Genomic DNA, 112,643 nt, shown 5'->3' on the forward strand with positions numbered 1-112,643 from the left:
GGTTGGCGTCGTATATGGTGCCGTCGCAGTTTGTGGTGTTGGATGCGTTGCCGTTGAATGCTTCGGGGAAGTTGGATCGGAAGTTGTTGCCGGAGCCGGTGTTCGAGGTTGCGGTGTTCCGGGCTCCCACTACCGAAGCTGAACTACTTGTCGCAAGCGTCTTTTCGGAGATTCTCGGTGTCGAGCACATCGGAGCGGACGACAGCTTCTTCGAGTTGGGTGGCAACTCATTGGTCGCAGCGAGGGTTGCTGCTCGGCTGAGCGCAGCAGTTTCCGTGGAGGTCCCACTGCGACTCATCTTCGCTACTTCGACGGTCAGCGAACTTGCAGAACGAATTGCACTCGGAATTCGGGTGGGCTTCGATGCGAAAACCGATGATGCACTACGAACGCTTCTGCCGCTGAGAACGACAGGGAGCGATGTGCCGTTGTTCTGTGTTCATCCACTCGTTGGACTGGCGTGGCCTTTTGCGCCGTTGGCGGCTGTTGTGGACCGTTCGATTCCGCTTTATGGATTGCAGAGCCCTGTTCTGACTGATGAGGCATTCCAAGGACGATCCCTTGACGATTACGCGGATCGCTACGTGGAAGAGATCACCCGGGTTCAGCAGTCAGGCCCGTACCGAATTCTCGGTTGGTCGCTCGGCGCGATCATTGCTCAAGCGGTTGCGGCGAAGATGGAGGAGCGAGGCGAGATCGTTGAGGCGTTGATCTTGCTGGACGGTTCGCCGGAAACACGCGACGAATCAGAGCACGCTGTCCAGGTGCGCGCTGAGTTGGCTGCAATGGGGATTGTCTTCGGCGAGAACGAAAAGCTCGATGAATTGTCGGTCGAAAGGTCTGCAGAGATCTTGACGGCTGTCGACGGAGAGAGAATCGGACTCGATGCGTCTGCGATCAAGCGGTTGCTCACAAGCATTGCGATTTCGGCGAAGCTGATCAACGCCCATCGGCCGCAGTCGTTCGGGGGGCCGATCACCTTCGTGAGTTCGTTGGATCGTTCGGACGCAAAGCAAGCCGATAAGGTTTGGGGTCCGTACGCGCAAGGAGAACTGACGGATGAATTGGTCGACGTTCACCACCTGGAGATGATGTCTCCTGAAGGCGTTCGCGCTATCGGGCTGATCATTGAGCGTGTGTTGCGCGGTGGCGCCGCTGATTGATCAACCGGCGTATACGAGCCTGGTCGGGTGACGGCCAGGCTCGTATGCTTCGCTCTTCGTGATTGGCCTTGTAGGAGGTCATGTTCACCCGTGACAGCGCACGCTTGTCGATCGGAGTTTGTCGAGCGTGCGATTTCGACCGCTGCGGCTGACCATCTCGACGTCTGGGGTAGCTATGCGCAGGGGATCGGCGTGAATTCCGGATCGAGCGCGGATTTTACGAGGTCCAACGAATGCGCGTCACGAACCAGCCCCGCATGCGAGGCAGTGTTGCCTGGGCATCCATCCTGGACCCAGACGTTGTTTACAACGGAATTGGGGCCTGCGGTAAGGAACGAAGCTTCCGGAGGGGTTGAAATCTGGTCGTGAGCGGTCGCGATTACGGTATATGTAACTCCCGGTTGGGTTTCCGAGCCCGCATTGAGCTCAGTCAACAGCGGTGTCCCTTGAAGTTGTTGAACACCGGCTGGTCCCCAAATCGCCTGAACCAAGAGGTCTCCAGGAAGCCCCATATCTGAGAGTTGTTTGGCGTTTGCTTGCAAGCCGCCGAAGGTCGTTCCGTGGTTGGTAGCGCCGAGGGTGACCAGAGAATGGACGGCGTTTTTCGACGGATCTTCCGGAGTCGAACCACCGTCGAACTTCAGGTACTGGCGAGCGACGACTCCCCCTTGGGAGTGGCCTACGAGATCCACCTGGCCTGCACCCGTATGACGGCGAACTGAATCAACGAAGGTTGCAAGCTCTTTCGCTGAAGTCGCAATGTCCCTGATACCCCATTGGAGAGCGTTGGGATTGAAGATTTCCCGTGCCCCTCCATAATTGAGAGCAAATACGCAGTAGCCGAGATCAGCAAGTTGCGGGGAAAGTTCAGCCCAGGTATCAACCATGTTCGCGGTTGTTCCATGGATGAGAACTACCGGACGAGGATGATCGGCGCTCGGAACGCAATTCCAGTTGTTGGAGCCCGCCGGCGATGGACCCATAGTCGCGAAACCAGGGCTGGGTTCTCGATCATCCGCCAGGGCACTAACTGAGGTGCCAGACAGCAGGAAACACGTTCCCAGTACGACCAGCATGATCCGAATGAACCGCACCGCTGATTCCTCCTATGAAGCTAATCGGTGCCTCGTGCTGGAGTTGAAGCCAGCACGAGGCACTTGAATCAGACGCCCAGAGACTGTGCGATGAATGGCCAGGACTTGTGTAGATCGTCTTGCCAGTATCCCCATGAATGGGTACCTGTTGGTCGGAAATCCACTACTGCCGGAATATTCAGTTCGAAGAGCCGCTTCGCCATGTTGGAGGTACACAGGTTGGTTGCAAGCTCGATCGGACTGCCGACAACGATCTGGTCGAACATCGCAGCGCGGCCGTCCTGGATGCGCGGATTAGCAGGGGTGTCATTGGGGAAACCGGGGAGCCCGCTGCCGGTGCTCATGTAAATCTGTGTGCCACGCAGCTTCTCAGCGTTCACAAGGGGGTCGTGTTCCCGCCAACCGGGGCCGTCGAACGGACCCCACATGTTCTGCACGTCGTCAACGCCGCCGATCCACTCCGTGGTGGTCTTGACGAACTGCTGGCCGAGCGGATCGCTGGTCTGAGCACACCCGCTGAATGCGGCAACGGAGTTGTAAAAACCTGGGTACTCGATCGCCAGGTTGAGCACAGAAGTACCCGACATCGAGATTGCTGCAATCGACTGTTCGCCATTGCTGCCAAGTTGCTTGTTCAGCAACGGGGGGAGCTCCTTACCCAGAAAAGTGCTCCACATGTTCTTACCAAGTTTCGGGTCTTCCTTCTGCCAGTCGGTGTAGTACGACAGGCGTCCACCAACTGGCGTCGCGACGTTGACGTTCTTGTCCTGGAAGAAGTCGACGACATCGGTCTGGTACTCCCAAGTAGCGGAATCTTGTCCACCACCGGCTCCGTTGAGCAAGTACAGGATGGGACGGGGCGCGGAGTCATCGGCAGGAGTGATGACCTGAATTGGAACAACGCGGTCCATCGACGCCGCGTATACATTCACGATCTTTTGGCGATCGTTCACTTGCTCGACTGAGACGACGTAAGAACCACTCGTGACGGGCTCCACCGAATCTCCGCCGCCCTGGTGAGTGACAGGCGACGCAGTTGCGATACCGGCCGGAACCAGAGCGCACACCATCGTCACCGCGGCGACACCGGTAGCGCGCCTCCACATGGACTGCCTTGTACGCGTCAAGTTAGATACCTCTCGTTGCGTGGCACGGGTACATCGATGCTCATCCCTGGTGCCACTTGTTTCTCGAACTGTGAAGTCGGTTTGCGGTCTGTATTCGTTACGACATCGCCGCGGCGCGTCGGTATCCCCGAATTGCTGGGTAGACGAAGACCAGAATCATGCCGATGGACCAGATCAGCGTCTTGACGAGGGGTTCCGCCACAGGACCGCCCAACGACAGCCCTCTCATCGTGTCGATAGCGACGGACATCGGTTGCTCTGCCACCACTGGTTGAAGCCACTTCGGGTAGGCCATCACAGGGACGAATCCGGAATTGAAGAACATCAATAGTGTGCACGAGATGGATACGATTTCGACGAGCGGCAAGTTGTCGGAGACAGTGGCCAGGGCCGTCACCATCATGGCAAAACCGACGCCGAAAATGACGGGCAACGCCAAGATCGCGAAGGCCGCCAGCGGACCTTGATTGAATCGGAACCCCAGCAGATAGCCGACGCCGAGAATCACGATTGACGTGAGAAGAACTCGGACTGCTTCTGCGATCATGCGTCCGACGAGACTCGAGGCGCGATGCGCGGGGAGCGTCCAGAATCGACTCAGCAGTCCGGACGCGCGTTCACCTTTGAGGCCGACGGCGCTCGCAATCGACCCGAACATAGCGCCTACGAGGATGATCAGTGGAACTGTCCCGAAAATACTCGACTGGCCGGTTGCTGCTGTAATCGAATTGCCCAATACGACCCGGAACATGAGCAACATGAATGCTGGGTATATGAGGGCTTGAATGGCCGTCGACGGATCTCGCAGCCAGGTGAGCAGCAGGCGTTTGGCCTGAATCCCACTGTGCACGACCAGCGCCTTGAACGAGTTCTCGGGGAGCGCTTTATCCGGGTAAGGGAAGTTGAACCCCTCGACCGGGCGGACTACAGCCATGAATCGATCTGTCGGTTCGTTCATGACCGCCTCATACTTGCCCAGAACGCGAGTGGCGCGAACACGACGATCAACCCGATAGTCCACGCAACGACGGGAAACAGGACGCTCCAGGTGACTCCGCCTTGTGCAAGATCACGCATGGCGAATGAAAACTGCGATACCGGTTGATTGCGTACAAACGGCCGAATCCACTCGGGAAAGCCGGTCTCGGGCGCAAAACCGCAGGACAACATCCCCAGAATCAACTGTGGCAATGTCAGCGCTTGACTGGTGGCCTGCGGGCTCTTCGACAATGAGCCGATGGCGTCACCAGCGAAGGACAGGCAGGTGCTGAACGCCAGGGCGACAGCGCAGAACAAGACGGCCTGCCCGACTCCGGCTGAGAATCGAAAACCGATCAAGTGGCCGAACGCCAATGCGGCAGCAAGCGAGACTGTTGATCTGACGAACCCACTGGATTGACGGGACAGCAGCGGGATCGGGCCGACGACCGGCATGGTTTTCATCCGGTTGCTGAAGCCGGTGATCGATTCGGTCGAAGACATTTGAGCAGCCGAGATCGATGTGAATGCCATCGCCTGCAGGACAATGATCGGCATCAAGAACTGCGCGTAGTTGATCCCTTGAAGTTGCATGACGAACTTCAAGGGAAGGTAGAACCCGATCGTGAAGATCAGCGGTGCGATGACTGCAACGAGCAGCTCATAGCGCTTGACCATCGATTTGACGGTGCGTGCAGTCAGCACCCACCACTGATTGATCGCTGATGGATGCGGTCGGCGGTGCTTTCCAACGCTTAAAGCCTCGGGGACTGCAATCTTGCTGCGACTTTCCCCGCGGACAGTCACTTGATCGACCCCGAATTTTGTAGTTGTCGTCACGGCGTCTCGCTTACGTGCTGTTCACCTGTGAGTGAAAGAAAGACGTCATCGAGTGACGGGCGACGAAGCGCGATGTCTGCAAGCGGAATCCGTGCGTGGTCCAGACGACGCAGCGCTTCGGAGAGGGTTCCTGCGCCGACAGGTGCGGGGATAGCGATGCGACCGCTTTCTTGTGCCAGATCGAATCTGAAGTCGCGGGGGACCAGATTGCCCAGGGCATGGACCGCATGAGGCAGCTGTTTGAGATCTGCGGGCACAATCTCGCAGAAGCTTGCGCCGGTTCGCGCCTTCAGTTGGTCAGCAGTCCCCTCAGCAATGACTGCGCCTTTGTCGATGACGATGATGTTGTCGCTCAGTAAATCTGCCTCTTCGAGGTACTGAGTTGTCAGGAGCACGGTGATTCCCTGCTCCTTCAGTGACTGGACCAGCGACCAGACGCTCTGCCGACTGCGCGGATCCAAGCCGGTGGTCGGCTCGTCGAGGAAAACGACCTCGGGGCGAACAACCAGGCCACACGCGATATCGATTCGTCGGCGCATACCGCCGGAGTAGTTCCTCACTACTCGAGATCCTGCTTCGACGAGGTCGAATTGAGAGAGCAGGTCGGCAGCGCGCACCTTCGCCGACATTCGGTCGAGACCCATCAACCTGCCGAACAGTTCGATGTTCTCCCGGCCGGTGAGTGAATCGTCCAGGGCGGCGAACTGCCCGGTCATCATGATGGAGCGTCGAACCTCGGGAGCATTGCGCACTACGTCGTAGCCAGCCACCATCGCGCGTCCACTGGTGGGACGAATGAGCGTGGAGAGGACCTTCACCGTCGTCGTCTTGCCTGCGCCGTTGGGACCTAAGATGCCGAGCACTGTCCCACGTGGGGCGGTGAAGTTGATCCCTCGCAGCGCGTGCACGTTCTTGAAGGACTTGTGTACGTCCTCCACTAGTACCGCTGCGTCCGTGGAAAAGGGCATCAACACTCCGCTGTCTGCATTGTCGGAACGGGCACGCGCTCCCGACGGGCGCACAGATGCCTTCTGTCTTCTATCCGTGATCTCCGCTCAGATGTTACCGGAGGGTCAAACCGACACTCGGGCAATCGGACGCGTGAGAGGGAGTATGTGGCTCCTGCCAGCAACTCTCACCTTCGATTTCACCTTGTGGCAAGAATCACAAATATTCTTTGTAACGTAAAGATCTCTTCTAATTGAACGAATGACCAAATAGATTTTCAGCGCATCTGCGCAGGTGGGTATTCGGTTGCGCGGACCGGAGGTCTTTGATTTGACCGGTGACGAAAGTCCCCCGATTCCTTCCGGTTGGTCCCCTGGGCCCGCTGCTCGATGTCTTGTGGAGAGATTCGCGATACCGTTGGGAAATGGCGAACGCGACGTTGTCGGTGGTTGTTCCGGCTTTTAATGAATCTGAATACATCGAAACGTGCATCGAAGCGCTCATTGCTCAAGGTGAATATGTCGACGAAATCATCATCGTTGACAATAATTCCTCGGACAACACTTCCGAGTTGATCAAGAAGTATCAAAGTAGTTGTCCCAAGGTTCGGCTTCTCAAAGAATCCCGCCCCGGGGTGGTGCATGCGAGAAACAAAGGGTTTGACGCGGCGAGTGGAGAAATTATCGGACGTATCGACGCGGATACGATCGTGGGGGAAGACTGGGCCGTTGCGGTTCACGAATTCTTCGAGCGTCGCGACGATTTCTCGGGCGTAACTGGCCTGACTTACCTTTATGAATCTCCGATCGCCGGCCTTCAGCGCCGATGGACGAATTGGCGACTCGGTCGCGGGGCTCAGGGGGCGGTTCGGCCCGTTGTTGCAGTTCCAGGCAGTAACATGGCGATGCGTCGGTCGGCTTGGTTGGCCGTTAGGGGTGCGGTCAGCGATCGAACCGACATTCATGAGGATATCGATCTATCCCTCTGCATGGCGCATGTTCGTTGCGCAGTGGGGCAGATCTCGAGCATGGCCGCAAAGGTTTCGGGTAGACGTGGAGTTAGTTCGCCGCGAGTGTATGCACGATATAATCGAGCATCGAAGAAAACCCTCGAGCATCATGGTGTATCGAATTGGAAGTTAACATTCTTGATTGCAGCAGACAGTATTCTGCATGCAATCTTGTGGCCTCTTTATCGAATTTATGACAAGGATTCCGGACAACTCTCGTCTCGGGTCTTGGGTCGGAGGCAGCGGGCGCGGGATCTTCCCGTCTTTTCTTGATAAATCCGTCCGGTATTTATTCGAGAACGCTCGTGTCTAGCTGAAAAATCGGGAGTGCCCGATAATTGCGGACTATTGCTGGTTCTCGTTCGTTGCGAACTATTTCTTTTATTGCACGGGATTAACTGGCAGAATATTTATCTGCAGCGATTGTTACTTCTGATGTTACTTGTAGCTTTTGGAGCAGGGACGTTATTCCACTGTAGTCCTGCACGAACAGTTCGTTGTGCGGTTCCAATGCGACATCGTCGAGCATCTTCCGTCCTCCAGGTATGGCTTCAATTTCCATGATTGCTCGCCACGCGCCGAAGTCGGTTCCGCTGAAAGCGCGCATGGCGCCCTCGAAGCCTTCCAATAGATAGCTGCGATCTCCACGATCCAGGGAATCCCAGACCAGCACCGCCAGTTCCCCGGCAATCGAGGCATGGCAGTACTCGTCGCGAGCGTGCAACCGGATTGTCGCGCGGTTGATCGACTGAACGCCCGGATCGTCCGAGATCAGGTCGAGGTATGCGGTGATCGACACCTCGGCGACGGTCATGAACGCCAACTGTGTCAGGGCAATCTTGCGAGGCCCCTCGGCTGCGTCGAGGGCTTGCGCCCGGGTGCGGACCGTCAGGACGTCGGGCAATGCCTTGGCCGGCAGCCCCCAGCCCCTGCCTCGACGGGTCGCTGAACTGGCGTTGAAGTGCATGAGCGTGTGATATTGCTCGTCGACCATCGCCTGATTGACCGCCACTGCAGCCCAATCTCCGAGACCGACGTTAAGTCGGTCTTCGGCGAGAACGTCGAAGCCGGGATTGACGACGTACTTCTCGATGTCCATGACGTTCTTGTTGAACGCGATCCATGCCCAGGCTTGCAGGCGTTGCTTCTGCTCGGGGCTCAATGCCAGGTAGATCGGATGCTCCGCGAACGGGAGAAGTGCTTCGGGGTAGTCGGACAACGACGAATCGAAGAGATCGTCCAGTTCCGGCTCCGCCTTCTTCACGGTTGCCCGGCGCGCCCAATTGCTCGCAAGGCGGCGGACGATTGCACTCTCGACCGGATCGGAGGCGTCGTACTCCGGGAGGCTGGGCGGACTCACTCCAGGTCTCATCGTGCCCTACTCTCTGTGCCCTTCGGCGATCTCTCTGTGCCCTTCGGCAATGCGATCGAACAAGCTCTGGCACTCCGCGTTCAATTCGCCTGAGCGATTGTCGAGCGCTGCGTCGGCGGTTTTCATCAGCGTCGTGAAGTCGCCGAGGGTCTCGGCCGCCCTGTCCACCTGTGCGGTGGCATCGAACAGTGCTTTTCGTGTCGCACCTGCGTACGGATTGCCCGCTTGTACGTCCCAGTACACCTCCGGTTCGCCGCCGGCTACACGCGCCAGGAGCGCGAGCAAGGCCCGATGCGGGGGAGGGGCGACCGCGAGGAGTTCGTCCGCGGAAACTCCGAGTTCGGCCAGGGCAACGCCGAAAGCCAGCACCGACGCGTGTGTCAGAACCTGGGTGGCCGCAGCCAACCGGTCGTGACGATCGGCGTCCATCACCGCGACCGACGCTCCCCACGAGCGCACGATGTCGAGGAATCTGTCGGACTGCGGACCGCCGACGTACGGCACTGCGATGACGGCCCGACCGCGTGGCCCGAGCGACGGACGGAACATGGGGTTGAGTCCGAGGAATTCCCCTTCTCGGCCGGCGTCGGCGATTGCTGCGTCCATCCGCGATTTGACCGACAGCGTGTCCACAACGAGAGCGCCGGATGTCCGAAGGCTCGGTAGTGCGGCTAGAGCGACCTGTTCGGGAACCGCGAGCACGATGATGCGTGAGGACTCCACGTGCGCGAGGACTTGCTCACTGGGTTTCGTGATGTCTCCGACGACTACATCTCCGTCGGGATCGATGCCTGCTGGGTCGACGACGGTGACGGTCGACCCCCCGGCGCGAAGCAGTTCGACGAACATGGATCCGACGGCACCCAGCCCGCCGACAACCGTCGCTGTGCCTGATGACGCCGTCATGGCTGGATCTACCCGCCGTACTCGAGGACCCGCGAGGACACCGCGTCGAGCGCACGGAGCAGCGTGGACGCCTTGACCGTGGTCTCGTCGAATTCTTCTTCCGGATCGGACAACGCTGTGATGGCACCGCCGATTCCGAAGGTCACGCCGCTCTCGGTGCAGACCAGCGACCGGATCACGATCGAGAGGTCCGCGGCGCCACCGAGCGCGAAGTACCCGATCGATCCCGAGTAGACCCCACGTGGGCCTGATTCGAGGCGGTCGATGATCTCCATCGTCCGTACCTTCGGGGCGCCGGTCATCGATCCACCGGGGAACGCGGCACGCACACAGTCCACCGCCGACGACCCCGGACTCAGGTGTCCGCGCACCGTCGACACCATTTGGTGAACGGACGAGTACGACTCGATCGCGAACAGCCTCGGAACGTGGACACTTCCCGGAACGCAGACCTTGGTGAGGTCGTTGCGGGTGAGGTCCACGATCATCAGGTTCTCGGCGCGGTCCTTCTCGCTGTCGAGCAGGTCCTGCCGTAGTGCAGCATCACGCGCTCGGGTGACGCCGCGCGGGCGGGTACCTTTGATCGGCTTGGACTCGACGTTGCCGGCCGAGTCGACACGAAGGAACCGCTCAGGCGAGGCCGAGACCACCGAGATGCCGGTGAAGTCGAGAAGTGCGCTGTACGGCGTCGGATTGATCGAGCGCAGATACTCGAACGCCTGCTGTGCATCGATCGTCTCGTCGACGCTCGCCATGTTGGTCAGACACACCTCGTAGGACTCACCCGCCCGGATCTCCGAGAGGGCCGTTCCGATCAACGACAGGTACTGATCGCGATCATGCCGAAGGCGAGCCTGCGTCCAGACGGTGTCGCTGATCAGCGGAACGGGGGTGCGTTCCGGAAGGTCCGCGCCGATCCGCGCCAGGGTGTCGACGGTCGATTCGAGCCAATCGTCATAGCCGGCGTCCCGGACTTTCTCGCGCAACCTCAAAACGTGAGTGCGGCCCGCGGTGTGATCGATGACGACGGCGCGATCGGCAAACACCAGAGCGGCATCAGGAGTGGGTGCCGGATGGACTGCCCTTCCTCCGGTCTGTGCTTTCAGTTCGTAGCCGAGGTAGCCCACGTAGCCGAGGTTGAAGTCGAGTTCCGGATGCGAGGGCACGAAGCGTGTCGAGAGTTGTGCGTCCAAGTAATCGAAGAAAGGAACTCGAATGTGCTCGTCGGACAAGCCTTTTCGGCTGACAGTCAGTACCTCGGCTTGCACGTCGTACGTGATGAACTCGGCCAGCGGCCCCGACGAATCGCCGAGAATCGAAAAGCGCGCACTCGGCTCTGCGGTTGCCGCGCGGTCCAGCCAGAACGCGTTCGGGCCGTCGGCGAACAGTGCTGCATAGGCCGCCGACGGGTCCACTGCAAAATCGAGAGTCACGTCGTCGACGTCGTAGTTGATCGCCGGCCGCAGGTCAGGTGTTTGCGGAACAGGTTCGGGTCGGATCACCGAATCCAGAGTGCGTCCGACGGACAGATCGCGGAAGTTCGCGAGCAAATCTATGCCGAACTCGGTGCTGATGGACTCCGGATGGAACTGAACTCCCCACATCGGCTTGGTCCGGTGCCGGACACCCATGAGCAGACCGTCGGACGTCCACGCGGTACGAACGAAGGCGTTCGGCAGATTCTCGACGGTCAACGAGTGGTAGCGAACAGCTCGGAACGGCGACGGAAGTCCGGCAAAAATGCCCGAGCCGTCGTGATCGATCAGCGAAATTCGGCCGTGCATCGGTACGGGCGCAACCACCACGTCCGCGCCGAACAACTCGCACAGGCCCTGGTGGCCGAGACAGACACCGAGAAGTGGGAGAGGCGCTTCTTCGATGAAACGGCGGCTGATTCCGAAATCACGGTCGCGATCCGGCCGGCCGGGACCTGGGGAGATGACCACGTTGTCGTACGACGCGAGATCGAGGGAATCCCAATCCGCGTCGTTGCGGACCACGGTCGGCACAACCCCGTTGACCTCGGTCAACAGGGTGAACAGGTTGTAGGTGAACGAGTCGTAATTGTCCACCAGAAGGGTGCGGGAACTCATGTCGATGATCCTGATCTCGGTCCGACGGATTCCCGAACAGTGTCCTCCTCCTCAACAGGTGCGTTGATCACCAGGTCTTCGAGTCGACAGGTCTCGGCAATCATCAGCTCGTACAGGGCGTTGAAGAAGTCAGGAGAGAGGTCGTGTCTACGAGCGAATTCACGCGCCCGCTCCTGCACGACGCGCACGCGGCCGGGTTGCATCATCGGAACCTCGCGGGAGCGCTTCCACTCGCCGATGCGCAGGCAGAGTTCCAGCCGCTGCCGCACCGTCTCGAGAAGTAGAGCGTCGATGGCGTCGAGGTCGCGCCGGAAGCTGTCCAATCCCTCGGCCTCGTCCGGATACGACGAGGTCTGCGTGCCTGCTTCGGAACTCGTTGTGGTCAAGAACTCTTCCACGAGGCCTCCCGGTGCTCGGCGTGACGCGAGGTCGACAATGTGGTGCCCGGAACGCAACCCACCTCCGGACACCGGCACCCCGACCGACCATCGCCGTTCGGGGAGGTGTTCCACGATCGTCATTCGCCGAAACCTGCGGTGGTGCCTAATTCTGCGAAACCTGTTTGGCGGGCGAATCAGGTTGCGATGCAGGCGGGTTCGTGAGTGCCTACTTGGGGGAGACCCAGGTGGTGATTTCGGCGTGGACTACTTCCTTGCCGCCCCGGTCGAAGATCGAGATGGGAACGAGAAGTTCCGTGCCACTCTCGATCGCCGCGAAGTCCGGCAAAGTCTCGAGTCGGGCGACCGCCCGCAGGCCGGTCTCGGCCTTGGCGAGGTAGTCGACCTTCATCGACTTGGGGATCCAGCGGTGGGAGTTCGGAACCGTCGCTTCGCTCAGCATGCCCATCGCGACCTCCGCGAGGTTGCAGGCAGCGATCGCGTGAAAAGTGCCGAGATGGTTGTGGACGCCCCACCATTTGGGGGAGCGGACCTCGCAGAGCCCTGGTTCCAACTTGGTCACCCGGGGGAGAACAGAGGCGAAATAGGGCACGCGAATGGACATCGCCGCCGAGAAAACTGCATGTCCGAGGGCGTTGTCCGGCAATTTCTGCCATCCGCGATAGGTAGGGCTGGAGATAGTCATAGGCGTATCTTACTTCTGAGTAAGGTTGTTGTCGCGCAGCTCACTCGGAAAAGGCAGTTCGGGGGAGTTGAGGATTTGGGCCAGGTACGGCATACTGGTCGGGTTGCCTTGTCCGGGACGCGGTCGATTGCGGCCGTGATCGGGTAAGGGTAAGACGTCACAGACGATCGATCGCAGATCCCGTCAGGGTAATCGGGTCAACGACTGTGACCATGCAAGACGAGAAGTAAAGCAGGACGGAAGCAGTACCTACTTTGTGTTCGACATCGAACACGTCCGGTACGCATCACGCGCCAGATAATCGAAAGATTGTCCGGCGCAGGATGAGTGAGAAGGCGACACGCCCGACCGCGTGTACCGGAGAACAATGACAAACGAACAGCGGCAGCAGATCCTGATCTCGATCCGAATCTCGGTACTCCCGAGAACTTGGACTTGGTCCCGATCGCTTCAGTGTTCGTCGTGTCATCGTCCAGGCAAGGACTGTGCAGACGAGGTAGCTCGAGCCTGACCAGGCGGGCTACGAAACGCGGCAAGAAAAGGACACTAAGCGTGGCGGGACAAAAGATCCGCATCAGGCTCAAGGCCTACGACCACGAGGCGATCGACGCGTCAGCGCGCAAGATCGTCGAGACGGTAACCCGTACGGGTGCCCGCGTCGTTGGACCTGTGCCGTTGCCGACCGAGAAGAACGTATATTGCGTCATCCGCTCGCCGCACAAGTACAAGGACTCGCGCGAGCACTTCGAGATGCGTACTCACAAGCGGCTGATCGACATTCTCGACCCGACGCCGAAGACGGTTGACGCGCTCATGCGCATCGACCTTCCGGCCAGTGTCGACGTGAACATTCAGTGACGGCGGAGACAAAAACAATGACTGATACCAAGATCAAGGGAATCCTGGGCACCAAGCTCGGCATGACCCAGGTCTTCGACGAGAACAACCGGGTTGTCCCGGTCACCGTCGTGAAGGCTGGGCCGAACGTCGTAACCCAGATCCGTACCGAAGAGCGTGACGGCTACAGCGCCGTTCAGCTCGCGTTCGGCGCCATCGACCCGCGCAAGGTGAACAAGCCGACTTCCGGCCAGTTCACCAAGGCTGGTGTGACCCCGCGTCGCCACGTAGTGGAGCTCCGCGTTGCGGACACCTCCGACTACGAGGTCGGCCAGGAGCTCACCGCCGAGGTCTTCGAGGACGGCGCATACGTCGACGTCACCGGAACCAGCAAGGGCAAGGGCTTCGCCGGAACCATGAAGCGTCACGGCTTCAAGGGACAGGGCGCGTCGCACGGTACCCAGGCTGTTCACCGCCGCCCGGGCTCCATCGGTGGCTGTGCAACTCCCGGCCGCGTGTTCAAGGGCATGCGCATGTCCGGACGCATGGGTAGCGACCGCATCACGACGCAGAACCTCTCGGTCCACAAGGTGGATGCAGAGAACGGCCTGCTGCTGATCAAGGGTGCGATCCCCGGCCGCAAGGGCGGCCTCGTGATCGTCAAGAGTGCAGTGAAGGGTGGTGCACGGGCATGACCAGCACCGAGACCAAGTTGACCCTGGACGTCAAGGTCGCCGGCGGCAAGACCAACGGCACCGTCGATCTCCCCGCTGAGATCTTCGACGCTCCGGCCAACATCGCGCTTCTCCATCAGGTTGTCGTCGCGCAGCTCGCAGCTGCTCGTCAGGGAACCCACTCCACCAAGACCCGCGGCGACGTCCGCGGCGGTGGCAAGAAGCCGTACCGCCAGAAGGGCACCGGCCGCGCACGCCAGGGCTCGACTCGCGCACCGCAGTTCGTCGGCGGCGGAACCGTTCACGGCCCGCAGCCGCGTGACTACAGCCAGCGCACCCCCAAGAAGATGAAGGCAGCCGCTCTTCGCGGAGCCCTCTCTGACCGCGCACGCAACGAGCGCATCCACGTCATCACCGAACTGGTTGCAGGGCAGACGCCTTCGACCAAGGGCGCAATCGCGTTCCTCGGCGAGATTTCGGATCGCAAGAAGCTGCTGCTCGTCGTGGGTCGCCAGGATGTAGCCGCTTGGAAGAGCGTGCAGAACCTGGAAGGCGTGCATCCCATTGCACCCGACCAGCTCAACACCTACGACGTGCTCAATGCAGACGATGTCGTGTTCAGCGTCGAGGCACTCAACGCGTTCATCCACGGGCCCGCAGAGAGCGCTCAGAACAAGGAGGACGCCAAGTGAGCACCATCGCTGACCCCCGCGACATCCTGCTCGCTCCGGTCATCTCCGAGAAGTCCTACGGACTGATCGAGGAAGGCACCTACACCTTCCTGGTGCACCCGGACTCGAACAAGACGCAGATCAAGATTGCCGTCGAGAAGGTCTTCGGCGTCAAGGTGACCAGCGTCAACACCGCCAACCGTCAGGGCAAGCGTAAGCGGACCCGATTCGGTTACGGCAAGCGCAAGGACACCAAGCGCGCGCTCGTGACCCTGTCCGCTGACAGCAAGCCCATCGAGATCTTCGGAGGACCGGTCGCGTAAGCGCCGGGACTTGACGAGACATAGAGGACGAGAAGACTCATGGCAATCCGTAAGTACAAGCCGACAACACCGGGCCGTCGTGGCTCGAGCGTCTCGGACTTCGCCGAGATCACTCGGTCGACCCCCGAGAAGTCGCTGGTTCGCCCGCTGCACGGTCGCGGTGGACGTAACGCACACGGTCGTATCACCACCCGTCACAAGGGTGGCGGACACAAGCGTGCATACCGACTGATCGATTTCCGTCGCAACGACAAGGACGGCATCCCGGCAAAGGTCGCTCACATCGAGTACGACCCCAACCGCACAGCAAACATCGCACTCCTGCATTACGCAGACGGTGAGAAGCGCTACATCATCGCCCCCAAGGGCCTGGTGCAGGGTTCACCGGTCGAGTCCGGTGCAGGCGCCGACATCAAGCCGGGCAACAACCTGCCGCTGCGCAACATCCCGACTGGTACCACCATCCACGGTGTGGAACTGCGTCCCGGCGGCGGAGCCAAGATGGCTCGTTCCGCAGGCGCCAGCATCCAGCTCCTCGGTAAGGAAGGCAGCTACGCCACGCTGCGTATGCCTTCCGGTGAAATCCGTCGCGTCGACGTGCGCTGCCGCGCATCCGTCGGCGAGGTCGGCAACGCCGAGCAGTCGAACATCAACTGGGGCAAGGCCGGCCGTATGCGTTGGAAGGGCAAGCGCCCGACCGTTCGTGGTGTCGTGATGAACCCGGTCGACCACCCGCACGGTGGCGGCGAGGGCAAGACCTCAGGTGGACGCCACCCGGTCAGCCCGTGGGGTAAGCCTGAAGGCCGTACCCGCAAGAACAAGGCAAGCGACAAGATGATCGTCCGTCGCCGCCGCACCGGCAAGAACAAGCGCTAGGAGGGAGTGAAGGATGCCACGCAGCCTTAAGAAGGGCCCGTTCGTCGATGACCACCTCCTCGCGAAGGTGGATGTACAGAACGAAAAGGGAACCAAGCAGGTCATCAAGACCTGGTCCCGTCGTTCGACAATCATCCCGGACTTCATCGGCCACACGTTTGCAGTTCACGACGGCCGCAAGCACGTCCCCGTGTTCGTTTCCGACTCCATGGTCGGACACAAGCTCGGAGAGTTTGCACCGACCCGCACGTTCAAGGGTCACATCAAGGATGATCGGAAGGCGAAGAGGCGATGAGCAACACCGAAACCGCCAACCCGACTGCCAAGGCTGTAGCGAAGCACGTTCGCGTTACGCCGATGAAGGCACGTCGAGTTGTGGACCTGGTCCGCGGGCGCTCGGTTGAAGACGCCCTGAACATCCTGAAGTTCGCGCCGCAGGCAGCGAGCGAGCCGGTCGCCAAGGTGATCGCCTCCGCAGCAGCCAACGCCGAGAACAACCTCGACCTCGACCCCAGCACGCTTGTCGTTGCTACGGCGTTCGTGGACGAGGGCGCGACCCTCAAGCGGTTCCAGCCGCGTGCACAGGGACGTGCGTTCCGTATTCGCAAGCGCACCAGTCACATCACCGTGATCGTGGAGAGCCTGCCGAAGACCGGAACATCGACCCGTAATCGCCGGAAGGGAAGTGCTCAGTAGTGGGCCAGAAAATCAACCCGCACGGCTTCCGTCTCGGCATCACCACCGACTGGAAGTCTCGCTGGTACGCAGACAAGCAGTACGCGGAGTACGTCAAGGAAGACGTCGCGATCCGTAAGCTCCTCGCCACCGGCATGGAGCGCGCAGGAATCGCGAAGGTCGAAATCGAGCGCACCCGTGACCGTGTTCGCGTGGACATCCACACTGCACGTCCGGGCATCGTCATCGGCCGCCGCGGCGCCGAAGCCGATCGCATCCGCTCCGAGCTCGAGAAGCTGACCGGCAAGCAGGTTCAGCTGAACATCCTCGAGGTCAAGAACGCAGAAGCTGAAGCACAGCTCGTCGCACAGGGTGTGGCCGAGCAGCTCTCGAACCGCGTTGCCTTCCGTCGTGCAATGCGCAAGGCCATCCAGTCGGCCATGCGTCAGCCCAACGTCAAGGGAATCCGCGTTCAGTGCTCCGGTCGTCTCGGCGGCGCCGAGATGTCCCGGTCGGAGTTCTACCGCGAAGGCCGTGTGCCGCTGCACACGCTTCGTGCGGACATCGACTACGGCCTCTACGAGGCCAAGACCACCTTCGGTCGCATCGGCGTCAAGGTCTGGATCTACAAGGGCGACATCGTCGGTGGCAAGCGTGAGCTCGCCGCCAACACGGCCGCACCGGCCGGGGATCGCCCGCGTCGTGAGCGTCCGAGCCGTCCGCGTCGTTCCGGTGCCACCGGTACCACTGCGACCAGCACCGAGGCCGGCCGCGCAGCGACCGCAACCGCCGATGCTCCCGCAACTGAACAGAATCAGGAGGGCTGACGCATGTTGATCCCACGGCGGGTCAAGCACCGCAAGCAGCACCACCCGAGCCGTTCGGGTGCCGCCAAGGGCGGTACCCAGGTGACCTTCGGTGACTACGGCATCCAGGCTCTCGAGCCTGCCTACATCACCAACCGGCAGATCGAGTCCGCTCGTATCGCCATGACTCGGCACATCAAGCGTGGCGGCAAGATCTGGATCAACATCTTCCCGGATCGCCCCCTCACGAAGAAGCCGGCCGAAACCCGAATGGGTTCCGGTAAGGGTTCGCCCGAGTGGTGGATTGCCAACGTCAAGCCCGGACGCGTTCTGTTCGAGATGACATACCCCAACGAGGAGATTGCTCGCGAGGCCCTGCGCCGCGCGATGCACAAGCTCCCGTGCAAGTGCCGGATCGTGACCAGAGAGGAGCAGTTCTGATGGCTACTGGAACCCCAGCAGCAGAGCTCCGCGAGCTCAGTGAAGACGAGCTGGTCACCCGGCTCCGTGAGTCGAAGGAAGAGCTTTTCAACCTTCGTTTCCAGATGGCTACCGGCCAGATGGACAACAACCGACGACTGCGCACCGTTCGTCACGAGATCGCGCGCATCTACACCGTCCTGCGTGAGCGTGAGCTCGGACTCGCTGTGGGTCCGGATGCAGGTGACGCGGCATGAGTGAGGAAAAAGCAGTGAGCACAGAAGAGCGCGCGAGCCGTAAGGTCCGTGTCGGATACGTCGTGTCCGACAAGATGGAAAAGACGATCGTGGTCGAGCTCGAAGACCGCGTCAAGCACAAGCTCTACGGCAAGATCATCCGCCGTACGACCAAGGTGAAGGCGCACGACGAGAACGGCGTTGCCGGCGTCGGCGACCGCGTTCAGCTGATGGAAACCCGTCCGCTGTCCGCGACGAAGCACTGGCGTCTGGTCGAGGTCCTCGAAAAGGCCAAGTAAGCCTGATCGAATCCTCGAGCTGATCGAGTATCACCGAATGGCCCGCTTCCCCTTGGGGGAGTGGGCCATTTGGCTTTCCGGGGGCTTTCGGGGCTTTCCGGGCGAAGGGTTCGAGTTGCGTCGAGTACGGCTGATTTGGTATTCGGTGAACCCTTCCCTACAATAGAACGGTTGCCTGTGGCAGAGGTGTGTCTTCACGTGCGCAGCTCGAACGGTGCTTGCAGTGATCGTCTCCCGACGTCAGTCGGTGGGACTGCAGCTCAGACACGACGCAGGTGGCAACAATGACCGCGCGCACCGGGTCGGTAATCCGTTGCGCACGAAATTCCAGGTCTAGGGAGATCAAGTGATTCAGCAGGAGTCGCGAGTTCGCGTCGCTGATAACACGGGTGCCAAGGAAATCCTTTGCATCCGCGTTCTCGGCGGTTCGTCACGTCGCTACGCCGGGATCGGTGACGTCATCGTCGCCACCGTCAAGGACGCAATCCCCGGTGGAAACATCAAGAAGGGTGAGGTCGTCAAGGCCGTCATCGTTCGCACGACCAAGGAGCGCCGTCGTCCGGACGGTTCCTACATCAAGTTCGACGAGAACGCTGCAGTGCTCATCAAGGCTGACAGTGATCCCCGTGGAACCCGCATCTTCGGACCCGTCGGCCGTGAGCTGCGCGAGAAGAAGTTCATGAAGATCGTTTCGCTTGCCCCGGAGGTGCTGTGATGAAGGTGCACAAGGGTGACACCGTTCTGGTCATCGCCGGCAAGGACAAGGGCGCGAAGGGCAAGGTCATTCAGGCCTACCCCGCGACCGACAAGGTCCTCGTCGAAGGCGTGAACCGAATCAAGAAGCACACCGCGGTTTCCGCGAACGAGCGCGGAGCATCCTCCGGCGGCATCGTTACGCAGGAAGCCCCGATCCACGTTTCCAACGTTGCAGTCGTCGACTCGGACGGAAACCCCACCCGCGTGGGGTACCGCACCGACGAAGAGTCCGGCAAGCGCGTTCGGATTTCCCGGAAGAACGGGAAGGACATCTGACATGACCTCCACCGAAAACAAGGTCCAGCCGCGCCTCAAGGCACGCTACCGCGCTGAGATCAAGGACGCGCTCAACAGCGAGTTCGACTACTCGAACGTCATGCAGATCCCCGGCGTCGTTAAGGTTGTCGTCAACATGGGCGTCGGCGACGCTGCCCGTGACGCCAAGCTGATCAACGGCGCTGTCCATGACCTGTCGCTGATCACGGGCCAGAAGCCCGAGATCCGCAAGGCACGTAAGTCCATCGCGCAGTTCAAGCTCCGCGAAGGTATGCCCATCGGTGCACGCGTCACCCTCCGTGGTGACCGCATGTGGGAGTTCCTGGACCGCCTCGTGTCTGTCGCTCTGCCCCGTATCCGCGACTTCCGCGGTCTCTCGGGCAACCAGTTCGACGGCAACGGCAACTACACGTTCGGCCTCAACGAGCAGTCGATGTTCCACGAGATCGACGTGGACAAGATCGATCGCCCCCGCGGCATGGACATCACCGTCGTGACCACCGCAACCAACAACGAAGAAGGCCGTGCACTGCTCAAGCACCTCGGCTTCCCGTTCAAGGAGAACTGAGCGCATGGCTAAGAAGGCATTGGTCAACAAGGCCAACAAGAAGCCCAAGTTCGCGGTTCGCGCCTACACCCGCTGCCAGCGGTGCGGTCGCCCGCACTCGGTGTTCCGCAAGTTCGGCTTGTGCCGTATCTGCGTTCGCGAGATGGCTCACGCCGGCGAGCTTCCCGGAGTTCGCAAGAGCTCTTGGTGATCTGAGGCCCTCGGGCTTCGTCACACCACGCATGTGAATGGGCGTGGGTTCCTTTGGAACCCACGCCCATTTGTGGTTTTCATCGAGATGTGAATCGTGCCGATCCTGAAAAGAACTGCCCCGCTGCGACTCTGGTTGAAAGCGATCATCGTTCGTCGGTGTCGTTCTTCGGTGCCGAACGAGCAGTTCAGATTTCGGGGTGCGTCGATAGCTTCCCGATCGCATCCTTCGGGCGGCAGTGGGGGAGGCGACATGGGATCCCGGTGGACACTTGCGCCAAAGTTCCCTACACTAGAGCGGTTGCCGTGGCTGACGCATGCGTTCAGCTCGGTGCGGTAACTTACGCCGTCTGACACAAGTCGGACGGCCCAGCCGAATTGCTGGAGGCCCACGATCGGATTCGTCCGGTGTTGCATGGGAACCACAGCGAGAAAGGTGTCGAGGTCGACCTATGACCATGACTGACCCCATCGCAGACTTCTTGACGCGTCTGCGCAACGCCAACACGGCGTACCACGATGAGGTGAAGCTTCCCCACTCGAAGATCAAGGCGAACATCGCCGAGATCCTCAAGCGCGAGGGCTACATCTCCGATTTCCGTACCGAAGACGCAGAGGTCGGCAAGACCCTCATCGTCGATCTGAAGTACGGTCCCAGCCGCGAGCGTAGCCTCGCCGGCGTGCGTCGCGTTTCCAAGCCCGGTCTCCGGGTTTACGCGAAGTCCACCAACCTGCCCAAGGTCCTCGGAGGCCTCGGCGTGGCCATCATCTCCACGTCGTCCGGTCTGCTCACCGATCGCCAGGCGGCCAATCAAGGAGTAGGCGGGGAAGTCCTCGCCTACGTCTGGTAAGGGAGGCCACCACAATGTCGCGTATTGGAAAGATTCCGGTCACCGTCCCCGCGGGCGTTGACGTCACGATCAGCGGCCAGGATGTCACCGTCAAGGGTCCCAAGGGCACCCTCGCGCTGACCATCTCCGAGCCCATCGCAATCGAAAAGGCAGAGGACGGCTCGCTGAGCGTCACGCGCCCCGACGACGAGCGTCGTAGCCGCGCGCTGCACGGTCTGTCGCGGACCCTGGTTGCGAACATCATCACCGGTGTCACCGAGGGTTACACGAAGAAGATGGAGATCCACGGTGTTGGTTACCGTGTGGCACTGAAGGGCAAGGACCTCGAGTTCGCGCTCGGCTTCAGCCACCCGGTGCCGATCGAGGCTCCTGAAGGCATCACCTTCGTCGTCGAGTCGCCCACCCGGTTCTCGGTGTCCGGCATCGACAAGCAGAAGGTCGGGCAGATCTCGGCCAACATCCGTCGTCTCCGTCGTCCGGACCCGTACAAGGGTAAGGGCGTGCGTTACGAGGGTGAGCAGATCCGCCGCAAGGTCGGAAAGACGGGTAAGTGATATGAGCCAGACTGCAAACCAGAAAGCCAAGCGGATTCCGCTGGGCAAGGATGCGTCCACCAAGCGTCGTCTCTCGAAGACGCGTCGTCACTTCCGTCTCCGCAAGAAGGTCTCCGGCACGCCCGAGCGTCCCCGCTTGGTCGTCAACCGGTCCTCGCGCCACATCCACGTCCAGCTCGTGGACGACCTGGCCGGCCACACCCTGGCCTCCGCGTCGACCATCGAAGCAGACGTGCGCGTGGCAGAAGGCGACAAGAAGGCTGCGAGCGCGAAGGTCGGTCAGCTGATCGCCGAGCGCGCCAAGGCTGCCGGCGTGGAAGCAGTTGTCTTCGACCACGGCGGACACGGCTACCACGGTCGCATCGCGGCCCTGGCAGACGCGGCTCGCGAAGGCGGGTTGAAGTTCTGATGACCAACATTTTCAACGGAAGGACAGCCTGATGCCGGGACGTCAAAGGCGTGACGGCGGAAGCGGACCCGCCGGACAGAATGGCCCCAACAGCGGTGACAACAGCAACGCTCGTGGGGACAACCGTGGTGGCGGCCGTGACCGTCGCGACGGTGGCCGTGGCGGAAACGCTGCGGAGAAGTCACAGTTCATCGAGCGCGTTGTCACGATCAACCGCGTTTCCAAGGTCGTCAAGGGTGGTCGTCGCTTCAGCTTCACCGCTCTGGTGATCGTCGGAGACGGCAACGGACTGGTCGGCGTCGGCTACGGAAAGGCCAAGGAAGTTCCCGCGGCCATCCAGAAGGGTGTCGAGGAGGCTCGCAAGAGCTTCTTCCGCGTCCCGATGATCGCCAACACCATCACTCACCCCGTTCAGGGTGAGGCTGCTGCCGGCATCGTCATGCTTCGCCCGGCAAGCCCCGGTACCGGTGTTATCGCCGGTGGCGCTGTGCGCGCCGTGCTGGAGTGCGCTGGTATCGCGGACATCCTGTCGAAGTCGCTCGGTAGCGACAACGCCATCAACGTCGTGCATGCGACCGTTGCTGCGCTCAAGGGTCTGCAGCGTCCCGAGGAAGTTGCGGCTCGCCGCGGCCTCACCCTCGAAGAGGTTGCACCCGCCGGCATGCTTCGCGCTCGCGCACAGGCTGCTGGGAGTGTGAAGTAATGGCAGATCTCAAGGTCACTCAGATCAAGAGCATCATCGGGACCAAGCAGAACCAGAAGGATTCTCTGCGCACGCTGGGTCTCAAGGGCATCCGTCAGACCGTTGTTCGTGAGGACAACGCACAGAACCGCGGTCTGATCAACGTGGTGCGCCACCTCGTAACAGTTGAGGAGGTCTAACCATGACCATCAAACTGCACCACCTGCGCCCCGCTCCGGGATCCAAGTCCAACAAGATTCGTGTTGGACGCGGTGAGGGCGGCAAGCGTGGTAAGACCGCAGGTCGCGGTACCAAGGGCACCAAGGCACGTAACACCGTGCGCGTGGGCTTCGAGGGTGGACAGATGCCGCTTCACATGCGTCTGCCCAAGCTCAAGGGCTTCACGAACCCGTTCCGCGTCGAGTACCAGGTCGTCAATGTCGGCGACATCGCCCGTCTGTTCCCCGAAGGTGGAGCAATCACGGTCGAGGATCTCGTCGCCAAGGGCGCAGTCCGCAAGAACCAGCTCGTCAAGGTTCTGGGCGACGGCGAACTGACAGTTGCCGTTCAGGTGACCGTCGACAAGTTCACCGGTTCCGCCAAGGAAAAGATTGCTGCTGCCGGTGGTTCCGCCACCGAGCTGTGAGTGATCACGCGTAGCTAGTCCGATGGCCGCAGCGCAGCGTTTGCTGCGGTGCGGCCATCGGCGTCTACGAGGTCGTGTCACAGGTACGAGGTCGTGTCACAGATTGGTCGTGCATGCTCGGACGGGCCAGTATTCTGGTCACCGAGTGGCAAATGTATCTTCGGCTTACCCGGTTTTCGTGGTCTGCCCGCCTAGTTCCCAAATGCTCACTGTTAGAGTTCAAAAGTTCGACAGGTCAAAACGATCTGTCTCCCTACCGTCGTGCCAGGAGGATCTTTGCTTTCCGCCTTCGTCTCGGCCCTCAGGACCCCAGACCTGAGGCGGAAGATCCTCTTCACCCTCGGCTTGGTGGCTCTGTATCGGGTCGGCGCTCTCATCCCGTCCCCAGGTGTCGACTACGGCCGTGTGCGTCAGTGCATCGATATCGCCAACTCCGGTGACTCAGCAGGTATCTACTCGCTGATCAACCTGTTCTCCGGCGGCGCTCTGCTGCAGATGTCGATCTTTGCGATCGGCATCATGCCGTACATCACGGCGAGCATCATCGTGCAGCTCCTGACCGTGGTGATTCCGAAGTTCGAGGAACTTCGGAAAGAAGGCCAGTCCGGCCAGGCCAAGATGACGCAGTACACGCGTTACCTGTCCATTGCTCTGGCAATCCTGCAGTCGACCGGCATCGTCGCTCTTGCGGCACGCGGACAGTTGCTCCAGGGCTGTGACGACATCATCGCCGACAAGTCGATCTTCGGTCTTGTCATCATCGTGCTGGTCATGACTGCCGGTGCTGCCATGGTCATGTGGTTCGGCGAGGTCATCACCGAACGTGGCGTCGGCAACGGTATGTCCCTCCTCATCTTCGCCGGTATCGCATCGCGTATCCCGAGCGAGGGCAAGGCAATCCTCGACAGCCGTGGTCCGCTGGTCTTCGCCTTCGTCTGCCTCGCAGCGCTGCTGATCATCGCCGGTGTCGTCTTCGTCGAGCAGGGTCAGCGTCGTATCCCGGTGCAGTACGCGAAGCGGATGGTCGGACGCAAGATGTACGGCGGATCCTCGACGTACCTGCCTCTGAAGGTGAACCAGGCCGGCGTCATCCCGGTGATCTTCGCGTCTTCACTGCTGTACCTCCCGAACTTGATTGCACAGCTGACTTCGGCCAGTACAGCGGTCGACCCCAGTTGGTGGCAGCGCCTCATCAACACCTACCTGGTGAACCCGGCCAACCCGGTGTACATCGCGATCTACTTCGGCCTGATCGTCTTCTTCACGTACTTCTACGTCGCCATCACCTTCAATCCCGAAGAGCGCGCCGACGAGATGAAGAAGTTCGGCGGCTTCATCCCCGGTATCCGACCCGGTCAGCCGACCGCGGACTACCTCAACTACGTGCTGAGTCGCATCACCCTTCCGGGTGCGATTTACCTCGGCACCATTGCTGTTCTGCCCAACCTGTTCCTCGACATCGGGAACGGCGGCGGCGCGCAGAACCTGCCGTTCGGTGGCACCGCGGTGCTGATCATGGTCAGCGTCGGCCTGGACACCGTGAAGCAGATCGAGAGTCAGCTAATGCAGCGTAACTATGAAGGGTTCCTCAAGTGAGACTTGTCCTCCTTGGTCCTCCCGGTGCCGGCAAGGGCACCCAGGCCGCTATCTTGTCCGAGAAGTTCGGCGTTCCCCATATCTCCACGGGTGATCTCTTCCGCGCGAACATCGGTCAGGCCACCGCTCTCGGTGTGGAAGCAAAGAAGTACATCGACGCCGGCGAACTCGTACCGAGCTCGATCACCAACGACATGGTGAAGGCTCGCGTCGCAGAACCGGACGCAGCAAACGGTTTCCTTCTCGACGGGTTTCCGCGCTCGGTCGAACAGGCTCAGGCACTCGAGGGAATCTTGAAGGATCTCGACACCAAGCTCGACGGTGTCCTCTCCTTCGTCGTCGACGAGGACATCGTGGTCGAGCGTATGCTCGCCCGCGGTCGTGCCGACGACACCGAGGACGTCATTCGCAACCGACTCCGGGTCTACCGCGACGAGACGTCACCGCTGTTCGATTACTACAAGGACAGCATCGTCTCCGTCGACGCGATCGGCGAGGTCGAAGAGGTCAACGCTCGCGCACTGGCAGCGTTGGGTAAGTAATGGTCTTCGGGCGCAAACGCAAGGTTGTTCCGTTCCGCTCCGCGGGCGAACTCGACGCGATGGCTGCTGCCGGCGCGATCGTGGGTTCGGCTCTGGTGGCGGTTCGCGCTGCGGCGAAGCCCGGTGTCAGCACTTTGGAATTGAACGCGGTCGCTGAATCCGTCATTCGTGACGCCGGCGCCGTGCCCTCGTTCCTCGGGTACCACGGCTTCACCGGCTCGATCTGCTCTTCGGTCAACGATCGCGTCGTTCACGGAATCCCTTCTGCTCAGGACATCCTGGCTGAAGGCGACCTGGTTTCCATCGACTGTGGCGCGATCCTCGACGGTTGGCACGGTGACTCCGCTTGGACGTTCGGTGTCGGTGAGATCAGCGTCGCCGATCAGGAGCTCAGCGAAGCCACTCGGCTTTCCATGGAAGCCGGGATCGCGGCAATGATCGCCGGCAACCGTCTGACGGATGTTTCGCACGCGATCGAGGTCGGTACTCATGCCGCCGAGAAGTTGCACGGTCGTTCCTACGGCATCGTCGACGGATACGGCGGACACGGAATCGGCCGGGAAATGCACATGGATCCGTTCCTCGCCAATGAAGGTGCCCCGGGTAAGGGTCCTGAACTGGTTGTCGGATCGTGCCTGGCGATTGAGCCGATGCTCACGCTCGGCACCACCGACACGGTGATTCTCGACGACGACTGGACCGTTGTGACGACCGACGGGTCCCGTGCGGCGCACTGGGAACACACTGTCGCAGTGACCGAAGACGGTCCGCGGATTCTGACACTCCGGCCGGAGTAGTCGACACAGTCGCTGACAAGTGTTGGCAGCGAGCATGATTCATGTTCGAGAAGTCCCAGCCTCATTTCGAGGCTGGGACTTTTTCGATGGGGGAGCGGTGTGCGTCGTCACCCTGACCGGAGGCGCATTTGGCCTGGTCGTTTACATCGCGTAACATGGCTAGGCGGTGCGCTATGCGCGTCGATAGTTCTTGTGCCTACGCCCGGATCGCTCCGGGATCGGGCTTTCGAACTGCCGACGATCTTTCCATTGCGTGCCAATGTAACGGAAGCCGATGCACGAAGCATGCCAAACCAAACGGATCGCGGAGGATATGGCTAAGAAAGACGGGGCCATCGAGGTCGAAGGACGAGTAGTCGAGCCGCTGCCCAATGCGATGTTCCGCATTGAGCTCGAGAATGGCCACAAGGTCCTCGCCCACATCAGCGGAAAGATGCGTCAGCACTACATTCGCATCCTCCCGGAAGATCGCGTTGTCGTAGAGCTCTCGCCCTACGATTTGTCGCGCGGACGCATCGTTTACCGCTACAAGTAACGAACTTCCCGGACCTGACCTGGGTCAGGGAGAAGTATGTCTGCCGCGGTTCATCGCGGCGGGCTGCGACAAAACAGGAGATCAGAAGACGTGAAGGTTCAGCCGAGCGTCAAGAAGATCTGCGAGAAGTGCAAAGTGATTCGCCGTAACGGTCGAGTCATGGTGATCTGCGAGAACCTGCGTCACAAGCAGCGTCAGGGCTAGATCTAGCTTTTCGAAGATCTGCTTGGCAACAAGCAAAGAAGACCTCCCAGTACCAGCCATTGTTGACGAGACCCCACGCGATCGTTCACCGATCGCCAAGGTCGGACAATGGTTCACCCCCGGCACGGAGGCCGGGGCCCCACTGAGTTAGTTGATGAGATCATCTGCGCCTTCGGGCGTCGGTACTCGGCAAGAGGCACAGGGGAAGGGCTGGGAGCAGACCTCCGCACACCGATAAGGAAATGCCACCATGGCACGTCTCTCTGGTGTCGATCTTCCTCGCGAAAAGCGCATGGAGATCGCACTGACATACATCTACGGCATCGGCCGTACCCGCTCCAAGGAAATCCTTGACGCCACCGGCGTCAGCCCGGATCTCCGGAGCAAGGACCTCTCGGACGAGGACCTGGCAAAGCTCCGCGAGTACATCGAGGAGTCGCTCAAGGTCGAGGGTGACCTTCGCCGCGAGGTTCAGGCCGACATCCGTCGCAAGATCGAGATCGGCTGCTACCAGGGCCTGCGCCACCGTCGTGGTCTGCCCGTGCGTGGTCAGCGCACCAAGACCAACGCCCGTACCCGTAAGGGTCCGAAGCGCACCATTGCCGGCAAGAAGAAGGCGAAGTAATGCCCCCGAAGTCACGTAGCACCGGTCCGAAGAAGACCCAGAAGACGCGTCGCAGGGATAAGAAGAACATCCCGCACGGCGCCGCTCATATCAAGAGCACCTTCAACAACACCATCGTGTCCATCACGGACCCCGCCGGAAATGTCATTTCCTGGGCGTCTTCGGGACACGTCGGCTTCAAGGGTTCGCGTAAGTCGACTCCCTTCGCCGCTCAGCTTGCTGCTGAGAGCGCTGCCCGTAAGGCGCAGGAGCACGGTGTCAAGAAGGTTGACGTCTTCGTCAAGGGACCGGGATCCGGTCGCGAGACCGCAATCCGTTCCCTCCAGGCCGCTGGCCTCGAGGTCGGCACCATTTCCGATGTAACCCCCCAGCCGCACAACGGCTGCCGTCCGCCCAAGCGGCGTCGGGTATAGCGGGAAGGATAGGTAGAAGAAAATGGCACGTTATACCGGACCCATCACCCGCAAGTCGCGTCGTCTGCGCGTCGACCTCGTTGGAGGCGACCAGGCATTCGAGCGTCGCCCGTACCCGCCCGGACAGCACGGCCGCGCGCGTATCAAGGAGAGCGAGTACCTGCTCCAGCTGCAGGAGAAGCAGAAGGCTCGCTTCACCTACGGCGTCATGGAGAAGCAGTTCCGCCTGTACTACAAGGAGGCGAACAACCGCCCCGGCAAGACCGGCGAGAACCTGCTTCGCATCCTCGAGTCGCGTCTCGACAACGTCGTATACCGCGCAGGCCTCGCTCGCACGCGCCGTCAGGCACGTCAGCTGGTCACGCACGGTCACCTTCTCGTGAACAACAAGAAGGTCGACATCCCGAGCTACCGCGTCTCGCAGTACGACATCATCGATGTCAAGGAGAAGTCGCTCTCCACGCTTCCGTTCCAGGTTGCGCGTGAGACCGTCGGCGATCGCCCGGTTCCCGGGTGGCTGCAGGTTGTCGGCTCGCGTCTGCGGATCCTGGTTCACCAGCTTCCCGAGCGCGCGCAGATCGACATCGCTCTGCAGGAACAGCTCATCGTCGAGTACTACTCGAAGTAAGGCGCTTCGTACCCCGTGAGTGGTTGAGGAGTCTCCGGACTCCTCAACCACTCACAGGGCCGCAGGCCCTTTCCCATCGTGGGCGTCAAATAGTGGACGTCCGTACAGGAGGAAATACCAATGCTCATTTCTCAGCGACCCACGCTGACCGAAGAGGTCATCGCTGATAACCGCTCGAAGTTCGTCATCGAGCCCCTGGAGCCAGGTTTCGGGTACACGCTCGGCAATTCGCTGCGCCGCACGCTGCTCTCGTCGATCCCCGGCGCTGCTGTCACCAGCATCCGTATCGACGGCGTTCTCCACGAGTTCACCACCGTCCCGGGCGTGAAGGAAGATGTCACCGACATCATCCTGAACCTCAAGGGCCTCGTCGTGAACTCCGAAGAGGACGAGCCGGTCACCATGTACGTCCGCAAGCAGGGCCCCGGCGCTGTTACTGCGGGCGACATCGTGCCCCCGGCAGGCGTCACCGTGAACAACCCTGATCTGCACATCGCCACCCTGAACGACAAGGGAAAGCTGGAGATCGAGCTCGTAGTCGAGCGCGGTCGTGGCTATGTCCCCGCCGTTCAGAACAAGGCGTCCGGCGCAGAGATCGGCCGTATCCCGGTCGACTCGATCTACTCGCCGGTGCTCAAGGTCACCTACAAGGTGGAGGCCACTCGCGTCGAACAGCGCACCGACTTCGATCGGCTCGTTCTCGACGTGGAAACGAAGAACTCCATCACCGCACGGGACGCGCTCGCTTCGGCGGGCAAGACCCTGGTTGAGCTCTTCGGCCTGGCCCGTGAGCTGAACGTCGAAGCAGAAGGAATCGAGATCGGACCCTCGCCTGCCGAGGCCGATCACATCGCTTCCTTCGGACTCCCCATCGAGGATCTGGACCTCACGGTCCGCTCCTACAACTGCCTCAAGCGCGAAGGTGTTCACACCGTCGGTGAGCTTGTCGGCCGTACCGAGTCCGATCTGCTCGACATCCGCAACTTCGGACAGAAGTCCATCGACGAGGTCAAGGTCAAGCTGCATTCGCTCGGCCTGTCCCTCAAGGACAGCCCCGCATCCTTCGATCCCACCACCGTTGCCGGCTACGACGCCGCCACCGGAACGTGGAGTGACACTGATGCCGGTTCCTTCGGCGATGCCGAAGGTACCGAGGACTACGCCGAGACCGAACAGCTGTAGCAGCTCAGGTCCTTTACTAGGAGATCATCATGCCCAAGCCCAAGAAGGGTGCCCGCTTCGGCGGGTCGGCTTCCCACCAGAAGGCGATTTTCGCCAATCTGGCTACCGCGCTCTTCGAGCACGGTCGCATCACCACCACCGAGTCCAAGGCCAAGGCATTGCGCCCCTACGCCGAGAAGCTCGTCACGCACGCAAAGGCCGGCACGCTGGCTCACCGTCGTGAGGTGCTGAAGGTCATCCGCAACAAGGATGTCGTTCACACCCTGTTCGCCGAGATCGGCCCGTTCTACGCGGACCGTAACGGTGGATACACCCGCATCATCAAGACGATCCCCCGCAAGGGTGATAACGCTCCGATGGCAATCATCGAGCTCGTCAAGGAAAAGACCGTCACCTCCGAGGCTGACCGCGCTCGTCGCGTCAAGTCCTCGCAGGAAGCTCCCGCCGCAGAGAACGTCGTCGAGGCCGTAGAGGCCGACGCGACCGAGGCTGAGGTCGAGAACGCTGACGCAGTCGTCGAGGCCATCGAGAACGAGACCGCAACTGCGGCCGACGCTCCCGAGGCCGAAGAGGCCAAGAAGGACTAGTCTCCCTTGGTTTCGGCACACGCTGAATCGAACGAGCCCGCCGCCCCCATCGGGGACGGCGGGCTCGTTCGATTGCGGCTCGACATCTCCTACGACGGCACCGACTTCTCGGGTTGGGCCCGCCAGACCGATCTGCGCACCGTGTGCGGTGAGATCGAAGGCAAGTTGGGAACGGTGCTTCGACGCCCGGTTCAGTTGACCGTTGCCGGTCGAACCGACGCCGGTGTCCACGCCACCGGTCAGGTAGCGCACGTCGACGTTCCGGGAGAGTTGCTCCCGGACGATCCGTCTCGACTCGTGCGCAGACTTGCACGATTTCTGCCCAAGGACGTTCGGGTCAAACAGATATCGGTGGTTCCGGGTGACTTCGATGCGCGCTTCTCCGCGATGCGACGTTATTACGAGTACCGGGTGACCAACGCGGCGTTCGGAGTGGAACCACTACGCGCACGCGACACCGTCTCGTATCCCAAACCACTCGATCTCGGAGCGATGCAGGATGCGTCGAATCGGCTGCTGGGTCTGCACAACTTCGCGGCATTCTGCAAGCGTCGAGAAGGCGCTACGACGGTGCGGGAGCTGCAGCGTTTCGACTGGACCCAAGAGGGCACGGTGTTCACGGCGTACGTGAATGCCGATGCGTTCTGCTGGTCGATGGTTCGCAGTCTTGTCGGCGCAGTCCTCTCCGTCGGTGAGGGACGGCGCACCGCCGACTGGGTGGCAGGGTTGCTCGACGAAACGTCGCGATCCAGTTCCATCCTCGTTGCTCCGGCGCACGGACTTTCGTTGGTCCGCGTGGACTACCCCGACTACTCGGAACTGGCTGCCCGCAACGCGATTACCCGTGAGACCCGCGAGATTCCGTCTTCGGGTGGATGCTGCGGTGACTGAACATCACCATGCAAAATGCCCTCCCACTCTGTGTGGGAGGGCATTCGTACCGGGGGGCTATCCCGCCAGTTGGCGCGCGATGACCAATCGCTGAATCTGGTTGGTGCCCTCGAAGATCTGCGTGATCTTGGCCTCGCGCATGTAGCGCTCGACGGGGAAGTCCTGGGTGTATCCGTACCCGCCGAATACCTGAACGGCGTCGGTGGTGACCTTCATTGCCGCGTCGGTGGCCACGAGCTTGGCGACGCTCGCGTTGCGTGAATACGGAACTCCGGCGTCGCGGCGGCGGGCTGCATCGAGGTAGGTGGCTCGCGCGGAGTCGACTGCGGCAGCCATGTCCGCGAGCACGAAACCGAGTCCCTGGTGATCGATGATCCGCTTGCCGAATGCCTTGCGCTCCTTCGCGTAAGCGACCGCGTCGTCGAGCGCGCCTTGAGCGATTCCGACGGCAACGGCGGCGATTCCGAGTCGGCCGGAGTCGAGAGCGCTGAAGGCGATCGGCAGCCCCTGGCCGCGCTGACCGATCAATCGCTCCTCAGGAATGAAGGCGTCGTCGTAATTCGCGGAGGCAGTGGGGACCGCGCGTAGCCCCATCTTCTCTTCGGGTTTTCCGAAGCTGAGGCCTTCGGTGTCCTTGTCCACCAGGAGGCAGGAGACGCCGCGTGAACCGTCGTCACTGGTGCGTGCGAAGAGATTGTAGAAGTCCGCCTTGCCGCCGTTGGTGATCCAGGCTTTCGAGCCGTTGACGCGGTAGCCGCCGTCGGTGGGCGTCGCCTTGCACGACAACGCGGCGGCGTCGGATCCGGCCTGCGCTTCGGAAAGGCTGTACGCGCCGATGGTGTTGCCGCCCAGCATGTCCGGTAGCCAGCGCTTCTTCTGTTCGTCGGTGCCGAAGGTGAACAGCGGGAAGCACGACAGGCTGTGCACGCTCACCGCCACTGCAACCGCTGCCCAGCGTGAGGCGATCTCTTCGAGCACTTGGAGGTACACCTCGTACGGCTGATCGCCGCCGCCGAACTCCTCGGGATACGGAAGGCTCAGCAGACCCGCCTGTCCGAGTGCGGGGAACACTCCGTCTGGATACTTCTCGGCCTTCTCGTATTCGTTGACCTTGGGCGCGAGTACCTTGTCCGCGACATCACGCGTCAGTTCGATGAGATCGCGAGCTTCTTGGCTGGGCATCAGGCGTTCGACGGGCACGGTCGGCTCCTAGCTAGGTAATAGTACTGAGAACGATACTGCAGTACTGTTGTAGGTATGGCAAGGCTGGTTCACAAGACGACTGCGCGCAGGGCAGAGTTGTTCGATCAATTGGTCGAACTGTTCTTGAGCGAGGGTTTCGCCCACCTCACGCTCGACGAGATCTCAGCTCGTCTGCACTGCTCCAAGAGCACCTTGTACACCGTGGCGGCCGGCAAAGAGGATCTGGTGCGGGCGGTGACAGTGCACTTCTTCCGGGCGGCGACCGATGCAGTGGAGAGTGCAGTCGCCGCCGAAACGGCCCCGACTCGTCGAGTCGCGGTGTATCTCGAAGCAGTGGGTGATCGGCTGTCCGCGGCGTCCAGTCAGTTCATGGAAGACCTGGCCGAATCGGTGTCGGCGAGCCAGGTCTACGAGAAGAACACGTCGATCGCTGCTGATCGTGTGCGATCGCTCATCGTCGAGGGAGTCGGTTCGGGCGCATTCCGGCAGGTACACGCATCATTTGTCGCCGATGCCGCTGCGGCGACGATGGTTCGGATCCAGCAACGCGCGGTCTACCGGGCAACTGGTCTGGACGATGCCAGCGCTTATCGGGAACTGGCAGCACTCATCACGGACGGGATCACTGCGTGATCAGTCGCTAGCATCGACGTTCATGGCACCTTTGAACGTCGAAGTCATCGTAGGTTCGGTCCGCGAGGGGCGAATGGGACGAGCAGTGGCGGACTGGTTTGTCGAGCGCGCCACCGCGAACCCGTCGTGGAACGTATCGGTGATCGACCTCAGAGAGCTGTCGTTGCCCCAGGATTTCTCGGATTCACCTGCCACGGAGGTTTTCCGCCGGCGAATCGGGCGCGCCGACGCTGTTGTCGCCGTGACCTCCGAATACAACCACGGGTATCCGGCTGCTCTCAAGACCGCATTCGATTCGGTGAAACACGAGTGGCGTGCCAAGCCGATCGGATTCGTGTCCTACGGCGGGATTTCAGGTGGTGTTCGGGCCGTCGAGCAACTGAGGCAAGTGGTGGCGGAGTTGCACATGGTCTCGGTGCGTCAAAGCGTGACCATTCACCGGGTGCGTAAGCAATTCGGACACGAGCCGTACGGCGTCGATTCGATTGCGATCGATGCAAGCGAGAAGATGATTCGTGAATTGGATTGGTGGGGAAGCGGATTGCGGATGCAACGTGCAAGTGATCCCTATCCCGGCTGATCTTGGACATACGCGATCACGCCATCTGGTGAGCGTCGCCGGCTCGTGGACGGCCGATGAACGATGTCTCGGAAGCGATGGTCACCAGAGTCAGGTCGACGCGTGTACGGCCGGTTTCGACCGTGATCTTGTCACCGAGTGCGAATGGCTGGACTATCGAGATTTCAGGGTCGATCCGAGGCCATTGGCGTGGATGTCCGTACACATAGATTGCGGTCACGCCGGCACGCGGAGATAACCCCTCGACGCCGTCGAATACGACAGTGTTGAAGGCGCCCTCAGGCCCACCGCCCTGCCCGGACACGCGGAGTCGGTCAGGCACTCCCATCGAGTCGGTGAGCGCGGTCCACGCTTGCGGTCGATCGGTGTGGACGAGTACCAGTGCGCCGGTCGCGATGGCTCGAAAGATCAACTGCTGAGCCAGATAGAGTTCGCCGGCGACAAGAACGGTGTTGACGCCCGGCCCCGAAATTCTGGCCGCGACACCGTGCCCGTTTCGGTCCGAGCCGATGAGTTGGCCGCACCCGGCAAGGGGTAGAGCGAGTGAGTCGAGTGTGCCCCCGTCCATGCGAACGCCCGGCGTGATGCCGTCCAGCGCGGCCAATGCGGTTGGCAAGTTGGTCAGCAATCCGTCGCGCTGGCGCCCACGTAGCGAGACCAAACCGGCCAGCGGTGCGTTCTCAGGTGGATTGCGCGTGGTGAAGCGACATGTCGCACTGACCTTCGCCTCTCCGCGTTGTCCGGTGGGTCGTAACCGAATTGTCACGGACGTCCCGACCGTTGCCACTGCCCACACTCGGGTCAGGGTCGCAGTGGTGATGAAACGGGGTTCGATCCCAAATCCGACGTTGGACACGCCAGGCAAGGGGGTACTTCGCCACGTTTCGGTGACCTCGTGGCCGGCCACTCCTCTTGTCACCTGGGCAGTGGACGACGCGATCTCCGGTGCGGTCAGGATCCGCGCCTTGCACCCCGCTGAATCGAGCACCCGGATGACACGATTGGCGGCAACAGCTATCGCGCGGCCGGCGCCCTGTTCGCCCCCGCCCCGGCGTTCGACTGCTGCACCACCCTCCAGCGCGTCGAAACGTAGTGCAAGCCAAACACTTCTGGTGGCGGTGGCTGGTAGTGGTCCGATGAGACGTTCGTAGACTTCGGTGGCAGGCGTTCCCGACGCGGCGCGGTATCCGTGACTGACGATGTCGATGCCGGTGAGTGAGATGTCGTGCTGATAGAGACAATTGGCGAGGGCTGCCGTGGGCAGAAGGTGGGAAGCGTCGAACGAATGACGGCCGATCCTGGTCAGGTAGTCGCGTGGGGGAGCGATCTCGACGACAGCGACGAGCGAAGATCCGTCCACTCGGAGCCCGATGGACTGCTCGGAGGGAGTGTGAAAACTGACGATCGTGCTGCGGTCGACGTCCTTGCGGTGCAGATAGCGAAAGTACCTGACAATCCAGGACATTACCGACCAACCGCCCACATGAAGCAGCATTGATCCGGCAACCACACAACCGATTGCCAGCGCCCAGAACCAATCGAGCCCACTGGCCATCGCGATTCCGCCCGCACCGATTCCGAAAATCTGTGCCGGCACGAACTCGCGCGTCGAAATCCTGTGTGACGACGGCCAATGCTTCAACCGCGATCGGTCCACGGTTCCTCCCCGATACCTGACCTGCGAACTACCCGAAAACTTCCGCCCCAGCGGAACTGTACTGTGTCTTCGCAAGGGGATGTAAGGCACGGGGGGAATGATGGCTGCGACACCTACCACGCGCTGGCAGGTCAACGGGTACCGATTCTTGGTCAGGCGGATGGAACATGCGCTGGTCAGACGAGACGTGCGGATGCTTCACGATCCGATGCGATCACAGTCGCGCGCCTTCACCGTCGGAATAGTCCTCGCTGCACTGGGATTGGCGGGTTGCGCTGTACTCGCTCTGTTTCGGCCACAGGACAGAATCGGCGATGCAGAGATCGTCGTTGCAAAGGAATCGGGCGCGATGTTCGTCGCCATGGAGGGTACGTTTCGCCCTGTGCTGAACTTGGCCTCCGCACGACTGATCCTGGGTTCGCCAGGAAAACCGGCAATAGTCAAGGCATCCGAGGTCGAGGCGAAACCCCGGGGCGCGCTCGTCGGCATTCCCGGCGCACCGTCCGCGCTGCCGGAATCGGCCGACCCTACCAACGCCGCGTGGACGGTGTGCGATTCCGTCGGATCGGACGGGAGAAAATCGTTGACGACTTCGGTCGTGGTCGGCTCGTCCAATGTCGGCGAAAACACGACATATCTGACGAATGACCGTGCATTCCTGGTGAAGTCGGGTTCCGATCACTTTCTCGTGTACGACGGGAAGCGAGCGGAAATCGATGTGGACGATCCGGCGATCATGCGGGCTTTGGGCCTGGAAGGAGCACAGGCGCGACCGATCAGTATCGGATTCCTCAACTCGATTCCCGAAGTTCCGCGCATCGAGGCTCCGCGAATCCGCCAACTGGGATCGGCGCCCCGGTTTCCTCTGCAGAACAAGACTGTCGGCTCCGTCGTCCAGGTTTCGGTGGGTGCGGACCCGCAGTACTACGTGGTACTCGAGAACGGGATCCAGAAGATCGGTGCGGCGCTCGCCCAACTGATCTACTTCTCGGATTCGCAGGGCGCCACCGGGATCGCGAGCGTCACCCCTGATGTCATCAGTCGTATTCCCTCGGTGAGTGAGCTGGCCGTCGACTTGTTGCCGCGGGTGGTTCCGGAGATCGTCGATGATCACGGCGCACCTGTCGGCTGTCTGGAATGGGCTCCCTCACCTGCAGTCGAGGGCGGCGAAAGTAGTTCTGCAACGCTGAAACTTGTCGCTGGATTGCAGGTTCCGATCCCGGAGGGTGGCAAGTTGGTGTCCTTGGCGCAGGCGGACGGATCGGGTGACAATCTCGACAACGTCCATGTCGAACAGGGATTCGGCGGATTTGTTCAAGCGACCGGAATCGAGACGAACAGCACCAGGCACGACGGAGTGTTCTACGTAGCCGATACCGGTGTGAAGTACGGCGTACCGGACGAAACCTCCGCTCGCGCGCTCGGATTGACGCGAACGCCTGATCGCGCGCCTTGGCAGATGCTCGACCTACTTGCATCAGGCCCCGCGCTCGAGAAGAGCAATGCACTGATAGCTCACGACGGAATCGCCCCCGATACAGCGCCGGCCGCTCCGGTGAACTGAACACTGCTGACGGTTCAGGGATCGATTTTCTGGCGTTCGGGAAGATGCCGACGAATTACTCGACGAAGAGGCATCGATGCCAACAGCGTCAGTAGGGCGAGGGTGCCGACCGTTCCGGCTCCGACGAGTGCCGTGTCGCGAGATCGGTTGTCGGGGGTCGGCGGCGTGGGTAGGGGATCGATCGACACCGACTGATGGTTGACCTTGACGCGTTCTCCTGGGGCCAATTCGCCCGTCACTGCCGCAAGTGGATCGATGACGCCGTGACCGACGTAGGGATTCCAACCCTGCGCCGGAGCGTGGGCGGTGGCTTCGATACGTTGCATGACCTGAAGCGCAGTCAGTTCCGGGTGAACCGACCGGACCAGTGCGGCGGTTGCCGCGACAAAGGGCGCAGCGAAACTGGTCCCGTTGAACGACTGTACGGCGCCGTCGGAGCCGTACACCCCGTTGGTCAGACCGGGCGACGTCGGGTGAAGTGAGGTGATTCCGGTGCCGGGCGCCGCCACGTCGACCCACGGACCGCCGAGGCTGAAGGAACTGGCGGCGCCATTGGGGTCTACCGACCCGACCGTGAGGACATAGTCGTCGTACCAAGCCGGACTGGCAATCGTCGCAACCGAGTTCCATGGATCGGCTAAGGGGTCGACGGGATCCGGCGGCGGATTCTGGTTCTTGCAACCTCCGGATCCGACGTTACCTGCAGCTGCGACGACTACGACGTTCTTCGCGATCGTGGCGTATTCGATTGCAGCGCCGAGTCGTTGGTCGTTGATCCCGTCCCCGGCAGGCTTGCAGGCGACTTCGGAGATGTTGATGACGCTTGCACCCATGTCCGCAGCGTGACGGACGGCCGATGACATGGTGTCGACGTTTCCGTACCCGGATGAGTTCTCGGCTACAGCAGGGTCTTCGCGTTGGCCGGCCACCGAGAAAGCGGCACTGGACTGCCTGATCGAAATTATCTGTGCGTCCGGCGCAGCTCCGGAGAATCCGGAACCCTCGACTTGCTGGGCGGCGATGAGACCGGCCACGACTGTTCCATGTGCGTCACAATCGTCGGTGCCGTCGGAGGTACCGACGTAATCACCGCCGCCGTCGAGCGACGGCAGTCGGGGATGTCTGCTGACACCGGTGTCGATGACAGCAATTCGCTGTCCTGCCCCTCTGGTGATCGGCCACACAGAATCAAATCCCAGATCTCGTTGAGAACGTGGAATGTCCGCATCGTCACCACCTGCCACGGCTGGGACGCAGAGGGTTCGTTGTTCGGTGGGTTGTGGAGGTGCGGGCGGACCGTCCTCCGGCAGCATTGCAGGATCGATGGGGGAGGGAACCGCGCTCGATGCGCCACCTGCCCCGGCGAGAACGCTGAAGGTAACGATCACGAGACTGGCGCAGATGTTTGTTGCACGTCGAATCACCATCGATCACCGATCGCTCAGAGGCTACGCATGAGCGCGAAGAGGCCACTGACCCAGCAGATCAGCGGAACGATTGCTGCAATCGCAGCGAGGTCCAACAGCTCGGCAGCACGTCGCATCACGGGGCTGAATGTGTTCTGGGGGGCGAGGATTCCCAGAATCAGTGCCAGGAGGAGAACGGTCATCGTGATGGCGAAGACGACCAATGCATGGTCGCGATGGGTCCATGCCATGTCGCCCAGGAGAACGAGAATCACCGAGATGCCTGCCGCGATGAGTGGCACAGCCTGCTGTGCGCCCGCGTAGGTGCGCCCGCGAAACATCAGCACGACGGCCGTCGCGAATGCGAGAGCAAGATTCGGCCAGACGATCCCCTGACCAGGCCAGGACCACGCGAGTGCGACGGCAGCGACGAGCGCGACCACTGACGTGGCCACGATCAGCCCGGTCAGATAGCTACGCGCCCGCCCTGCCCTTTCCGCCAACTCGGTCAGCCCGGGTAGTTCGGGTTCGGGCAGTCCGTCGCGGTCGTCGTCGAGGGGATTACTCGGCGTCGGAACAGGGGGAAGCGGTAGTCGCGCGAACAACATCGACAGTCGAGCGGTGAACGTGAGAACCATCAATGCGGCGGCAATCACCGCGCCGCTGACGGTCGCGGTGCGCGCCTCGGGAAGCGTGGTAGTGACGGCAAAGGTACCCACCGCCGCGAGAAGGACGACGAGAAGTGCTGTGAAGACAGCTAATCCGGCGCCGCACAAGCGGAAGCAGATCAGAGTTACCGCAGCGGCAAATGCCGAACCGAGAAGCAGATGAGCCGAAAGAACAGTGCCGGGCACGCAGAGTGCGCCGGAGACGAACGCCAGTGGCACCGAAGCGCATCCGAGCGTGACGGAACTTGCAGAGTCTCCGTACACCCGCGCCGCCACGACGGCGGCGACGGTGAGCACCAAAGACGTCACTCCGCCGCAGACGGCGCCGATCAGTCCCGTGTCGCCGAGGACCAGGGCGAGGGCCGCGACGAGCGCAGCGACGAGGGCGGCGGTCGAGCCGACAATGCGCGCGGTGACCGGAGTCCAGCGTCGGTAGACGTCCGCATCCGTGGCCGCGACGGTGTACATGATGTCGTCGAAGAGTGGAGGCGGGGCAGCGGTGTCCGAGGCCTCGAGTACGAGCAATTCTCCATCGCGGATTCCGTGCTCGTGCAGCGAAAGCGTCGGTGCCAGCGGTGCCCTGCCGACTTTCGACAGAGTCCAGTCGACGGGCTCGAATTGTTCGGTGGTGTGGTCGAACTCGTTGAAATTGCTGTGGTTGACAATTGTGTCCACAATGCCCGGAATGACCACGGTGAGTGGAACACGAAGCGGCACCGCAAGATCCACCTGCGAATGGGCTGAAAGTACCGTCAACCTGCACAGTTCGGCAGAATGACTCGCGCCTCGTCCGTTTCCGGTGTTCGCAGCGCTGGTTGTAGTGGTGCTGGTCAAGATCTGTCCCCTCCCATGACGCGATTCCCCCTTCGCGTCACCCCAGTTCACCTGAACAATACGACATGAACTGCGCGCCTGTATCGGAGACAGCGCCGACAACAGGTGGCACCGACCCGAGTGTCGGTGTTGTGATCTACTCTCTTGCAATTGCGCGAGTACGCCTTGGGGGGCCGGCGGTAGTCGGACGAGGCGCCTGGCGGCAACAGCTGCAGCACCGATGGGGGTGGGTGAATTGAGCACTGTCAGATTTGCGCGTCGAGCACGCCGTGAATCGCCGCGCACACCGGGCGGCGAGGTGACGCTTCAGCCCCCACCGGAGATACCTCGCGTCACGCCGGGAAACCTACTGACCAAACTACTTCCGGTGATCATGGTGGTTGCCATGATCGGCATGGTGGCGCTGATGTTCTCTTCCGGCATGGCGCGCAATCCGATGTCCCTGCTGTTTCCGGTCATGATGATGGTGTCGATGCTCGGAATGCTCGCCGGGGGCGGTCGTAGCGGTGGAGCAAGAGCGTCCGAGGCGAACGAGGACCGCAAGGACTACCTCCGGTACCTGGATCAGATGCGTAGTGATGTTGCTGCGACGTCTGGTGCGCAGCGTGCTGCTCTCGAGTGGAGCAATCCCGAGCCGTCGCTGCTCTGGACACTGGCCGGGACTGTGCGGATGTGGGAGCGTCAGATCACCGACTCGGACTACTGCCACGTTCGGGTAGGTCTGGGTACACAGCGATTGGCCACCAGACTCGTGTCTCCGGAGACCGGGCCGGTCGAGGATCTCGAACCCGTCGCTGCTGTCTCACTTCGGCGATTCGTCCGTGCACATTCGGTTGTGCAGGACCTGCCGACCGCCGTCTCGCTTCGCGGATTTGCTGCGATGTCCATCGAGGGGCAGAGAGATTCCGCTCGTGCGCTTGTCCGCTCGATGTTGATGCAGCTGTGCACATTCCACGGTCCGGACACGCTCCAAGTTGCGGTGGTGTGCGGTCCCGATACCGAATCCGAGTGGGAGTGGGTCAAGTGGCTCCCACACGTGCAACACCCGCAGTCTCAGGACGGCACCGGCACTGCACGCATGGTGTTCGGTTCGTATCTCGAATTCGAAAGTTCCCTCGGGGAACCGCTTTCGATGCGTGCTCGATTCGCTCGCAACACTCCAGCCAGTGTGGGCGTTCCGCATCTCGTGCTGGTCGTGGACGGTGGCTTGCTCGAAGGTGACACCGGCCTGTTGTCCGAATCCGGGCTCGACTCGGTGACCGTCCTCGACCTGTGCGGGTTCTGCCCGCGGCTGGTGGCGACGCGTGGTTTGCGACTGGTCGTCGGTAGCGATCAGATCGGCGCGGTGAGCAGCGCAGGAGTTGAGAACTTTGCGAGGCCCGACGCTGCGACGACGAGCCTGGCGCAGGCGTTCGGCCGTCGCATCGCACCGTTCCGTGCGGCATCGCAGAATGCCGTCGACGCAGCTGACGACGACCGATCCCTTCGGACGTGGAGCCAGATGTTGGGGATAGGAAACGTTGCGAGGTTCAATCCTGAGCATGGCTGGCTTCCACGTCAGGGGCGCGACCGACTCCGTGTGCCGATCGGTGTCGGACAAGACGGAAACCCCGTCGAACTGGATCTGAAGGAGTCGGCCGAGAACGGTATGGGTCCGCACGGGCTGTGTATCGGAGCCACCGGTTCTGGCAAGTCGGAGTTCCTGCGAACCTTGGTGCTCGGCCTGATCGCGACCCACTCTCCCGACGCACTGAACCTCGTCCTGATCGACTTCAAAGGTGGTGCAACCTTTCTCGGCCTCGAGGAGGCGCCGCACGTTGCTGCGATTATCACCAACCTTGCCGAGGAATTGGCGATGGTCGATCGTATGAAGGACGCGCTCGCCGGCGAAATGAATCGTCGACAAGAACTGTTGCGTGCGGCAGGAAACTTCGCAAACGTGTCCGATTACGAGAAGGCGAGGCTGGCCGGCGCTGCACTAGATCCCTTGCCGGCACTCTTCGTGGTTGTCGACGAGTTTTCCGAACTGCTCAGTCAGCAGCCGGAATTTGCCGAATTATTCGTGGCCATCGGGCGATTGGGCAGGTCACTTCACATTCACCTGCTGCTGGCCAGTCAGCGACTCGACGAAGGAAAGCTTCGGGGTCTCGACAGCCATCTTTCGTATCGCGTCGGGTTGAAAACGTTCTCGGCGAACGAGTCTCGTTCCGTCCTCGGCGTTCCCGATGCTTATCACCTTCCGGGTACACCCGGTGCGGGATACCTGAAGTCCGATTCTGCTGAGATCGTTCGCTTCCAAGGTGCGTACGTGTCAGGCCCGTACGAGGGCGAGCGGATCGTGCCCACTCGATTCTCGATCGATTCCCCCGTCGAACTGGCGCCGCTGCCGTTTACCGCGAAGCCCGTGATCGGACCAGAGGCCGTTGTCGTTCCCGTCGAGCCCGACGTCGTCGACATGGGTGAAATCGGTGACGATGCACGTACTCTCATGGGAGTCCTCGTAGACCGCATGCGCGGTCACGGTCCACGTGCGCATGAAGTGTGGCTCCCGCCGCTCGAGTCATCTCCGACGCTTGACCAGTTGTTGCCGCGGTGGGCGACCGGTGATCAACCTCGCGGAAATCTGAGCGCACCCTTCGGCGTAGTCGACAGGCCGTTCGATCAGCGCCGCGATCTACTCGTCGCCGATCTCAACGGATCGACTGGCAACCTCGCGATTGTCGGCGGCCCGCAGTCGGGAAAGTCGACGGCGTTGCGCACGTTGATCTTGTCTCTGAGCATGACGCACACGCCGGAACAGATTCAGTTCTACTGCCTCGACTTCGGCGGTGGAACGCTCCTCGGATTGAAAGATCTGCCGCACGTCGGATCGGTGGCAAACCGCTTGGATTCCGACCGCGTCCGGCGCACAGTTGCCGAGGTACTCGGTGTGGTCGCCAAACGGGAGCGACTGTTTCGTGACCTCGGCATCGAATCGATGGCCGATTTCCGTAGATTGCGAACAGCTGATCCCGCCGGGGAAGGTGAGGCTGCGGGACTCCGAGAGGACCCGTACGGTGACGTCTTCCTCGTCGTCGACGGTTGGCCAAGCGTTCGTTCGGATTTCGAATCACTCGAGCCCCAGATCAACATGCTCGCCGGTCAAGGTTTGTCCTTCGGTGTACACGTGATCGTCACGACGTCGAGGTGGGCCGAGATCCGGCCGGCACTCAAGGATCAACTGGGTACTCGCATCGAACTTCGTTTGGGTGATCCGGGAGATTCGGATGCGGGTCGCCGGAAAGCCGGCCTGGTGCCGGAAGGTCGACCGGGTCGTGGCATCACTCGCGACGGACTCCACCTTCTCACCGGACTACCTCGAATCGACGGCCTACCGGGTAGTGAGAACTCGAGTACGGCTGTGGTGGCGACGGTCGAACGTATTGCAGCCATGTCGAATTCGCGTCCGGCACCCACCGTGCGGATGCTCCCGGATTTCTACTCGCGGGCGGAACTTCTCGAAGCTGTCGGGACCCGGTGGCCCTCACCGAGTGCGGCCGACTGTCGGTGCCTCACCGTGCCGATCGGGCTCGGTGAGACCGACCTCGCCCCGGTGTACATGGACTTCCGGGAACACCCGCACCTGTTGATATTCGGCGACACCGCGTGTGGGAAGACATCTCTCGTGCGTGGAATAGCCGAAGGGATCATCGCGTCGAACACACCGGCCCAGGCCAAGCTGATCATCGGTGACTATCGGCATTCCCTGCTGGGCGTGGTCGAAGGGAATCACCTCGGTGGGTACTCGGCGTCGTCGACGACCTTCGGTGAGTTGATGGTCGACTTGGCTCGGATCGTCGCTGCCAGAATGCCGAACGCCGAAACAACGCAGCAGCAATTGCGGGAACGGTCGTGGTGGAGTGGGCCGGAGATTTACGTACTGATCGACGACTACGACCTTGTGGCCACACCGAGTGGAAATCCGGTGGCGCCGTTGCTCGAATACATTCCGCACTCCAAGGACATCGGTTTGCACCTGGTTATTGCCCGCCGTTCCGGTGGTGCGGCCAGAGCACTGTACGAGCCGGTCATTGCGAGAATTCGCGACATGGCGCCGGCCGGATTGATCATGAGCGGAAGCCGTGACGAGGGAAATCTCGTCGGCACTGTCCGCGCGTCGGCGATGCCGGAAGGCCGTGGGGTTTACGTTTCCCGCTCGCAAACCCAACTTGTCCAAGTTCCGTGGATGCCACCGCTGTGACCGCTCCGTCCGCAGTGTCGGTCTCGTTACATTGGGGTGCATCGAATATCTGGGTCGTGTCGGGTCAACGCGAATTCTGTTGCAGTGCAGACCTCCGACGCGAACCGGCGTCGGGCCCCGGTGCGGCCGGTAAGAATGCGATCGATTACATCGACGACGATTATGTCGACGTGGATGGTCGGGTTGTCCCGACTGTCTTGGAGGTGGCCAGGCTGATCTCCAGTGCGATGGACGGGTGCGGAATCGTCGACGCAGACATTCTTCATCTCAGTCATCCCTCGGATTGGGGTGCCCCACGCAGGCGGCGATTGCTCGATGCCGCACGTCGAGTGGCGCACGACGTCGTACTCGTTCCGACGTCGATCGCGGCGGCGAGGTCGGCTCATACGGCTTGGCGATCGCGGTGTGTCGTCCTCGAACTGCGAGGCGGAACGGTGGTCGCTTCTGTTGTCGCTGAGGTCGACGGTGAACTCCGAATCGACGGAACACAAAGTTCGGAGATCGCAGACGTTGCGGGGTTGTTTTCCGCAATCGGGGATCTATCGGTTCGGGACGCTGTGGTGTTGGTCGGGCCGAGCTCTCATGCTGTTGCGGCTTCGCTCGAACGGGGGTCGACGAATGTTCACGGCCACGCGAGCATCCGAATTCTGGACGAGAGCCGGGTGGCTGCGTCTCTGGTGGATCCTCAGACGCTCGTTCGCCAGACAACCGCGCGGGACAGTTCGGGACGAATCGTCGACAATTCGGCTTTTGGCGCCGGGTGGGTAGGCGATACGGATGGCGCGAAGTCGATTCCTTCCTTGGACTCGAATGCCTCTTCGCCGCGTCGCGTCGGCGGGCGGCGCGGAGGCCGTCGATGGTTCGCGGCGGCGCTTGCGGTGGTCGCCGTCGCCGGTGCGGTCGCAGCAACGGTCGTGGTGTCCACTCGCGATCGAGACGATTCTCGGTTGGCGGGGTCGGTCGCAACCACGGCGGAAGACGAAGTCGAGATCGTGGAGGCGTCGAAAGGTCAGGAAACGCCTGCGCCGAAGACTTCGATCTCGTCGATCGAGTCCGGTGCCACGCCGGAACTTACTCGTGTGGACGTGGGAAGCGTTGCGGCAGAAGTGCCTTCCGATTGGAAGCTTCTGTCGCGAGGGACCTCGAGCGGGCGTACCGATTTGGTACCCGGTTCGGGTGCGGATCGCAAGATCGTGGTCATCGAGAAACGTCTTGCGGAAGGTGTGGGATTCGATTCCGTCGAAGCCGTTTTGCGTCAGCAGTTTTCGACGTTCGAGGACCCATTGCGGTTCGCAGAGTTTTCTGTGCTCGACGATGCCGCAGGAAAACGGGCAGTGGTGTACGTCGAGTTTCCGGACGATTTCTCCGAGGTGCGTTGGCACGTGTACGTCGACAACGGACGGCAAGTGAGTATCGGCTGCCAGTATCTGGTCGGTGAGTGGGGCAGTCTCGAAGCGGACTGCCTGCGGATGTGGCAGTCGGTCGAATTCACACCGTGACCGGATCGGTCGGTTCTGAAAATATTCTTCGGTCGGGCCGGAACCGTTGGTACGAAGGTCGCGTCAAAGTATGTGTAGCGCACATCAGGGAGTTCCGCTCGACCCCGGTGCACATCCGACGGACAAAGCCCGTTGTGTGTGATCGCCGATACCGAACGGTACTCACCGAATCCAGGGGGACGACATGGGCTTTACCGCAACTACCGCTGAATTGATCGATTCGGCGGGGACCATCGACGGACATCTCGGTGACATCAGGGGGCTGGTCAACGCTGTTCGGTCGGAGGCCGACGCTTCGCACAATTCGTGGAACGGTGCGGCGCAGGTCGAATACGCAGGAATCATGGAGCGATACAACAGCGCGGCCCTGAAGTTGGACACAGCTCTGACCGACATCTGCGAGCAGATCAAACAGGCCGCGGGAACCTTCGACTCGACCGAAGACGACAACGTCAGCTCGCTTCGCGGCGCGACGGTGAACATGTCCTGACCGCCAGCTCTTCATCGTCCGATCAAGCAATCCTCAGCCAGTAGTTCTCACAAGTTAGTTCTCACAAGTTCTCTCCAGCCACACCGAACCGGGAGCAGTTATGTCCGACAGGATCAAGTACGACTTCGGCGGCCTCGCAATGCTGTCCGATCAGATGAAACAGCAGGCCAAAGCGATCAACGACAAGCAGGGTGACATCAAGGTCGTCGTGGACAAGCTGCAAGCAGGCTGGGAAGGGGCAGGTTCCGAAGCGTGGAACGACGCACAGCGTCGCTGGGCCCAGGCTTCCGAAGAACTGAACATGGTTCTCGCGCAGATCGCCGGAGCGACGGCGAGCGGCTCGGAGAAGATGCAGGAAGCTGATCGGATCGCCGCAAACGGGTTCGGTCGCTGACAACATCCCATGCCGTGATGACACCCCGCCTGCCCCGGTACCGTCAGGTTGCCGGGGCAGGCGCATGTCGATCGCTCGCATCGCTGTGCTGGACGATGATGCTGTTGGCAGGAATGGCTGCGCTTTGACCTGGCAGCGGGTAGACCGGTATCGTCTATCGGTGGCGTGCCGTAGGGCTCCGGCAGAAATGCGTGGAGACCGGCGGTTCTCGGGTCTCAACTGGCCGCCGAGGATCGTTTACGCGATACGCACATGGTCAGCAGTGGAATGAATTAAGACGAGGAAGATCTGTGTCTACGTACACCCCGAAGGCCGGAGATGTGACCCACACGTGGCACGTCATCGACGCCACTGACGTGGTGCTCGGCCGTCTTGCCGTTCAGGCAGCGAACTTGCTGCGTGGCAAGCACAAGCCCACCTACGCGCCGCACATCGACGGTGGTGACTTCGTTGTCATCATCAACGCAGAGAAGGTTGCCATCAGCGGCAACAAGCTGCAGGGCAAGAACGTTTACCACCACTCCGGATTCCCGGGTGGCCTGAAGTCCCGCACTGTCGGTGAGGTCCTCGACAGGACTCCCGATCGTCTCGTCGAGAAGGCCATTGTCGGCATGCTCCCCAAGACGAAGCTCGGCCGCGCAATGAGCAGCAAGCTCAAGGTTTACGCGGGCCCGAATCACCCCCACACCGCGCAGCAGCCGGTGCCGTTCGAGATCAAGCAGGTCGCACAGTGACATCGCCGGAAGAGCAGAACGTGTCCGAAGAGAACATCGAAGCAGTGGAAGAGCTTGTCTCTGACGCAGTCGAGGTCGTCGAAGAGGTTGCTGCAGCTACGCTCGCACCGATCGTCCTCGATCGCCCGGTCCAGACCGTCGGTCGCCGCAAGGAGGCTGTCGTTCGCGTCCGGATGGCTCCCGGTACCGGTCAGTTCAAGCTCAACGGTCGTACGTTGGAGGACTACTTCCCCAACAAGGTTCACCAGCAGCTGATCAAGGCTCCGCTGGTGCTCGTCGAGCGTCCCGAGTCTTTCGACATCATTGCACTGCTGCACGGTGGCGGCCCGTCCGGTCAGGCAGGCGCACTGCGTCTGGCTATCGCGCGCGCACTCATCGAGGTAACCCCTGATGATCGTCCGGCCCTCAAGCGTGCAGGCTTCCTGACGCGTGACGCCCGCGCGGTCGAGCGTAAGAAGTACGGCCTGAAGAAGGCCCGTAAGGCATCGCAGTACTCCAAGCGCTGATGCTTTGCCGAGGTTGACCCGACGGGTCTGCTTCGGCACCTGTTCACCACAAGAGCGGGCGTCCATCGTTACCGGACGCTCGCTCTTGTGTTTCTCGGAGAAATTCCCTTCTCGAGTTCCCTTCTCGAGGTTCACAGGATTCAGGAGTCGTTCTATGGGTCGGTTGTTCGGTACTGACGGTGTTCGTGGACTTGCCAATTCGGATCTGACTGCAGATCTTGCATTGAGATTGGCAGTTGCCGCGGCGAGCGTACTGACAGCCGATACCGCGGACGAACGTCCGACCGCCGTGATCGGCCGCGATCCTCGCGCCAGCGGTGAGATGCTTCAAGCCGCGGTGACCGCAGGATTGAGTTCCGCGGGTGTCGACGTGCTCGACGTGGGTGTTCTTCCGACTCCGGCAGTTGCATACTTGACGGCAAAGCTCGACGCCAGTCTCGGTGTCATGATCTCTGCATCGCATAATCCCATGCCGGACAACGGAATCAAGATTTTCGCAGCCGGTGGACACAAGCTCGATGATGCTGTCGAGGTGGCGATCGAGGATGCACTCGACGGCACTGCACCGCCCGTCCTACCGACAGGTGCCGGGATCGGCCGCGTCCGTACGGTCGACGACGCCGCTCAGCTGTACCTTGCGCATCTGGCGAGCGCGGCGAGCGAGCCACTCGCTGGACTCACCGTTGTGGTCGACTGCGCCAACGGCGCTGCTTCCGCGCTCGCACCGGTTGCCTACGCGGCAGCTGGCGCTCGCGTCATCGCGATCAGCGCCGATCCCGACGGCCTCAACATCAACGACGGCTGCGGATCGACGCACCTGGAGAATCTTCAGAAAGCCGTAGTCGATCACGGGGCGGACCTAGGCCTCGCGCACGACGGCGACGCCGACCGTTGCCTGGCCGTCGACGAGACCGGAGCGGTGGTCGACGGTGACGCGATCATGGCAGTTCTGGCGATCGCGATGAACGACGCCGGCGAGTTGGTCGAGAACACTCTCGTCGCGACTGTCATGAGCAATCTCGGTTTGCACATCGCGATGCGCGAGGCCGGTATCAACATCGTGACTGCTGCCGTAGGTGACCGCTACGTCTTAGAGGAACTGCGCGCGGGCGGATACAGCCTCGGCGGCGAGCAGTCAGGCCATGTCGTGTTGCCGGCGTTCGGCACCACGGGCGATGGGATTCTCACCGGCCTCCGGCTGCTCGGACGCATGGCTCGCACGGGTAAGTCGGCATCCGCACTGGCCGCAACGATGACAACCCTCCCGCAGGTTCTGATCAACGTGAAGGTCGGGGACAAGGCGACAGTCGCAGCATCGCCGTCGGTACTCGCAGCAGTCGCGGACGCAGAGCGCGTCCTCGGTGACGGTGGTCGCGTGCTCCTGCGCCCGTCCGGGACAGAGCAACTGGTCCGCGTCATGGTCGAGGCCACCGAACTTCCGCTCGCGCAGAAGCTGGCCGACGAGTTGGCCGAGATCGTCGGTTCGGTTTAGCCCCTCATTACGCGTTCGCGTTTTGAGGGAACGTAATTGCGCCCTGCTGCGTCCAAGGAGTCAAAGGCCGCTCGACGTTCGAGTGGTTCCGTTGAAACTTGGGAGCGCTCGTGGATGTCGACCGCGCTGGAACAGATGAATTGGCACGCCATGCGGTGTCGGTGGCCCAGGCTCTGCGCGATTCTGCCGAGCCGATCAGGCGTCTGCGATTCAGCGGTGCCGTTTCGGGCCGTGATTACGCCGAGCATGGAGCCGCGTTGGCGTCGGCATTGGCGGTCCTGAATTCTCGCTTGACGGGGCGTGCCGATCTTCTCGATGCGTTGGCGCGTCGGCTTTCCTCTTCGGCTGAGGTGATCGCTGAGGTGGACGGTCAGGGTGCGCAGCGATTGCGAGACTCCAGCGGGTCGGTCTCATGAGACCGACGAGCGGTACCGCACAGGCAGTACCAAACAGCTACTATTGCGTCGAAGATATTCTTGCACTGCGTGATTCGCGCGTGCGTCCTGACGAAATCCTGGATGCTGGTGCGAGGGGACTGCAGTTCTTCGATCGATTTCACGACCTGGCCTCTCGGTTGGGCTTCGAAGAACGGATGCTTACGTCCTACGAGGATGCGTATCGCGCAGAGGCTGGTATCGATTTCGAGGCACTAATGCGAGATGCGTCGGACATGGCCGCAGCGGTGGACGGTTCGGTCGCCGAGATCGCGATGCTGACGACCCTGGCGGAGAATCTTCCTGCAGTGTGGAATGTTTCCGGCGTGGGTGCGGTCGTAGATCATGCCTTCGCGGCGCGGCGTGAAGCTCGGTCCGATGCGGATTCGGCGCCACTGTTGATCACGCTGGCCGACGAGTTCGCGCGGACGGTTCGAACGGCTTTGGCAGACAAGGCTTTCAAGGTGGCAAGCCTCGACCGGGCGACGATCGGCGGTCTGGGTGCGGGGGAGATCGACCAGTTGACTCACGTCGCTTCCACCGGTCGTGGTGCGGCGCCATGGCTGGACACGGTTTTTCGTTCGGCGTATCTCGATACTCGCGATGAATTCGACAGGGCGTGTGCGGAGTGCGCGAGCGCGGTTGGTCATGCTTTTGACGCCGCGACCCAGTGGGTGACAGACGCGTTCACGTCAACCTTTCCGATAGCCGAGCCGAGTGCATCCGGTGTCGCCGCAGCTCCTGTCTCTTTCTCGATCGGCGGCAACACTTGGGGCTTCTCGATTGCGTCCGACGGTCGTGGGGTGAGTCTGGATGTTGCAGGTGCTGACGGGAACTCTGTGTCGGCCACCCTGGAGTTGAGCGAAAATGGTTGGCCGAGAATAGTGCTCGATGCCGATCCGGAGATGTCGCTGCACGAGGCGCGCCCGCAAGAAGCGTCCCAGCCTGCGACACTCCAGCCCGAAACTCCCGACCCTGAGATTCGCGAGCACGAGGTGCCGGTTGAATCCAACGCCGAGTTCTCGGCCGCGCCGGACCCGGAGCCGCCTTCCACAGTCCCCGACGAGTCGATCGTGGCTCCCGACGGAGAGACGGGCGCTGAGTTGGCCGGAGCTGGTCCGCTGTGAAGTCCGTTCACGCGCCGTTCGAAGCGATCCGTCGAACCCTCGATTCTCAACTCGACGACTTCCGTGAGCGCAGAGTGGCCGCAGCGAGCGCGGAATCGCACCAGGAGCCGCCGTCCGAAACGACATCCGCCGAGAATGACACGGATGGGCCGGTCAGGTCCGGCCCGTATCTGCGATCCGCGTCAGAGCCGACGCCGACGCCGCCGTGCTCGCCGCCGGAGTCGGTGGCGAGTACGGACTCCTACTTACGCAACAGCTGGCTGGCCCGCGCGTCGGAGTGAGGTTCGACCGGCAGCAACGGCGCCGTGTGCGGAATCTCGACGTCGGGATCAGCAAAATCCTTGTACTTCTTGTCGCCGGTCAGATGGAACAACAGGAAGCCCGTGAGCAGGCACCGTGTGGCGGCCTGTGTCTTGCGCTCGGATCCACCGAGGCCCAGGGCGCCGAGGAGTCGGCGGCCTTCGATCAGTCCGGCGTCTTGGGCGTCGTTCACGGTACGTGCGATGACAGGACCGCCCCACTCCACGCTCAGCGGCCGGGCATTGCTGGTCAAGGAATCGACGTCGTCTTCGCCGGCGAGGATCAATCCGGGCGCTGTGATCTTCGACGCGTAGTTCTCCGCCTTGGGTGCTGTCGGGGCCGGGAACAGTGCGGCTACCGCACCGACATCCCCGCGCTGCGCTGCGGCCAGTACCGCAGCGCCCGCGCCCATGCCGTGACCGGCAAAGGCGACCCGATCGGGTTGGACGCTGATCTGTCCGGGGCCGAGTCGCACGCCGACGCAGATGTCGAGCGTCGCTCGAAGATCTGCAGCCAATCCGAGATGTGACGGGACCGGACCGCGTTCGCTGTCGGGCGCCGCTGCGACAATTCCCCAGGAAGCGAGGTGCTGGAGTGTCTGCTCGTACTTGTGGGACCCGACCATCCACCCGTGCGCGAAGGCAACGGCGGGGAGATTGAAACCGGTTTCCGGCGTGTACACGACACCCGGCTGTCCGGCCAGGGCGAGGTTGCCGCGGAGAACTCGGTGCGGGCCGCGCTTGGACAGCTCACGGGTCAGTGTCTTCAGTTTCGGTGCCACGGTTGAAGACGTTATCCGATGAGCCGCCTCGTGTATGCGGAGCGGACGCTGCAACCAGGTGCGGGAACCGCAAAATGCGCCCACCGCCGATGTCCAAGTACCCTGAGTCACCATGTGCGGAATCGTGGGATACGTCGGCCACCGCCCAGCTCTGGGCGTTGTGGTGGAGGCTTTGCGACGAATGGAGTATCGCGGGTACGACTCGTCGGGAATCGCGATTCTCGACGGAACCGGTGGGGTCGAGATCGAGCGTAAGGCCGGTAAGTTGGCCAACCTCGAGGCGGAGCTCGGCGAGTACGGTGCGGATCACTTCGTCGGTACGTCCGGTATGGGCCATACCCGTTGGGCGACGCATGGGCGTCCGACGGACCGCAATGCGCACCCGCATCGTGATGCCTCGGGCAAGCTGGCTGTCGTTCACAACGGAATCATCGAGAATTTTGCCCCGCTGCGTGCGGAGCTCGAGGCTGCAGGCGTCGAACTGCAGAGCGACACGGATTCCGAGGTCGCGGTTCACCTCGTCGCCCGGGCGTACGCCCAGGGGCCGACGGCAGGTGATTTCATCGAGAGTGCGCTGTCGGTGGTTCGTCGGTTGGAAGGTGCGTTCACGCTCGTCTTCACGCACGCTGATCATGCGGACACGATTGTCGCCGCGCGCCGCTCGACACCGCTCGTAGTCGGTGTCGGTGAGGGCGAGATGTTCCTCGGCTCCGACGTCGCTGCATTCATCGAGCACACACGCGATGCGGTTGAACTCGGACAGGATCAGGCAGTGGTGATCACTGCCGACAGCTACCGGATCTCCGACTTCGCGGGTAACGAGGCAGAAGGACGCCCGTTCCGCATCGACTGGGATCTCGCGGCCGCCGAAAAGGGTGGTCACGATTACTTCATGCTCAAGGAGATCGAAGAGCAGCCGACCGCTGTCGCCGACACGCTCCTCGGCCACTTCGAGAACGGGAAGATCGTCCTCGACGAGCAGCGGTTGTCCGATCAGGAACTGCGCGACGTCGACAAGGTGTTCGTTGTCGCTTGCGGTAGCGCTTACCACTCCGGTCTGTTGGCGAAGTACGCGATCGAGCATTGGACGCGTCTACCTGTCGAGGTCGAACTCGCCAGCGAATTCCGTTACCGCGACCCGGTTCTCGATCGCTCGACGCTTGTTGTCGCAATCTCGCAGTCGGGGGAAACGGCCGATACGCTCGAGGCTGTCAAGCACGCCAAGGACCAGAAGGCACGCGTCCTGGCGATCTGCAACACCAACGGTGCACAGATCCCGCGTGAAGCCGACGCAGTCCTCTACACCCGGGCAGGACCGGAAATCGCGGTCGCGTCCACCAAGGCGTTCCTGGCGCAGGTGACCGCGAACTACCTCGTCGGTTTGGCTTTGGCGCAGGCTCGCGGAACCAAGTATCCGGACGAGGTCGCCCGCGAGTACGCCGACCTCGAAGCGATGCCCGCATTGGTCAGCAAGGTACTCGAGACGGCAGAACCGGTGCGCGCGTTGGCGCGCCAGTTCGCGCACGCGTCGACCGTGCTGTTCCTGGGGCGTCACGTCGGCTACCCGGTGGCGCTCGAGGGTGCGCTCAAGCTCAAGGAGCTCGCGTACATGCACGCCGAGGGCTTTGCCGCCGGTGAGCTCAAGCACGGCCCGATCGCCTTGATCGAGGAGGACCTTCCGGTCATCATCGTCATGCCGTCGCCGCAGGGCCGCGCTGTCCTGCACTCGAAGTTGGTGTCCAACATTCAGGAGATCAAGGCGCGCGGGGCGACGACTATCGTCATCGCTGAGGAAGGCGACACCGTCGCCGCGGCGCACGCGGATCACCTGATCGAGATTCCGGCGTCACCGACTCTGCTGCAGCCGTTGCTGTCCACGGTTCCGTTGCAGATCTTTGCGGCCGAGGTTGCCGCGGCGCGTGGCTACGACGTCGACAAGCCGCGTAACCTGGCGAAATCGGTTACGGTCGAGTAGCTTTCGCTAGAAAATCGGGCCCCGCAGTCGCAAGACTGTGGGGCCCGAGCGCGTTACGGCGTCTCGACGACGACGGTTCCGCGCATCTCGGGATGCGGTGTGCAGGTGTAGTCGTAGGTTCCGGGTTCGGTGAACGTGTAGGTGTAGGTTCCCGATTTCTTGAGCGGACTGCGGAGTTTGCCCTTGGCGTCCCCGAGGCCGTTGACGTCGTGGGCCATTCCGTTGTCGTCGAACACCCACGTGACCGTCTCGCCGACATTCACGGTGATGGACGCGGGGGAGTACGCCATCCCGGAGATGGTCACCACGGGTCCGCTGGCCGTCGTTTCCGGAGCCGGTGGTGTGGAGTCGGTGCCGGAACTGCACCCGACCAGACCGAGAGCGAGCACGAGACCCGCGATTGCCGGGCGAAGACGTGATTTCATGGCTTCGAGGGTAGCGACGGCAACTGAAGGGTTCCGACATGCGTGGGTACTACACAGCCGATCAGGTGCGAGCAGCTGAGGCGCCGCTGCTCGACAAGCTGCCCGACGGGGTGCTGATGCGTCGAGCGGCGTACGGTCTTGCGCGAGTAGTCGCGGACGAATTGCGTTCCCGTACAGGGTCGGTCGCGCATCGGTCGGTGACGCTGCTGGTCGGTACGGGCGACAACGGCGGTGATGCCCTGTGGGCCGGTGCGTCGCTCCGCAAACGAGGTGTGAGCGTGCGGGCCGTGTTGCTCGATCCGGCGCGCGCTCATCGGGCGGGCCTCGATGCTCTCTTGAAGGCCGGCGGCCGAGTCGCCGCCGAAGTCGGGTCGCCGGATCTGGTGATCGACGGCATCGTCGGGATTTCCGGGCACGGCGGTCTACGGCCTGACGCGGCCGATCTCGTCGGCCAGGTGGATGCACCGATCGTGGCGGTCGATCTTCCGAGCGGCGTCGACGCGAACACCGGCGCAGTGGACGGCCCGTCGGTGACCGCTGATGTGACGGTCACATTCGGTGCGCTCAAGCCGGTACACGTACTCGCGGCTCCGCTGTGTGGTCGTGTCGAACTCGTGGACATCGGATTGAGCGTCGGCGAACCCGACTTCGGTTCGCTCGATCCGGCGGAGGTCGGTGCGCTGTGGCCGGTGCCCGGTCCGGAGGACGACAAGTATTCGCAGGGTGTGGTGGGCATCGTTGCGGGAAGTGAGCAGTATCCCGGCGCGGGCGTGCTCTGTACCGGTGCCGCGGTTACCGCGACCGCCGGCCTGGTCCGCTACGCCGGGCACGGCGCCACCGAGGTGCTCGCCCGGTTCCCGGAGGTGATTGCGAGTGAGACGTACCGAGCCGCCGGGCGAGTTCAGGCGTGGGTGGTCGGCCCCGGTATGGGTACCGACGACGACGCCGCGCGACTTCTGGCGTCGGTGCTGGCTACTGATGTACCCGTTGTTGTCGATGCGGACGGACTTACCCTCCTCGCTCAGCGTCCCGAACTTGTCGCAGCCCGGACCGTGCCGACACTGTTGACGCCCCACGCCGGCGAGTTCGCTCGATTCACAACTCTTGGCGACGACAGGATCGCGGCCACGCGTGCTCTTGCCGCACGCCTCGGAGTCACGGTCCTGCTGAAGGGCCATACGACGGTGATCTCGGATCCCGGCGGTGAGGTGCTGGTCAACGACGCCGGCGGCTCCTGGGCATCGACGGCAGGTTCGGGTGACATCCTCTCCGGTGTGATCGGTGCGTTGCTGGCGGCGGGTCTGAGCCCTCTCGAAGCCGGGGCCGTCGGGGCGCGGGCTCACGCGTTGGCTGCGAACATCGCCGCTGCCGGCGGTCAGAGCGATGTCGCCGGAGCACCGATTTCGGCTTCACCCCTGCTGGGAGGTCTGCGGGAATCGGTGCGTGTGCTTCGCTCTTTTGCCCTCGATTGAGGGTGTTCAAACCCGAACACGTGTCCGATTCTGCGTGGGTGGCAGGATTGTCGCCATGACGCTTGCCCAGGGAAGAGCACCGAAGGAGCCTGCGGAGGGGAAGGCGAGCCGACTCGACGACGCAGTAGGGCCGCAGACGGAGGCAGTCGTCGATCTGGACGCGATCGCGCACAACGTGCGTGTTCTGCGTGAATTTGCCGGGGATGCAGCGTTGATGGCGGTCATCAAGGCGGACGGATACAACCACGGCGCAGTTGCGGTGGCGCGGACGGCGCTCTCGGCGGGAGCCCGGGAACTCGGCGTCACCACCATCGCGGAGGCACTGGTCCTTCGCGAGGCAGGCATCACCGCTCCCGTCCTTGCCTGGCTGCACGGCGTCGACGCCGATTTCGCCTCGGCGATCAGATCGGACGTCGAGATCGGCGTGTCCTCCCCGCGACACCTGGCCGCTGTCGTCGACGCGGCACGGGTTCTGGGACAACAGGCGACGGTGACGCTCAAGGTGGACACCGGTCTCAATCGCAACGGCGTATCGAGAACCGAGTGGCCGCAGATGCTCGACGACCTCGCCACTGCCCGGGACGATGGCACGATCAGGCTGCGCGGAGTGTTCTCTCACCTCGCACACTCGGACGAACCGCATCACGACGTCATCGACATGCAGAAGCAGCGTTTGATCGACTCGGTTGCCGACGTCCGCGCTCGCGGATTCGACCCCGAAGTCGTTCATCTTTCCAACTCCGCTGCTACAGTCACCCGTCCTGACCTGCGATTTGACATGGTTCGGCCCGGAATCGCGATATATGGATTGTCTCCGGTGCCCGAACTCGGAGATTTCGGTTTACGACCGGCGATGACGCTGCGAGCGAAGGTGATTCTGGTGAAGAAGGTAGCCGCCGGAGAGGGCGTCTCCTACGGGCATCAGTGGGTCGCACCGCACGACACCACTCTGGCGCTGCTTCCCGTCGGCTACGCCGACGGTTTGTCTCGCTCACTGAGTGGCAAGTTCGAAGTGCAGTTGGGCGGTAAGCGTCGCCAGGCTGTCGGGCGAATCTGCATGGACCAGGTATTGGTGGACCTGGGTCCGGACGGTGACGGAGTTCGCGAAGGCGACACCGCGATCTTCTTCGGCAACGGCGATCACGGCGAACCCAACGCGCAGGCCTGGGCCGACGTACTCGACACCATTCACTACGAGGTCGTGACCGGTATACGTGGACGCACTGTGCGTACGTACATCGGGGGAGAGACGTCATGAAGACTGCAGGAAAGATGAGCATTCTCGGTGGCCTGCTCAGCGCCGTGGCGCTCGGCTCGATGGCCGGCGTGAACGCATTCAAGACCGCGACGCGTCCAGGCCGGGAAATCTACGCGGACGAGGATTTCGACCTCATGACGCGCGACCGCAAGAGCACGGTGCGCACCGAGGACGGTGTCGAGCTGGCAGTTCGCGAAGTGGGACCGGACGACGCTCCGCTGACGGTCGTTTTCGTGCACGGATACTGCCTGAGTGCGCTGTCCTGGCATTTCCAGCGCCGCCAGCTCGAAGAGCGATGGGGCAACAAGGTTCGCATGGTGTTCTACGACCAGCGCGGACACGGAGACTCGGGCATGCCGCGTTCGAAGAGTTGTACGGTTTCTCAGCTCGGCCGCGACCTCGCGACCGTCGTCGAGGCCAAGGTACCCAAGGGGCCGATAGTTCTCGTCGGTCACTCGATGGGCGGCATGACGGTACTCGCGCTCGCCGGTCAGCGACCCGAATGGTTCGAGGGCCGAGTCATCGGCGTGGGGCTGGTCGCGACGACGGCGGCAGGCCTGGCCGAGACCGGCCTGACCCGCAATCTGCAGAATCCGATCATCGACGGATTCCGGTTGGCAGTGCGCACCTCACCAGGAGTAGTTCAGCATGCCCGGGGCGCTGCGCGAGTATTGATCACGCCGATCCTGCGCGCGGCCTCGTACGGCACCGATGTCAGCCCACGGCTGCATGAACTCTCGGACGGCATGCTCGACCGGACCTCGGTTGTGACCATCGTCAATTTCCTGCGGACGTTGGAACTGCACGACGAGTCCGCTTCTCTCGAGGTCCTCGCGCACACACCGGCAGTCGTGATCTGCGGCGATCAAGACATGATGATTCCGTTCATCAGCTCCAAGCGTCTCGCTGCCGATCTCCCCGAATCCGAACTCGTGCGAGTTCACGGGGCCGGCCATCTGGTGCAGCTCGAGTTCCCGGCGATCGTGACGGACGCAATCGACAAGTTGGTGCAGCGATCGCAGGTAGAAGAGCGGTCCGATGTCGGCTGAGAACTCCACGGGACTTCCCGTGTCCGGACAGATCACGTTGGAAACGGCCGAGGATACCGAGGCTTTCGGCCGACGCTTGGCGGCGGGACTTGTTGCCGGCGACCTGGTGGTGCTGGACGGTCCGCTCGGGGCAGGCAAGACCGCGTTGACGCGCGGAATCGGCGCCGGGCTCGGGGTGCAGGGCCGGGTGACGTCCCCGACGTTCGTCATCGCTCGTGAGCATCGTCCGGGCACCCGCCCTGGCGGCGGAGTTCCCGTCGGCATGATCCACGTCGACGCATACCGGCTGGGAGACAGCGGACCGCATGCGCTCGACGAACTCGATGCCCTCGACCTCGACACCGACCTCACCGATGCAGTGGTGGTGGTCGAATGGGGTGGTGACGTCGTGGAAAGGCTCGTCGAACGGCACCTGCGAGTGCAGCTTCATCGGGAACCCGAATCGGATGTGCGGACTGCGAGTTGGTCATGGACGTCGTGAAACGGAGTTTGGTGTCACAGACGTCGTGAAACGGCGTTTCGTGTCACAGACGTCGTGACCCTCCCGGGCCGGAAGTAGTTCTTCACGTGCGGGTACCCTGAGAAATCGTGCTTGTTCTCGCAATTGACACCTCCACTCCGGCAGTCACTGCCGGAGTCGTCTCCCTGTCGGCTTCGTCACCGGACCCAGTGTCACCGGACGCAGAGTCACCGGACACAGTGGAGACGCTTGCCGTGCGTGTCACGGTCAATCCTCGTGCGCACGCCGAGGTCTTGACCCCTCACGTCCTCGAATGCCTCGCCGAGGCAGGGCTCACACCGGCCGACTTGAACGCCGTCGTCGTGGGTGTCGGGCCAGGGCCGTACACCGGACTGCGTGTCGGCATGGCGACGGGCGCTGCCTTCGGTGACGCACTCGGTGTTCCCGTGTACGGCGTGTGCAGCCTCGATGCGATCGCGGCTGCGGTACCGACCACACAGAGCCTGCTCGTCGTGACTGACGCGAGGCGTCGCGAGATCTACTGGGCGCGCTATGACGGCGGAGTGCGCGTCGAAGGACCGGCTGTGAATTCCGCCGGCGACGTCGATCCTTCGCCTTCGACGCTGATTGCCGGATCCGCTTCGCACGTGGACTTCTTCGATCTACCCGTCGACCCGGCGGAGACACCTTCACCGGCCGGGTTGGTGACAGTCGCTGCTCGCGAGATCCTGGCCGGCTCGGTTCCGGCCCCGCTGGAGCCGCTGTACCTCCGACGCCCGGACGCGAAGACCCTTGCAGAACGTGGCAAGTGAGACAGAGCAGATGAAGTACAGCATCGAGCCGATGAACGTCGATGACGCCGAACGGTGCGCGGAGTTGGAGCGCGCGTTGTTCGCGGGCGACGGACCCTGGAGCGCACAAGCGTTCGTCTCGGAACTTGCAGGCGCACATAATCATTACTTCGTTGCCCGGGAGCCTGACGGTCACGTCCTCGGCTACGCCGGAGTCGCATTGTTGGGGGCGTCGCCGAACATGGAGGCCGAGGTTCACACCATCGGTACAGATCCCTCGGCTCAGCGGCTCGGAATCGGCGGCGCGTTGCTCGATGCGCTTCTGGCTCTGGCGGATTCACGGCAGTGCCCGGTGTTCCTGGAAGTGCGCACCGACAACGAACCTGCCATCGCGCTGTACCGGCGGGAAGAATTCGAGATCGTCGGAACACGAAAGAAGTACTACCAGCCCAGTGGGGCAGATGCGTACACGATGAGACGGCCTGCCGTGCTCGGTGTCCGCGAAATTGAGGAGCAGCAAGCATGATCGTCATGGGTGTCGAAAGTTCTTGCGACGAAACAGGTGTCGGTATCGTCCGCTGGAACGGTGACGGAACCTGCGAATTGTTGGCCGACGAGGTGGCATCGAGCGTGGATCAGCACGCCAGGTACGGGGGAGTGGTTCCCGAAGTGGCCTCGCGGGCTCACCTCGAGGCGATCGTGCCGACGATGCGCCGTGCCCTTGCTGCCGCCGGTATCGAGAAGCCCGACGCGCTGGCCGTCACCATCGGACCCGGACTGGCCGGCGCGCTGCTGGTCGGTGTAGCCGCAGCGAAAGCCTATGCGGCAGCATGGAACATCCCGTTCTATGCGGTCAATCATCTCGGCGGTCACGTCTCGGTGGACACTCTCGAGCACGGTCCGTTGCCCTCGTGCGTCGCATTGTTGGTCTCCGGCGGTCACACACACCTGCTTCACGTCGAAGATCTGGGCAAGCCCATTGTCGAACTGGGCACGACTGTCGACGACGCCGCCGGTGAGGCCTTCGACAAGGTGGCCAGACTGCTCGGACTCGGCTTTCCCGGTGGACCGGCACTCGATGCTGCTGCGCAAGAGGGAGATCGGAACGTAATCACCTTCCCTCGCGGCATGACGGGGCCGCGCGATTCGCGGCACGACTTCTCGTTCTCGGGACTCAAGACGTCCGTCGCGCGCTATGTCGAATCGAAAGAGCGCGCAGGCGATACCTTTTCGATCCCGGACATCGCTGCCTCGTTCCAGGAAGCGGTTGCAGACGTCCTGACGATGAAGGCAGTGCGTGCAGCCAAGGACGTCGGGGTCGACACGTTGGTTCTCGGCGGCGGCGCCACGGCCAATTCGCGTATCCGCTCACTCGCCGAGCAGCGCTGCGCCGAAGCGGGCATCACGTTGCGCATTCCGAAACCTCGACTGTGCACGGACAACGGCGTGATGATCGCATCGTTGGCCGCTCACCTGATCGGAAACGGCGCAGGCCCTTCGGAATTGAGTGTTGCCACGGACCCGGGGCTGTCGGTCTCCGTCAGCCAGTTGATGCACTGAAAATCGGCCGACTGAGAATCAGCCGACCGGGGCCGGTTCCCGATCCGGTGTGGTCGCGGGACCGTTTTCGGGCATCGAGGTATTCGGTTCACCGGGCTTCGTCGTCGGATCACCACCACCAGGGGTAGTGATTTCGGTTTCGGTGGAACCAGATCCAGGAGTCTCCGGCGTCGTCGGGTTCTCGCCGCCGCTCTCACCCGGGCCGAGACCGCCGCCGGGGTTTGCCTCGGTCGGATCGACCGGGGGCGTCGCCTCGGTGTCCGGCATCGTCGGCCACCACGCCGGTGGATCGGGCAGCGTGATTCCGGGAATGGTCGGCCAATTCGGAGTGGTCGTTGTCGTGGTCGGCGGCGTGGTTGTCGTCGAGGTGTCCGGGATCGGCGCAGGCGGAAGTGTGTACTGATGCGTTGTGTACGAGTGCGTGTCGTAAGGCTGCGAGTCGAACGGGGTGGTGGGATACCCGTACCGAGGATACGTGCTGCCGGCTACCGAAGGCAGAGGATCATGAGACGGAATGATCGTCGATCCGGTGCTCGGTGTCGCTTCGGGGCTCACCGTCGTCGTGGTCGACCCCGTTCCGACGGGCGAGACCGCGGTGTCGTCGGTCGGCACCAATTCCTTTGCGCCGTAACCGAGTACCAGTCCGCCGACCACGAGCGCACCGATCAACGCTCCCGATACCTTGGCGGTGGATCCGGAGCGCTGGTCACTTCCGGAGCCCAGCAGCGGGAAACGAATTGCGGTGATCGAATCTGCCAGGAGTGCAGCACCTTTGGTTGCCGCAGTCTCGGGCTCGACGATCTCGACCATGGGGACGTCGACGGCAGCGGCGACGGCGGACCGCACGGCCGGAATGTGTGCGCCACCGCCGATGAGTACAACGGCACCGACGGGCCGCGGTGAGCCCTTCACGACTTCACGGATGAAGGTGACGGCGCGCTCTATATCCGGGGCGATGATGGCCTCGAACTCGTCGCGCGTGATCGCCATCGCGTCGATCGGAAGGTCGATGGTCACCTTGGTGGACGTGGACAGTTGCTCTTTGGCGACATGGCACCGGGCGGCAAGAAGTTCCGCGTCGGTGTACCGGCGCAAGTGCCCTGGCGCCTTCTCCGTCACGAAGTCGACCAATGCCCGGTCGATTCCGGCCCCTGCGAGGGCGTCTATACGGTCGGAGTGCAGAACTTCACCGGTGTGGTCGACGACGGACACCGTCAGACCTTGATCACCGACGTCCACCTGAGTTGTCGTGTCGTACCGCTCGGTTTTCCCTGTCTCGGCGAGATACGCGTGTACGGCGGCAGGCTCGGGGATTGCACGGACCTGCTTCGGCGAGCGCGAAAGAGATGACCTGATGCTCGCGAGTTGATCGTCCGTGCGATAGCTGACACCGATCGAGCGCGGCGCTTCAGATCGGTCCGTTACCTGCGTCGTCATCAGCTTGATGGATGCTCTGACAAGGTCACCGACGTTGGAATTGGCCTGATCCGCCGAGACGAAGCGAGTCTCGGCAGGCACGGCGCCTGGCGCGTTTGTGCTGGTATCGGTGTCGACGAGTGCTGAATAGACACCGGAAGATCCAGTGGAAATTCCCAGTGAACAACTCATCGCACACCTCCTCACAGTCAATACCGGTCAATGTTCAATCGACCGCCGTTATATGAACGTTACAGAAGGTTCGTGAGGATTGCTCAGTGCTTTTCGTCTCCGTGACGTCCTTTTCGGACCGAAAGGGTGGTTTTACCTGCGAAATTGTCGATCATTGATTCATGCGGAAAAAAGGCGATTCTCCCCACATCGACCGGGAACGACGACGCGCGCTGATCCGTGGTGCAGTGCTTCGACCCACGCTGACGGTGATCGCCTTCGGATGCGCGTATTTCTTTCTGCCGTGGATCGATGTACATACCGCCAGTGCAATCTTCCTCTTGATCGGTGGAGGCGCCGCGGTACTTGCCGTGACCACCTGGCAGGTGTGGCGAATTCTGCGTTCCGATGTGCCATCTCTGCAGGCGGTCGAAGCTGTGGCGGTGGTGATGCCGACGTACTTGTTGTTGGTGTCCATCACCTATTTTTCGGTCGAGCATGCAAGCCCTGGCAGTTTCACCGAACCGCTGTCGCGTATGGCGGCGCTGTACTTTTCGTTGTCCGTCTTCTCGACAGTCGGATTCGGTGACATCGCCGCGCAGACGGACCTTGCCCGGGGGCTCGTGAGCCTTCAGATCGTCTGCAATCTGGTGTTGATCGGATTCGGCGTTCGATTCGTCGTTGCCGCAGTGTCGTGGGCGAAAGCGCACCGCTCGCCTTCGAGCGGACCTGAAATCACCTAGGACACTGCGGCAATCGGAGTCATCGTCCGGTGTGGACCAACAATTCGACGTTCTGGTCGACGCCGGTACCCGTCAGCTTCGGGTCGCGGTGGATGTCGTTGAACGACAGTTCGCGGTACAGCGAGGCGAGCCCGGCTGCCGACTTGTCGCTGTAGTCGACGGAATTGGGACTCTCCGCCTCGAAGAGCGTCGCAAGCAACGACACCGTTCCGTCATGGTTGTCCGCGATCTCGATGATGCGTCCGAGTTGCGGGTAGTCGATGTGAGAGGCGGTGTTGATCTCCCAGAAGCCCTGCTCGGGGGTCGCGCCGGGCCACGGGGTGATCTTGTTCTCGTGGGTGTGTCCGTTGACCCAGGCAAGTACGTTCGGGAAACGATGCAGCAAGTCGAGAAGCTGTGAACCGCGCAGGCGTGGCTCGAGGACGTTCTCGGGGTCGGGAACGAGATTGTCCATCGTGTCGCTCGTGTGGTGACTGAACAGCACGAAATACGTGTCACCTCGCGACTCGGTGACGCGAGAGCCCGCGGCGTCGTAGTAGGTGCTGCTGCCGGCGCGCAGGGTGTTCTCGATCCACTGGAACTGAGCGGCGCCCAGCGAACCGTCGACGAGGCCCGCGCGGTTGGTGGAGTCCATGCTGATGCCGACGACGCCCGGTGCGATCTCGAACGAGTAGTAACCGATACCGGTTTCGCCGGCGTCGGGGGCGAAACCGTGTCCGACGGGGCCGGGACCGGTGTGCGCGGGATCAAGATGTGCGGCGATGAACTGTCGCGGTGTGAACGGCGCGCGCGACGGGTCGGGGGTGACCTGGCGCGGCGGCGTAGTGAAGGCGGACAGGATTCCGGGTATCGCACTGGGATCGAACTTGGTGGCGACGTCGATCTGCTTGGCCTGCTCCGGTGAACCGGGCACCTCGAACTTGAGAGATCCCGTGTACATCGCTTCGAGCGGCGGGATGCCGCTGGGCACCGTGCCGGACACCGAATCGTCGTGGTTGCCGAACACGCAGTACCAAGGGGTGTTCAGGCCGGGGCTCGACACGGGCGTGAAAGCGGCACCGAAGAAATCGGGGATCTCCGGGAATCCGGCCTTCTTGTACATGTCGAGCATCGGTGACTCGGGGTTCCAGTAGAGATCGGCACCCGAGTTCTGTACACCCTCGTAGCGGTCCTTGGCACCGGTATTGGCGACGACCGTTCCGCCGTTGAGTGAGGTGAGGAACCAGTCGAGTTCGGCGAATTCCTTGTTGTCCGTGTTGTCGCCGGTGGTGACGACGGCATCGAAGGGGCGCGACGTGTGCGGGCCACTGCCGATCGAATTGACCCGGCGGACAAGTGAAATCAGCCCGTGCGCCGTCAGGGTCTCCTGGGGACGGAACGCCGAGCCGGTGATCTGGTGGACGTACTCGAATCGCATGGGGGACTGGGCGTCGACGATGTGGACGTCGGTCAGCTGCACGAGTGAGGCGAGTGCGGTGCGTCGGTCCTCGCGTCCCGACTTCGGCTCGGCCAACTCGCTGCGCACGATGTTCGCCCAACCGGGTCCGGCGGTGAGCTTGGTGTAGCCGCTGCTGCTGACGGGGGTGGACACGGACTCGAGAGTGGTGCCAGGACCTGACGTCGGAATGGTCGACGCGCCTGCATATTGCAGGCCCCACGGCTTGCCAAGGCTGACCGCGCCGACGGCGCCGAGTCCGGCGAAGGTCAGAAAACTACGGCGATTGATGTTCGTCACGAAGTGAACAATAGGTGAACGTGGTGGACGGCTGTCCTGTTTCGCTCTGGACGAAGAGAAAAATGCGCCCAGTCCTTGAGGGTTGGCACTCTCACGTATAGAGTGCCAATTGGCGCTGATCGAGTTCCGGCACCCGCGACGACGGGACTGCAGTGACGCGCCGTAAACGGCATACCCAAACAGCTGTCCGAGGATCGCCTCGGACGCACATACCCCAAAGTGGAGGGCTCATCGTGGCGAGCGTCAACATCAAGCCGCTCGAGGACAAGATCCTCGTCCAGGCCAACGAGGCTGAAACGACGACGGCTTCCGGCCTGGTCATTCCTGACACAGCCAAGGAAAAGCCCCAGGAGGGCACCGTCGTTGCAGTCGGCGAAGGCCGCGTCAACGAGCAGGGCAACCGCATCCCGGTCGACGTCAAGGAGGGTGACACGGTCATCTACTCCAAGTACGGCGGAACCGAGATCAAGTACGCCGGCCAGGAATACCTGATCCTGTCGGCACGCGACGTGCTGGCTGTCGTCTCCAAGTAAGACACACGTGATCCGCCCCGGAGTCCACACAGGATCCCGGGGCGGAATGCGTTCACGCCCCGAAGATTCAGGAGCTGACAGAACAGATGTCCAAGCAAATTGCGTTCAACGAGACCGCACGCCGCGCTCTCGAAGCCGGAGTCGACAAGCTTGCCGACGCCGTCAAGGTGACCTTGGGCCCGCGTGGACGCCACGTCGTGCTCGCCAAGGCATTCGGCGGCCCCACCGTCACCAACGACGGTGTGAGCATCGCCCGTGAGATCGAGCTCGAAGATCCCTTCGAGAACCTCGGCGCACAGCTCGTCAAGAGCGTCGCCACCAAGACCAACGATGTTGCCGGCGACGGCACCACCACCGCGACCGTTCTGGCCCAGGCCATCGTCCGCGGCGGACTCAAGAACATCGCAGCGGGCGCGAACCCGATGGCTCTCGGCGTCGGCATCAACGCCGCAGCCGACAAGGTCGTCGAGGAACTGCTCGCCGCAGCCACCCCCGTCGAGGGCGAGAAGTCGATCGCTCAGGTCGCCACCGTCTCCTCGCGTGACGAAGAGATCGGCAAGCTCGTCGGCGAGGCACTCACCCGTGTCGGAACCGACGGCGTCGTGACGGTCGAGGAATCCTCCACCGTTGCAACCGAACTCGTTGTCACCGAAGGTGTTCAGTTCGACAAGGGCTACCTCTCGCCCTACTTCGTCACCGACATCGATGCGCAGAAGGCCGTCTACGAAGACGCGCTGATCCTGCTCTTCCGCGAGAAGATCAGCTCACTTCCCGACTTCCTTCCGCTGCTCGAGAAGGTTGCCGAATCCGGCAAGCCGCTCTTGATCATCGCCGAGGACGTCGAGGGTGAAGTTCTCTCCACCCTCGTGGTCAACTCCATCCGCAAGACCATCAAGGCCGTCGCCGTCAAGGCGCCGTTCTTCGGTGATCGTCGCAAGGCATTCCTCGACGACCTCGCAGTCGTCACGGCAGGCACCGTCATCAACACCGACGTCGGCCTCTCGCTCAAGGAAGCCGGCCTCGACCTGCTCGGCAGCGCTCGCCGCGTTGTCGTCACCAAGGACGAGACGGTCATCGTCGACGGTGCAGGCACCGCTGACGACATCGCGACCCGCGTTGCGCAGCTGCGTCGCGAGATCGAGAACACCGATTCGGATTGGGACCGCGAGAAGCTCGAAGAGCGTCTGGCGAAGCTGTCCGGCGGCGTGGCCGTCATCAAGGTCGGCGCAGCCACCGAAACCGATCTGAAGGAACGCAAGTTCCGCGTCGAGGATGCGGTCAACGCAGCCAAGGCAGCAGTTTCCGAGGGCATCGTCCCCGGTGGCGGATCGGCTCTCGTTCAGGCCGGCACGGCTCTGATCGGGAACCTCGGCTTGACGGGTGACGAGGCCACCGGCGTTGCCGTGGTCCGCGAAGCCCTCAACGCCCCGTTGTTCTGGATCTCCAGCAACGCAGGCATCGACGGTTCCGTCGTTGTCAGCAAGGTCGCCGAGATGACCAAGGGCGAAGGCTTCAACGCTGCCACCCTCACCTACGGCAACCTGCTTGCCGACGGCGTCGTAGACCCGGTCAAGGTCACTCGCTCGGCAGTGGTCAACGCCGCTTCCGTCGCGCGCATGATCCTCACGACCGAGAGCGCCGTCGTCGAGAAGCCGACCGAGGAAGTTGCCGACACCGGACACGGTCACAGCCACTGACTCGCTGCTCGTAGTTTCGACAAAGAAGAGATCCCCCACCGGATTCCGGTGGGGGATCTTTTTTCGTCTGGCGATCAGATGAGCGGGATCGTTGCGAACGGCTCGCTCGTCGGCTGCTGCGATCCGCCGGGCGGTTCGACAGTGAACGCCAACTTCGTATTCGGACCGATGCCGTCGAGCACCACCTGGGTAGTGGGTTTGACGTCGCCCGGAGCCATCGTCCCCATCGGGATCATCGTGGTGTCGTCGGTGTCGCCCGGCACCAGCCACATCTGGTAGACGGTATCCGGACTCGGGGGAGTCACGTCGTTCATCACGAGGACTGCGGCGTCTTCGGAGGGCGAGAACAGCGTCGTGGCACTACCGCCGCCCGGGATGTCACGCGTCGTTGCATGAACGTCGGGTGCTGCCATGATTTCGGATGCGGGGTTCGGCGGCGGCGTGTTGTCGGACAGCGTGCGTCCGATTCCGATGCCGCCGACCAGGATTGCGACTGCGGCGGCCGCCGCAAGAGCCATGGTCCACGGGCGTCGACGGTTACGACGCTCGGCCAGCGAAACCGGGGCGTTGGGAGCCGCGGTCTGTTCTGCGATCGAGGCGAGGACGCTGCTGCGCAGCGACGGCGGGGGCTCGACAGCGTCGACGACGGTCATCGCGGCCATGGTTTCGGCGGTGAGCCGGACCTGGGCGTCGAATTCGGCGCGGGTCGCGGAGTCCGAAGCGGCAAGTCGTTTGTCGACCTCACGGCGCTCGTCGAGGTCCAACGCATCGATCGCGTAGGCGTACGCGTAGTCGATCAGCTCTTCGTCCATCTCACATCACCCCCAAACATCCACGTAGGCGCAGTAGTCCGTCGCGAATTCGCGACTTGATCGTGGGAATCGCCACGCCGAGATCTTCGGCCACCTCGCGGTACGTTCGGCCGCCGTAATAGGCGAGAGTCACTGATTGGCGCTGAGTGTCCGTCAGCGTTTCGAGACAGTCGGTGACAGCACGATGCTCGTCTCTTCGTGTCACTTCGTCGCTGACGACGTCGAACTCGGGAGTGGCATTGGCGGTGTCGTAGAGAGCCTGTCGATCCGAACTCGACTGTTCGGAGCGCACGCGATCCACTGCGCGCCGGTGGGCAAGTGTCAGGAGCCAGGAAAGCGCGGACCCCTTGGCAGGGTCGAAGCTGTCGGCTGATTTCCAGGCCTGGAGGTAGACCTCTTGGACCGCTTCCTCGGAGAAACCTGGATCACGGAGTACACGAAGAACCATGCCGTACACACGGGAGATGGTTCGGTCGTAGAACTCGGCGAAGGCGCTCTGGTCGCCACCGGCGACGTTCGCGAGGATCACTGCCAGCTCGCGTGATTCCGCGATTCGCGCGGTGCGGGCCGCAGAATTGTCCGTCGGGCATGCGTCGGCCGCATCCGACGCATGGTCTGGCTCGCTCACGAAGAGTTGTCTCGCTTCATCGCGTACAACCGTAGCGTGCATGTCCGGTTCTTTTCTCTTGGCCCGCCGTTGGCCGCTGTGCGCCTTTATTAACCGCGGGGGGTTGATAAAGGCGCACAGCAGGTGGGGACTACTGCGGCATCAGCACCGAATCGATGAGGTAGACGGTGGCGTTTGCGGTCTTGACTCCACCGCAGACGACAGTTGCGTCGTTGACCTTGATGTTGTCACCGGATCCGGTGACGGTGACCGTTCCGCCCTCGGCGGTGGGGTGCGTTCCGTCGATCGCGTCAGGGGCGATCTGGCCGGGAACCACGTGGTAGGTGAGGATCTTGGTCAGCGTGGCGCTGTCCGTCTTGAGGCTGTCGATCGTGGCGGGGTCGATCTTGGCGAATGCCGAGTCGATCGGTGCGAAGACGGTGAACTCGCCACCGTTGAGAGTGTCGACCAGGTTGACGTCCGGGTTGAGCTGGCCGGAGACCGCCGCGGTCAAGGTGGTGAGCAACGGATTGTTGGACGCCGCTGTGGCAACCGGATCCTGGGCCATTCCGCTGACCGATCCGGCGCCGCTCGGCACTGCGGCTGCATAGTCGGCACAACCGGCACCGACCAGATCGGAAGCAGGCTCCGCCATCGCGCTGCTGGGAGACATGCTCGATCCCATGGCAGAAGACGTCATGGCGGCGCTGGACGTGTCGGTCGACGAATCGTTGTCGTCCGAGGAGCAACCGACCACGCCGAAGACGGCGAAAGAGGCTGCTGCGGTGACTGCCAGAACTCGAGTAGAGGTGTTCATGGGTCTGCCTTCCTGAAGGGATGTGCTGAGGTGCACTGTCAGAAGGCATTCGGAGGCGGGCGTCGGTCGGATGGGTCGTGTCGGGAATTCTTTTCGACGGTGTCCCGTCCACACGCATTTTCGACGGTGTCCCGTCCACACGCAAAAGCCCCCGAAAACTCTCGGGGGCTTAGTGCGCTCTACCTACGTGTATCAGGAAGCTATGCGGGTGGTGCGACGGTGGCGCGCGTGTAGTTCACGTTCGGTTTCCGACATTCCTCCCCAGATGCCGTACGGCTCGGCGACGGTCAGCGCGTGGCTGCGGCACTGCATCAGGACCGGGCACTGACGGCACATCTCTTTTGCGCGGGTTTCGCGCTGGGCACGTGCTCTACCGCGTTCGCCATCGGGATGGAAGAACATGGAGGAGTCGACTCCGCGGCACAGACCGTGCATCTGCCAGTCCCAGATGTCTGCGTTGGGGCCTGGAAGGTGATTCGGTGCAGGCATGTTGACTCCTTACTGCAAGCTCGCGTTGATCAACGAGCGGACCAAGTTGCCCGGAGGTTATCCGGGCCTTCTGAATCGTTCACGCTTGCTAACCGTAAGGGTGCTGAGTAAATCGCGTCAATAGGCTCGTTCAGTGGCGATCGGCATATATCGAAATGCGAGAGTTAACGAAGTATATATTTACATTTCGGGCCCCTCGTGCGTTGTTCTGCGCCGATGTCGAAATTGGGTCGATCGAGGTGGCGGCCGGCAAGCCTGGCTGCTCGAGATGCGAAACCTACAGATCAGGGATATGTTCGAGGCTGATCGCCCGGCGAAATCACTCGGTCATTCGGCTCGGTTTGCGTCATTTGTCCGATATTGCGTGGGCGGGGTTGCACTCCATTTCGGGACTTAGTGCCCAAGTTTCAACTAGGACATCCGTCCAATAAGTAATGCAGTTAACGTCACGGATATATGCCCGTTAAATATCATTACGAGTACATTTGGCAAATCTCAGTTGAATATCTGATTAACTCCGACAAACTTGCCTTTTCGTGTTTCGTGCGACTTTTGGCATCGTTGGTGTGACGCCGGTCGTGCGAATGTCTGCTCGTGCTGCTGCGATGATCAACCTGTGTCGACACCTGCGCGCCCTCAATCACCTGTGCCCAACGAAACAACTGCACTTCCAGGGCCCCTCGAGTCTGCCGCGTTCGGTGCGGATCCGGATCTCGTCCGCCTCCCGGCGCCTTGCTCTACCCGAGATTGGTGGACAACGGCAGTAGTGCTGGGTGGTCAGGGCCACTACGCAAGAGCGCGGGCTGCATTGGATGTCCTCGATCGGCTCACGGCCGGGTTCTCGACGCACTCGGATCGAGTTCTTGCCTCTCTGTCTGCCAGCACGAGGGCGTCGTTTCTTCGCCAGAGCGGACGCCATGCACTCGCGTCCACGTGGGACGGGCGCGCACTGGCGATCGTCGGCGGCCTGCCAGGTGATCCAGAGGCTGCCTGTGACGCTCTGACCGGTCGGGCCGCAGACGCCCTCGGCTGTGGCAGGCTCCCGCTCGGCTGGCGCCTGCTGGCGCAATGTCGGGCGCGTCTGGATGCCGAGGGCGGGCTGTGGCGGCAGGAAATTCGGATCGAATGGGTCTCCGCAGAATTGGCGTTGGCGGGAGGCGACTTCGCTCGTGCCCGCAGACACGCAGAACGCGCCGTCGAATTGTCAGCGGAATCGGAGTCTGTGCGGCACCGCGTGAAGTCGGATCTGCTGCGTAGCGCCGCGCTGACCGGAACCGACGCGAGCGCAGCCGTGAAGATGGCAGCAGATGTGTTCGCGCGGTGCCGGCAATACGGCCTGCTGCCCCTGGCCTGGGCGTCGTCTCTGTTGATCGAAGGTGTCAGCGGTGAGAGAACCTCACCGAGTGCCCGGGAGATCGGCGATCTGATTGCGATGCGTGGTGGATCACTCCTACCTTTGTCGTAACCACTCCACCGAAGTCTCCGGAGAACATTCCAGAAGGAGCTGTATCGATATCGCGACTGCTGGGCAGGTATGCGGAGACCAGTCGGTCCGGATGGTTACTCTTAGAGGGTTCCGCTGAGAGCGGGAGCACACCCGCTCGGGAGGTGCCACTGTAACGCCAGGATTTTCGCTGACGATGACAAATACGAGCGATGAGTTGGACACCGCGGTCGCTGCTGCTGCGCAGGGCGACCGTACAGCTCTAGCTTTGGTTCTGGAGAACATCCGACCGATGGTGGTGCGCTACTGCCGCGGTCGAGTGGGTGCGGCCGAGAGAGGACACCTGTCCGCTGACGACGTCGCACAGGAAGTCTGTCTGGCCGTGATGACCGCGCTGCCGCGTTATCAGGACCAGGGACGCCCGTTCATGGCCTTTGTGTACGGAATTGCCGCGCACAAGGTTGCGGACGCACATCGAAGCTCCGCCCGTAACAAGTCGGAGCCCGTTTCCGAAGTACCGGATGTAATAGCACTGGATGATGGTCCCGAACAGCGAGCTCTCGATTCGGAGTCCAGCAGACAGATGCACGAACTTCTCGGCACACTTCCGGAGAAGCATCGAGAAATCTTGATACTTCGCCTGGTGGTCGGGATGTCGGCCGAGGAAACGGCCGTCGCCGTCGGTAGTACCGCCGGAGCTGTACGAGTCGCTCAGCACAGAGCGATCGCGAAACTGAAAAAAGAAGTGACGAAAGCAGGTGAGAGCTTTGGCTAGAGACGAGGGGCATGACGCTTCGAATCTCGGTGATCTCGCCGACGACGGTACGCCAGTGGATTTGGCTGCGGTTCGGCGTGACGATGCGCTGATCGAATCCATTTCGAATGGTGGGCCGGTAGCAACCGATAGCACCGAACAGTACGAACTTGCGTTGATCCTCTCGCAATGGCGTGACGATGTCGTTGCGACTCCGATGCCCGAGGGTCCGTTGTTGGACGATGTCATCGCTGCAATCACAGCGACGCCGTCCGGCTTCTCCGATCGTCAGCGTTCCCGTTCCCGTTCTCGATTGCGTGTGGTTCGTCCGATCGCCGCCGCTGCAGCTGTTGCAGCAGTGGTCTTCGGTGGCGCGACGGCGATGGCGTACGACGCCCAGCCCGGCGATGCCCTGTGGGGTGTCAAGCAGGTCGTCTTCGCCGACGAGGCCAACTCGACAGTTGCGAAGATCGACACGACTTCCGAGCTGGAAAAGGCCGAGCGGCTGTTGGCTGCCGGAGACATTCCTGCGGCAAAGATGGTGCTGGACAACGCAGCTCACCGTGCCGATGCGGTCAAGGACTCGCAGGACAAGACCGACCTCGTCGAGCGTTGGGGCAAGTTGATGACGCAGGTCCAGGAGACCACGTCACCCGTAGCGCCGCCGTCGACGAGTGGTCAGCCGGCCGGCCCGACCACTTCGATCACGGCAATTCCGGGCTCCTCGGTCAAACCGCTCAATCCTCAGGGACCTGGCGAACCGACAAGTTCGACCAAACCAGATCCGGGAGTGCAGCTGCAGTTGCCGCCGACGTCGGCTTCCTCGACGCCTCCGACCTCGTTGCCGACGACAACCACGACGACAACGACCACCACCACGACGACGACGTCTCTGGCGCCTGCCTCGTCGCCGTCCGGTGATTTCTCGTCACCGCCGCCCTGAGACCCGCTCTGATCGGCATAGTTCCGATCTGAATTCATACGAAAGTGGCCGACAAGCAATTGCTTGTCGGCCACTTTCGTATGAGCTTGGGTGAGGTTTCGCTCAGCTGTCGAAACCGTCGCCGTGCATCGCCTCGTTCATCGACGCGTCGGCGTATCCACGGCAGTAGTCCCACGTGACATATGCCTCAGGCATCGGGTCGTAGGCAGGCTCGTGGGGGCGGACGGTTCCGTCCACGAGCAGCTGCAGCAGGTTTGCGCGCAGCATGTCCCAGTCGTGGTAGTGATCCTGTTGGCAGTCCTCGCAGCAGACTACGAGACCGCGGATACCGCGGTGAGCGAGGAGTGCCTCGTAAACAGCAAGGTCAGCGAGATCCTCCTCGACCGCTTGGCGTTCGTGGGGGTCGAGTGGTTGGCCCGGCTCGATGGCATCGAGAGCCGCGGAGGGGTCAGCTGGGTCGCCGGCGAAGGGATCTGGCGGCAGACCGGGGGGCAGTTGATCACGCACAGCACCACGGTACGCAGGTCAGGGGGGTCAGCGCCACTTGTTGCGCGTACACGCAGCGTGGGTGGGATGGTTCGGACCTTTGAGTGAGCCGATACCATGGTGTGCAACGCCGGGAAAAGGTGCCAGGAATTTCTTTCCGTGCAGGCGCCTTCTATCCGATATCCAGCTTTCGTAATCCGTTTCGAGGCGGCTGCTACAGCGGTCGCCCTGGGCGAATCTAGGTCCATGGAGGGTCCTGACCGCATGAGTAGTTCTGCAGGACATGTACACACCGGAGGAGACGACCCCAACAAGGTCGCGATGCTGGGACTGACATACGACGACGTGCTGCTGTTGCCTGCTGCGTCCGACGTCATCCCGAGCCAGGTCGACACGTCCAGTCAACTGACCCGCGACATCCGTCTGCGGATTCCGTTGGTCAGTTCTGCGATGGACACCGTCACCGAGTCGCGCATGGCAATTGCGATGGCACGCGCCGGCGGCATGGGTGTTCTGCACCGCAACTCGTCGGTTGAGGTCCAGGCAGGACAGGTCGAGACGGTCAAGCGGTCCGAGGCCGGCATGGTGACCGATCCCGTCACGTGTAAGCCGACCGACACGATGGGTGAGGTCGATGCGAAGTGCGCTCGTTTCCGCATCTCCGGTCTGCCGGTCACCGACGACGCCGGCCAGCTGGTTGGCATCGTCACCAACCGGGACATGCGTTTCGAGGTCGACCAGAACCGCCCGGTCGCGGAGATCATGACCAAGATGCCCCTGATCACCGCTCAGGAAGGCGTCACCGCTGACGTGGCACTGGGCCTTCTTCGTCGGCACAAGATCGAGAAGCTGCCGATCGTCGACGGCAACGGCAAGCTCACCGGTCTGATCACGGTCAAGGACTTCGTCAAGACCGAGCAGCATCCCGACGCCACCAAGGACCGTGACGGTCGACTTCTCGTCGGCGCTGCAGTCGGTGCCGGCGATGACGCCTTCCAGCGCGCGATGGCGCTCACCGATGCCGGTGTGGACGTACTCGTGGTGGACAGTGCGCACGGGCATTCGTCCAACGTTCTCGACATGATCGCCAAGCTCAAGCGTGAACTGGGCGAGCGGGTTCAGATCATCGGTGGCAACGTCGCTACGCGCGCGGGTGCTCTGGCACTGGTCGAAGCCGGCGTCGATGCCGTCAAGGTCGGAGTCGGCCCTGGTTCCATCTGCACCACCCGCGTCATCGCCGGTGTCGGTGCCCCTCAGGTCACGGCCATCCTGGAAGCGGTTGCCGCGTGCAAGCCTCTGGGTGTGCCCGTCATCGCCGACGGTGGACTCCAGTTCTCCGGTGACATCGCGAAGGCTCTTGCCGCAGGTGCGTCGACGGCCATGCTGGGTTCACTCCTGGCCGGTACCGCTGAATCGCCCGGCGAACTGATTCTGGTCGGCGGCAAGCAGTTCAAGAGCTACCGCGGAATGGGTTCGCTCGGCGCGATGCAGTCGCGTGGCGAGGCCAAGTCGTACTCCAAGGACCGGTACTTCCAGGACGACGTACTTTCCGAGGACAAGTTGGTTCCGGAAGGCATCGAAGGACGTGTTCCGTTCCGTGGCCCGCTCTCGCAGGTGACGCACCAGCTCACCGGTGGTCTGCGCGCTGCCATGGGATACACGGGGTCGGCGACGATCGAGCACCTGCAGAACGCTCAGTTCGTCCAGATCACGGCGGCCGGTTTGAAGGAAAGCCATCCGCACGACATCACGATGACTGTCGAAGCACCCAACTACACCGCTCGTTAGCAACCAGTACACGAGAAAGGGGCGCGCGTGCGCGACCTCGTTGAGATCGGCATGGGTCGAACGGCCCGACGTACCTACGAGTTGGACGATGTGAACATCGTTCCCTCCCGGCGAACTCGTTCGTCGAAGGAGGTGTCGACTGCTTGGCAGCTCGACGCTTACAGGTTCGACATTCCTGTCCTCGCACATCCCACCGACGCGTTGGTCTCGCCGACTTTCGCGATCGAGTTGGGTAAGCGCGGCGGCCTCGGTGTCATCAACGGTGAAGGCCTGTGGGGCCGTCACCCCGATGTCGAGGAGAAGCTCCGGCGTCTCGTCGAGATCGCCGAGAAGGACGGTGGCGTCGACGCGGCCATCCGCTACTTGCAGGAGCTGCACGCGGCACCGCTGCAGGCCGGTCTTCTGGCAGCTGCGGTGGCGCAGGTCCGTGATTCGGGGGTCACCACTGCCGTTCGCGTCAGCCCGCAGAATGCGCGCGCACTGACGCCGGAGCTGATCAAGGCGGGAATCGACCTCCTGGTCGTCCACGGCACGATCATCTCGGCCGAGCACGTCGTGCACACCGAGCAGGAACCGCTCAACCTCAAGACGTTCATCTCGGAACTCGACGTTCCGGTTGTCGCGGGTGGGGTCAGTGACCACCGCACCGCGCTGCACCTGATGCGTACCGGCGCTGCCGGTGTCATCGTCGGGTACGGGTCTACCGAGGGTGCAACCACCACCGGTGAGGTCCTGGGCATCGGCGTTCCGATGGCCACGGCCATTGCCGATGCTGCAGCAGCCAGGCGCGACTACCTCGACGAGACGGGTGGACGCTACGTCCACGTCATCGCCGACGGTGACATCGCAACTTCGGGTGATCTGGCGAAGGCCATCGCCTGCGGTGCGGACGCTGCCGTTCTGGGCACGCCGCTGGCCGTGTCCGCCGAGGCGCCGGGTGGTGGCTGGTACTGGCCGTCCGCTGCGGCTCATCCTTCGGTTCCGCGTGGAGCACTTCTTCCGGTTTCCTATGGTGAGCGTCCGAGTCTGGACCAGGTTCTGAGCGGCCCTTCGGACGATCCGTACGGTTCGCTGAACTTCGTCGGTGGTCTCCGTCGGTCGATGGCGAAGGCCGGATACTCCGATCTCAAGGAGTTCCAGAAGGTCGGGCTGACAGTCCGCGCGTAGTTTGTACCTTTCTGTGGCCCCGGTTCTTCGTGAACCGGGGCCACAGTTCGTTGTGCAGGACTTTCTTCCGTTCCTGATACTTGCGGTTACGCTTATGGGGCCCCTTGTGGTGGTAGTCACAAGGGATAGGTGCATACTGGCGGGTAACTACGGTTCACGGTGGAGGTGTCCTGATGGGCAAGCAACGGGCAACGGACTACGACGTACTGATCGTCGGATCCGGGTTCGGCGGAAGCGTGAGCGCGCTTCGTCTCGTGGAGAAGGGCTACAAGGTCGGCGTCATCGAAGCCGGCCGACGGTATGCCGACGAAGATTTCGCGAAGACCAGTTGGGATCTCAAGAAGTTCCTCTGGGCTCCGAAGCTGGGGTGCTTCGGCATTCAGCGCGTGCACCTGTTGCGCGACTGCCTCATTCTCGCGGGCGCAGGCGTCGGCGGCGGGTCGTTGAACTACGCCAACACGCTGTACCAGCCGCCGGAGCCGTTCTTCCAGGACAAGCAGTGGGCGCACATCACCGACTGGCGAAGCGAGCTCACCCCGTACTACGAGCAGGCTCAGAAGATGCTCGGCGTCGTGCAGAATCCGCACATGACGCCCGCTGACGAGATCATGAAGTCCGTCGCAGATGACATGGGCGTCGGCGACACGTTCATCCAGACCCCTGTCGGCGTCTACTTCGGTGAACCTGGCAAGAAGGCGAAGGACCCGTACTTCGGCGGCGTCGGACCCGAGCGCACCGGTTGCATCGAGTGTGGCGAGTGCATGACGGGCTGCCGTCACGGAGCGAAGAACACGCTCCTCAAGAACTATCTGGGCCTTGCCGAGACAGCCGGCGCCGAGATCATTCCGATGACCACCGTGTCCGGGCTTCGTGAGGCTCGCGACGGTTCGTGGGACGTGTTCACCGAGCGAACCGGTGCATTCGGACGAAAGAACCGCCGCACCTACACGGCTGCGAACGTCATTCTCGCGGCCGGAACGTGGGGCACTCAGCATCTGCTCTTCGACATGAAGGACACCGGAGCGCTGCCCAAGCTCTCCGACAAGCTCGGCGAGCTGACTCGAACGAACTCCGAATCCATTGTCGGCGCAGGCAAGTACAAGGTCGATCCCGCACTCGACCTGACTCGCGGAGTGGCGATCACCTCGTCGTTCCACCCGAGCAGCGACACCCACATCGAGCCGGTCCGCTACGGCAAGGGATCGAACGCGATGGGCCTGTTGCAGACCTTGATGACGGACGGCGGCGGCAAGACGCCCCGATGGATCAAGTTCCTCGGTGTGGTTGCGAAGAATCCGTACCAGATGTTGCGCATGTTGACGGTCAAGGACTGGAGTGAGCGCACGATCATCGCGTTGGTCATGCAGAACCTCGACAACTCCATCACCACGTACACGAAGAAGGGCCTGTTCGGTCGACGCAAGGTCACCAGCAAGCAGGGCCACGGTCAGCCGAACCCGACGTGGATCCCGGAGGGCAACGAGGCGACGCGTCGAGTTGCCGAGAAGATCGACGGCGTCGCGGGCGGCACGTGGGGCGAGATCTTCAACGTTCCACTGACGGCGCACTTCCTCGGCGGTTGCGCTATCGCGTCGGATTCCGATCACGGCGTCATCGATCCGTACCACCGCGTGTACGGCTACCCGACGCTCAGCGTCGTCGACGGCGCAGCGGTCTCGGCCAACCTCGGCGTGAATCCGTCGCTGACCATTGCCGCTCAGGCCGAGCGTTCGGCCTCGCTGTGGCCGAACAAGGGGGAGACCGACCTGCGTCCCGCCCAGGGCAGCGGCTACGAGCGTTTGGCTCCGATTGCACCCAAGTCGCCTGTGGTGCCGGCGTCGGCTCCGGCCGCGCTGGTCCTGCCGATCGTGAAGATCACCGGCGGCAAGACAGCTACCGCTGTTCCGGCGGAGCCGGCAGCCGGATAGTTCGCCGCGAACGAAGATGGGGCGTGTCGTCGAGGATTCGACGACACGCCCCATCTCTGTTTCAGAGTGTCAGCCTCCTAGCGACCCGAACAGAGTGCCGAGGTCGAGGCTGCCGGTCCCGCCTCCGGGCCCGCCGTCCGTATCGCCGGGGACGGTCAGGGTCTGCGGCGCGGATGCGGAGGCCGTGTAGCCCGAAGCGCCCACGAATTCGGCGGTGACACTGTAGGTCCCGGAGTTGTAGAACGTCGCCGGTACCGTTGCGACACCGTTGACCACGTCGACCGGTCCACCGATGAGGGTGTCACCGACCTTGAACTGGACCTTGCCTGTGGCGCCGGACGGATCGACCGTTGCCTTGAGCGTCACCGGGGTGTTCTTCTGAACAGTTCCGACAGCGTCGAGAACCGTGGTCGTCTCGACGTCGGCCGGAGCCGGCGTCGTCACACTGACCGGGAATGCCGGGGCAGCGGACGGCGCGAATCCTGGTGAGCCCGTGAACTTCGCGACAACCTTGTGCGTTCCGGTCGAGGTGAAGGTGTACGGAGCGACGGCAACTCCGTCGGTTCCGACCGGAGCACTGACCGTTTCGGTGCCGTCGACGATGAAATCGACGGTGCCGCCGGTACCCTGCGGATCGACCTTGGCAGTCAGGTTGACGTCTTGTCCGACCTTCGCGGTCGACGGCGACACCGTGGCGGTAGTGGTCACGGCGTCCGGCGGTGCATCGGTCGTGACGGTCACGATCTTGGCCGACGCCGACGTCGACGCCAGGAACCCGGGGGCTCCGCTGTAGCTCGCGGTGATGGAGTGCGGTCCGTCCTCGGTGAAGGTCGGGGAGATGCTGGCCGACCCTCCGGTTACCGGCACGGCGTCCTCGAGTGGGTTGTCGCCGTCGAAGAACTGGACGGTTCCACCGTTTGCGCCGCCGCTCACGTTGGCTGACAGGGTGACGGGAGTTCCGTTCTTGGCGTTGGCCGGTCCGACGACTGTGGTGGTGGTTGCCTTGTCCGCCTCGATGATCCGCGTCGTGGCGAGGGGGCCTGCGCCGCTGTTGAGCGGACCGTTCTCGGCGTCACGCGGGGTGCATCGCGTGGGTGCCCAGGCGGTGATGACCAGGGTGGCCTTGGGGAGGAACGTGAGGAAGTTGCGATCGTTGTTCCACGCTCCCGCGCTGCCGCCGGTGCGTACCTTCATCGCGACGTCCCCTGAATCGCCGGCCTTGAGAACTGCCTTGACCTGGGGGAGCTGGAACTGCGTGTAGCCGTCGGCATTGTTGGAACCGTCGACGTTCTTGCCGGTCGCCTTGACGACGATGCCGCCCTCGGAGTTGATGCTCGAACTGGGGCTGTTTCCGATGACCTGGTTGTTTCCGGAGAGGCGCAGAATCGTTCCGTTGGGATCGACGTTGCCGTTCTCGTTGACGCGCAGGATGTTCGGCGCTACACCGCTGAGCCCCGCCGAAGTGCCGGGGACGATGGTGGCTTCCACCAGGGTGGCGTTCGCAGGAACGTCGACGTCGACCTTGATGCGGGAGACGTTCTGGACGGTCGCCCCCGAAGCGGAGCCGGGAAAGGCGATGGGGCCGGGTTGGATGGTGACCTCGAAGGTTTCACCGGCGCCGATGGATTCCGGTGCGTCGACGATGACCGAGCCGGACTGTGACTGCGTGGTCGGACCGGCGACAGCGGACGGGGTTGCCAGGCAACTCGTGCCGAAGGTTGTTGTCACGGGGGCCGCTGATGCGGGGATTCCCGCGAGGATGACGCCACTGGCGAGTGCCGTGGCGGCGATCGGCGCCGCGATGCGACGTCTGGAGTACACGAACATGGATTCTCCTGAGCTGGGTACGGGAGTGGTGTCCAAAGCTGATGTGGGGGACTAGCTTCCGAAGAGCGGGATGAGGCCGCTGAGCGAACCGGTGTCCACGCTTCCGGTGCCGCCGCCGTCTGTCGGTGCGGTGCCGACCTGCACGACCGTCGGGCCGGAGACGGAGTTCTTCCAACCGGCGTCGCCGACGAAGTTGGCAGTGAGGCCGAACGTTCCCTCGTCGTCGAAGGTGTGCGTGAGTGTCGCGACGCCGTTGACGACGGCAACGGGTGCGCCGATGGGCGTCGTGCCGGACTTGAACTGGATCATTCCGTTTGCTGTTCCGGGTGCGACGGTGGCCTTGAGCTGCAATGCCTTTCCGACCTGAGCCGAGCCGCTGACGGTCAGAGACGTCGTGGTGTCGGCGCGGGCGGGTTCGGGATCGGTGACGTTCACAGTGAACGACGTGGACGTGGAGCCGATGAATCCGGTTCCGCCGGAGAACTCTGCCGTCACGGCTGCAGTGCCCGCTGATGCGAAGGTGTGCGGGAGGATCGCGACGCCGTCACCCGTGCCGACCGGTGCGGTACCGACCTCGGCGCCGTCGACCTTGAACGTCACGGTTCCGCTGCTCGGGATGGGGGAGACGGTGGCCGAGAGGTTGGTCGGTTCACCGACAACAGCGGTGAGTGGTTCGACAACTGTGGTCGTGGTTCCCCAGTCGGGATCGCTGACTTCGAGTTGGGTTGCGGTGGAGACGGAATCGCCGTAACCGGCCTCGCCGGTGAACACTGCGGTGAAGCTGTGGGTGCCCGAAGCGTCGTAGCTGCGGGTCAGGGAAGCCGTCCCGTTGACTACAGCCACCGGTGCGCCGAGGTTGGTCTCGCCGTCTTTGAACTGCACCGTGCCCACGGCGTTTGCCGGTGTGACGACAGCGCTCACGGTGATGCTGTCACCTACCAGCGCGGCGTTCGGGGCCGAGATCGTGGTGGTGGTGTCCGCGGAGACGTCGACGGTCTGGACTCCGGAGGTCGAGCTGTGGAATCCCGGACCGGCGTTGTACGCGGCGGTGATGTCGTGGGCGCCGACGCTGTCGAAGGTGTGGGAGAGGGTGGCGCTACCGCCCGAGACCGGGACCGGTGAGCCGATGTCGTTGCCGCCGTCCTTGAACTGGACGGTGCCGCTCGCGTCGGACGGCGCAACTGTCGCGGTCAGGTCGACCGGCGTGCCGACCTTCGCCGTTGCCGGTGCAACCAGTGTGGTTCCGGTGGCGACAGACGGGTCGACTACCTGGACGTTGACGTTGATCGGGTTGAGGCCCTGCTGTGTGCTGAAGGCGTTGACGTCGAAGAGCATGCCGCTGTCGTACGTCCCGAATGCTGTGCCGACGGGGACCGTGTAGGTCGCTTCCAGTGTGACGGGTTGGTTCTTCTTGACGACGAATCCACCGACCAGGAAGGTGCAGCCGCTCGAGCACTTCGCGGAGACTCCGCCGTCTGATTCGTTGCTGATCGTGGCCCGGTTGGTCACACCCAGGTAGGTGGCCTTGGCGCTGCCCGGCACGAGGACGAATCCTGCGGGCGGGATGTCACGGATCTTTGCGATCGACCGTTCGATGCCGCTTTCGTTGTGCTTGATCTCGGTCTTGTACGTGACGGTGTCGCCTGGGTGAACTGCCGCGTTCCCGATGACACTCTTCGTGAAGATCAGGTTGTCGGTCGTGCCGGTGAAAGTGGTCGGCGGGGCTTCGTCAGCGGTGGCCGGCGTGCCGAGGACTAGAAGTCCGGCGGCAGCCGTCACAGCCGCGACAGGTATGGCGAGTCGTCGTATGAATCGACGCACAGGTCCTCCTCGAGGTGAGCGCCGTTCGGCGGCGCCGGCCGTTTGCGATCGTGATCCTGATCACTTGACGGGCGAGATTACCTTTACTGGACGTTTGGTTCAGGCGAATCGGTCAAACGTCCAGAAAATTCACCCTTCGTCCATTTCGGGCTCTGGCCTGCGATGATGCTGCCGAATTGATTGCCGAAGCTAAGGTGCGGGTGATTTGGGCACCGTTGACCTGGACGGTGGTCTAGATCCGCGCGAGGTCGCCGCGCAGTTCTGAGGGGCGGCCTTTGTAGTGACGTACCTCGCGCTCGCTCGGCCGAGTAGCGGGCTGAGTCCATGCATGCGCAGAAGCGCTGGCTGCGGCGATTAGACTGCACCTGTGGCAGATATCGAGCAGCAGAGACCAGTTCTTGTCGTCGACTTCGGGGCGCAGTACGCGCAGTTGATCGCACGGCGAGTTCGCGAAGCCAAGGTCTACTCGGAGGTGATTCCGCACACCACGACCGTCGAGGAGATCGTGGCCAAGAACCCCTTGGCTGTTGTGCTCTCGGGTGGGCCCTCGAGTGTCTACGCAGACGGTGCTCCCAAGCTTGATCCCGCACTGTTCGATCACGACATTCCGGTTTTCGGAATCTGCTACGGATTCCAGGCGATGGCAGGCGCCCTGGGCGGCACCGTCGCCGAGACCGGTACCCGCGAATACGGCCGTACCGACATCGCGGTATCCGGCGGATTGCTCCACGACGGTCTTCCCTCGACGCAGCCGGTATGGATGAGCCACGGTGACGCCGTCACCGAAGCGCCTTCCGGCTTCGAGGTGACCGCGACCAGCGACGGTGCTCCCGTCGCGGCGTTCGAGGACCGCGCCCGCAAGCTCGCCGGTGTGCAGTACCACCCTGAGGTTCTGCATTCCCCGCACGGTCAGCAGGTCCTGAGCCGCTTCCTGCACGAGATTGCCGGTATTCCGGCAGCGTGGACGGCGTCGAACATCGCCGATGCGCTGATCGAGCAGGTTCGCGAGCAGGTCGGAGACGGACACGCCATCTGCGGTCTGTCCGGTGGCGTCGACTCCGCTGTCGCTGCGGCTTTGGTTCAGCGCGCAATCGGCGACCGGTTGACATGCGTCTTCGTCGATCACGGTTTGATGCGAGCCGGTGAGCGCACGCAGGTCGAGCAGGATTTTGTCGCGGCAACCGGCGCTCGTCTGATCACCGTGGATGCCGCGGACACCTTCATCGGTGAGCTGGCAGGCGTCACCGATCCCGAGACCAAGCGCAAGATCATCGGCCGCGAGTTCATCCGCAGCTTCGAAGGCGCAGTCAGTGATGTTCTGGGCGAGAACGCATCTCATGGTGCGACCGTCGACTTCCTCGTCCAGGGCACGCTCTACCCGGACGTCGTGGAGTCGGGCGGCGGCACGGGAACTGCAAACATCAAGAGCCACCACAATGTCGGCGGGCTGCCGGAAGACCTGCAGTTCAAGTTGGTTGAACCGTTGCGTCTGCTGTTCAAGGACGAGGTCCGTGCAGTGGGCCGCGAACTCGGCCTGCCGGAAGAGATCGTCGGACGCCAGCCGTTCCCCGGTCCCGGACTCGGTATCCGCATCATCGGTGAGGTCACCCGCGATCGCCTCGAGATCCTGCGTCAGGCAGATTCCATTGCGCGCGAAGAGCTTACGTCTGCAGGCTTGGACGGAACCATCTGGCAGTGCCCGGTCGTTCTCCTCGCCGACGTCCGAAGCGTGGGCGTGCAGGGTGACGGCCGGACGTACGGTCATCCGATCGTGCTGCGTCCGGTCTCGAGTGAAGACGCGATGACCGCGGACTGGACGCGTCTGCCGTACGAGACCCTCGAGCGCATCTCGACTCGAATCACCAACGAGGTTGCGGACGTGAACCGCGTAGTCCTCGACGTGACGAGCAAGCCGCCGGGAACTATCGAGTGGGAGTAAAAACAACTGTGCGCCTTTATTAACCCCCCGCGGTTAATAAAGGCGCACAGCAGTTTTACTTCCGGTTGCGCCGATTCGGCAGAATCACCAGCAGTAGTCCTGCCACGACGGCGGCACCGACGAACAGCCAACGGAATTGAATGTTCGCTGCCGGCGCCAGGGAGAACGGCCCGACCAACGCCCACACGCTGACCAGTAGTGCGGCCAGTCCGGCGATCAGCAGAAGTGCCGAGGGGCGCTTGGATTCTCGGGTCTCGTCGTGCTCTGTGGTCTCGTCGTATTCGCTCATGATTGCGTCACCTTCAGACTGCCGAACGTTGCTTTGGCGTTGATGGTCAGTGTGGGCGAATCCGGTGTCACATCACGGCCCGGGTGTATTCCGCCGTCGAGGCAACCTGATCCGTCACCCATGACGACGGTGCAGCTGTTCTTGACGTTGACGGTTGGTGGCACCATGACGACGAACTCACCGAACGACGCCGCGACGTCGATGGTCTTGTCCTCGGTGAACTTGACCCCGTTGAGGTCGAGAGTGAAGCTTCCGAAGGCTCCCGAGTACGACGGCTCCAACTCGGAAGCGGTTGCCGGAGTCCATCTTTGCTCACCCGAGGCGTCGAAATCGATCGGGTAGACCAACGAGGCGAGAAGCACGAAACCCACGAGCGGTCCGGTGACGACCAGCAGGCCGTACCCCTTGCGGAAGAATGCCCCGAGGATCAGGCCGAGCGCGATGACGGCGAGTCCGACAGCACCGACTCGGCCGGGAGTGAACCACTCGTTGCCGGTTGCCGCGCCCGCTGCCCCGGTGACGGCGGCGACGATGATCGCGAGTCCGAGCACTGTCAGCGTCCATCGCGAGCGACGCTTACGTGGTGGCAAAGGCAGCAGCGGCGTGGCTTTGACTGCCGGGTCCGGGAGATCCCAGGCGAACGGAGCGACACCGAGCGGATCCCAGGAGGGCGGTGTGATGGCGGCCTCGCCGATCACCTCGGTCGGATTGGCGGCGGCTGAAGCGCTCGGGTCCTTCGACAGGTTGATCGTCGGATGATCGGCCTGAGATTGCGGTGACTGTTCGGCCGGCCGTTCCTCGGGCACGTAGCTGTCGGGGAGTTTTGTGTACGGCGTGTACACGGGCGGCTGATTGGGTGCGAAGTATCCGGGAGTGAACGGCCCGGGCGTGAATCCCGTGCCTGGATACGCGGTACCCGCGCCGACGTACGGTGACGTGCTCTGTGGCAGTGCAGGCGGGACCGGCGCTCGTTGGTAGAGCAGCCACAGGCCTCCGACCATCAGAATCAGCCCGATCAGACCGGAACCACCCAGGCCGACGCCGACAGGCCCGACGGTCGTAGCCGCGATGGCGAGAGCCACCAACAAGACGATGGTCTTGGTACTGGAATCGGAGCTGTGTCCGCGGCCCATCAACGACTGTGCGGGGGACGATCCGTCACCGGCGCGGGCGAGCACCAACCACCCGGCGAGGTAGAGAAGGATGCCTGAGCCGCCGAAAATAGTGGAGGCCACAAACGCGACACGTACCAGAATGGGGTCGATGCCGTACCGGTATCCGATTCCGGCGCATACCCCGGCCACGTGACCTTGTGCCGGCAGACGCACGGGGCGGGTCCGCCACAGATCCTGGATCTGTTCTTGGAAAGTCGGATTGTTCATGAATCAATCCTGGCTTCCGGGGCGGCCTCCGCGCATCAGGGCCAACCCTGATCTTTGTGACGATCGGGGCCAGGGGCGCCGCCCTGATTCAGGGTTGGACCCTGATGTGAGTCCGAGTGGTTCGTGCCAGTATCGACTATGTGCAATATCTGTCAGATCCGCCGTTCGTGAGCGGTCCCGCTCCCGGGTTCACGGGAGGCCCGCCCGTCAACGGGGTACCGGTGCATGCCGTACCCATGAAGAAGGGTGTGCCCATTCCGGGCGGTGTTCCATTGCGAAAGCTGGAGCGGCGCTCCGGCGGTCGCATCGTCGCCGGTGTTGCAGGCGGTATCGCCGATCATCTCGGGATCGACGTCCTGAAGGTTCGAGTCGCCTTCGCGATTCTGGCGGCGATGGCCGGATCCGGCATCGTGATTTACGGCGCCCTCTGGATCTTCACCTCAGCCGGCACGGACACCCAGAAGCCGTCCGCGGCCGAGCGGCAGCGGGCGTACGGCTTGATCGCACTCGGATTGGGCGGCGCAGCCGCGTTGTCCTGGCTGTTCAGCGGCACGGCGGGTTCGGTGCTCGCACCGTTCTTCGTCGTCGCGATCGGTGCTGCTTTGGTGTGGCGCGAGTTCGACTCCGACGGTCCCCGGACCGTCATCGGCTTGCCGCAGCGGCCTACCGTTCTCACGTGGGCGCGGGTGGTCGGGGGAGCGACCTTGATCATCTTGGGTCTCGGCGTCGTCGTCCTCGCTCAGGTCGACCTCGAAGCACTGCGCTCGTCCCTGCTGGCCGTGGTGGTGACGCTGATCGGTGTCGGATTGTTGACGGTGCCGCTGTGGCTGCGGATGTGGCGGGCTCTCGGCGCCGAGCGTGCGGCCCGAATTCGCAACGACGAACGTGAAGAGATCGCCTCGCATCTGCACGACTCCGTACTTCAGACGTTGGCGCTGATTCAGAAGCAGTCCGACAATCCGCAAGAGGTGGCGCGCCTGGCCCGTGGTCAGGAACGCGAGCTGCGCAAGTGGTTGTTCAGCGGCGGGGATATCGACCACACGAGCCTGACCGAAGGTCTGAAGATCATCGCCGGTGAAGTGGAGGACCAGCATGGCGTCACGGTCCGCCCCGTCACGGTCGGCGACGTACAACTCGAAGGCGAAGGCGTCGAGAACGGTCTGCCCAAGGAAGCGTTCACCGCGCTCCTCGGTGCGACGCGTGAAGCTCTCGTGAACTCGGCAAAGCACTCGGGGGAGAAGGAAATCAATCTTTTCGCCGAGGTCGAGGGCGACCAGGTCAGTGTGTTCGTTCGTGATCGCGGAGTTGGATTCGACGTCAATGCGGTGCCGGAGGACCGTCAGGGCTTGGCCAAGTCGATTCGTGGTCGCATCGAGCGACGGGGTGGCCGCGTCGTGGTTCGATCCGACATCGGAAAGGGCACCGAGATCCGCGTGCACATGCCGCTCGGTGACTCTGCTCTAAAGTGGGACCAGACTGCTGACCGTGTCGACAACCCCGAGGAACAGCCCCAGTGACTTCGCTTGCGCCGCCCCCGTACCGCGTATTTCTTGTCGACGATCATGCAGTGTTCCGCTCCGGGGTGAGGGCGGAACTCTCGCGCGAGGCAGACATGGACGTAGTCGGTGAAGCCGGTGGCGTCGCTGAGGCGATCGCGGGTATCAACTCGACGAAACCGCATGTCGTTCTGCTCGATGTCCACATGCCTGACGGTGGTGGAGTGGCAGTTCTGCGCGGAATCGATTCCGGCCCGGTGTGCTTGGCGCTCAGCGTTTCCGATGCGGCCGAGGACGTGATCGCGGTGATCCGAGGCGGTGCGCGCGGGTACGTGACCAAGACGATCTCGGGATCCGAGCTGGCCGAGGGTGTACGACGCGTTGCCGGTGGTGACGCAGTGTTCGGGCCTCGCCTGGCAGGCTTCGTACTGGACTCCTTCACTGGGCGTTCCAATGCACCCGAGCCGCAACTCGATCCGGAACTCGACTCGCTGACTCCGCGAGAACTCGAAGTGCTCAGATTGCTGGCACGTGGGTACACCTACCGTGAAATCGCCGAGGACCTGGTGATTTCCGTGAAGACGGTCGAGACTCACGCATCGAACGTCCTGCGAAAGACTCAGCAGTCCAATCGCAATGCGTTGACGCGTTGGGCACATCGCCGCCAGATCGACTGAATTCCCGCGCGCTCTTTCGCGATTGCGTGCGAAGGCGCACCATGGACCGATGACGGAACCACTGGCGCTCGCGTCGAAGCGTGGGCGTTGGGTTGTCGCCGCCACCGTTCTCGGCTCGAGCATGGCTCTCCTCGACGGCACCGTCGTCAACATTGCTCTTCCTCACATCGGTGAAGAACTGGGTTCCGGTGTCGCCGGACTGCAGTGGACGCTCAGCGGTTACACCTTGGCCTTGGCGTCGCTGATTCTGCTCGGGGGAGCCCTCGGTGATCGTTGGGGTCGGCGACGGGTATTCGTGTGGGGGACGGTCTGGTTCGCGGTCGCGTCGTTGCTCTGCGGAATTGCACCGGACATCACGTTTCTGGTGATTGCACGAATCCTGCAGGGAGTGGGAGCTGCGCTCTTGACACCTGGCAGCCTTGCCATCATCTCCGCGTCACTTCGTGAGGAGGACCGCGGCGCGGCAATCGGATTGTGGTCGGGTTTAGGTGGTGTTGCCGGCGCCATCGGACCGCTTTTCGGTGGTTGGCTGGTGGAAGTGGCGGGATGGCGATCGGTATTCCTGCTCAATATCCCGCTGGCGATCGTCGTGGTGTGGGCAGCGGTGCGCCATGTACCGGAGAGCCGCGACCCGCATCCGCCCGAGCACCTGGACGTGGTCGGATCTGCCTGCGCAGTAGTCGGTCTCGGCGCACTGACGTACGGGCTGATCGAGGTCAACCCGATAGTCGGGCTGATCGGAGTGATTGCGCTCTGCCTGTTCGTCGTGGTGGAACGACGCTCACCGAGTGCCCTTGTGCCGCCGTCCCTGTTCCGCTCGCGGATGTTCGTCGCGGCCAATCTGGTGACCCTTGCGGTCTATGCGGCGCTGGGCGGTGTGTTCTTCCTGCTCGTGCTGCAACTGCAATTGGTTGCCGGGTACTCGCCGGTGGCTGCCGGCGTCGCAACGGTACCGATCACCTTGGCATTGCTGCTGTTGTCTTCGCGCGCGGGCAGTTACGCGCAGACGCACGGACCGCGGTTGCCGATGACGGTCGGGCCCGCCGTTGCCGCGGTGGGGTTGGTGTTGATGACGCGGATCGGCCCGGATGCGTCGTACCTGACCGTCGTGCTGCCGGGAGTTCTGGTGTTCGGGCTCGGCCTGGCGGTGATGGTCGCGCCGTTGACCGCCGCGGTGCTTGGTTCGGTACCGGTGGAGCAGTCCGGAATCGCATCCGGTGTGAACAATGCCGTTGCTCGCACGAGCCAACTTCTTGCCGTCGCGGCCTTGCCTGCCCTCGTGGGTATCGACGCCGAAAGTCTGGTCGATCCGACGAGTTTCTCCGACGGGTTCCGGTACGCGATGTACATCTGTGTGGCACTGCTGTTGATCGGTGCAGCGATCGCCGCGACGCTGATCCGAACTCCGACAGTAGAGCCTGTTCAGGAAGCGGATTCGGTTGCCTGCAAGCCGCATTGTGATCTGACGGGACCTGCAGTGCAACCGAATCCGATGAGGGACTAGACGCTGATGTCGCGATCGCGGCTGGGCACCAAGGGAATTGCTGCGGCGGGAAATGCCGCGACTATCGCGAAGGCGAGCGGGTAGCCGACCGCGCCGATCAGCGCACCGACCACCGGGCCCACTGCTGACGCGGCAACGAACTGCCCGGTGTTCTGTGCGCCCAATGCTTTTCCTTGCCATTTCGGCCCGGCAGCTTCGGCGACGGAAGTGAATGCCAAACCGTTGTCGGCGACGCTGATAGTGGTTGCCAGCAGCAGGATCAAGGCGGGAACGCCCCAAGGCGCTGCGCCGGCTGCCGCCATTGCCAACATGACCGCAGACGCGGAGACGGCAACCAACCGCAGCGGGCCTACTCTGCTTCCGGCGCGATCACTCCAGATGCCGACAACGATGCGTCCGAGTGCACCCACGAACTGGGAGATCCCGATCAGGAGCCCAGCGGGCGCAGCGTCCCATCCTTGCTCGCTGATCAGCCAGACCAGACCGAATGTCGAGAGGGTGAACTGCGGAAACACCAGCAGTGCCGAGACGACGTGAATGCGCCACAGGAACCAGTTCGAGCGATAAGGATTTACCGTTTCGACCGGGATGTCTGTGGGCCGCGCCGCCGGCCGCGGGGGATTGATCAATGCGACGGCGCAGATCAGGGCGAGAACGCCGTTGAGAGCTACCGACAGTCCGACAGCCGAACCGATTCCTACGTTCGCAGCGAGAGTCGGGATGGTCAGCGACGCGATGGTCACGCCCAGGGGCTGTGACATCTGCCGGATTCCCATCGCGAGGCCGCGCCGATCCTTGGGAAACCAGCCGACCACAACACGTCCACTGGCAGCGTTGGTGCTCGCCGCAGCCATTCCGCCCAGCAGAAATGCGATCCCGAGGAGGGTGTAGTTGTCGGTGGTGGTCGCGGCCAGCGCGGCGATCGCCGTCAGGCCGAGCCCGATTGAGATGACCCATTTCTCGCCGAATCTGTCAGCCATCGCTCCCCACGCCACCAGCGTGAGAACCATGCCGAAAGTGGGTGCAGCGGCCAGAGTTCCGGCCTGCGTCAACGAGAGGCCGTGCTCGGAATGCAGCAGCGGGATCAAAAAGGCGGGGGTGCTGACGAAGACGGTGCCTGCGGCCTGGGCTGCGACGCCGATTCCGAGCATCGTCCACGCCTTCGGGGAGACGGCCGTCTTTTCCAGCCGCGACGCCTGCGTCATGGTGCCCTCCGATCTCTACGCTGTTCGACGATGCCGACGCTACTCCCGTGGTTTCACATGTTGAAACCAGAATCCCATTATTTGGTCAAACGCGGACGGTTCAGGGTGCGAAGTGCCCACCCCTTTTCGAGCGAACGGTACGACGATCGCCTTGGGTGCGCCGAAAGGTACGTTCGCTCGGGAAGGGGTCAGCGACGGGGCAGACGAACCGTGAAGACCGTGCGACCATCCACCTGGTCGACGCCGATGGTGCCGCCGTGCAGGTGCACGTTCTCGACGGCGAGCGAGAGTCCGAGTCCGCTGCCCTCGCTGCGTCCGCGCGCGGTGTCGACCTTGTAGAACCGCCGAAAGATCGCCTGCCGGTCTTCGGGTGAGATGCCGGGGCCGTGGTCGACGACGGTGATGACGGAGAAACCGGATTCGACGCTCAACTCGACGCGAACCGGGGGCGCTCCGTGGCGCAGTGCATTGCCGACGAGGTTGGCGACGACAATGTCGATCCGACGCGAATCGACTCTGGCGCTGACACTTTCGGGTGCGCGCAGTTCGACGGTATCTGTCCATCCGCGGCTCTCGAGTGTGCGCTCGGTCAATTCGACGAGGTCGACGTCGTCGAGGACGAGGTGCGCTTGCTGAGAGTCGTGGCGAGACATTTCGATGAGGTCTTCGACAAGTCGAGTGAGCTTGCCGATCTCACTGCTCACGATGCGCGCGGCAGCGGCGGCGTCGGGCGGAAGATTGGGGATCTCTTCACGGAGGATCTCACTGACCGGCACCAGTGCTGCGAGCGGCGTCCGGAGCTCGTGGGAGACGTCGGCGACAAACCTTCTCGACTGCTCTTCCGATTCTTCCAGACCTCGGATGACCGCTTCGTTGCGAGCGACCATGTTGTTGAACGTTGTTGTGACCTGGGCGAGTTCGGCTACTCCGTCTTCGGGGAGTCGGACGCTGAGGTCGCCGTCGGCAGCGCGGGCGGCCGCCTTGTCCAGGCGTTTGAGCGGACGGACAAGCGTCGACGCGATCCACAGCCCGAGTAGTCCGCTCACCAACACACCGGCGGCGAGGGTGAGGCCGACAGCTCGAAGCAGGTCGTCGAACTTGTCCTGCACTCCTACCAGCGGCCGGATGGTGACGGCTTTGACCAATGTCTCGTTGTCGTAGCTGTCGTCCGCGCTCATGTCCACGACATTGACGGACATTCCCAACATGATGCGCTGGGAGTCGAGCCTCTCGAAACGGATCAGCTTCGGACTGTCCAAACCTTCGTCGAAGCTGGGCGGAATGGTCGCCGCATCCACGGATCCTTGACGGATGACTTCGCCGTCGACGATCAGCGTCATGTCGGACTGGAAGATCTGTTGGAGGTTGGCAGGCGTCAACTCGTCTACCGGTGTTCCGTTGACGTATTGCAGTTCGTCGCGAAATTGTGCGGTCGCGACATCCTGAGCGTTGGAATAGATCCACGACCGCGCCATGAACGAGACGACACCCGCGGTTGCCCCGGCGATGATCACGACGATTGCGATGAACACGAGCACGAGCCTGGTTCGCAGACCGTCGACCTGAAGCCAGGTCGGTCTCATCGGGCTGGGCTGGTGTTGAAGCGATACCCGAACCCGCGCACCGTTTCGATGACGGTCGGTGCGGCCGGGTCGTCCTCGATCTTTCCGCGCAGCCGCTGCACTGCTGCATCGACGATTCTGGAATCACCCAGATACTCCTGGTCCCAGGCTGCGGACAACAACTGTCGGCGGCTCAGGACCTGTCCGGGGTTCTCGGTCAGCGCCAGGATCAGTCGGAGTTCGGTCGGGGTGAGGGTCAGCAGCATCCCGGCCTTGCGGACCTGCAGCGACGACCGATCCAATTCCAGGTCGCCGAACGTCTCTGCACCCGGCGTCGCATCCGGGCGCGTCGTTGCGGGTGCCGAGCGCCGCACGACGGCTTTGATACGAGCGTCGAGGACGCGCGGACTGGCCGGTTTGACGACGTAGTCGTCGGCACCGGCTTCCAGGCCGGCGACGGTGTCGATGTCGTCGGATCGAGCGGTCAGAATGATGATCGGGATCGAACTTCGGGTGCGGATACGTCGGCAGATCTCGTAACCGTCGGCACCCGGCAGCCCGAGGTCGAGTAGGACGAGGTCGGTGGAGCCGAGGACGTCGTCGAAATCACCGTTACCGTCGGGGCGATGGCTGACGTCGTGCCCGAGTCGGTTCAGTCCCAACGTGATTGCCTCGGCCACGGCTGGATCGTCTTCTATGAAAAGAATGCTCACCATGAGCTCACCTTGGACTCGCCATGATCAGGGGCCTTCTGCGGTCGGAGAAATCTCGGTCAGCCAAGGCTACAGGGGTCACACTCGCGAGAGTCGCTCGTTGCCTGAGTCTGCCAGCACCGCATGCCGGGCGACGCTGGTGTTCAAGGGAAATGCCGACACAGCGAGGGTGTAGCAGCCGACGAGCAGTAGTGCACCGATCACGTCGCTCGGGCGGTGCCATTGCAGCACGACTACCGAGATCGCGGTTCCGATGGTGATCAGCGCACCGTTGACCGCAACGACCGCCCGCCACCTCGAGGGCGTGACGATCACGATCGCGCAGACCAGAGCAGCTATGGCCGTCAAAGTGCCGCTGGGGAAGGAATTGTGCATCACCAGACCGTTCAGGTCCGGTCGATTCAGCGATTGTTTGAGAACCCAGGCTGTCGTGATGGGGCCGAGGGTCACGACGACGACGCGTAAGGCTAGCGCAATCGGGTTGTTGCGCAATGTGATCATGAGCGCCACGAGCACTCCTCCCACTATCAGTATCGGGGTGACGAGGCCGATGAACTCGGCGGAGAACACGCTGAGGCGTTCGGAGGTGGCCGCGCCCACCATGAGTTGTTGGTCGACGATCTGACCACCGGTGGTGTTGACCGCCAATTCGAATTCGACGACTCCGAGGATCAAGACTGCCAGTGCGGCAATCAGTCTCGCTGGTTTGACTCGTGTCATGATCAGCCTTCCGCTCTCTCGTCCGAGGGGTTGCTCAGTTGTGGCGGGCATTCCCCGCCAGGAGTGGTTGCCAATTCGAAATGCCACATCTCGTTGGCGTAGGTCTGGCAGAGGCCGTAATCGCTGCCGTGCTGAATGAGCCAGTCGTCGGCGTCGGTCGGTCCGATGTCGACGGCCTGTCCACTGACATGCTTGGACAGGCTCGGCGAGTGCACCCACTTGGACGCTTCGTCCACGCTGCCGTACTTGACGACGGCTTCGTCGAACAGTCGCTGTTGGTATGCCGCGGACCGCCAACCCGACGTGACGTGCATGTCCACGCCGGATGCCTGTGCGTCGGCCGCTGCCGACTGGAGCGCCGCGAGCAGTGCGGAATCGAGACGGGCAAGCGCGGGCACATGAGTGTCCTGCAAGCTGATGCCGTCCTCGATCTCGCCGCCTGAGGGTCCTGAATCAGGCTGAGTGGCAAGGTAGTTACCGCTCTTCGGCTGTGCTTCTTCTGTGTACGAGCAGGAGCTGAGCGCGACCGCACCGAGCACGACTGCACCGAGTGCGACGAAGCGGATGATTCCGCGGTGGCTGGGCATACAACAGAGACTTCTCGGTCAGTGTCACCGGCAGGTGGTCACCGTTCGTCGACGGTGTCACGGTCTGCAACAGCTCTGTAACAGGACGGAACGGGGCTGGTGAGCGCGCGCTACGCGGGGCGCGGGATCGACGCGAAAGTCGACAGCTCGAACCACGAAGGCAAGCTACGACGCAACGCAGTAGGCCCAGAGATGGTGACGTCACCGGACCGTATGGCGTCCGACCAGGTCAGGTTACCTCGCCAGATCTCGGTCATCTGTCGCAAGCCCGCAGAGACCGACACTGCAACGTCGAAACCCGGATCGATATCGCACATGTCCACTTCCCCGGAATTGATGACGAGCCACCAGTTCCGCGAATGTCCACGTACTCCGGAGAATGCGAAGTGCACCACGGTCTTGCCTTCAGGCACCACGGAATGATCCACGCGGCGATGCATGTCCCACAGCAGCAGTTTCGGATCCAGATCTTCGTCGCCCAGTTCACCGATCCACCTGGTACCCCAGATGCCGAGAGCTTCGACCACAGGGCGCAGTTCACGGCCGGCGTCGGTCAGACGATAGCTGACGACACAGTCGGTTTCTTCTCGCTCCACGATGCCGGCGACCGCGAGTTGGTGAAGCCGGGTCGAGAGCAGAGTCGGTGACATTCGCGGGAGCCCGCGGCGGAGATCGTTGAAATGTTCGCTTCCCATGATCAGTTCGCGGAGGAGAAGCAGTGTCCACCGCTCGTCGAGTAGCTCCATCGCCTTGGCGACGGGGCAGAACTGGTGGTACGAGGACCCCATCTCTCGATCGTAGGCCTCCGGGGTGCTCCGGTACAGATTTCGTACTGGAGAGGAGCGAACCGTCGTCGTAGCGTCGGAGTAACGGCATGAACGCTGTCGGGCTCCGAGTACGAAAATTATTGAAGGAGAACGGTAATGAGTGAATCAACGGGGACTCTCGGGTTGGACCGGGAGCTGAAGGCCAAGCACCGGGCAATGTGGGGGCTCGGTAACTATCCGGCGGTGGCGACGCAGGTCATCGCGGAACTCGGACCTGTATTGGTGCGTGAATGCGGCGTGCAGAAAGGAGATCGGGTGCTCGACGTCGCGGCGGGGTCCGGCAACGCCGCCATTCCGGCGGCTGCGCTGGGTGCGCAGGTGATCGCCACCGACCTGGCTCCCGAACTGTTCGTGGCAGGACGGGAGGCCGCGGCGCTCGCGGGTGTCGAACTCGATTGGCAGGAGGCCGATGCCGAGGCTCTTCCGTTCGGCGACAACGAGTTCGACGTAGTGCTCTCTTGCGTCGGTGTGATGTTTGCCCCGCATCATCAGCGCGCCGCGGACGAACTTTTGCGAGTATGCCGACCCGGCGGAAAGATCGGAGTGCTGAGTTGGACTCCGACGGGGTTCATCGGCGAGATGTTCAAAACGATGAAGCCGTATGCACCGCCCCCGCCTCCTGGTTCGCAGCCGGCGCCTTTGTGGGGCGACGAGAACCATGTTCGTGATCTGCTCGGCGATGTTGCCGCAAGGAAAGACGTACTTCGTGTGGACACATTCAGCGGGCCGGAAGATTTCCGCGATTTCTTCAAGAAGAATTACGGCCCGACCATCGCGGTGTACCGGAACATCGCCGACGATCCTGACCGCACGCAGGCGCTCGATCGCGATCTGCTCGAGTTGGCAAAGAAGTACGGCAGAGGAAGCGAGCCGTTCGTGATGGAGTGGGAGTACCTGCTTCTCACCGCGACACCCGACGAGGGCGGTGCATGATGACGACGGTCGAGTTCGCGCCACTGAAATCGGCGATCACGGGTTCTGTGTTCAGCCCCCGAGATCCGGAGTACGACGACGCCAGGTCGATCTGGAACGGGCAGATCGATCATCGTCCGGCGGTGATCGCCAGGTGCCGGTCGGCGTCGGATGTGTCTGTGGCACTTGCATTTGCCAGAGCCCATTCGTTGGAGGTTTCGGTCAGAGGCGGTGGGCATTCCTACCGAGGTACATCGGTGTGTGAGGGCGGTGTGATGATCGATCTCAGTGCGATCAACGTAGTCAGTGTCGCCCCGTCCGCGAAGCGAGCCAGGGTCGGTGGTGGTGCGACGATTGCCGACCTCGACGCCGCGACGCAGGAACACGGATTGGCAGTGACCGGTGGAGTGATCAGTGATACCGGCGTCGGTGGCCTGACCCTCGGCGGTGGCATGGGGTGGTTGACGCGCACGCTCGGCCTGGCGATCGACAATCTGGTGTCGGCAGAGGTGGTGCTCGCCGACGGTTCGATCGTGCGGGCCTCCGAGAACGATCACAGCGACTTGTTCTGGGCGCTGCGCGGCGGCGGCGGAAACTTCGGAGTGGTCACCGAGTTCGAGTACCGTCTGAGTGAGATCGGTCCGGAAGTGCATCTGGGACTGTTCTTCTGGGGGATGGAGGACGGACCCGCAGCGCTTCGTCTGTGTCGCGAAGTGGTGCCTGCCCTGCCGAGAAATGCCGGAGCGATGGTTGCCGTCGGTTTGTCCGCGCCTCCGGCACCGTTTGTTCCGGATCAGTTTCACCTGCTACCCGGATACGCGTTGCTGGTAGCCGGTTTCGGATCGGAAGAGGAACACTCGAACGCGATTGCGCCGATTCGAGAGGGCGTGCCGACGCTGTTCGAGTTCGTCACCCCGCTCCCGTACATCGGTTTACAGTCGATGCTCGACGAATCGGAACCATGGGGTGCATACGCCTATGAGAAGGCCTTGGACCTGGTGGATTTCTCCGACGACGTGATCGATGTTCTGACCGAGCAAGCGGGCGAGAAATCGTCGCCGATGTCCTTCATGCCGATCTTTCCGCTGCAGGGAGCTTTCACCTCCGTCGGCGAGGACGACACTGCGTTCGGTGGTTCTCGCACACCACATTACGTGTGCAACATGACGGCTACGGCCACCGATGCCGGGACACTGGAATTGGATCGATCGTGGGTGCGTGAGACCTGGGAAGCCTTGCGTCCGTTCTCGTCCAATCAAGGCGGGTACGTCAACTTCATGACCGATGTCGACGAGGACCGAGTGCGAGCGTCCTACGGTGCGGCGAAGTACGCGCGATTGTCCGCCGTCAAGGCGAAGTACGACCCGGACAACGTGTTTCACCTCAACGCAAACATTCTGCCCGCGTAGAGCGTCCGGTCAGGCCGTGAACACCAGGATGACGACGATCAGTGCGGCCAAGATGATGACGGCAACCATGCCTGTCATGGCGAGGGGAGCCCAAGCCACTACCTTGTCGCGGGTGCTGGCATCGGCGGGGCCGGTCGGTATCCGCGGCGGCCAGGAGAACATGTCCATGGGGCTGGGAACGTTCCGCAGTGGCGTGTTCTGTTGCACTGCAGGCAGTCCGGTGATCGTGGAGCCGGTCAGGCGATTGCGGCGGTGTGGGTCGGCGAGTTGTGTGGTGCGGTGAGCCCACGCCGGCACGGCGCCTTCGGACGAGTAGACGGGAGCGTCGATCAACTGCTCGATCGTGCCACCGCCCGTCGCGGCTGCAGCGAGCGCGTCGCGTGCCTGAGCCATCGTCGGCCGACGGGTGGGGTCCGGCTCGAGGAGCTGAAGGAGAACGTCGGTGAGCGGTCCGGACTTGGTGGGTCGGTAGATCTCGGCCTTGGCGACACGATGCAGTAGAGCGATGGCGTCCGAGTCGATGCCGAAGGGCGGTTGACCCTCGATCACCGTGTAGAGCGTCGACCCGAGTGAGAAGACGTCACTGGCCTCGGTGGGATCGTCGCCGCGGGCAACTTCGGGTGCAAAGTACGCGGGAGTGCCGGTGATGACCTCGTCCTGGGTGTCGGATACGTCGCTCTTTGCGCGGGCGATGCCGAAGTCACTGATCTTGACGGTGCCGAGAGACTTGCCTCGGTCGGCGATCAGGATGTTGCCGGGCTTGATGTCGCGGTGGACGATGCCGGCGGCGTGCGCCTCGGTGAGTGCCGCAGCGATCTGCGCGCCGATCTGCGCGACCTCCAGCGGTGGCAACGTGTCGGCCAGGTTCATCGCCTGGGCGAGGCTGCGGGCGGGGAAGTACTCCATGACCAACCACGGTTCACCGGACTCGATCGCGACGTCGTACATGGCGATGGAGTGGGGGTGGGTGAGCTTTGCGGCGTTCCTGCCTTCGCGCAATGTACGTTCACGGACCTCTTCGGCCGTTTCGGTGTCGAGGCCTTCCGTGCTTGTGACCTGTTTCACCGCGACGTCACGGCTGAGGAGGGTGTCGCGGGCCAGCCAGACGGCGCCCATGCCTCCGTCGCCGATCTTGGAGCGGAGTCGGTACCGCCCCGCCAGCAGGTATTCGGGCCCGATGCCCCTCCCGGTCTGCTCCTGAGCTGTCACATCTCAAGGTTAATGGATTGATGCCACTGTGACGCTCGAGGCTCCTGTGAACTGGGTTTTTTGCTCTGCTTGACGTGTCGGGAGTGACACGGTTTACTGAAAACAGTTCGAAAATATGTTCGAAATTGCTGTTCGTTGGATGCATGTCAGACCCGACTTCCCCGCGGTTTGCCGGCTGGTTATGGATTGCTGCCGAGTGAGTTTTTCCGGTGTTCCGGAGGATGGGGATGACCGAGGTGACCGAGTTGGTGGAGCTGTCGGCAGATGCGGCGGGGTTGTCCCGTCAGGATCGGCTGGCACAGCTCCGCCGACAGATCGCGTCCATTCCCTCTCGCGGCGATACGTCGTTTTCGGGACCGAGTGTTTCCGTGGCTGGTGTTTCCGGGACAAGTGCAGCAGCCTTCGAGAGTGTTGCCGACCGGGAAATGCCGGTCGTGGACCGCGCGCACAAGGCTGGTGTTCTCCCAGTGCCGGAAGGTATCGGGGCATTGCTACCGCAGGGCGGTTTGGTGCGCGGAACCGTGGTGTCCGTCGAGGGCGCTGCTTCCTTGCTCTTGGGATTGGTCGCGTCCGTGACGGCGTCCGGGGGGCATGTGGCAGTCATCGGGCAACCTCGACTGGGATTGCTGGCGGCGTACGAGATGGGTGCGCAACTGGAACGTCTGGCGCTCATTCCGGCGCCTGGGCCGGATCCGGTCGAGATCGCTGCTGTGCTGCTCGACGGTATGGATCTGGTGATTCTGGGATTGGCGGGTGCGTCGGTATCCCCGTCGCGTGCGCGAGCGGTGGTGGCGCGCGCCCGGAGCAAGGGCTCGACTCTTGTTGTCACCGAAGGTCACTGGGACGGGGCCGAAGTTCGGTTGGACGCTCGGGTTCATGGTTACGGTGGGTTCGGTCAGGGCCGTGAGTTGGGGCGTGGTCGGCTCAGTTCCCTGAGCCTCGCGGTTCGTGCTCGGGGGCGCTCGTTCCAGCCCCGGACCACGCGTCTGGACATCTGCAGTGCAGCCGGGCGGGTCGAGTGGGTACCTTCCCGGCCGGTCGAGGCCGTGTCGGAGCAGGTGGTGTCGTCGCGGGTGGTGTCACTGTGAGCAGAGTTCTAGCGTTGTGGTGCCCGGACTGGCCGGCGGTGGCAGCGGCAGCGCTTGCCGATCTTCCTGCCACGCATCCTGTCGCGGTCACCTCGGGTAATCGGGTGATCGCATGTTCGGCGACGGCCCGCGCGGAGGGAGTGCGACGAGGCCTGCGCCGACGCGAGTCGCAGGCCCGCTGCCCGGAACTGTATGTGGCGATGGCAGATCCGGAACGCGACGCCAGATTGTTCGAGCCGGTCGCCGCGGCCATCGATGCGGTGGCACCGGGCGTCGAGGTACTTCGTCCTGGTTTGTTGGTGCTCAGTGCGCGAGGTGTCAGTCGGTACTTCGGTTCGGAGGAAGCCGCGGCGGAACGATTGGTGGATCAGGCATCTGCTGCGGGCGTCGAGAGTCAGGTGGGTGTGGCGGATCAACTGTCCACAGCGGTCATTGCCGCGCGCCGGGCAGCGCTGGTGCCGCCGGGGGAGGGGGCACGGTTTCTGGCGCCGCTACCCATGCCGGAGTTGGCGGCCGAGCCCAGTCTGTCTGCGCCGCATCGCGGGGAGTTGGTGGATCTGCTGCGCAGGCTCGGGATCAGAACCATCGGTGCTTTCGCGGATTTACCGGCAGTGGACGTCGCTTCGCGTTTCGGGGCCGATGCGGTGCTCGCGCATCGTGCGGCGCGCGGTGAACCCGAGCGGCCACCGTCGGCGCGGACGCTTCCGCCGGATCTGGAAGTGGAGCAGCATTACGATCCGTCGATCGAGCGGGTGGATGCCGCAGCGTTTGCCGGGCGCGCCTTGGCGAGTCTCCTGCACGACAAATTGTCGGCTGCCGCAGTGGCGTGTACCCGCCTGTCGATTTCGGCCAGCACGGGCAACGGTGAAAATCTTTCTCGGACTTGGCGTTGCGCCGAACCTCTGACACCGGAGGGAACGGCCGATCGAGTGCGATGGCAACTGGACGGCTGGCTCACCGGGCGCAGTGGGACCCGGCCGACCGCAGGCATAGCGGTGTTGCGTCTGGAACCGGTGGAGGTGGTCAGTGCCGGCGCTTTGCAGTTGGGGCTGTGGGGCGGTGTCGGCGACGAGGAGGAGCGGGCCAGGCGAGCATTGGTGCGCGTGCAAGGTCTTCTGGGCGGCGAATCGGTTCAGGTCGGTGTCCTGAGCGGTGGTCGAGGGCCCTCGGAGCGAATTACCCTGTTGCCCTTGGGTGACGAGCGGGTAGCTGCTCATGATCCGACAGCCCCGTGGCCTGGTCGTCTGCCGCAGCCGTCTCCGGGGTCGATCTTCGTCGACAATCCCAAGGTATGGCTGGAGGATGTGGCCGGCAACGCCGTGTACGTCACTGAGCGCGGTGTCTTCAGCTCGCAGCCGGGAAGGCTGAAGTGGGGGAGCAAGGAATGGGCAGTGCAGGGATGGGCCGGGCCCTGGCCGGTGGACGAGCGATGGTGGGACGCAGCCTCGGCGCGCACGGCCGCGCGGGCTCAGGTGCTGTTGGAGGAATCGCGGGCGTTGCTGATGATCTGTGAAGGCGGTGGATGGTCGGTGGAGGGCGTGTACGAATGAGCTCGTAGGTACAGCCAGCTGTACCGGACATGGTCGAGTCGACTGTACGAACAGTAGGGGCGCTGGCGCCATCGCACCGACGCCATCGGGCGCCTAGCGTTGATGACATTCAAAAACTCACTGTTGCAATGATTCTCGTCGTTGCAACTCTTCGCGAGGAGTGTCATGAAAACGGCGGGTCGAGCTGACGTTTCCGGAACCGATCGACTTCACTACGAGCCGATGGAGCTACGCGACGCACAACTTCTGGCATACGACGAGTCCGGCGAAGGCCGGATCGTGGAGGTGTTCGGCGATGTCGCCACAGCCGAGCACATCATGATCTTCGTGCCGGGCAACGACAACGGACTGGGAAACTACTTCGACGAGAACCGTCCGACAGGACCACGGGCGAGCGGATGGACACTGGGAAGGATGCTCCGAACGCTCGGGCCGAACGACCGCGTCGCGGTGATCGTGTGGGTCGGTTATCGGACGCCGTGGGGATTTCTCGAGTCGTTCTCCCGGACACTTGCAGAACTTGGTGCGATAGATCTGGCGCGGTTGACTCGTATCCTGCCGCGATCGGCGCATGTGACGCTCGTCGGGCACAGCTACGGGGCCGTGGTGTGCGGACTCGCTCTCCCGTCGGCGCGAGTGGACGATTGCGTGGTGCTGGGTAGTCCGGGGATGGGGACCAGTTCGCGCGAAGACCTGTGCTTTGCCGGAAATCTCTGGGCTGCGCTTGGTCCGTCGGACTGGATCCGCTACTTCTCACGCGTGAAGATCGGCCACATCGGGCACGGCCCGTCTCCAGTTCGGGCGCAGCACGGAGCCATTGTTTTCGGTACCGGTGCCGTTCGAGGGCATTGCGGCTACTTCGCCGATGCAAGCGAGTCGCTGCGAAACATCGCGAGGATCGGACTCGGTCGCTACGACGAGGTCACGCGACCAGGGGAGTTGCGGCCTCGGCTGACCGCGTCAGCAATCCGTGAGGACGGGTCTATCCTGGGAACTCGTGAGTGTCGCTAACGTACGAAGTGCCGGCGGGGTCCAGATCAGCTACCGCGATTCCGGCTCGCATCCCAGTGTGGCCGATCTGCCTCCGGTAGTCCTCGTGCACGGGATGGGCGGCGACAGCGGTACCTGGGACAAGTTCGCGCGGACCTTGCGATCACGCAACCGGCGAGTTGTCTCGGTCGACCTTCGCGGCCACGGCCGGAGCGCTCGTGCGTCGTCGTATCTGTTCGAGGAGTTCGCGGACGACGTCATGGACGTGTGTGATCATCTCGAACTCGAGCAGGTGGATCTGGTCGGCCACTCGCTCGGCGGGCACGCGGCGTCGTTGATCGCGCAGAAACGTCCCACTGCGGTGCGGAAGTTGGTCATCGAGGAAGCGCCGTTACCACTACGTGCGGGTGACCCGGAACAGGTGTTCGCGAGGAAATTGCCGAGTGTCCCAGAACTGTGGTACGCCACAACAAGTTTGGTGCGGCATCCGCGAGCCGCGTTGACGTTCGATCGCTCGATGACGCGGTCCGCGCTCGAGCAGTTCCGCCGACCGGATCCGCAGTGGTGGGATCGGTTGCCGCTCATCGAGGCTGACATGTTGTTCCTGCGTGGAGGTCTGGGCGGGATGGTGGATCCTGTTCGCCTCGACGCTGTTGCAGCCACCGTCGCACGCTGCGAATTGGTCTCTTTCCGTACCGGCCACAGTGTCCACCGCGACGGTCATCGCCAATTCGAATCCGTTGTGTTGCCGTTCATTTCCTGAAAGGGCAATACTCGATCGGTGATGCCACGAACCCATCCGAAACGTGTGTGGCACCGAATGTACTTCCATGCATACCAACGGCAACGACTGGTCCGCACACGAATACGTCGACGCGGTAGCACGATCCGTTCACGGTGAGACAGTTCGATGGCCGCAGGGCCCGAGCACGGATGCGGTGATTGTTCTCCCCGTTCATGCCCGAAACCATCCGGGGAAGAACGCAGTTCTGCTCTGGAATCACGACTTCGGTTGGTCGTGGGGCGTCGAGGAGGCTGATGTGCGAAGGACGATTTCGATAGTCGACACTCTCGGCATCGGCCGGACACCGGATCCGCTGCGCTGTGCGGATCGGGTAATCGAGCTGATCAGTCAGGCGGTTTGCTCGAGCATGTGTAGCGAACACTGATTCGGTCAACTCTGGGGCGACAACGCCTCCGAGAGGACGACGCACGTGAACCCAGAGAACGTTCCAGCCTCGCATTGTCATTCATTGCCGCGCCGGACGTTCCTCGGTGGCGTCGGTGCTCTTGTCCTCGCCGGAGTGGCAGACGTCGCAACCGGCGCGGTGAGCGCGGCGCCGGTACAAGCAGCGCCCGCCGATCGGTTTCCACAGAAACCCAACATCGTTGTCATCATCACCGATCAGGAACGCCGGCCGATGTACTGGCCCCAAGGCTGGGCTGAACAGAATCTGCCCAACCGCAAGAGGATTGCCGATCACGGGCTGAGTTTCGACCAGGCAGTGTGCAACACCGCGATGTGCTCGCCCAGTCGCAGTACGTTCTTCACCGGCCTCTACCCCGCGCAGCACGGGGTCACCAGAACGCTCACCGAAGGTGGCACTGTCTCACCCACCGAGCCACAGTTGCAGGTCTCCGAACAGAACATGGCAAAGCTGCTGGCGTCGGCCGGCTACAACGTCCAGTACCGGGGGAAATGGCATCTGAGCAAAGGCGTCGAGGGTGGTGATCCGACAAGCGAGGACGTGGCAGGATTCGGCTTCGAGGGGTGGATTCCGCCGGACGCGGGCCAGGACACCAATCCGGATCATTTCGGTGGCGGGTGCGCAGACCATGATCGCCGTGTCGCCGAGGAAGCTGTCGAGTTTCTCTCCGGACCCGCAGTCGAATCCGGACAGCCTTGGGCGCTGATCGTCTCGTTCGTGAACCCGCACGATGTCCTCGCGTACCCCCAGACGTGGAACGCGATGAACGGCACGTGCGACAACTACGGATCGGACGCGCCAGGCGCCTTCGAGCAGGGTATCGACTTGCCGCCCACCTTCGACGAGATCTTGGCGCTCAATCACAAACCGACAGCCCAGGTTCAGTCGGAACTGCTGTTGGCAGCCGGGCTCGGGCCGCTGCTCGGACCCGATCAGGCGCGTAACTACATCAACTTCTACGCCTATATGCACAAGGTGGTCGACGAACACATCGGCAGCGTGCTCGACGCGATCGAAGCCACTCCACAGATGCTCGACGAGACGGTGATCGTTCGGATGTCCGATCACGGGGAGATGGGGATGAGCCACGGAGGTTTGCGGCAGAAAGTGTTCAACGCCTACGAGGAAACACTGCGCGTTCCACTGGTCATCAGCAACCCCTTGCTGTTTCCCGAACCCGTTCGCACCGACGCCCTGGCGTCGTTGATCGACGTGATGCCCACTCTCGCCACACTCGCCCAAGCGCCTGCGCGTCAATCGTGGAACTTCCTGGGTACCGATCTGACACCGGTCATCGTCGACGCTGCGGCGTATCCGAAAAGTCCCAGCGCGCAGGTTCAGGACACGATTCTGTTCACCTACGACGATCAGAACTGTGCGACGCCCGACGGTCAGAACATCGTCACGCAGCCCAACCACATTCGGTGCATACGCGAGAGCCGCTGGAAGTACACGATGTACTTCGATCCTGCGGGAGTTGCTGCGCCGCAATACGAACTGTACGACTTACAAGCCGACCCCTTGGAACTGAACAATCTCGCCAATCCGCTCAACATCGGTTCGTATCGGCCGGATCTGGCAGCCCAGATGAACGCCAAGCTCTTCGCAGTGATGGAGACCAAGGGTGTTTCCCTGAAGGAATAGATCGAATTTCGTCAAAACTGATTCACGTTTCAGTTCTGCGGGCATGCTGGTGGGGCATCTGTCTTCGGTTCGGGAAGAAGGAATGTCATGACTGTCACCTCGCCGGGGCGAGAAGGTTTCAGTTCTCTTCGGTCTGGAGGGTTGAACTGGGATTCGTTCCCACTCCGATTGTTCACCAAGGGAAACGCCAAATTCTGGAACCCAACCGACCTCGATTTTTCGCAGGATGCCCGTGACTGGCAGGAGCTGACCAGCGAACAACAGCGCAGCGCCACCTTCCTGTGTGCGCAGTTCATCGCCGGTGAAGAAGCCGTCACCGAAGACATTCAACCGTTCATGAAAGCAATGTCGACCGAGGGACGATTCGGCGACGAGATGTACTTGACGCAGTTCTGTTTCGAGGAAGCCAAGCACACCCAGGTGTTTCGGCTGTGGATGGACGAAGTGGGATTGACCAGTGACCTGCATTCCTACGTCGCTGACAATCCGTACTACCGGCAACTGTTCTACGAGGAGCTGCCGTCGTCGCTACGCATTCTCGAGACAGACCCCAGCCCGGTCAACCAGGTGCGTGCCAGCGTCACGTACAACCACGTCATCGAGGGCAGTCTGGCGTTGACGGGTTACTACGCCTGGCAGAAAGTTTGTGCGACGCGCGGAATCCTCCCTGGCATGCAGCAATTGGTGCGAAAGATCGGTGACGACGAACGACGGCACATGGCTTGGGGGACGTTCACCTGCCGAAGGCACGTCGCCGCCGACGATCACAACTGGGACGTCGTCCAGCAGCGGATGGGTGAACTCATGCCCATGGCCCTCGGAATGATCAACTGGGTCAACGATCAATTCGAGGTGCAGCCGTTCGGTTTGGACAATCAGGAGTTCCTCGAGTATGCCGCAGACCGTGCACAGCGCCGACTTTCGGCGATCGAGTCTGCACGCGGGCGCGACGTCGCCGAGATCGACCTCGACTATTCGCCGGAGACCCTCGAGGAAAAGTTCGGGGCAGAAGATGCCGCTGCGATGAGTGAGGCGGCCAAATGACTGCGAATTCTATTGGGGCCAAGCCGAGTTCTGGATGACCTCGACAAAATCGATGTGCCGAAATCCCGGCACAAAATGTTCGAGTACGTCAGCGTTCACCGTCCCGAACGTACTTTCGGGACGGTGCTTGAAGCCGTCGGTGAAGGCCTTCAAGATCTGATTCTTGAAATCCGGACGGGGGTGGGCCGCGGTGACGGCGTCGATGTCGGCCCGGTCGAGTTCGCTGTATCCGATTCCCAGTACATCGGTCTCCACACCCGCTGTCACCAAGGCGATTTCGGGCTCCAGCCGCGAGGGGACCGCGGGCGTCGTATGTAGAGCGATGCCTTCCCACACTTTGCGGATGTCGGTTTCGTCGACTTCGTAGCCGGTGAGGAATCGCCGCGCTTCGTCCGCGCTGTCCAATTCGAATCGCGCCGTACTGTCCCGGAATTTCTCGGTGAGCCCCAGGTCGTGAAACATGGCGCCGACGTATAGCAATTCAGGGTCGGCGTGCAGTCCCAAACGCGCGCCTTGCAGCGATCCGAAGAGGAAGACGCGTCGCGAGTGGTGAAACAGTAACTCGGACGCCGTATCTCGGACGAGTTCGGTGGCGTCGGCAGCCATCTTCGAATCGGGGATTTTCACACCGGCAATGATCGTGTTCATCGGTACCTGCTCTGCTCGTCGCTGCTGCGAATTTCTCGGTCTGTCCCAGTGTCGGTCGAACACGCACGCGGGCGCACCCTGATCTCGGCCATACTGTCCACAGATCAGGACGAAGGGGAGCGATCGTGACCGCAGTGCATCGAGTTGCCGTCCTGGTATTCGACGGCGTCAAACTGCTCGACGTCGCAGGTCCGAGCGAGGTGTTCGCAGAGGCCAATCGCGGCGGAGCGAACTACGAGTTGGTGATCTGCTCGGTGGGTGGACACGATGTCGACTCGTCGACCGGCATGCGCATTCCGGTCGACTGTGACGTCGCAGATTCCGGTTCCTTCGACACGTTGCTGGTCATGGGTGGCGACGTGTTCCCGTCGATGCCGGTGAGTCCGGAACTGCGTGAGGCAGCGAGCGATCTGGCGAGACGTTCGGGTCGGGTTGCCTCGATCTGTACCGGGACATTCATCCTGGCGGCGAGTGGACTGCTCGACGGACGCCGCGCAACGACGCATTGGCAACACACGGCAACGCTGGCGCGCGCCTATCCGCAGATCACGGTAGTTCCCGACGCCATTTTCATCCAGGACGGCACGGTGTTCTCGTCTGCGGGTGTGACCGCCGGGATCGACCTCGCGCTCGCATTGCTCGAGCGAGATCATGGTGCAGAAATGGCCCGACGTGTCGCACAGCTTCTGGTGGTATTTCTCCAACGTCCAGGTGGGCAGTCACAGTTCTCGCCGTCGTTGAGCGGGCCGCGGCCCCGGGTGCCCGCGCTTCGCGCAGTGGTCGAGGCGGTGGCCGCCGATCCGGCGGGGGAGTACTCGGTCGACGAACTGGCTGCCCTGGCGCACCTGAGCCCACGGCATCTGACGAGGCTCTTTCGGGAAGAACTCGGTACGACGCCGGCCAAATACGTCGAGTTGATCCGTTTCGACTCCGCGAAAGCGCTCCTCGATGCCGGCCACTCGGTGACCGAAGCCGCGCAATTGGCGGGATTCGGCAGTTCCGAATCCCTACGACGAGCATTTTCGACGCATCTCGGAATCTCGCCGCAGGTGTACCGCCGTCGTTTTCAAGCTTTCGGCTGAGACTGACTTTCGTGCTTGCCTTGCGGCGGGCTCATGCCCTGCTTGTCGAGCCAGGCAAGGCTGTAGTCCGCGATCTCACGCCAGCCGTGGTCGATGGTCAGCGAGTGACCTCGATCGCCGAAGACCTTGTATTCGTTGATCGTCGGGGCCTTGGCGTACTTCTTGAACGAGCTGTCCGAACTGGCTTTCGGGACTGTGCGATCCTTGCCGCCGCCGATCATCAGGAGTGGCCCGCGGCGAGCGTTGAAATCTACTGCAGCGGGGCTGTGGGGCGCGAAGTTGGCGAGTGCTGCCTCGAACAACGGCCGACCAGGGGCGGGAATCGCATACTGCTCGAACAATGCGTCGGACTCGTCCTTGGACACGGCACTGGCGAAGGACTTGTGGAACGACTCTCTGTTGTGTGAGTACGCCTTCCGGTAGTTCCCGGGGTTGGACAGGACCGGGAAAACACTGCCCAGTTGAACGAGGGGAAGTTTCAACACCCCTTTGGGCTGAGCCGAGTCGATGGCAATTGCCGCGGTCGCCAACTTCTGGCCCAGCAGTTTCTGCGCGATCAAACCTCCGAACGAATGCCCCACCACGATCGGTGGTTCGTCGAGATCGGCTATCACCTTGGCGTAGTGATCCGTCACGTCCTCGATGCCGTGTCCCGCGATGTCTTCCGGGTGTTCACGCGTCTCACCCACGGTCGACGCGTCCCCTGGCCACCCCGGCGCCATCGTGGGGTATCCCTGCGCGTTGAAAACCTGCGCCCAGGGGTCCCACGTGGTCGGGTGCATCCAAAGTCCGTGGATGAACAGAACAGTCGGGTTGGACTTGGGCGACATGCGCGCTCCCCGCTATCGGACCGATGATCGATACGGAATGCCCGTTTTTCACAACCTCATTCACATTTTCGGCGAGCTCTTCCGTCGGGCCGTTCCGTTCTGTTGTGCGAAGATGGCACGATCGTGGCATGGCACCAACTGGATCTGCGAAGGCGATGGCACTGTGGACTACCGCTTTTGTTGTCTCACAAGCGAATATTGCTCGCCTACTCGGGCCGGTGGCTCCCAAAGTATTGGAAGTGCAGACGGCCTTCTCTGCTCGCCGGTACGTCGAAATATTGGACTCCATGGACGCAGAGGCCACGGCACGATTTCGTAGTCACTACTACCCCGACTTCGTACATCCCGCGATCTACGCGATGGCTTTGCGGTCAGCGGGCACGAGGCTCGGGGAGTGGGTTCCCCTTTCCCCGGCAACTCGGCGCGCCCTTGCCGTAGTGCCCGTACTGTCGGCGGCCGGCGACTACGTCGAGAACGTGGTCGGACTCCATTTCCTCGATCATCGCGACAGGATCACCGACTCGAGGGTTCGCGCCGCTTCGACCGTCAGTATTGCCAAATGGGTGCTCGCACTCGGAACTCTCGGATATTTGTCGCAGGGTTTTGTCAGAGTATGGGTATCGCGAAAATGAGGAGCACTGATGGCAGTCGAACTCGGCACCGAATACTTCGCTGACGGAGCAGAGTTCCGTCGATGGCTGTCCGAGAACCACGAGTTGGTCCCCGGCCTTTGGCTGAAAATGGCCAAGAAGACCTCGTCGCACAGTTCGATCGACTACGACCAAGCGTTGGACGTTGCCCTGTGCTTCGGCTGGATCGACAGCCTCGCACGGCGAATCGACGACGATTTCTTCGTACAGAAGTTTTCGCGACGCACCGCGCGGAGTCCGTGGTCCAAACGCAACGTCGAGATAGTCGCCCGCCTCGACGCTGCGGGACTTCTCGAGCCTTCCGGCATCGCCGAGATCGAGAAGGCCAAGGCCGACGGTCGATGGGATCGCGCGTACGAGGGATCAGCCAAGGCCGAGGTCCCCAAAGACTTTCTCGATGCGCTCGCGGAAAACCCGAAGGCTCGTGAGTTCTACGCGACGCTCAATTCCACCAACCGATTCACCATCGCGTACCGACTGCAGGAGGCAAAGCGTCCGGAGACGCGAGCCAGGCGGATCGAGAAGTTCGTGAACCAGCTTGCGGAGGGCAAGAAGTTCTATTGAGCTGCCGCGTCACTGGGCCACAGGTACTTGCGAATCGACACCCAGCGAGGCTGACACAATGGGCCTCGTGATCGAAGCCGAAACCTGTTCCGCACTGTCTGCTGTCGATGAGCCGCTGGCAGGCAGCGCTGCCGTCGTGCAGGGCTGGGTATGCCTCGAATTCAATGCCGCGTGGGGTCGTGACGTGTTGGACGGTACGGCCTTGGGGGAGGAGCTTGCCGCCGAGCTGAGCCGCCGAGCCGATGCAGCGAACGTACGAATCATGTTCGTTCGGCGACCCGGGCGTACCGATCCGATGACTGATGGACACACCGTCCTGCTTGCGCGCTCCGATCCGAGCGACTCATGGTGTGAAAGGTTGCACATCGATTCGCCGATGGACTTACTCGACGTCGATTTCTCCCTGTTGGATGGGCCGCCACCAGGACTGGGCGAGCAAGTGACCGAGCCAGTCGTATTGGTCTGCGCGCACGGCAAGCGCGACCAGTGCTGCGCTGTATTCGGCAGGCCGATCGCCGCAGCGCTGATGTCGTCCTTCGGACCCCAGGTGTGGGAGTGTTCGCATACCGGCGGGCACCGATTTGCGCCGTCGATGATCCTGTTGCCGAGCGGCAATACGTACGGCCGTCTGTCGGCAAGTGAGAGTGTCACGGCCGTGGAGGTGGCTTCCCGAGATCAGGTCCATTTGCCAGGCCTGCGTGGACGGAGTTGTTGGTCTCCTGCGGGGCAGGCTTCGGAAATTGCTGTGCGACAGCAAATAACCTGCGGAATCGACGACTTGGCTGTCATCGAGCAGGCGAGTGACGGGACATGCGTCGTCGCACATGTGGACGGCCGGCAATGGGCCGTGGAGACTGCAGTCTCCGAACTCGCGCCGCGTCCACCGAGTTGCGGCGCGGCGCCCAAGCCGGTCAGGCCAGTTGTGGTCACGTCGATTCGAGACCTGTGATTTCATCGTCGGTTTTCTACGATCAGTCTCGATGAACTCGGGTGTGGGTCATCGCTACTGCAACAGGAGCGCAATGACTGCGGGCGGTAATTGACGTTGTCCGAGGAGGTTTACGCGTTGGCATCCGTCGAGTTCGACTGCCATCCGCGTGCCGCCCGATCCGTCGGGACGAAGCACGTCGATCGAAGCGATGTAATGGGCGACGAGATCGCATGGGCCTGCAGGTGGCGCGGTGGATGCAACCTCCATCAGATCAGTACTCTGCTGGCGTGACAAGCGGATTCGGGACTCGGGCAGCGGCGGTTCGGTGGAATAGCGGCACACCAGTAGTCTGCCGACGTCGGAAATCGGTGTAGCCAAAGCTGTTTCCGTCAGTGGGCGCGCGTGAGTGTCTTCGTGTTCTGCCATGCGACTCATGTCAGCTTCAGTGGTCGTCGCGAACGGTTGTCCGATCGACTCCGCGCAGTCGGCCCGGACGTTGGCAGGAAATCGACGAGACTGTTCGCGGAATGCATCGTCCACCGCGTGGATGTCCCCCTCGAGGCGTATGGAGTCGATGGTCAACCCACCGTCGGACGTTTCTCCGCGTTCGCATCGAACAACGGCAACGGGGCTGAAATCAGGAGGCGGGTAACCACTTCCCTCGGGGCGAAGTGCGATGCTGCTGTCGCGTGCCTCGGGGGCTACGAGCGCGGCGGTGATATCAGGGGCGAGGCAGTCTGCCCGATCGACCGCCGTCGCGACCGGTGGAGTGAAAGATTCATAGTCTCGAACGCCGGTCCAAACCAACGCAACGGCGACGACACTGACGACGACGATAAAGACCCCAGCTGTGAATCGTCCACTCATACATCGACACTATGTGCTTTTGCGATGGATTGAGCCGAAGTCTCGACCATTGCGGGTGCGACGTAGCATCGCTGCTATGACAGTCGATTTGGTTGCGCCTGACGAGGCCTTGTGGGTGTCCTGGTTGGAGTCGCGTGACGAGTGGGGTGGACCGCAGGCGGATCAGCCCGGTTCGGCGTTGGGAGTTGCGCAACGTCTGGATCTCGACCTTGCCTCCCGCGATGGGTTCGGGCACTGGGTGCAGGAGTTGTTGGCGCAGCCCGAGGCGTTGCCGGGGCCCGACATTGTCCCGGCAACCAACTGGTGGATCGTGCGAGACGGCAGGTATCTCGGTGCTATCCAGTTGCGACACAGCTTGAATGAGTTCTTGGCTGATCTTGGTGGTCATATCGGCTACGGGATTCGGCCGTCGGAACGGCGGAAAGGGATAGCGTCGGCTGCTCTGCGGGAAGTGCTCACGTATGCCGGCGACCCGGTGGGGCTCAGTCGCGTCCTGATTACCTGCGACGAAACGAACGCGGGTTCGCGTAATGTTATCGAAGGGTGTGGGGGACTTCTCGATAGCGTGCGCCCAGCTGATCAGTTGTCGCGCAACCTCGGCCATTCGGGAGACACGCTTCGCTACTGGGCGGCCACGGGCCGGTCAAGCGCCAGTTGACCGTTTTTGACCGTCAACGGGAAGTCGCGGTCGCAGGGTAGGCGACACGGGACGCGATGCTTTCGCTGAGGTCGTGGATTTCTGCGGCGAGGACGTCTCGGCTCTTCGTGTCCGACTCGTGAACGAAGGTTGTCGATCCCAGTGTGGCACCGCAATATTCGATGATTCCGCGTTCGATCTGTGTCCGGAAGGCCTCGTACACGCCGTGTCGGTCGAAACTCTCGGCGTCGTCACCTGCGACTGGAATCAGGTGGACGGTGAGTCGGTCCAGTTTCTTCACGAATTCGCTTCCCGGGGTGAATTCGTACGCCCATCCGCTGACGAAGACTCGATCGATCCAACCTTTGAGTAGTGCGGGCATCGACCACCAGTACATCGGGAACACGA

The 112,643-nt window shown here is 62.4% G+C and carries 120 protein-coding genes (1 of these 120 running past the window's edge); 82 read left to right on the forward strand and 38 right to left on the reverse strand.

Annotated features, from left to right (window positions below):
• Positions 1 to 1,163, forward strand: a 1,163-nt coding sequence (locus G9U53_RS00005) for a thioesterase domain-containing protein (RefSeq protein WP_242692382.1), incomplete at its 5' end; no start/stop codon positions are given.
• 173 nt (positions 1,164 to 1,336) lie between these two features.
• Here G9U53_RS00005 and G9U53_RS00010 read toward each other — a convergent pair.
• The 5 genes from G9U53_RS00010 to G9U53_RS00030 form a co-directional block, all read right to left on the reverse strand.
• On the reverse strand, positions 1,337 to 2,257 hold the full coding sequence (locus tag G9U53_RS00010; protein ID WP_058039004.1) for an alpha/beta fold hydrolase: 921 nt from the start codon (positions 2,255 to 2,257) through the stop codon (positions 1,337 to 1,339).
• A gap of 68 nt (positions 2,258 to 2,325) precedes the next feature.
• Positions 2,326 to 3,363 (reverse strand): alpha/beta hydrolase family protein, encoded by a 1,038-nt coding sequence (locus G9U53_RS00015; RefSeq protein ID WP_058039005.1) that lies wholly within the window; start codon positions 3,361 to 3,363, stop codon positions 2,326 to 2,328.
• 118 nt (positions 3,364 to 3,481) lie between these two features.
• Positions 3,482 to 4,342: an ABC transporter permease gene (locus G9U53_RS00020; RefSeq protein WP_058039006.1), complete on the reverse strand. Its 861-nt coding sequence runs from the start codon at positions 4,340 to 4,342 to the stop codon at positions 3,482 to 3,484.
• A complete protein-coding gene (locus tag G9U53_RS00025; RefSeq protein ID WP_054781949.1) occupies positions 4,339 to 5,202 on the reverse strand; it encodes an ABC transporter permease in 864 nt (287 codons plus the stop codon). Before G9U53_RS00025 ends, G9U53_RS00020 begins: the two co-directional genes overlap by 4 nt.
• Positions 5,199 to 6,170, reverse strand: a complete 972-nt coding sequence (locus tag G9U53_RS00030; RefSeq protein WP_020969036.1) for a daunorubicin resistance protein DrrA family ABC transporter ATP-binding protein — start codon at positions 6,168 to 6,170, stop codon at positions 5,199 to 5,201. Before G9U53_RS00030 ends, G9U53_RS00025 begins: the two co-directional genes overlap by 4 nt.
• A 404-nt stretch (positions 6,171 to 6,574) precedes the next feature.
• On the opposite strand from G9U53_RS00030, the gene G9U53_RS00035 reads away from it, so the two are divergent.
• Entirely contained in the window at positions 6,575 to 7,432 is an 858-nt protein-coding gene (locus G9U53_RS00035; protein WP_058039007.1) for a glycosyltransferase family 2 protein, read from the forward strand.
• Positions 7,433 to 7,553: 121 nt separating this feature from the next.
• Here G9U53_RS00035 and G9U53_RS00040 read toward each other — a convergent pair whose 3' ends face one another.
• From G9U53_RS00040 to G9U53_RS00060, 5 genes are all read right to left on the reverse strand, one after another.
• The gene (locus G9U53_RS00040) at positions 7,554 to 8,531 is read right to left on the reverse strand and encodes a diiron oxygenase (RefSeq protein WP_165638181.1); all 978 of its coding nucleotides are present in this window, start codon (positions 8,529 to 8,531) and stop codon (positions 7,554 to 7,556) included.
• Positions 8,532 to 8,537: 6 nt separating this feature from the next.
• Positions 8,538 to 9,437, reverse strand: a complete 900-nt coding sequence (locus tag G9U53_RS00045) for a prephenate dehydrogenase dimerization domain-containing protein (protein ID WP_165638182.1) — start codon at positions 9,435 to 9,437, stop codon at positions 8,538 to 8,540.
• A gap of 8 nt (positions 9,438 to 9,445) precedes the next feature.
• Positions 9,446 to 11,530: an aminodeoxychorismate synthase component I gene (pabB, locus tag G9U53_RS00050; RefSeq protein ID WP_007728560.1), complete on the reverse strand. Its 2,085-nt coding sequence runs from the start codon at positions 11,528 to 11,530 to the stop codon at positions 9,446 to 9,448.
• A complete protein-coding gene (locus G9U53_RS00055; protein WP_042922406.1) occupies positions 11,527 to 12,051 on the reverse strand; it encodes a chorismate mutase family protein in 525 nt (174 codons plus the stop codon). The genes pabB and G9U53_RS00055 overlap by 4 nt, the downstream gene beginning before the upstream one ends.
• 85 nt (positions 12,052 to 12,136) lie before the next feature.
• Entirely contained in the window at positions 12,137 to 12,613 is a 477-nt protein-coding gene (locus G9U53_RS00060; RefSeq protein ID WP_058226394.1) for a hotdog fold domain-containing protein, read from the reverse strand.
• Between the two features lie 552 nt (positions 12,614 to 13,165).
• On the opposite strand from G9U53_RS00060, the gene rpsJ reads away from it, so the two are divergent.
• From rpsJ to truA, 32 genes are all read left to right on the forward strand, one after another.
• Positions 13,166 to 13,471, forward strand: coding sequence for a 30S ribosomal protein S10 (rpsJ, locus tag G9U53_RS00065; protein ID WP_003938093.1), 306 nt, complete (start codon positions 13,166 to 13,168; stop codon positions 13,469 to 13,471).
• Between the two features lie 17 nt (positions 13,472 to 13,488).
• Complete coding sequence (gene rplC / locus G9U53_RS00070) at positions 13,489 to 14,145, forward strand: 50S ribosomal protein L3 (protein WP_003940826.1); 657 nt, start codon at positions 13,489 to 13,491, stop codon at positions 14,143 to 14,145.
• Entirely contained in the window at positions 14,142 to 14,816 is a 675-nt protein-coding gene (rplD, locus tag G9U53_RS00075) for a 50S ribosomal protein L4 (RefSeq protein ID WP_003940723.1), read from the forward strand. Before rplC ends, rplD begins: the two co-directional genes overlap by 4 nt.
• Positions 14,813 to 15,118, forward strand: coding sequence for a 50S ribosomal protein L23 (gene rplW, locus G9U53_RS00080; protein ID WP_003940990.1), 306 nt, complete (start codon positions 14,813 to 14,815; stop codon positions 15,116 to 15,118). The genes rplD and rplW overlap by 4 nt, the downstream gene beginning before the upstream one ends.
• Before the next feature lie 39 nt (positions 15,119 to 15,157).
• Entirely contained in the window at positions 15,158 to 15,994 is an 837-nt protein-coding gene (rplB, locus tag G9U53_RS00085; protein WP_003940895.1) for a 50S ribosomal protein L2, read from the forward strand.
• Between the two features lie 13 nt (positions 15,995 to 16,007).
• Positions 16,008 to 16,289, forward strand: a complete 282-nt coding sequence (rpsS, locus tag G9U53_RS00090) for a 30S ribosomal protein S19 (protein ID WP_003940820.1) — start codon at positions 16,008 to 16,010, stop codon at positions 16,287 to 16,289.
• Complete coding sequence (rplV, locus tag G9U53_RS00095) at positions 16,286 to 16,690, forward strand: 50S ribosomal protein L22 (RefSeq protein ID WP_003940717.1); 405 nt, start codon at positions 16,286 to 16,288, stop codon at positions 16,688 to 16,690. The genes rpsS and rplV overlap by 4 nt, the downstream gene beginning before the upstream one ends.
• The gene (gene rpsC / locus G9U53_RS00100) at positions 16,690 to 17,496 is read left to right on the forward strand and encodes a 30S ribosomal protein S3 (RefSeq protein WP_003941003.1); all 807 of its coding nucleotides are present in this window, start codon (positions 16,690 to 16,692) and stop codon (positions 17,494 to 17,496) included. Before rplV ends, rpsC begins: the two co-directional genes overlap by 1 nt.
• A 3-nt stretch (positions 17,497 to 17,499) precedes the next feature.
• On the forward strand, positions 17,500 to 17,916 hold the full coding sequence (rplP, locus tag G9U53_RS00105; RefSeq protein ID WP_003940899.1) for a 50S ribosomal protein L16: 417 nt from the start codon (positions 17,500 to 17,502) through the stop codon (positions 17,914 to 17,916).
• Entirely contained in the window at positions 17,916 to 18,152 is a 237-nt protein-coding gene (gene rpmC / locus G9U53_RS00110) for a 50S ribosomal protein L29 (RefSeq protein ID WP_003940734.1), read from the forward strand. Before rplP ends, rpmC begins: the two co-directional genes overlap by 1 nt.
• On the forward strand, positions 18,149 to 18,430 hold the full coding sequence (rpsQ, locus tag G9U53_RS00115; RefSeq protein WP_003941020.1) for a 30S ribosomal protein S17: 282 nt from the start codon (positions 18,149 to 18,151) through the stop codon (positions 18,428 to 18,430). Before rpmC ends, rpsQ begins: the two co-directional genes overlap by 4 nt.
• Positions 18,431 to 18,776: 346 nt before the next feature.
• Positions 18,777 to 19,145, forward strand: coding sequence for a 50S ribosomal protein L14 (rplN, locus tag G9U53_RS00120; protein WP_003940951.1), 369 nt, complete (start codon positions 18,777 to 18,779; stop codon positions 19,143 to 19,145).
• Positions 19,145 to 19,462 carry a 50S ribosomal protein L24 gene (gene rplX / locus G9U53_RS00125; RefSeq protein WP_003941019.1) on the forward strand — a complete coding sequence of 106 codons (318 nt, stop codon included), beginning with the start codon at positions 19,145 to 19,147 and terminating at the stop codon, positions 19,460 to 19,462. The genes rplN and rplX overlap by 1 nt, the downstream gene beginning before the upstream one ends.
• A 1-nt stretch (position 19,463) precedes the next feature.
• Complete coding sequence (gene rplE / locus G9U53_RS00130) at positions 19,464 to 20,030, forward strand: 50S ribosomal protein L5 (protein ID WP_003940924.1); 567 nt, start codon at positions 19,464 to 19,466, stop codon at positions 20,028 to 20,030.
• A 4-nt stretch (positions 20,031 to 20,034) separates the two neighbouring features.
• Positions 20,035 to 20,220 carry a type Z 30S ribosomal protein S14 gene (locus G9U53_RS00135; RefSeq protein ID WP_003940698.1) on the forward strand — a complete coding sequence of 62 codons (186 nt, stop codon included), beginning with the start codon at positions 20,035 to 20,037 and terminating at the stop codon, positions 20,218 to 20,220.
• Between the two features lie 451 nt (positions 20,221 to 20,671).
• A complete protein-coding gene (rpsH, locus tag G9U53_RS00140) occupies positions 20,672 to 21,070 on the forward strand; it encodes a 30S ribosomal protein S8 (protein ID WP_003940873.1) in 399 nt (132 codons plus the stop codon).
• 14 nt (positions 21,071 to 21,084) lie between these two features.
• Positions 21,085 to 21,624 (forward strand): 50S ribosomal protein L6, encoded by a 540-nt coding sequence (rplF, locus tag G9U53_RS00145; RefSeq protein ID WP_003940970.1) that lies wholly within the window; start codon positions 21,085 to 21,087, stop codon positions 21,622 to 21,624.
• A gap of 1 nt (position 21,625) precedes the next feature.
• Entirely contained in the window at positions 21,626 to 22,033 is a 408-nt protein-coding gene (rplR, locus tag G9U53_RS00150; protein ID WP_003940996.1) for a 50S ribosomal protein L18, read from the forward strand.
• Positions 22,034 to 22,064: 31 nt separating this feature from the next.
• Positions 22,065 to 22,736 (forward strand): 30S ribosomal protein S5, encoded by a 672-nt coding sequence (gene rpsE / locus G9U53_RS00155; protein WP_003940718.1) that lies wholly within the window; start codon positions 22,065 to 22,067, stop codon positions 22,734 to 22,736.
• On the forward strand, positions 22,736 to 22,915 hold the full coding sequence (gene rpmD / locus G9U53_RS00160) for a 50S ribosomal protein L30 (RefSeq protein WP_003940751.1): 180 nt from the start codon (positions 22,736 to 22,738) through the stop codon (positions 22,913 to 22,915). The genes rpsE and rpmD overlap by 1 nt, the downstream gene beginning before the upstream one ends.
• A 2-nt stretch (positions 22,916 to 22,917) precedes the next feature.
• A complete protein-coding gene (gene rplO, locus G9U53_RS00165) occupies positions 22,918 to 23,361 on the forward strand; it encodes a 50S ribosomal protein L15 (RefSeq protein WP_003940829.1) in 444 nt (147 codons plus the stop codon).
• A gap of 276 nt (positions 23,362 to 23,637) precedes the next feature.
• On the forward strand, positions 23,638 to 24,957 hold the full coding sequence (gene secY / locus G9U53_RS00170) for a preprotein translocase subunit SecY (RefSeq protein WP_003940773.1): 1,320 nt from the start codon (positions 23,638 to 23,640) through the stop codon (positions 24,955 to 24,957).
• A complete protein-coding gene (locus G9U53_RS00175; protein ID WP_003940868.1) occupies positions 24,954 to 25,499 on the forward strand; it encodes an adenylate kinase in 546 nt (181 codons plus the stop codon). The genes secY and G9U53_RS00175 overlap by 4 nt, the downstream gene beginning before the upstream one ends.
• Entirely contained in the window at positions 25,499 to 26,296 is a 798-nt protein-coding gene (gene map / locus G9U53_RS00180; RefSeq protein WP_003940806.1) for a type I methionyl aminopeptidase, read from the forward strand. Before G9U53_RS00175 ends, map begins: the two co-directional genes overlap by 1 nt.
• A gap of 313 nt (positions 26,297 to 26,609) precedes the next feature.
• Complete coding sequence (gene infA / locus G9U53_RS00185) at positions 26,610 to 26,831, forward strand: translation initiation factor IF-1 (RefSeq protein ID WP_003418601.1); 222 nt, start codon at positions 26,610 to 26,612, stop codon at positions 26,829 to 26,831.
• A 90-nt stretch (positions 26,832 to 26,921) separates the two neighbouring features.
• Positions 26,922 to 27,035, forward strand: coding sequence for a 50S ribosomal protein L36 (rpmJ, locus tag G9U53_RS00190; protein WP_003938068.1), 114 nt, complete (start codon positions 26,922 to 26,924; stop codon positions 27,033 to 27,035).
• Between the two features lie 250 nt (positions 27,036 to 27,285).
• Positions 27,286 to 27,660 (forward strand): 30S ribosomal protein S13, encoded by a 375-nt coding sequence (rpsM, locus tag G9U53_RS00195; protein ID WP_003940834.1) that lies wholly within the window; start codon positions 27,286 to 27,288, stop codon positions 27,658 to 27,660.
• Positions 27,660 to 28,073 (forward strand): 30S ribosomal protein S11, encoded by a 414-nt coding sequence (gene rpsK, locus G9U53_RS00200; protein WP_003940683.1) that lies wholly within the window; start codon positions 27,660 to 27,662, stop codon positions 28,071 to 28,073. Before rpsM ends, rpsK begins: the two co-directional genes overlap by 1 nt.
• A gap of 22 nt (positions 28,074 to 28,095) precedes the next feature.
• Complete coding sequence (rpsD, locus tag G9U53_RS00205) at positions 28,096 to 28,701, forward strand: 30S ribosomal protein S4 (RefSeq protein WP_003940769.1); 606 nt, start codon at positions 28,096 to 28,098, stop codon at positions 28,699 to 28,701.
• A gap of 120 nt (positions 28,702 to 28,821) precedes the next feature.
• A complete protein-coding gene (locus G9U53_RS00210; protein ID WP_003941016.1) occupies positions 28,822 to 29,883 on the forward strand; it encodes a DNA-directed RNA polymerase subunit alpha in 1,062 nt (353 codons plus the stop codon).
• A gap of 29 nt (positions 29,884 to 29,912) precedes the next feature.
• The gene (gene rplQ / locus G9U53_RS00215; RefSeq protein ID WP_003940748.1) at positions 29,913 to 30,470 is read left to right on the forward strand and encodes a 50S ribosomal protein L17; all 558 of its coding nucleotides are present in this window, start codon (positions 29,913 to 29,915) and stop codon (positions 30,468 to 30,470) included.
• 6 nt (positions 30,471 to 30,476) lie between these two features.
• Entirely contained in the window at positions 30,477 to 31,361 is an 885-nt protein-coding gene (gene truA, locus G9U53_RS00220; RefSeq protein ID WP_165638183.1) for a tRNA pseudouridine(38-40) synthase TruA, read from the forward strand.
• A gap of 57 nt (positions 31,362 to 31,418) precedes the next feature.
• On the opposite strand, the gene G9U53_RS00225 is transcribed toward truA, so the two are convergent.
• Positions 31,419 to 32,561, reverse strand: coding sequence for an acyl-CoA dehydrogenase family protein (locus G9U53_RS00225; protein ID WP_019747558.1), 1,143 nt, complete (start codon positions 32,559 to 32,561; stop codon positions 31,419 to 31,421).
• A 57-nt stretch (positions 32,562 to 32,618) separates the two neighbouring features.
• Here G9U53_RS00225 and G9U53_RS00230 point away from each other — a divergent pair, with 57 nt between their 5' ends.
• Together G9U53_RS00230 and G9U53_RS00235 are read left to right on the forward strand one after the other, a co-directional pair.
• The gene (locus G9U53_RS00230; RefSeq protein WP_165638184.1) at positions 32,619 to 33,197 is read left to right on the forward strand and encodes a TetR/AcrR family transcriptional regulator; all 579 of its coding nucleotides are present in this window, start codon (positions 32,619 to 32,621) and stop codon (positions 33,195 to 33,197) included.
• Positions 33,198 to 33,219: 22 nt separating this feature from the next.
• A complete protein-coding gene (locus G9U53_RS00235; RefSeq protein WP_003940967.1) occupies positions 33,220 to 33,777 on the forward strand; it encodes an NAD(P)H-dependent oxidoreductase in 558 nt (185 codons plus the stop codon).
• Between the two features lie 16 nt (positions 33,778 to 33,793).
• Here the strand turns inward: G9U53_RS00235 and eccE are convergent, their stop codons facing one another.
• On the reverse strand, positions 33,794 to 35,434 hold the full coding sequence (eccE, locus tag G9U53_RS00240) for a type VII secretion protein EccE (RefSeq protein WP_165638185.1): 1,641 nt from the start codon (positions 35,432 to 35,434) through the stop codon (positions 33,794 to 33,796).
• Between the two features lie 97 nt (positions 35,435 to 35,531).
• Between eccE and eccB the strand changes: the two genes are divergently transcribed.
• Positions 35,532 to 36,998, forward strand: a complete 1,467-nt coding sequence (gene eccB / locus G9U53_RS00245) for a type VII secretion protein EccB (RefSeq protein ID WP_165638186.1) — start codon at positions 35,532 to 35,534, stop codon at positions 36,996 to 36,998.
• Positions 36,999 to 37,012: 14 nt separating this feature from the next.
• On the opposite strand, the gene mycP is transcribed toward eccB, so the two are convergent.
• Entirely contained in the window at positions 37,013 to 38,425 is a 1,413-nt protein-coding gene (mycP, locus tag G9U53_RS00250; protein WP_165638187.1) for a type VII secretion-associated serine protease mycosin, read from the reverse strand.
• A 14-nt stretch (positions 38,426 to 38,439) separates the two neighbouring features.
• Positions 38,440 to 39,906, reverse strand: coding sequence for a type VII secretion integral membrane protein EccD (gene eccD / locus G9U53_RS00255; protein WP_161120803.1), 1,467 nt, complete (start codon positions 39,904 to 39,906; stop codon positions 38,440 to 38,442).
• A 235-nt stretch (positions 39,907 to 40,141) separates the two neighbouring features.
• On the opposite strand from eccD, the gene eccCa reads away from it, so the two are divergent.
• The 10 genes from eccCa (at position 40,142) to G9U53_RS33265 (ending at position 51,103) form a co-directional block, all read left to right on the forward strand.
• The gene (eccCa, locus tag G9U53_RS00260; RefSeq protein ID WP_165638188.1) at positions 40,142 to 44,146 is read left to right on the forward strand and encodes a type VII secretion protein EccCa; all 4,005 of its coding nucleotides are present in this window, start codon (positions 40,142 to 40,144) and stop codon (positions 44,144 to 44,146) included.
• A 56-nt stretch (positions 44,147 to 44,202) separates the two neighbouring features.
• The gene (locus tag G9U53_RS00265; RefSeq protein ID WP_347570794.1) at positions 44,203 to 45,645 is read left to right on the forward strand and encodes a type VII secretion-associated protein; all 1,443 of its coding nucleotides are present in this window, start codon (positions 44,203 to 44,205) and stop codon (positions 45,643 to 45,645) included.
• A 184-nt stretch (positions 45,646 to 45,829) separates the two neighbouring features.
• Entirely contained in the window at positions 45,830 to 46,135 is a 306-nt protein-coding gene (locus G9U53_RS00270) for a WXG100 family type VII secretion target (RefSeq protein ID WP_003940986.1), read from the forward strand.
• Between the two features lie 100 nt (positions 46,136 to 46,235).
• Entirely contained in the window at positions 46,236 to 46,529 is a 294-nt protein-coding gene (locus G9U53_RS00275) for a WXG100 family type VII secretion target (RefSeq protein WP_003940975.1), read from the forward strand.
• A gap of 290 nt (positions 46,530 to 46,819) precedes the next feature.
• Entirely contained in the window at positions 46,820 to 47,263 is a 444-nt protein-coding gene (gene rplM, locus G9U53_RS00280; protein ID WP_003940842.1) for a 50S ribosomal protein L13, read from the forward strand.
• Positions 47,260 to 47,769, forward strand: coding sequence for a 30S ribosomal protein S9 (gene rpsI / locus G9U53_RS00285; protein ID WP_007728596.1), 510 nt, complete (start codon positions 47,260 to 47,262; stop codon positions 47,767 to 47,769). Before rplM ends, rpsI begins: the two co-directional genes overlap by 4 nt.
• Before the next feature lie 154 nt (positions 47,770 to 47,923).
• A complete protein-coding gene (gene glmM / locus G9U53_RS00290; RefSeq protein WP_007728598.1) occupies positions 47,924 to 49,261 on the forward strand; it encodes a phosphoglucosamine mutase in 1,338 nt (445 codons plus the stop codon).
• Between the two features lie 110 nt (positions 49,262 to 49,371).
• Positions 49,372 to 49,677 carry a hypothetical protein gene (locus tag G9U53_RS00295; protein ID WP_003941002.1) on the forward strand — a complete coding sequence of 102 codons (306 nt, stop codon included), beginning with the start codon at positions 49,372 to 49,374 and terminating at the stop codon, positions 49,675 to 49,677.
• The gene (locus tag G9U53_RS00300; RefSeq protein ID WP_165638190.1) at positions 49,674 to 50,822 is read left to right on the forward strand and encodes a hypothetical protein; all 1,149 of its coding nucleotides are present in this window, start codon (positions 49,674 to 49,676) and stop codon (positions 50,820 to 50,822) included. Before G9U53_RS00295 ends, G9U53_RS00300 begins: the two co-directional genes overlap by 4 nt.
• Positions 50,819 to 51,103, forward strand: a complete 285-nt coding sequence (locus tag G9U53_RS33265) for a hypothetical protein (protein ID WP_003940907.1) — start codon at positions 50,819 to 50,821, stop codon at positions 51,101 to 51,103. Before G9U53_RS00300 ends, G9U53_RS33265 begins: the two co-directional genes overlap by 4 nt.
• Here G9U53_RS33265 and G9U53_RS00305 read toward each other — a convergent pair.
• Positions 51,064 to 51,903, reverse strand: coding sequence for a dienelactone hydrolase family protein (locus tag G9U53_RS00305; protein WP_003941000.1), 840 nt, complete (start codon positions 51,901 to 51,903; stop codon positions 51,064 to 51,066). The genes G9U53_RS33265 and G9U53_RS00305 overlap by 40 nt on opposite strands.
• A gap of 112 nt (positions 51,904 to 52,015) precedes the next feature.
• On the opposite strand from G9U53_RS00305, the gene glmS reads away from it, so the two are divergent.
• Complete coding sequence (gene glmS / locus G9U53_RS00310) at positions 52,016 to 53,878, forward strand: glutamine--fructose-6-phosphate transaminase (isomerizing) (protein WP_003940837.1); 1,863 nt, start codon at positions 52,016 to 52,018, stop codon at positions 53,876 to 53,878.
• Positions 53,879 to 53,931: 53 nt separating this feature from the next.
• On the opposite strand, the gene G9U53_RS00315 is transcribed toward glmS, so the two are convergent.
• Positions 53,932 to 54,303 (reverse strand): plastocyanin/azurin family copper-binding protein, encoded by a 372-nt coding sequence (locus tag G9U53_RS00315; protein ID WP_003940908.1) that lies wholly within the window; start codon positions 54,301 to 54,303, stop codon positions 53,932 to 53,934.
• Between the two features lie 38 nt (positions 54,304 to 54,341).
• Between G9U53_RS00315 and G9U53_RS00320 the strand changes: the two genes are divergently transcribed.
• From G9U53_RS00320 to tsaD, 7 genes are all read left to right on the forward strand, one after another.
• Positions 54,342 to 55,775 (forward strand): NAD(P)H-hydrate dehydratase, encoded by a 1,434-nt coding sequence (locus G9U53_RS00320; RefSeq protein WP_165638191.1) that lies wholly within the window; start codon positions 54,342 to 54,344, stop codon positions 55,773 to 55,775.
• A gap of 55 nt (positions 55,776 to 55,830) precedes the next feature.
• Entirely contained in the window at positions 55,831 to 57,033 is a 1,203-nt protein-coding gene (gene alr / locus G9U53_RS00325; protein ID WP_165638192.1) for an alanine racemase, read from the forward strand.
• Positions 57,030 to 58,082: an alpha/beta hydrolase gene (locus G9U53_RS00330; protein WP_165638193.1), complete on the forward strand. Its 1,053-nt coding sequence runs from the start codon at positions 57,030 to 57,032 to the stop codon at positions 58,080 to 58,082. Before alr ends, G9U53_RS00330 begins: the two co-directional genes overlap by 4 nt.
• Entirely contained in the window at positions 58,072 to 58,563 is a 492-nt protein-coding gene (gene tsaE / locus G9U53_RS00335; RefSeq protein ID WP_003940673.1) for a tRNA (adenosine(37)-N6)-threonylcarbamoyltransferase complex ATPase subunit type 1 TsaE, read from the forward strand. The genes G9U53_RS00330 and tsaE overlap by 11 nt, the downstream gene beginning before the upstream one ends.
• 107 nt (positions 58,564 to 58,670) lie before the next feature.
• Complete coding sequence (tsaB, locus tag G9U53_RS00340) at positions 58,671 to 59,354, forward strand: tRNA (adenosine(37)-N6)-threonylcarbamoyltransferase complex dimerization subunit type 1 TsaB (protein ID WP_050655849.1); 684 nt, start codon at positions 58,671 to 58,673, stop codon at positions 59,352 to 59,354.
• A 10-nt stretch (positions 59,355 to 59,364) separates the two neighbouring features.
• Complete coding sequence (gene rimI / locus G9U53_RS00345; protein WP_165638357.1) at positions 59,365 to 59,859, forward strand: ribosomal protein S18-alanine N-acetyltransferase; 495 nt, start codon at positions 59,365 to 59,367, stop codon at positions 59,857 to 59,859.
• Positions 59,856 to 60,893: a tRNA (adenosine(37)-N6)-threonylcarbamoyltransferase complex transferase subunit TsaD gene (tsaD, locus tag G9U53_RS00350; RefSeq protein WP_165638194.1), complete on the forward strand. Its 1,038-nt coding sequence runs from the start codon at positions 59,856 to 59,858 to the stop codon at positions 60,891 to 60,893. The genes rimI and tsaD overlap by 4 nt, the downstream gene beginning before the upstream one ends.
• Before the next feature lie 18 nt (positions 60,894 to 60,911).
• Here the strand turns inward: tsaD and G9U53_RS00355 are convergent, their stop codons facing one another.
• Complete coding sequence (locus G9U53_RS00355) at positions 60,912 to 62,501, reverse strand: Hsp70 family protein (RefSeq protein ID WP_165638195.1); 1,590 nt, start codon at positions 62,499 to 62,501, stop codon at positions 60,912 to 60,914.
• Positions 62,502 to 62,662: 161 nt separating this feature from the next.
• On the opposite strand from G9U53_RS00355, the gene G9U53_RS00360 reads away from it, so the two are divergent.
• Positions 62,663 to 63,223: a potassium channel family protein gene (locus G9U53_RS00360; protein ID WP_007728612.1), complete on the forward strand. Its 561-nt coding sequence runs from the start codon at positions 62,663 to 62,665 to the stop codon at positions 63,221 to 63,223.
• A gap of 19 nt (positions 63,224 to 63,242) precedes the next feature.
• On the opposite strand, the gene G9U53_RS00365 is transcribed toward G9U53_RS00360, so the two are convergent.
• A complete protein-coding gene (locus tag G9U53_RS00365) occupies positions 63,243 to 64,958 on the reverse strand; it encodes a TIGR03767 family metallophosphoesterase (RefSeq protein WP_165638196.1) in 1,716 nt (571 codons plus the stop codon).
• 233 nt (positions 64,959 to 65,191) lie between these two features.
• On the opposite strand from G9U53_RS00365, the gene groES reads away from it, so the two are divergent.
• On the forward strand, positions 65,192 to 65,491 hold the full coding sequence (gene groES, locus G9U53_RS00370; protein WP_003940763.1) for a co-chaperone GroES: 300 nt from the start codon (positions 65,192 to 65,194) through the stop codon (positions 65,489 to 65,491).
• Between the two features lie 86 nt (positions 65,492 to 65,577).
• The gene (gene groL / locus G9U53_RS00375) at positions 65,578 to 67,188 is read left to right on the forward strand and encodes a chaperonin GroEL (protein ID WP_065352178.1); all 1,611 of its coding nucleotides are present in this window, start codon (positions 65,578 to 65,580) and stop codon (positions 67,186 to 67,188) included.
• A 74-nt stretch (positions 67,189 to 67,262) separates the two neighbouring features.
• Here the strand turns inward: groL and G9U53_RS00380 are convergent, their stop codons facing one another.
• The 4 genes from G9U53_RS00380 to G9U53_RS00395 all read right to left on the reverse strand — a co-directional run bounded on the left by G9U53_RS00380 (position 67,263) and on the right by G9U53_RS00395 (position 69,913).
• Complete coding sequence (locus tag G9U53_RS00380) at positions 67,263 to 68,000, reverse strand: anti-sigma factor (protein WP_165638197.1); 738 nt, start codon at positions 67,998 to 68,000, stop codon at positions 67,263 to 67,265.
• Position 68,001: 1 nt separating this feature from the next.
• The gene (locus G9U53_RS00385; protein WP_165638198.1) at positions 68,002 to 68,670 is read right to left on the reverse strand and encodes a sigma-70 family RNA polymerase sigma factor; all 669 of its coding nucleotides are present in this window, start codon (positions 68,668 to 68,670) and stop codon (positions 68,002 to 68,004) included.
• Positions 68,671 to 68,758: 88 nt separating this feature from the next.
• Positions 68,759 to 69,424, reverse strand: a complete 666-nt coding sequence (locus G9U53_RS00390; protein WP_007728616.1) for a fasciclin domain-containing protein — start codon at positions 69,422 to 69,424, stop codon at positions 68,759 to 68,761.
• 192 nt (positions 69,425 to 69,616) lie between these two features.
• Positions 69,617 to 69,913 (reverse strand): WhiB family transcriptional regulator, encoded by a 297-nt coding sequence (locus tag G9U53_RS00395; protein WP_003940939.1) that lies wholly within the window; start codon positions 69,911 to 69,913, stop codon positions 69,617 to 69,619.
• A 646-nt stretch (positions 69,914 to 70,559) separates the two neighbouring features.
• Between G9U53_RS00395 and G9U53_RS00400 the strand changes: the two genes are divergently transcribed.
• The 3 genes from G9U53_RS00400 (at position 70,560) to G9U53_RS00410 (ending at position 73,054) form a co-directional block, all read left to right on the forward strand.
• A complete protein-coding gene (locus G9U53_RS00400) occupies positions 70,560 to 71,378 on the forward strand; it encodes a hypothetical protein (protein ID WP_347570795.1) in 819 nt (272 codons plus the stop codon).
• A 175-nt stretch (positions 71,379 to 71,553) separates the two neighbouring features.
• The gene (locus G9U53_RS00405) at positions 71,554 to 72,132 is read left to right on the forward strand and encodes a sigma-70 family RNA polymerase sigma factor (protein WP_003940953.1); all 579 of its coding nucleotides are present in this window, start codon (positions 71,554 to 71,556) and stop codon (positions 72,130 to 72,132) included.
• Entirely contained in the window at positions 72,116 to 73,054 is a 939-nt protein-coding gene (locus G9U53_RS00410) for an anti-sigma-D factor RsdA (RefSeq protein WP_347570796.1), read from the forward strand. The genes G9U53_RS00405 and G9U53_RS00410 overlap by 17 nt, the downstream gene beginning before the upstream one ends.
• Positions 73,055 to 73,156: 102 nt before the next feature.
• On the opposite strand, the gene G9U53_RS00415 is transcribed toward G9U53_RS00410, so the two are convergent.
• Entirely contained in the window at positions 73,157 to 73,561 is a 405-nt protein-coding gene (locus G9U53_RS00415; protein WP_003940777.1) for a DUF5319 domain-containing protein, read from the reverse strand.
• Positions 73,562 to 73,804: 243 nt separating this feature from the next.
• Between G9U53_RS00415 and guaB the strand changes: the two genes are divergently transcribed.
• The 3 genes from guaB (at position 73,805) to G9U53_RS00430 (ending at position 78,423) form a co-directional block, all read left to right on the forward strand.
• Positions 73,805 to 75,328, forward strand: coding sequence for an IMP dehydrogenase (gene guaB, locus G9U53_RS00420; protein WP_003940903.1), 1,524 nt, complete (start codon positions 73,805 to 73,807; stop codon positions 75,326 to 75,328).
• Positions 75,329 to 75,355: 27 nt separating this feature from the next.
• Positions 75,356 to 76,495 carry a GuaB3 family IMP dehydrogenase-related protein gene (locus G9U53_RS00425; protein ID WP_003940976.1) on the forward strand — a complete coding sequence of 380 codons (1,140 nt, stop codon included), beginning with the start codon at positions 75,356 to 75,358 and terminating at the stop codon, positions 76,493 to 76,495.
• Between the two features lie 173 nt (positions 76,496 to 76,668).
• The gene (locus G9U53_RS00430) at positions 76,669 to 78,423 is read left to right on the forward strand and encodes a GMC family oxidoreductase (protein ID WP_003940689.1); all 1,755 of its coding nucleotides are present in this window, start codon (positions 76,669 to 76,671) and stop codon (positions 78,421 to 78,423) included.
• A 69-nt stretch (positions 78,424 to 78,492) separates the two neighbouring features.
• On the opposite strand, the gene G9U53_RS00435 is transcribed toward G9U53_RS00430, so the two are convergent.
• Positions 78,493 to 80,250 (reverse strand): Ig-like domain-containing protein, encoded by a 1,758-nt coding sequence (locus G9U53_RS00435; RefSeq protein ID WP_003940813.1) that lies wholly within the window; start codon positions 80,248 to 80,250, stop codon positions 78,493 to 78,495.
• 51 nt (positions 80,251 to 80,301) lie between these two features.
• Positions 80,302 to 82,071: an Ig-like domain-containing protein gene (locus tag G9U53_RS00440; protein WP_165638199.1), complete on the reverse strand. Its 1,770-nt coding sequence runs from the start codon at positions 82,069 to 82,071 to the stop codon at positions 80,302 to 80,304.
• A gap of 367 nt (positions 82,072 to 82,438) precedes the next feature.
• Here G9U53_RS00440 and guaA point away from each other — a divergent pair, with 367 nt between their 5' ends.
• Positions 82,439 to 84,010: a glutamine-hydrolyzing GMP synthase gene (guaA, locus tag G9U53_RS00445; protein WP_007727510.1), complete on the forward strand. Its 1,572-nt coding sequence runs from the start codon at positions 82,439 to 82,441 to the stop codon at positions 84,008 to 84,010.
• Between the two features lie 55 nt (positions 84,011 to 84,065).
• On the opposite strand, the gene G9U53_RS00450 is transcribed toward guaA, so the two are convergent.
• Positions 84,066 to 84,299 (reverse strand): hypothetical protein, encoded by a 234-nt coding sequence (locus tag G9U53_RS00450; RefSeq protein WP_003940832.1) that lies wholly within the window; start codon positions 84,297 to 84,299, stop codon positions 84,066 to 84,068.
• Complete coding sequence (locus tag G9U53_RS00455) at positions 84,296 to 85,681, reverse strand: PspC domain-containing protein (RefSeq protein WP_007727507.1); 1,386 nt, start codon at positions 85,679 to 85,681, stop codon at positions 84,296 to 84,298. The genes G9U53_RS00450 and G9U53_RS00455 overlap by 4 nt, the downstream gene beginning before the upstream one ends.
• A gap of 236 nt (positions 85,682 to 85,917) precedes the next feature.
• On the opposite strand from G9U53_RS00455, the gene G9U53_RS00460 reads away from it, so the two are divergent.
• The 3 genes from G9U53_RS00460 to G9U53_RS00470 are packed head-to-tail and all read left to right on the forward strand — an operon-like array spanning position 85,918 to position 89,358.
• Entirely contained in the window at positions 85,918 to 87,198 is a 1,281-nt protein-coding gene (locus G9U53_RS00460) for an ATP-binding protein (RefSeq protein ID WP_037125680.1), read from the forward strand.
• A complete protein-coding gene (locus G9U53_RS00465) occupies positions 87,195 to 87,854 on the forward strand; it encodes a response regulator transcription factor (RefSeq protein WP_003940972.1) in 660 nt (219 codons plus the stop codon). The genes G9U53_RS00460 and G9U53_RS00465 overlap by 4 nt, the downstream gene beginning before the upstream one ends.
• 49 nt (positions 87,855 to 87,903) lie before the next feature.
• Complete coding sequence (locus tag G9U53_RS00470) at positions 87,904 to 89,358, forward strand: MFS transporter (RefSeq protein WP_064689592.1); 1,455 nt, start codon at positions 87,904 to 87,906, stop codon at positions 89,356 to 89,358.
• On the opposite strand, the gene G9U53_RS00475 is transcribed toward G9U53_RS00470, so the two are convergent.
• The 6 genes from G9U53_RS00475 to G9U53_RS00500 form a co-directional block, all read right to left on the reverse strand.
• Positions 89,355 to 90,563, reverse strand: coding sequence for an MFS transporter (locus G9U53_RS00475; protein ID WP_165638200.1), 1,209 nt, complete (start codon positions 90,561 to 90,563; stop codon positions 89,355 to 89,357). The two genes, G9U53_RS00470 and G9U53_RS00475, sit on opposite strands and share 4 nt — an antisense overlap.
• Positions 90,564 to 90,751: 188 nt before the next feature.
• Positions 90,752 to 92,146, reverse strand: coding sequence for an ATP-binding protein (locus G9U53_RS00480; protein ID WP_003940854.1), 1,395 nt, complete (start codon positions 92,144 to 92,146; stop codon positions 90,752 to 90,754).
• On the reverse strand, positions 92,143 to 92,841 hold the full coding sequence (locus G9U53_RS00485; protein ID WP_063316689.1) for a response regulator transcription factor: 699 nt from the start codon (positions 92,839 to 92,841) through the stop codon (positions 92,143 to 92,145). Before G9U53_RS00485 ends, G9U53_RS00480 begins: the two co-directional genes overlap by 4 nt.
• Before the next feature lie 75 nt (positions 92,842 to 92,916).
• The gene (locus G9U53_RS00490; RefSeq protein ID WP_003940956.1) at positions 92,917 to 93,558 is read right to left on the reverse strand and encodes a phosphatase PAP2 family protein; all 642 of its coding nucleotides are present in this window, start codon (positions 93,556 to 93,558) and stop codon (positions 92,917 to 92,919) included.
• Positions 93,559 to 93,560: 2 nt separating this feature from the next.
• Positions 93,561 to 94,145, reverse strand: coding sequence for a M15 family metallopeptidase (locus G9U53_RS00495; RefSeq protein WP_003940687.1), 585 nt, complete (start codon positions 94,143 to 94,145; stop codon positions 93,561 to 93,563).
• Positions 94,146 to 94,255: 110 nt separating this feature from the next.
• Positions 94,256 to 94,933, reverse strand: coding sequence for a helix-turn-helix domain-containing protein (locus G9U53_RS00500; protein ID WP_003940889.1), 678 nt, complete (start codon positions 94,931 to 94,933; stop codon positions 94,256 to 94,258).
• Between the two features lie 135 nt (positions 94,934 to 95,068).
• On the opposite strand from G9U53_RS00500, the gene G9U53_RS00505 reads away from it, so the two are divergent.
• Together G9U53_RS00505 and G9U53_RS00510 are read left to right on the forward strand one after the other, a co-directional pair.
• Positions 95,069 to 95,905 (forward strand): class I SAM-dependent methyltransferase, encoded by an 837-nt coding sequence (locus tag G9U53_RS00505; RefSeq protein ID WP_058039029.1) that lies wholly within the window; start codon positions 95,069 to 95,071, stop codon positions 95,903 to 95,905.
• Positions 95,902 to 97,293: an FAD-binding oxidoreductase gene (locus tag G9U53_RS00510; RefSeq protein ID WP_162114149.1), complete on the forward strand. Its 1,392-nt coding sequence runs from the start codon at positions 95,902 to 95,904 to the stop codon at positions 97,291 to 97,293. Before G9U53_RS00505 ends, G9U53_RS00510 begins: the two co-directional genes overlap by 4 nt.
• 9 nt (positions 97,294 to 97,302) lie before the next feature.
• Here the strand turns inward: G9U53_RS00510 and G9U53_RS00515 are convergent, their stop codons facing one another.
• Entirely contained in the window at positions 97,303 to 98,502 is a 1,200-nt protein-coding gene (locus G9U53_RS00515) for a serine/threonine-protein kinase (RefSeq protein ID WP_003940952.1), read from the reverse strand.
• A gap of 227 nt (positions 98,503 to 98,729) precedes the next feature.
• Here G9U53_RS00515 and G9U53_RS00520 point away from each other — a divergent pair, with 227 nt between their 5' ends.
• The 7 genes from G9U53_RS00520 to G9U53_RS00550 all read left to right on the forward strand — a co-directional run bounded on the left by G9U53_RS00520 (position 98,730) and on the right by G9U53_RS00550 (position 106,026).
• Entirely contained in the window at positions 98,730 to 99,590 is an 861-nt protein-coding gene (locus tag G9U53_RS00520; protein WP_007727491.1) for a hypothetical protein, read from the forward strand.
• Positions 99,587 to 101,140: a DNA polymerase Y family protein gene (locus G9U53_RS00525; protein ID WP_047270190.1), complete on the forward strand. Its 1,554-nt coding sequence runs from the start codon at positions 99,587 to 99,589 to the stop codon at positions 101,138 to 101,140. Before G9U53_RS00520 ends, G9U53_RS00525 begins: the two co-directional genes overlap by 4 nt.
• A gap of 165 nt (positions 101,141 to 101,305) precedes the next feature.
• Positions 101,306 to 102,151 carry an alpha/beta hydrolase gene (locus tag G9U53_RS00530; protein WP_064073942.1) on the forward strand — a complete coding sequence of 282 codons (846 nt, stop codon included), beginning with the start codon at positions 101,306 to 101,308 and terminating at the stop codon, positions 102,149 to 102,151.
• Positions 102,138 to 102,893: an alpha/beta hydrolase gene (locus G9U53_RS00535; protein ID WP_165638201.1), complete on the forward strand. Its 756-nt coding sequence runs from the start codon at positions 102,138 to 102,140 to the stop codon at positions 102,891 to 102,893. Before G9U53_RS00530 ends, G9U53_RS00535 begins: the two co-directional genes overlap by 14 nt.
• 67 nt (positions 102,894 to 102,960) lie before the next feature.
• A complete protein-coding gene (locus G9U53_RS00540; protein WP_064073923.1) occupies positions 102,961 to 103,299 on the forward strand; it encodes a DUF6292 family protein in 339 nt (112 codons plus the stop codon).
• Positions 103,300 to 103,344: 45 nt separating this feature from the next.
• A complete protein-coding gene (locus G9U53_RS00545) occupies positions 103,345 to 104,982 on the forward strand; it encodes a sulfatase-like hydrolase/transferase (RefSeq protein ID WP_165638202.1) in 1,638 nt (545 codons plus the stop codon).
• An 87-nt stretch (positions 104,983 to 105,069) separates the two neighbouring features.
• Positions 105,070 to 106,026, forward strand: coding sequence for a R2-like ligand-binding oxidase (locus G9U53_RS00550; RefSeq protein ID WP_003940790.1), 957 nt, complete (start codon positions 105,070 to 105,072; stop codon positions 106,024 to 106,026).
• A 9-nt stretch (positions 106,027 to 106,035) separates the two neighbouring features.
• Here the strand turns inward: G9U53_RS00550 and G9U53_RS00555 are convergent, their stop codons facing one another.
• Positions 106,036 to 106,674 (reverse strand): HD domain-containing protein, encoded by a 639-nt coding sequence (locus G9U53_RS00555; RefSeq protein WP_064073921.1) that lies wholly within the window; start codon positions 106,672 to 106,674, stop codon positions 106,036 to 106,038.
• 125 nt (positions 106,675 to 106,799) lie between these two features.
• Between G9U53_RS00555 and G9U53_RS00560 the strand changes: the two genes are divergently transcribed.
• Positions 106,800 to 107,756 carry a GlxA family transcriptional regulator gene (locus tag G9U53_RS00560; RefSeq protein WP_007727480.1) on the forward strand — a complete coding sequence of 319 codons (957 nt, stop codon included), beginning with the start codon at positions 106,800 to 106,802 and terminating at the stop codon, positions 107,754 to 107,756.
• On the opposite strand, the gene G9U53_RS00565 is transcribed toward G9U53_RS00560, so the two are convergent.
• A complete protein-coding gene (locus tag G9U53_RS00565) occupies positions 107,741 to 108,586 on the reverse strand; it encodes an alpha/beta fold hydrolase (protein WP_064073919.1) in 846 nt (281 codons plus the stop codon). The two genes, G9U53_RS00560 and G9U53_RS00565, sit on opposite strands and share 16 nt — an antisense overlap.
• A gap of 128 nt (positions 108,587 to 108,714) precedes the next feature.
• Between G9U53_RS00565 and G9U53_RS00570 the strand changes: the two genes are divergently transcribed.
• Genes G9U53_RS00570 through G9U53_RS00580 form a run of 3 tightly spaced genes read left to right on the forward strand, consistent with a single transcriptional unit; the run spans position 108,715 to position 110,749 of the window.
• Positions 108,715 to 109,218, forward strand: a complete 504-nt coding sequence (locus G9U53_RS00570; RefSeq protein ID WP_064073918.1) for a hypothetical protein — start codon at positions 108,715 to 108,717, stop codon at positions 109,216 to 109,218.
• A 9-nt stretch (positions 109,219 to 109,227) separates the two neighbouring features.
• Positions 109,228 to 109,800, forward strand: coding sequence for a YdeI/OmpD-associated family protein (locus G9U53_RS00575; protein WP_064689601.1), 573 nt, complete (start codon positions 109,228 to 109,230; stop codon positions 109,798 to 109,800).
• 58 nt (positions 109,801 to 109,858) lie between these two features.
• Positions 109,859 to 110,749, forward strand: coding sequence for a sucrase ferredoxin (locus tag G9U53_RS00580; protein WP_165638203.1), 891 nt, complete (start codon positions 109,859 to 109,861; stop codon positions 110,747 to 110,749).
• Positions 110,750 to 110,803: 54 nt separating this feature from the next.
• On the opposite strand, the gene G9U53_RS00585 is transcribed toward G9U53_RS00580, so the two are convergent.
• A complete protein-coding gene (locus G9U53_RS00585; RefSeq protein WP_165638204.1) occupies positions 110,804 to 111,598 on the reverse strand; it encodes a hypothetical protein in 795 nt (264 codons plus the stop codon).
• Between the two features lie 76 nt (positions 111,599 to 111,674).
• On the opposite strand from G9U53_RS00585, the gene G9U53_RS00590 reads away from it, so the two are divergent.
• A complete protein-coding gene (locus tag G9U53_RS00590; protein ID WP_065352190.1) occupies positions 111,675 to 112,256 on the forward strand; it encodes a GNAT family N-acetyltransferase in 582 nt (193 codons plus the stop codon).
• A 13-nt stretch (positions 112,257 to 112,269) separates the two neighbouring features.
• Here the strand turns inward: G9U53_RS00590 and G9U53_RS00595 are convergent, their stop codons facing one another.
• Positions 112,270 to 112,643 carry the 3' portion of an NAD(P)H-dependent oxidoreductase gene (locus G9U53_RS00595; protein ID WP_054826214.1) on the reverse strand. The gene runs 241 nt beyond the window's last position, so 374 of the gene's 615 nt are visible here — the last part of the coding sequence; the start codon falls outside the window, past its right edge — the gene reads right to left on this strand; the stop codon is at positions 112,270 to 112,272.

Source organism: Rhodococcus sp. D-46 (assembly GCF_011290655.1).
GTDB lineage: Bacteria > Actinomycetota > Actinomycetes > Mycobacteriales > Mycobacteriaceae > Rhodococcus_F > Rhodococcus_F qingshengii.

Coding starts and splice junctions, on each gene's coding strand:
- G9U53_RS00015 (WP_058039005.1), bottom strand. CDS start 3,363: ATGTGGAGGCGCGCTACCGGTGTCGCCGCGGTGACGATGGTGTGCGCT.
- G9U53_RS00020 (WP_058039006.1), bottom strand. CDS start 4,342: ATGAACGAACCGACAGATCGATTCATGGCTGTAGTCCGCCCGGTCGAG.
- G9U53_RS00030 (WP_020969036.1), bottom strand. CDS start 6,170: ATGCCCTTTTCCACGGACGCAGCGGTACTAGTGGAGGACGTACACAAG.
- G9U53_RS00035 (WP_058039007.1), top strand. CDS start 6,575: ATGGCGAACGCGACGTTGTCGGTGGTTGTTCCGGCTTTTAATGAATCT.
- G9U53_RS00040 (WP_165638181.1), bottom strand. CDS start 8,531: ATGAGACCTGGAGTGAGTCCGCCCAGCCTCCCGGAGTACGACGCCTCC.
- G9U53_RS00045 (WP_165638182.1), bottom strand. CDS start 9,437: ATGACGGCGTCATCAGGCACAGCGACGGTTGTCGGCGGGCTGGGTGCC.
- pabB (WP_007728560.1), bottom strand. CDS start 11,530: ATGAGTTCCCGCACCCTTCTGGTGGACAATTACGACTCGTTCACCTAC.
- G9U53_RS00055 (WP_042922406.1), bottom strand. CDS start 12,051: ATGACGATCGTGGAACACCTCCCCGAACGGCGATGGTCGGTCGGGGTG.
- G9U53_RS00060 (WP_058226394.1), bottom strand. CDS start 12,613: ATGACTATCTCCAGCCCTACCTATCGCGGATGGCAGAAATTGCCGGAC.
- rplC (WP_003940826.1), top strand. CDS start 13,489: ATGACTGATACCAAGATCAAGGGAATCCTGGGCACCAAGCTCGGCATG.
- rplD (WP_003940723.1), top strand. CDS start 14,142: ATGACCAGCACCGAGACCAAGTTGACCCTGGACGTCAAGGTCGCCGGC.
- rplB (WP_003940895.1), top strand. CDS start 15,158: ATGGCAATCCGTAAGTACAAGCCGACAACACCGGGCCGTCGTGGCTCG.
- rpsS (WP_003940820.1), top strand. CDS start 16,008: ATGCCACGCAGCCTTAAGAAGGGCCCGTTCGTCGATGACCACCTCCTC.
- rplV (WP_003940717.1), top strand. CDS start 16,286: ATGAGCAACACCGAAACCGCCAACCCGACTGCCAAGGCTGTAGCGAAG.
- rplP (WP_003940899.1), top strand. CDS start 17,500: ATGTTGATCCCACGGCGGGTCAAGCACCGCAAGCAGCACCACCCGAGC.
- rpmC (WP_003940734.1), top strand. CDS start 17,916: ATGGCTACTGGAACCCCAGCAGCAGAGCTCCGCGAGCTCAGTGAAGAC.
- rpsQ (WP_003941020.1), top strand. CDS start 18,149: ATGAGTGAGGAAAAAGCAGTGAGCACAGAAGAGCGCGCGAGCCGTAAG.
- rplX (WP_003941019.1), top strand. CDS start 19,145: ATGAAGGTGCACAAGGGTGACACCGTTCTGGTCATCGCCGGCAAGGAC.
- rplE (WP_003940924.1), top strand. CDS start 19,464: ATGACCTCCACCGAAAACAAGGTCCAGCCGCGCCTCAAGGCACGCTAC.
- G9U53_RS00135 (WP_003940698.1), top strand. CDS start 20,035: ATGGCTAAGAAGGCATTGGTCAACAAGGCCAACAAGAAGCCCAAGTTC.
- rpsH (WP_003940873.1), top strand. CDS start 20,672: ATGACCATGACTGACCCCATCGCAGACTTCTTGACGCGTCTGCGCAAC.
- rplF (WP_003940970.1), top strand. CDS start 21,085: ATGTCGCGTATTGGAAAGATTCCGGTCACCGTCCCCGCGGGCGTTGAC.
- rplR (WP_003940996.1), top strand. CDS start 21,626: ATGAGCCAGACTGCAAACCAGAAAGCCAAGCGGATTCCGCTGGGCAAG.
- rpsE (WP_003940718.1), top strand. CDS start 22,065: ATGCCGGGACGTCAAAGGCGTGACGGCGGAAGCGGACCCGCCGGACAG.
- rpmD (WP_003940751.1), top strand. CDS start 22,736: ATGGCAGATCTCAAGGTCACTCAGATCAAGAGCATCATCGGGACCAAG.
- rplO (WP_003940829.1), top strand. CDS start 22,918: ATGACCATCAAACTGCACCACCTGCGCCCCGCTCCGGGATCCAAGTCC.
- map (WP_003940806.1), top strand. CDS start 25,499: ATGGTCTTCGGGCGCAAACGCAAGGTTGTTCCGTTCCGCTCCGCGGGC.
- infA (WP_003418601.1), top strand. CDS start 26,610: ATGGCTAAGAAAGACGGGGCCATCGAGGTCGAAGGACGAGTAGTCGAG.
- rpsM (WP_003940834.1), top strand. CDS start 27,286: ATGGCACGTCTCTCTGGTGTCGATCTTCCTCGCGAAAAGCGCATGGAG.
- rpsK (WP_003940683.1), top strand. CDS start 27,660: ATGCCCCCGAAGTCACGTAGCACCGGTCCGAAGAAGACCCAGAAGACG.
- rpsD (WP_003940769.1), top strand. CDS start 28,096: ATGGCACGTTATACCGGACCCATCACCCGCAAGTCGCGTCGTCTGCGC.
- G9U53_RS00210 (WP_003941016.1), top strand. CDS start 28,822: ATGCTCATTTCTCAGCGACCCACGCTGACCGAAGAGGTCATCGCTGAT.
- rplQ (WP_003940748.1), top strand. CDS start 29,913: ATGCCCAAGCCCAAGAAGGGTGCCCGCTTCGGCGGGTCGGCTTCCCAC.
- G9U53_RS00230 (WP_165638184.1), top strand. CDS start 32,619: ATGGCAAGGCTGGTTCACAAGACGACTGCGCGCAGGGCAGAGTTGTTC.
- G9U53_RS00235 (WP_003940967.1), top strand. CDS start 33,220: ATGGCACCTTTGAACGTCGAAGTCATCGTAGGTTCGGTCCGCGAGGGG.
- eccB (WP_165638186.1), top strand. CDS start 35,532: ATGATGGCTGCGACACCTACCACGCGCTGGCAGGTCAACGGGTACCGA.
- mycP (WP_165638187.1), bottom strand. CDS start 38,425: ATGGTGATTCGACGTGCAACAAACATCTGCGCCAGTCTCGTGATCGTT.
- G9U53_RS00270 (WP_003940986.1), top strand. CDS start 45,830: ATGGGCTTTACCGCAACTACCGCTGAATTGATCGATTCGGCGGGGACC.
- G9U53_RS00275 (WP_003940975.1), top strand. CDS start 46,236: ATGTCCGACAGGATCAAGTACGACTTCGGCGGCCTCGCAATGCTGTCC.
- glmM (WP_007728598.1), top strand. CDS start 47,924: ATGGGTCGGTTGTTCGGTACTGACGGTGTTCGTGGACTTGCCAATTCG.
- G9U53_RS00300 (WP_165638190.1), top strand. CDS start 49,674: ATGAGACCGACGAGCGGTACCGCACAGGCAGTACCAAACAGCTACTAT.
- glmS (WP_003940837.1), top strand. CDS start 52,016: ATGTGCGGAATCGTGGGATACGTCGGCCACCGCCCAGCTCTGGGCGTT.
- G9U53_RS00315 (WP_003940908.1), bottom strand. CDS start 54,303: ATGAAATCACGTCTTCGCCCGGCAATCGCGGGTCTCGTGCTCGCTCTC.
- G9U53_RS00320 (WP_165638191.1), top strand. CDS start 54,342: ATGCGTGGGTACTACACAGCCGATCAGGTGCGAGCAGCTGAGGCGCCG.
- alr (WP_165638192.1), top strand. CDS start 55,831: ATGACGCTTGCCCAGGGAAGAGCACCGAAGGAGCCTGCGGAGGGGAAG.
- G9U53_RS00330 (WP_165638193.1), top strand. CDS start 57,030: ATGAAGACTGCAGGAAAGATGAGCATTCTCGGTGGCCTGCTCAGCGCC.
- tsaE (WP_003940673.1), top strand. CDS start 58,072: ATGTCGGCTGAGAACTCCACGGGACTTCCCGTGTCCGGACAGATCACG.
- rimI (WP_165638357.1), top strand. CDS start 59,365: ATGAAGTACAGCATCGAGCCGATGAACGTCGATGACGCCGAACGGTGC.
- tsaD (WP_165638194.1), top strand. CDS start 59,856: ATGATCGTCATGGGTGTCGAAAGTTCTTGCGACGAAACAGGTGTCGGT.
- G9U53_RS00355 (WP_165638195.1), bottom strand. CDS start 62,501: ATGAGTTGTTCACTGGGAATTTCCACTGGATCTTCCGGTGTCTATTCA.
- G9U53_RS00360 (WP_007728612.1), top strand. CDS start 62,663: ATGCGGAAAAAAGGCGATTCTCCCCACATCGACCGGGAACGACGACGC.
- groL (WP_065352178.1), top strand. CDS start 65,578: ATGTCCAAGCAAATTGCGTTCAACGAGACCGCACGCCGCGCTCTCGAA.
- G9U53_RS00380 (WP_165638197.1), bottom strand. CDS start 68,000: ATGGACGAAGAGCTGATCGACTACGCGTACGCCTACGCGATCGATGCG.
- G9U53_RS00385 (WP_165638198.1), bottom strand. CDS start 68,670: ATGCACGCTACGGTTGTACGCGATGAAGCGAGACAACTCTTCGTGAGC.
- G9U53_RS00390 (WP_007728616.1), bottom strand. CDS start 69,424: ATGAACACCTCTACTCGAGTTCTGGCAGTCACCGCAGCAGCCTCTTTC.
- G9U53_RS00395 (WP_003940939.1), bottom strand. CDS start 69,913: ATGCCTGCACCGAATCACCTTCCAGGCCCCAACGCAGACATCTGGGAC.
- G9U53_RS00405 (WP_003940953.1), top strand. CDS start 71,554: ATGACAAATACGAGCGATGAGTTGGACACCGCGGTCGCTGCTGCTGCG.
- guaB (WP_003940903.1), top strand. CDS start 73,805: ATGAGTAGTTCTGCAGGACATGTACACACCGGAGGAGACGACCCCAAC.
- G9U53_RS00430 (WP_003940689.1), top strand. CDS start 76,669: ATGGGCAAGCAACGGGCAACGGACTACGACGTACTGATCGTCGGATCC.
- G9U53_RS00435 (WP_003940813.1), bottom strand. CDS start 80,250: ATGTTCGTGTACTCCAGACGTCGCATCGCGGCGCCGATCGCCGCCACG.
- G9U53_RS00450 (WP_003940832.1), bottom strand. CDS start 84,299: ATGAGCGAATACGACGAGACCACAGAGCACGACGAGACCCGAGAATCC.
- G9U53_RS00455 (WP_007727507.1), bottom strand. CDS start 85,681: ATGAACAATCCGACTTTCCAAGAACAGATCCAGGATCTGTGGCGGACC.
- G9U53_RS00460 (WP_037125680.1), top strand. CDS start 85,918: ATGAAGAAGGGTGTGCCCATTCCGGGCGGTGTTCCATTGCGAAAGCTG.
- G9U53_RS00470 (WP_064689592.1), top strand. CDS start 87,904: ATGACGGAACCACTGGCGCTCGCGTCGAAGCGTGGGCGTTGGGTTGTC.
- G9U53_RS00475 (WP_165638200.1), bottom strand. CDS start 90,563: ATGACGCAGGCGTCGCGGCTGGAAAAGACGGCCGTCTCCCCGAAGGCG.
- G9U53_RS00480 (WP_003940854.1), bottom strand. CDS start 92,146: ATGAGACCGACCTGGCTTCAGGTCGACGGTCTGCGAACCAGGCTCGTG.
- G9U53_RS00485 (WP_063316689.1), bottom strand. CDS start 92,841: ATGGTGAGCATTCTTTTCATAGAAGACGATCCAGCCGTGGCCGAGGCA.
- G9U53_RS00490 (WP_003940956.1), bottom strand. CDS start 93,558: ATGACACGAGTCAAACCAGCGAGACTGATTGCCGCACTGGCAGTCTTG.
- G9U53_RS00495 (WP_003940687.1), bottom strand. CDS start 94,145: ATGCCCAGCCACCGCGGAATCATCCGCTTCGTCGCACTCGGTGCAGTC.
- G9U53_RS00500 (WP_003940889.1), bottom strand. CDS start 94,933: ATGGGGTCCTCGTACCACCAGTTCTGCCCCGTCGCCAAGGCGATGGAG.
- G9U53_RS00505 (WP_058039029.1), top strand. CDS start 95,069: ATGAGTGAATCAACGGGGACTCTCGGGTTGGACCGGGAGCTGAAGGCC.
- G9U53_RS00510 (WP_162114149.1), top strand. CDS start 95,902: ATGATGACGACGGTCGAGTTCGCGCCACTGAAATCGGCGATCACGGGT.
- G9U53_RS00520 (WP_007727491.1), top strand. CDS start 98,730: ATGACCGAGGTGACCGAGTTGGTGGAGCTGTCGGCAGATGCGGCGGGG.
- G9U53_RS00530 (WP_064073942.1), top strand. CDS start 101,306: ATGAAAACGGCGGGTCGAGCTGACGTTTCCGGAACCGATCGACTTCAC.
- G9U53_RS00540 (WP_064073923.1), top strand. CDS start 102,961: ATGCATACCAACGGCAACGACTGGTCCGCACACGAATACGTCGACGCG.
- G9U53_RS00550 (WP_003940790.1), top strand. CDS start 105,070: ATGACTGTCACCTCGCCGGGGCGAGAAGGTTTCAGTTCTCTTCGGTCT.
- G9U53_RS00555 (WP_064073921.1), bottom strand. CDS start 106,674: ATGAACACGATCATTGCCGGTGTGAAAATCCCCGATTCGAAGATGGCT.
- G9U53_RS00565 (WP_064073919.1), bottom strand. CDS start 108,586: ATGTCGCCCAAGTCCAACCCGACTGTTCTGTTCATCCACGGACTTTGG.
- G9U53_RS00570 (WP_064073918.1), top strand. CDS start 108,715: ATGGCACCAACTGGATCTGCGAAGGCGATGGCACTGTGGACTACCGCT.
- G9U53_RS00575 (WP_064689601.1), top strand. CDS start 109,228: ATGGCAGTCGAACTCGGCACCGAATACTTCGCTGACGGAGCAGAGTTC.
- G9U53_RS00580 (WP_165638203.1), top strand. CDS start 109,859: ATGGGCCTCGTGATCGAAGCCGAAACCTGTTCCGCACTGTCTGCTGTC.
- G9U53_RS00585 (WP_165638204.1), bottom strand. CDS start 111,598: ATGAGTGGACGATTCACAGCTGGGGTCTTTATCGTCGTCGTCAGTGTC.
- G9U53_RS00590 (WP_065352190.1), top strand. CDS start 111,675: ATGACAGTCGATTTGGTTGCGCCTGACGAGGCCTTGTGGGTGTCCTGG.